The sequence below is a fragment of the Citrobacter sp. RHBSTW-00986 genome (assembly GCF_013783065.1).
GTDB lineage: Bacteria > Pseudomonadota > Gammaproteobacteria > Enterobacterales > Enterobacteriaceae > Citrobacter > Citrobacter braakii.
This window is the reverse complement of record NZ_CP056200.1, coordinates 2,590,186-2,704,344: the sequence shown is the minus strand read 5'-3', so window position 1 is coordinate 2,704,344 and position 114,159 is coordinate 2,590,186. Positions and strand designations below refer to the sequence as shown.

Sequence of the window (114,159 nt, the reverse complement as noted above, 5' to 3'; positions counted from 1 at the left end):
AGTTTAAAGACAATAAAGCCGTGGATAACAGTTTGGTGGAAAGAGCCTTGTATCGTCGTGCGGGCTATCCGGTCACCGTAACGGCCGGGCAAGCGTCGGTCGTAAGCAATGGCGCGGAAGTGAAGTCTGCACAGAATGGCGTGCCGGGAGAGGATGCAGAGGTGCGCGCTACGCAATAACAGGGAAGGGAAATTCAGAGCAAAAAAAATGGCGCACAATGTGCGCCATTTTTATTACACAGATACTATTACTTGCGGTATTTAGTAGCTGCGTTGTCCAGACGCTGGTTAGCGCGAGCTGCGTCATCTTTAGCAGCCTGAACGTCGGAACGCATTGCGTTCACGTCGTTGCTCAGCTGGTCAACTTTAGCGTTCAGAGTCTGAACGTCAGAAGACAGCTGATCGATTTTAGCGTTGCTGGAGCAACCTGCCAGCAGAGTAGAACCCAGGATTACCGCGCCCAGTACCAGTTTAGTACGATTCATTATTAATACCCTCTAGATTGAGTTAATCTCCATGTAGCGTTACAAGTATTACACAAAGTTTTTTATGTTGAGAATATTTTTTTGATGGGAATGCACTTATTTTTGATCGTTCGCTCAAAGAAGCATCGAATTGTGCAAAAACGGCTAAAAACCCGAGTGAAAACAGAAAGCTTCCATCGGATTCATCTTAGATAATCACGGATTAGATAGTGAAATCCGATTTGATTTTTTATTAATTGTAGCTATCGATAAAATAAAAAAAGCGCCACCAGGGCGCTTTTTTAAGCAAATTAATTCGCGTTGGAATTATTACAGCACGTGAACGGATGCCGTGTTGGTCGTGCCGCTCGGAACCAGTGCACCGGAAACCATCACCACAACGTCACCTTTCTGAGCCAGACCGCTTTCCAGAGCGACTTCTTTACCCAGACGATAGAAATCATCGGTAGAGCTGATTTCTTTAACCACCTGTGCAACAACGCCTTTGCTCAGCACCAGCTGACGCGCGGTAGTTTCGTTGGTGGTCAGCGCCAGGATGGTGGCATCCGGGAAGTATTTACGTACTGCGCGAGCAGATTTACCGCCCTGGGTTGCTACAACGATCAGCGGAGCATCCAGTTTTTCTGCAGTTTCAACCGCGCCACGGCAAACGGCTTCGGTGATGCGCAGTTTGCGGCTGTCGTTGTTGAAGTCCAGACGGCTGGTCATCACGCGGTCGGTACGCTCACATATGGTTGCCATGATGGTGACGGCTTCCAGCGGGTATTTACCTTTTGCAGACTCGCCAGACAGCATTACTGCATCGGTACCGTCAAGGATGGCGTTCGCTACGTCACCGGCTTCAGCGCGGGTCGGACGCGGGTTTTTGATCATGGAGTCCAGCATCTGGGTCGCAGTGATAACTACTTTACGTGCACGGATACATTTTTCGATGATCATCTTCTGCGCGAAGATAACTTCTTCAACCGGGATCTCAACACCCATGTCGCCACGAGCAACCATGATGCCGTCAGATGCTTCGAGGATTTCGTCGAAGTTGTTCAGGCCTTCCTGGTTTTCGATTTTGGAGATGATCTGGATGTTTTCGCCGCCGTGCGCTTTCAGGTGCTCACGGATTTCAACGACGTCAGAACGTTTACGGATAAAGGATGCTGCAACGAAGTCAACGCCTTGCTCGCAACCGAAGATCAGGTCCTGTTTGTCTTTTTCAGCCAGTGCTGGCAGCGCGATGGAAACGCCCGGCAGGTTAACGCCTTTGTTTTCGCCCAGGTCGCCGTTGTTCAGCACTTTACAGATAACTTTGTTACCTTCGATAGCGGTAACTTCCATGCCGATCAGACCATCGTCAACCAGAACGGTATTGCCGACGGACAGATCTTTAGTGAAGCCTTCATAAGTAACAGCAACGATTTCGTTGTTGCCGACAACGGATTTGTCGGTGGTGAAGGTGAAGGTCTGGCCCGCTTTCAGGGAAACGTCGTTACCGCCTTCCAGTTTGATGGTACGGATTTCCGGACCTTTGGTGTCGAGCAGGATTGCGGCTTTCTTGCCGGTTTTGCTCATGACGTTGCGCAAATTCTTGATGCGCTGACCGTGTTCTTCATAGTCCCCGTGGGAGAAGTTCAGACGCATGACGTTCATGCCCGCGTCCAGCATTTTGGTTAACATCTCTTCGGATTCGGTTTTCGGACCGATGGTGCAAACAATTTTCGTCTTTTTCATGACAGTCTTAGTCTTTAAGTTGAGAAGGATATGGAAATCTGGCTCCCGCCGCGCACGGACGGGAAGCTAAACCTGAGTTACGAAAGTTGTGATGCCTCGCTCTAAGGATAGGTGACATCGAAAGAGCGTGCAGAGGAATGTGTGCTTGTGTTTCAGCCCAACGGGATGGTGAGTTTTGTAGTCGTTGAGTTTTACAGGTCAATGTGCTGAAACCATTCAAGAGACAATTGGCGCGCATTATACGCTGAAAATTATCAAAAAGGAAAATGGAAACAGCGTTTCAAAACACTTCTGTGCAGTTTTACAGAAAATATTCATTAATTTGTTTCCAGGTATGGATAAAGAGGTTATTCGCAGCAGCATTTGTTGCGCAACAAGGTGTAATTGTCATCCCAATCCCGTTCAGCTAACACCTTAGTTTCAGAAAGCATCAACATGTGTTGGCGGAGGTAATGAACATCCCATCGCAGAGAAAGGGTTCCGTTCACCTCATGTTCATCGTTTCTCTGAAACACCGATTCCTGTGAACGTGTTAAGGGTACTATCGCCGTACCCTTAACAATCCCGGCTCCCGGCAGGAAAATTGCCGCTCCGCGGTCCCCTCCGTTTATTCCTCCAGGCTACCGGGCCGGGCGCGAGGAAGCGTCCCTGCAAAACGCGCCCTGAACCCGCATCCCTGCGGGTTCTCCCGGCCTTACGGAAACACGTCGGCAATTTTCAGCCGGACCAGCCCACACCTGACCCCCTGCGTTTTTTATCTGAACAGCAAAACAGATTTAACTGGAAGTCAGTGCGTTGCAGCGATGACCCCGTTCCGGCTGAAAATCGATGAGGCGTTGACGGCTGACCGGGTCTGCCCGCAGGGATGCGGGCAGAGGGGACGGCCTGCAGGGACGCAGGCCCGGCCCCGGCCCGACAGGCAGACGGCATAAGACGAATGAATCGCATCGCGACGATTTTCCCGCCGGGAGCCTGGGTTGCAAGGGAGGCGGCGGTGAGCCTCTCTTGCACGTTCACGGGTATCTGAGCCTCATAGAATTGATACCACTGAGGTGAACGGAACCCTGAGCCGAAATCATATGTTCTCCATAATGCTTAACTGACAAGCATTACATCCCAATCCCTGACTTTCTGTGTATAACGCCGACCAAGTCGACATATTTCTAAAAGTTATATCAAATGCGTTTTAATTCATTTTAAAAGCCAATCTCACTGATTACACTCGTTTGGACATCCATACTGCTAAACAGCCAAAAGCGCTAGCAGCAGAACAATAAGCAGCAGCGGATACCTAAACGACATGATTGTCCTGAAAAATATTTCGAAAGTGTTTACGCCAGGCAGGCTTGCCATTACCGCTGTCGATAACGTCAACCTGACGGTTGAACAGGGACAGATTTACGGAATTATTGGTTACAGCGGGGCGGGGAAAAGCACCTTAATACGCTTACTTAATGGTCTGGAAAAACCGACTTCAGGCAGCGTAACGATTAACGGCCACGATATCTCTGCCGCCCGTGGGGAAGCGTTACGTCAGGCGCGACTGAAAATCAGCATGGTGTTTCAACACTTCAATTTGCTGTGGTCACGAACGGTTAGTGAAAATATTGCGTTCTCTATGCAAATTGCTGGAGCGCCAAAAGCATCAATTAAAGCGCGAGTTGCTGAACTGATTTCGCTGGTGGGGCTGAGCGGTCGTGAAAATGCGTATCCGTCCCAGCTTAGCGGTGGGCAAAAACAGCGGGTAGGAATTGCCCGTGCGCTGGCGAACAATCCTGACGTTCTGCTGTGTGACGAAGCCACTTCGGCGCTGGATCCGCAAACTACCGATCAGATCCTCGATTTGCTGCTCGATATTAATCGCCGCTTCAAATTAACCATTGTGCTGATCACGCATGAAATGCACGTGGTACGCAAAATCTGCGATCGCGTCGCGGTAATGGAAAACGGCAGGGTCGTTGAGGAAGGCGACGTGCTCAACGTCTTTACTCATCCGCAGCAGCCGATCACCCGACAGTTCGTTCGTCAGGTGAGTCAGTACACCGAGGAAGACGAGTTTAACCCACAGTTGGCCAGCGAGTTGGGCGGTGTGGTGATCAAGCTAACGTTTACCGGGCAACGTACGCATCGGCCTGTGGTTGGCGAATTGACCCTGCGCTATGGCCTGCCGTTTAACATTTTACACGGCAAGATGACGCAAACCGCGCACGGCGTGTTTGGTCAGCTTTGGGTGCACGTTGTGGCCTCTGAGGAACAATTGAACAATATTTTGGCCGATCTGCGCCAGAGCGACATTGAAGGCGAGGTGATCAACCATGGCTGAAGAACTGTTTCCTCATCTGAAGTGGGAACAACTGCTGGCAGCAACCCAGGAAACGCTCTACATGACGGTCCTTTCTGGCGCGGCGACCTTTGTCCTGGGCGTTGCACTTGGTCTGGCGCTGTTCCTGACCGCACGCGGCGGACTGTTTCACAATCGCGCGGTGTATAGCGTTATTTCGCTGGTGGTGAATATCTTTCGTTCCATCCCGTTCATCATTCTGATCGTGCTGCTGATCCCGTTTACCAAAGCGATGGTTGGCACCATTCTCGGCGCTAATGCCGCGTTGCCTGCGCTGATTGTAGGGGCGGCACCGTTTTATGCGCGTCTGGTCGAAATTGCCCTGCGTGAAGTCGACAAAGGGGTTATTGAGGCGACGCGTTCGATGGGCGCACGGCTAAGCACGCTTATTTTTCGGGTTTTACTGCCGGAATCCTCTCCTGCTCTGGTGTCCGGGATCACCGTGACGCTGATTGCGCTGGTCAGCTACAGCGCGATGGCAGGGGTGATTGGCGCCGGTGGTTTAGGGAATCTTGCCTATCTGGAAGGTTTTCAGCGCAACCACAGCGACGTCACGCTGGTGGCGACGGTGACGATTTTGCTCATTGTCTTCATCATCCAGCTTTGCGGCGATGTGATCACCTCTCTGTTAGATAAACGCTAATAAAATACGGAAACCATTATCATGAAAAAATCACTGACGTTACTCGCCGCAGCAACCTTAAGCGCCCTGAGCTTTGCCTCCTGGGCTGATACTCTGACCGTTGGCGCCTCCAACGTGCCGCACGCGGAGATCCTTGAGCAGGCTAAGCCCATTCTGGCAAAGCAGGGGATCGATTTAGAGATTAAACCGTTCCAGGATTACATTCTGCCCAACACCGCGCTGGCTGGCCGTGAGATTGATGCTAACTACTTCCAGCATATTCCGTACCTGAACAGCGTGATTAAAGATCATGCGGGCGATAAAACCTATGATTTTGTCAGCGCCGGAGCGATTCACATCGAGCCAATTGGGATCTATTCGAAAAAAGTGAAATCGCTTAAAGATCTGCCGGAAGGCGGCAAGGTCATCATGCGCGATGCGGTATCTGAGGAAGGCCGTATTCTGTCGATTTTCGAAAAAGAGGGCGTAATCAAGCTGAAGCCGGGCGTGGATAAAGTCACCGCGCGCATTAGCGATATCGTCGAGAACCCGAAAAAACTGAAGTTCCTGCCTAACGTGGAAGCCGCGCTGTTACCGCAGATGTATAACAACGACGAAGGCGATGCGGTGGTGATTAACGCCAACTACGCCATCGACGCCGGGCTGGATCCGGTGAAAGATCCTATCGCTGTCGAAAGTGGTGAAAACAACCCGTATGCCAACATCATTACCGTGCATCGTGGCGACGAGAAGAAAAAAGATATCGTGGCGCTGGTTGATGTCCTGCACTCAAAAGAGATCCAGGACTGGATCCGCACCAAATATAAAGGTGCGGTGATCCCGGTAAATAACTGATCCGCTGGCGTTGCCTTATCCGGCCTACGAAGTTCTGTAGGCCGGATAAAACGCGTTGGTGTGGCCATCCGGCGCTAGAGTTTCACTCGCTCAATCCTCGCTGGCAACCCCTGGCGCACCGCTGCACCTGACACCCAGTCAAGCCAGGTATTGGCTACCTGCCGGGTAGGATCCGCAAAGCCCAAATCGTTGAGATTAATCCCCGACCTTATTTGTGCGTCAAACGCCATCGGCTTGCCGTCGAGCGTATGCTGCGCCGCGCCCATTTCTTTATGCCCATAACCGTGTTCAATGGCGATCACGCCCGGCATCACGCCATTAAGCAGGCTTATCTGCGCCTGCGCCTGACCGCCAGGCGTGGTGATACGCACCATATCGCCGTGCGCTAAACCATATCGTTGACCATCCTGCGGATTAAGCGCCACCAGATTAACCGGCTTCAGATGATGCAGACGTGGGATCACCGCCGTGGCGCTGGACATGGTATTGGATTTAAAAGAAATCAGTTTCAGCGGCCACTCTTGTTCCGGGAACAACTCCTCGACCGCACGCCCATCTGACAGGCGTGAAGGATACCAGGCCGGGCAGCCGCTGTAGCGCTCGCCGGTAATTGCATGGCGGTGCGCGGCGACGTCCGCATTCCAGATTTGTAGCGGTTTTTCCCACGCATTGCCTATCCGATTCTCAACCCGCCCGCTGTTGTCCGGCGCAAAACGCCCACCGCGGGAGTAGATAAACGTCACCCGGCTGATTTCATCGGCTTTCAGCGTTTGGGTCATCACAGGCACGATCCGCTGTACCCCAGTCAACGCCAGGTCTTCCGGTTGCGCTTCAGCGACCGGCGCTTTGCCCATAAACGCAATATTGGCGGCGAGTCGCAGGTAGTAATCTTCCGCACGATTCAACGGATAGTGATTGCCCTGCGGATCGGTAATCGCATTGTCACCAAATCCGGGGAGCCCGATACGTTTTGCCACTGCGATACAGAAAGATTCCATCGAGGCGGGTTGACCATCAGCGGTACTGCTGGTTGCCGCTGTCACTACCGGCCAACGCGCGGTGGTGGCTTTACTGGCAACGCCGGCCCACGGGGCGCTGAATCCCCAACTTTCGAAGTTGTGGGTATCTGGCACGATGTAATCGGCCAGCGCCGTGGTTTCGTTCATAAAGGCGTCAATAGCGATAAACAGCGGCAGACGCGCAGGATCCTTGAGCTTTTCTTCCGCCACGCCGCGCAATCCTGCGATGCCGTAGAACGGGTTAGTCATGTTGGAGATCCAGGCTTTCAGTGGATAAGGGTAGCCTTCCAGCGCCGAGACGAGGAGTTCGGTAAGCTGGCCTGCGACAAACGGATACCACGGGGCTTTGGCCGGGAAGGGCGATTGTCCGGCCGCCACCTTATTGCGATACTCTTCGGAAGACTCATAAGCAGTTTTACTGCGCGCGATGCTTAATCCTTTTGGTTTTACCTTCCCGGCGAAGCTGTCCATGTTGTAGCGCGGACCGTCGGTGGCGCCATTGAACTTGCCGCCGCCGACAAATACGCCGCCTTCAAGACTGAGATTGCCAATCAGCGCATTGAGCATCATCACCGCCCAGGCGTTATAAAATCCATTGCCTGCCATCATTCCACCGTGCGTAATCACCGCCGCCTGGCGGCCATGGCGGGTAAACGCGTCGGCCAGGGTGCCAATGTCAGCTTCAGACACGCCGCATTGTTGGCTGTACTGCGTCAGCGTTAGTTTCCCGGCGGACTCTTTCAGACACTGGAAGCTGCTTTTTACCGTCACCGTCTGACCGTCTGCCAGCGTGACCTGGCGGGTGACGAACAGCTGCGCGCGTGGGCAACTGCTGGCGGCGACAATTTCGCCGGCCTCGTTAATGACCACCGGCTCCTGGGCGGCGTTTGCATTCAGGTGCGCGAGGGTTAAATGCTGTCCGGCAAGGGTTGGAAGCTCATCGGTAATCACCAGATGCGTGGCGTTAGTCCAGCTTTTTTCTCCGGCCTGCTGCATGGCCTGTACGCCGGGAATGGTGAGATAATCGGCGTTATAACGCTGCTTTTCGATAATCCAACGGATCATCCCCATCGCCAGTGCGGAGTCACTTCCCGGACGTACAGGCTGCCAGTGGCCGCGATTGTCAGCCTGCACCGTGGTCAATGGCAGGGCCGGCGCCACCACCACATAACGGAAGTCGTCGCGTAAACGGGCGCTGGCCAGTTGGCGAGCCTGGCGCTTAAACGGGTTACCGGATTGCGCCGGAGACGTTCCCATAAATAGCGCGAATTTGACGTTGTCCCAGTCGGGCTTCACGTGGGTATTTTTATCCAGATCGCCCATTAACGCACCGGAACCGGCCCGATATGCCAGACCACAGTAAGCGCCATGAGCGCCGAAGTTTTTACTGCCAAAACTATTTAATGCAAAGCGGCGCAAAAATGTATCACGTCCTTCATCGCTGGTATTGGTGACCAGCAGTTGATTGGATTTAGGGCCAAAGCCGGGATGCCTGGCATCAAGCGGTGTGTTGGTGTCATGGATTGCCCGCAAGCCGTCAACGTGGCCTTCACCAAACAAGTCGCCGCCTTCCACCACCTCTTTGATCAGCTGTTCGAAGCTGATGCGCTGCCATTTTCCCTCACCGCGTTTGCCGACACGTTTCATGGGCTGGAGAATGCGTAACGGGCTGTATAAACCTTCAAGTAAGGTTGCGCCACGGGCGCAGGCCGTGGAACGCGCGTCAAGACCCGTTTCGCCCGCCAGTTGTTCCATTGCGGTGGTAAAGGGGACGGAGGCGTCAATATGGTGCTCGTGAGACAATGGGTGATAGGGGTTGCCCGCAATGCGCAACACTTGGCCTTGTTCGCTGTCAACGCGCACCCGCACGCCACACTGCGTCCAGCAGCCGAAGCACTGCGTCATGGAGATAACCTGCTGCGGGTTCTGCTGCCAGCGCGGCTGGGCATTGGCTTCGGGGATGAGGGCGTTACCAAAGATGCGGTCTCGGGTAATTTTGCCCGAGGAGCCGTCCAGCAAACCGTCTATCGCGCGCTTTGCCACATCCCGATAACTCAGGCCAAAAGTCACCATACCACCTACGGCAAGGCCTACTTTAAGCCACTGACGACGGGTTAAATTAGCCATGTTGCATTCTCCTTGCGATCGCGTTCAGGGCTTCACGAACAATAATGATCAGTGCTATCCACAGGCCGAAGGTGCCCACAATGGCCAGCCAGCCATCGGTACCACCGGGCAGGGTATAAGGATTAAACAGCGCGTTAAATTTCGGTACGGTCTGCACCTGGATAAGTAATGTCCAGCGCATCAGCCAGCACAGCGCCATCGCGCTAAATGCAAGTAATATGCGCAGCGGCAGCGATAAGGGGTTACGGAGCACCAGCCCGCACAGGACAAGCGAAACAACCCATAGCGCAACCCAACCGATAGCGTAGTGTCGTGCTAACGGGGCAACGTTCAGCCATTGGCGAATAGCCGAACCGGAAAGCGTATTGCCGCTCACCCATATCACCACGACCAAAGCCAGTACCATCAGGGTGACTGTCTGCCCCCACGCCAGTTTGCGGGCCAATGTTCCCTCGCGTTTTGCCGCGGCGATGAGCAGGGCGAGAAACGTTTGCAGCGCGCTGAGGAACATCGCAACCGGGAAGGCGTAGCTGAACCAGACGGGACGCGCCTGCACTACCGACACTTCGCGGCCGGTGTATACCAGCAACCCCATGGCTGACAAGGCGCTACCTATCGCCAGCCACTTGGTGACACTGTAACTTTTAAGCGTTAGCCGTTTAACATGCTGCGCCAGAAACCACAGACCTAAGAAGCCGGTAAAGAGCGGTAAAAACAGCGCGCCCCAGGGCATCCAGGACCACGGCGTCGGCCAGGCGTAGAAATGCCAGACGCGGGCGGTTTGGTGTAAGTCAGCGGTCAGCGCCAGCGGCGCGGTAATCGCGCAGGTCAGGGCGATTAACAGCGTCAGGTTTTCCAGTTCCGGCATCTCTTGTTTACGCCAGTGAAGCACGCAGGCGAACAGCGCGGCGCAGGCGGCAATGCCGATGAAAAAGAAATATTGTACGGCCCAGGGTAACCAGCTTACGTCCTGGGGATGGGCCAGAACCTCTTCAATAACCAGTGAATGGTTCATTTAAACCTCCTGCCAGAGAGCGGGTTGAGCACGTCCCATCAACGGGGTTACAAACGCTTCGTCCAGACCCAGATAGAACACGTGCGGTGATGTCCCGTTTTCCGGTTTCAGGACTTTGATGGCGTCATGGTGTTCACGCAGCATTTGAGAAATCCGGCTGTGCGGATCTTTGATATCGCCTATGATGCGCGCGCCGCCGACGCAGGATTCCACGCAGGCCGGGAGCAGGCCTGCTTCGAGGCGATGAACGCAAAAGGTACATTTATCGGCGGTTTGTGTTTCATGGTTGATGAACCGCGCATCATAAGGGCAGGCCTGCACGCAGTAGGCGCAGCCCACGCAGCGCGTGTTGTCGACCACCACAATGCCGTCTTCGCGTTGGAAGGTAGCCTGTACCGGGCAAACGGGCACGCAGGGAGGATTATCACAATGGTTGCACAGCCGCGGCAGCAGGACGTTGGTGACGCTCTGCTGACCTTCAATCTGCACCTGGTACTGGTTAACGAGGGTGCGAAATTCACCCTGTGGCGTCTGGTTTTCAATGGCGCAACTGACAGTACAGGCCTGGCAGCCGATACAGCGTCGCAGGTCAACCAGCATGGCGTAGCGATGCTGAAGTGAGCCTTCATGGCGTTCAGGCGAGAAGGGAAATTGCGCCTGAGCCAAGGGTACCAGTGATGCGCCAGCGGTCAGGACGCCCAGTTGCTGGAGAAACTGCCGTTTACTGCTGTCCATATTTTCTCCCGTCACGATGCAACAACGAAACATTGGTCACGCCGTTGGTTTGCGTGTGATGAATAAAGAATCTTGATGATTTACAGTGTAAAAATCGTGACGGGGGGTACTCTATTGTGGTTAACCACATACCCGGCTTGTTGTTGATCTAAAACAACATAATTGACAGGGATAATTGAGTGGGACGCAACGTAGCAAAATGTCTGACGGTGCTGGTGTCGCTATGGATGCTAAGCGGTGTGGTCAGGGCCCAGACGTGGAACATTGGCGTTTTGGCGATGCGTGGGGAGGTCTCCACGCGTAATCACTGGCAGCCGCTGGAAACCCTGTTGAATCAGCAAATTCCCGGCGAACAGTTTCATATTCAACCGCTGGACCTGCGGCAGATGCAGGAGGCGGTGAATCGTGGAACGGTACAATTTGTGGTCACTAATCCGGCGCAATTTGTTCAACTAAACAGCCGCGCTGCGCTACGCTGGCTGGCGTCACTCCGTTCTACTCGCGGGGGGAAAGCCACCAGTAATGTGATTGGCAGCGCGATCCTCGTCAGGCGTGATAGCGGGATAACCTCCGCACACGATCTGATCGGCAAAACGGTGGGTGCCATTGATGCTCAGGCATTTGGCGGCTATTTGCTGGGATATAAAGCGCTCAGCGATGCCGGCCTGCGCCCGGAGCGCGATTTGCGCCTGACGTTTACCGGATTTCCCGCCGATGCCTTACTCTATTTATTACGCGAAAAAGCCGTGCAGGCGGTGATTGTGCCGGTGTGCCTGTTGGAAAAAATGGACGAAGAAGGGCTTATTCGTAAAACAGATTTTACGGCCGTGCTTAACCATCCAACGTCGATTCCCTGTTTAACCAGTACGCCGCTCTATCCTGACTGGTCATTTGCGGCACTGCCTGCGGTAAGCGACGAGCTGGCCGATCGCGTCACGCGGGCCCTGTTCAATGCGCCGCAGAACGCGACGTTTCGCTGGGGGGCGCCCGCCTCGACCCGCGAGGTGGAAGCGTTACTGCGCGATGTCCGCCAGCATCCGCAGCAGCGCCAGTTGTGGCTGGATGTCAAAAGCTGGTTTATTCAACATCGGCTGGCGATGGGGGCCGCGGCTCTCGTACTGTTGTTGCTGACGCTCAATTACATCTGGGTGATGTTGCTGGTCCGCCGACGCGGCAGGCAATTGGAGCGAAACAACGTATTGTTGCGCAAACAGGAACAGGAGCTGGAAACCGCTCGCCAAATGAGCGTGCTTGGCGAGATGACGTCGGGTTTTGCCCACGAGCTCAATCAGCCGCTATCGGCTATCCGTCATTATGCGCAGGGCTGTCTGATCCGCCTGCGTAATCAGGATCAACAGCATCCGCTGCTGCCCGCGCTGGAGCACATTGATACCCAGGCGCAGCGGGGGGCTGATACGCTGCACAATCTACGCCAGTGGGTCAGCCAGGCACAGGGCAATCCGGTGATGACCGATGACTGGCAAGTTGTTAACGTTCACGATGCTATCCATCACGTCTGGCAATTATTACGCATGCCACAGCAATTCCCGGCGGTAGCGCTGCAAACGCAGATCGGTAAGGCGTTAACATTAACGTTGCCAAGTGTTCTCCTCGAACAGGTACTGGCTAATGTGGTTCTCAACGCCGCCCAGGCGGGGGCAACCACCGTGTGGTTTAGCGCTCAGCGTGAGGATGGTGATGTGAGTATTCAGGTGCAGGATAACGCCGGAGGTATTGATGAGGTGCAGCTGTACCAGGCTTTTCAGCCGTTTATGACCACCCGTAAAGAGGGCATGGGGCTGGGGCTAGCCATTTGCCAGCGGCTGGTGCGCTACGCAAACGGAGACATTGAGATCAAAAATCATCTGGCTCCAGATGAAAAAGCGGGCGTGGTGGTGACATTACATTTTAAGCAAAACCCGGAGGGAGGCCGTTGTGGCAATCATTCATCTGCTGGATGACGATATTGCCGTCACCCAGGCTTGCGCGTTTTTACTGGAAAGTCTGGGATATGAGGTGTGTTGCTGGGAGCAAGGCGAAACATTCCTCTCCGAGGCAAATCTGCATCAGGTGGGCGTACTTTTGCTGGATATGCGTATGCCTGTACTGGATGGGCATGCTGTGCATGAAGCCATGCGCCAGCGTGAGAGTACGCTGGCGGTGGTATTTCTCACCGGGCATGGCGATGTGCCGATGGCGGTTGAGCAAATGAAACGCGGTGCGGTCGATTTTTTGCAAAAGCCGGTTTCCGCCGCGCCTCTGCAAGCGGCGTTAGAGCATGCAGTGCAGATTTCTCACGCCGCCTTTTCGCGACAAGAGATCGTGGTTTGCTATCAGCAGCTTACGCCAAAGGAGCGAGAGCTGGCGCAACTGGTAGCAAAAGGGTTAATGAATCGGGAAATTGCTGATGCCATGAATATTGCCGTGCGCACGGTTGAGGTTCATCGGGCGCGGGTGATGGAAAAAATGCAGGCGGGGAGTCTTGCTGAACTGGTTAATCGACTGCAGAGAATTCAGTAAATTTATGACATTTATTTGATTTTCATTGAATTTTGTCTAATCCGTCAGACTGATATATGCTGTTGGTTTGAGTTAATGACGAGCGGGAAAAAATGGGAAATCAGACCAAAGACGATGAGTTGTACCGTGAAATGTGCAGAGTAGTCGGTAAAGTAGTGCTGGAAATGCGCGATCTGGGACAAGAGCCTAAGCATATCGTCATTGCGGGAGTACTGAGAACCACCCTCGCCAACCAGCGCGTGAAGCGCAGCGAGTTAGAAAAACAGGCTATTGAGACCGTAATTAAAGCATTAGCCGGTTAATCCACAAAAAGAGGATGGTGGTCTCGTTCGCCGTCCTTTTATTCTCGTCACGTTAATCTATCAATATATATAATTTAGTGCTGCAATTAGAGGAGTAATCTCCGCTGTATATTAAGTTATATCCCGGATGATTTATAAAAATATATATGCGAGTAGAGTCACAAATATTTGCAAAGCATGTGAAATATTATTTCAACTTATCTTAATGATAATAAATCTCACTCCACATTAATTATTTCCCTTCCGTTTTTTAATTGATGACGATCAAAACTATGAGCGCTGAATAACCACATTATCTTTACGCCTAACCCTAAAGGATTAGATTCATTCAGTTTAACCACCGTCATTTTACGCGATCAGGTTAGGGCAAAAATTTACGTGTTGTTGGCAACATTAACCGCCCGAAATGGCTTGAGTTGCACGGGTTTAATTTAGCCTGGAGGTGTTGCTAACACAGCGTTTGCGAAGAGGATGCGAAATAAATGAATCAGGTTGATCGTCCATTTTTAGATTGTGGTTTAACGCGGCTTGAATTTCTGCGGATATCAGGAAAAGGTTTGGCGGGATTAACCATCGCCCCTGCACTGTTATCACTTTTTGGCTGTAAGCAGGAAGATATCGACAGCGGTACCGTGGGGCTTATCAATACGCCGAAAGGGGTGCTGGTGACCCAGCGAGCGCGCTGTACTGGCTGCCACCGCTGTGAAATTTCCTGTACCAATTATAACGATGGTGCCGTGGGTACTTTCTTTTCCCGTATAAAAATCCATCGCAACTTCTTCTTTGGCGATGATGGCGTCGGGTCCGGTGGCGGACTTTATGGCGATTTAAACTATACCGCTGATACCTGCCGTCAGTGCAAAGATCCGCAATGCATGAAGGTCTGCCCCATTGGCGCTATTACCTGGAAACAGGAAGACGGCTGTATTGCGGTGGATCATAAACGTTGTATTGGCTGCAGCGCTTGTACCACCGCCTGCCCGTGGATGATGGCGACCGTGAATACCGAAACAAAAAAATCCTCAAAATGTGTGTTATGTGGGGAGTGCGCCAATGCTTGTCCGACTGGGGCATTAAAAATTATCGAGTGGAAAGATATTACTGTTTGATAGATAGCAGGCATACCTGATACGCGTCATTAATTGCCAAAAATATCGCAGTTTTGCAAAAAAACTGCCTGAAGGATGGCGGGTATATCTATTAAACCTTCTTGCAAAGGAAAACATGATGGCTAATGGTTGGACAGGTAATATTTTACGGGTCAATCTCACCACGGGGAATATCACCCTTGAAGATTCCAGTAAATTTAAAAAATTTGTCGGCGGGATGGGCTTTGGTTATAAAATTATGTACGACGAAGTCCCGCCAGGCACCATGCCTTTCGATGAAGGGAATAAACTGGTTTTCGCCACCGGGCCATTAACGGGCTCTGGTGCCCCTTGTAGCTCCCGCGTCAATATCACCTCCTTATCGACTTTTACCAAAGGCAATTTAGTGGTGGATGCTCATATGGGCGGCTTCTTTGCTGCGCAAATGAAATTCGCCGGTTACGACGCCATTATTATCGAAGGCAAGTCCGCGACGCCTGTCTGGATCAACATTAAAGACGAAAAGGTCAGCATCGAAAAAGCCGATTTCCTGTGGGGTAAGGGAACGCGCGCCACAACCGAAGAGATTTGCCGCATTACCAGCCCGGAAACCTGCGTCGCCGCTATTGGTCAGGCGGGTGAAAATCTGGTGCCGCTCTCCTGCATGATCAACAGTCGCAACCACAGCGGAGGTGCCGGTACTGGCGCGGTAATGGGGTCGAAAAATCTGAAGGCTATTGCGGTAGAAGGGACCAAAGGGGTCAATATTGCCGATCGTAAAGAGATGAAGCGGCTCAATGATTACATGATGACCGAGCTCATCGGTGCCAACAACAACCACGTTGTGCCAAGCACCCCGCAGGCCTGGGCAGAATACTCTTCGCCAAACTCGCGCTGGACGGCCCGTAAGGGACTGTTCTGGGGCGCGGCAGAAGGGGGACCAATCGAAACCGGGGAAATCCCGCCGGGTAACCAGAATACCGTGGGTTTCCGTACCTATAAATCCGTGTTCGATCTGGGGCCAGCCGCTGAGAAATACACGGTCAAAATGAGCGGCTGCCATTCATGCCCCATTCGCTGTATGTCGCAGCTCAATGTCCCGCGGGTGAAAGATTTTGGCGTGCCAAGTACCGGCGGTAACACCTGCGTGGCAAACTTTGTCCACACCACCATTTTCCCCAATGGCCCGAAAGATTTCGACGATAAAGACGATGGGCGCGTGGTGGGAAATCTGATTGGTCTGAACCTGTTTGACGATTATGGCATCTGGTGTAACTACGGGCAGTTGCATCGTGATTTTACTTACTGCTATTCGAAAGGCGTCTTTAAGCGCGTACTGCCAGCTGAAGAGTATGCGGAGATCCGCTGGGATCAGCTGGAAGCGGGCGATCCTCATTTTATTAAGGATTTTTACTACCGGTTGGCGCATCGCGTGGGGGAACTCAGCCATCTTGCGGACGGATCGTATGCCATTGCTGAACGCTGGGATTTGGGCGAAGAGTACTGGGGTTATGCCAAAAATAAACTGTGGTCGCCGTTTGGTTTTCCTGTCCACCATGCAAACGAGGCCTCTGCACAGGTGGGGGCGATCACCAACTGTATGTTTAACCGTGACTGTATGGCGCACACCCATATCAACTTCATCGGTTCCGGTTTACCGCTGAAATTACAGCGCGAAGTGGCGGGCGAGCTATTTGGTTCGCAGGATGCATACGACGAAACCAAAAACTACACCCCGATCAATGCCGCCAAGATCAAATATGCCAAATGGACGCTGCTGAAAGTCTGCCTGCATAACGCGGTTACGCTGTGCAACTGGGTGTGGCCGATGACGGTTTCACCACTCAAGAGCCGTAACTATCGCGGAGATTTGGATCTGGAAGCAAAATTCTTCCAGGCGGTCACCGGCGATGAAACCACGCAGGAGAGTCTGGACCTGGCCGCTGAACGCATCTTTACCCTGCACCGTGCCTATACGGTCAAATTGATGCAAACCAAAGATATGCGCAATGAGCACGATCTCATCTGCTCCTGGGTGTTTGATAAAGATCCGAAGATCCCGGTCTTCACTGAAGGGACCGACAAGATGGACCGGGAAGATATGCGTCAGTCGCTGACGATGTTCTATCAGGAAATGGGCTGGGATCCAGAGCTGGGTTGCCCAACGCGTGAAACCCTGAACCGACTCGGACTTGAAGATGTAGCCGCTGATTTGGCTGCACAAGATCTGTTGCCGGCGTAAGGAATGCGAGATGACTAACGTGAGCGACGTTCTGACCCCCGTTGAGGCGTTTCCTGACGAAGTGGATAGCCGAAAGAGACAGTGGCTGCAGGCGTTTCACCCGCCTGTAGAACAGATGAATGCGCCCCAGGTTCATGAACCTGCCAGCCCGGAGTCGATTGTGGCAGATTTTATCCGTCAGCATTCAGCATCGGGGCAACTGGTGGCGCGCAGTGTCTTTTTGCTGCCGCCTTATTCGGTTCCTGAAACCGATCTTTCCGCGCTGCTGGATGTGCTGGGCCAGGACGCGAATGGTGCGGATATCACCTGTGTGCAGGGTGCGGAAGAAGCATATTTCTATTCGACGCAAACCATGACGGCAAATTACGCCGACATGTGTATGCAGGTGGTGGAAAACGACATCTGCCGTGCGATTGCCGAGGCGGTACGCTTCGACTGTCGAACGTATCCTCGCCCTTATAAGGTCGCCATGTTGACGCAACCGCCGTATCGCTTTGAGTCTCAACAGATTGCCGCTGCGCTCACGGCTATGGAAACGCATCCTGATTATGCAGATATACGGACTGTGGAATCGTCAAATGCGGAGCCTTATTTGTTCAGCGAACGTTTTATGAGTTATGGCAAAGCGTACGGCCTGTGCGAATGGCTTGAGGTTGAGCAGTATCAGAACCCCTGAATTATTCAGGTTGATGTCATGGAACGTGTGGACGACCACTGTCACAGTATTAGAGGATAACCCGATGTCCTTCACCCGACGAAAATTTGTCATTGGCATGGGGACGGTGATTTTTTTCACTGGCCCAGGTCAAAATCTGTTAGCGAGTACCAGGAGTTCTAAAGACGTACATTACGTCATGATTCACGATGAATCACTGTGTAACGGATGTAATATCTGCGCCCGCGCATGCAGGAAAACCAACCATGTTCCTGCGCAGGGTAGCCGTTTGTCTATAGCTCATATTCCGGTTTCGGACAACGACAACGAAACGCTGTATCACTACTTCCGTCAGTCCTGCCAGCACTGTGATGATGCCCCCTGTATTGAGGTGTGTCCGACTGGCGCCTCATGGCGAGATGACAACGGCATTGTGCGGGTAGACACGTCTTCCTGTATCGGCTGCAGTTACTGTATTGGCGCGTGTCCTTATCAGGTGCGTTATCTCAACCCGCAGACCAAAGTGGCGGATAAATGCGACTTCTGCGCTGAATCACGTCTGGCGAAAGGTTTCCCGCCGATCTGTGTTAATGCCTGCCCGGAACATGCGCTGATTTTTGGTCGCGAAGATAGCCCGGAAATACAGACCTGGTTGAGAGAAAATAAGTATTACGAGCATCAACTTGCAGGCGCCGGGAAACCCCATCTGTATCGTCGGTTCGGTCAACATTTGATTAAAAAGGAAAATGTATGAACGCGTCGCAGAATGCCGAACAGTTTCACGCCCAGCTTGCGCAGTTTGTTCCCCTGTTTTCACCGGACTACTGGCCTGTGTGGTTGGTCATCGCCGGGTTAATGCTGGTGGGGATGTGGCTGGTGCTGGCGCTACACGCCATGCTGCGCTTTCGGGCCGCGCATAAAGCGTCGGCAGGGCACGGTGAGAAAGTCTATTTATACTCGAAGGCCGTTCGTTTGTGGCACTGGTCGAATGCGCTGCTATTTCTGCTACTTCTGGTCAGTGGCCTGGTCAATCACTTCTCCGTCGTCAGTGCGTCGGTGATGAAAAGCCTGCTTACCGTGCATGAGGTCTGCGGCTTTTTGTTGCTCGCCTGCTGGATTGGCTTTGTCCTGATCAATCTGATTGGCGGCAACGGGCATCACTATATTATTCAACGTCAGGGCTGGATCGGACGAGCGCAAAGACAAACGCGTTTTTACCTGTTTGGCATTATGCAGGGCGAGTCACACCCATTCCCGGCATCAAAGCGTTCTAAATTCAACCCGCTACAGCAGGCGGCCTATGTTGGCGTGATGTATGGCTTACTGCCACTGCTGCTGATCTCAGGGTTGTTATCGCTCTATCCGACGGTTGTCGGTGACCTGTTCCCCGGCGTGCGTTACTGGTTGCTCCAGGCGCACTTCGCGCTGGCAATAATCAGTCTGTTTTTCATTTTTGGGCATCTTTATCTCTGCACGACAGGTCGTACGCCGGGCGAAACCTTCAAGTGTATGGTGGATGGCTATCACCGGCATTAAGCGATGATGATTACGCGAAGTGACTTACGGGCCTGGCGCGTTGGGCCCGTAATGTATCGCTGGTTTCTACGCGCGTTTCCAACTGGCGGAAGCTATGCTGATGTCCATCGTGCGCTCCAGCGGGATGGGTATACAGACTGGGCAAATAGCCTGGTGGAATACGGCTGGTCAAAATGGCGGAAAGAGGCGAGTTTTGCCCAGCAGGATATTCGCGCGATGGGGAATATTTCCCGTGTGCAAACGGCGGGGGAAATCAGCCGTCCGCTGGCGAGTGCGGAAGATAATGCCCGATTCAGTTGTGCAAGTGATAACGTTAAAATCACCAGCGCCGGGTATGCCGCACAGATCGCCAGCGCAGGTTACAGCGCACGTATTGGTAGCGTAGGCTATAACGCGCATATCGGCAGTTCAGGCGATCGCGGGCGAATTGCGGTTGCGGGAAATTCGGCACGTATCAGTAGCGTGGGTGACGGGACGCGTATCGCCAGTACCGGCATGCGCGTACGCATCAGTTCGCTCGGCGACAGAAACCGGATTGCCTGCGGTGGTGATTTAACTCAGTTGGCCTGTTTTGGCGCAGAGTCTAAAATCGCCAACTGCGCCGACAACATCCACATTATTGCCAGCGGAGAGAACGCCGTTGTTGCCAGTACCGGTGTTGTCGATTCGATAATACTCGGTCCCGGCGGCTGCGCGGCGCTGGCCTATCACGATGGCGAGAGAATGCGTTTTGCGCTTGCCGTTGAGGGGGAAAATAACATCCGGGCGGGCGTGAAATATCGGCTCAACGAAGACCACCAGTTTGTGGAATGTTGAGCCGTGATCTCATTTTAACGCGAAGCGGCGTTGGGTGATTTTCTCCAGGCTCAGGCACAGCAGGTAATAGACCAGTCCGGTAAAGATAAAAATGGCTGCCGGATAGATTTGTACCCGGCTGTTAACCTGACCCGCAACCGTTGTGAGTTCCGGCACGTTAACGATAAACGCCAACGACGTGTCCTTCAGTAATCCAATAAAAATCCCCGTCAGCGATGGCAGTACGTTACGCAGCACCTGCGGCAATAAGATAAGCCACAGGGCCTGATACGGGCGAAAACCCTGAACCACGGCAGCATCATATTGCCCGCCAGGCAGCGCGCTAATTCCTGCATACACTGAGTGCATGACCGAGGCAGCGGTGAACCATGCCAGCGCCAGCGTCACGGTAACGGCTCCGGGGAGATCGCTTCCGGTCAGCATGGGTAGCAAATACCACATCCAGAAAATCACAAAGATTAGCGGAATGCCGCGAATAAACTCCGCCCAGATAAACAACCCGTTGCGAACCGTGCCTGGAAAACGCCAGGCGCAGCAGGCAAGAACTATCCCACCAGGCAAGGCCAGCAGCGCTGCGCCGAGAGCCATCAACAACGTGAGCAGAACGCCGCCGGGTTGTCCCTGGGCCACCCGTCCCCACAGGAGATAATCAAGATTGTCGGTAATGACCGAAATATTAGCGATCATGCAGTATGCTCCTGACGCTGAAGATACGCGTTTTAACCTTGGACGATTTACCCGATGCAGGCCGTGGGCCAAGACGCGTAAGCAGCATACCCAGAACGATGCCGGTGAACAGATAGAGCGCAGTGCCAACAGCAAAGGCTTCCAGCGCGTGCGCGTTGTAGCTCTCAATTTGCCGCACCTGGTAGGTGAGCTCAGCAAATCCAATACCGCTGGCAAGCGAGGAAAGTTTCATCAGGTTAAGGTATTGCCCAACAATGGGTTGCCAGGCGTTCGCCAGTCCCTGAGGGAGCAGAATGTGACGAAACTTCGCCCAGGATGAAAAACCCTGCGCCACGGCAGCCTCACGTTGTCCGGCAGAAACCGCCTGTAAACCAGAGGCGATCTCCTCGACCAAAAATGCCGAGGTAAATACGCCCAGCCCCCATGCTGAACAGATAAACTCTGGTGTTAACCACCAGACATCGCCTGGCAGAATAGACCAGGGATGCTCTGCATTGATGAAGGTAATGACGTTGCGGGGCAGCCAGTTCCATGCGGCAAAATACCAGAACATCAGTTGCACCAGTAAAGGCGTGTTGCGAAACACCGAAACCCATACACTGACCACCGCTTTGTTGAAGCGATTGCCCGTCAGACGCAAGCCGAGTAGGAAGATGGCAATGAGCGTGGCGAGTACGATACCTGCCAGTGTCACCCAGAGCGTGGTGAGAAAACCGGAAATTATCCATTGCAGAGGTTGCCCGCTCAGCACTCCCTGCCAGTCCATTGCAAGCATTATAGCGATGACTCCTGGTGTAACGGGTCGAGCACTTTTTTCAGGAAACGCTGGGTTCTCGGGTGCTGTGGCCGGGTGAAAAAATCCTCCGGCGCGGCCACTTCAAGAATTTCTCCGCCATCGATGAATACCACGCGATCGGCAATCTCACGGGCAAAATGCATTTCATGGGTCACGACGATCATGGTGATACCGCTGTGGGCCAGGTTTTTCATCACCTGTAATACCTCGCCGATCATTTCTGGATCCAGCGCGGAGGTGGGTTCATCAAACAGAAGGATTTGTGGCGATGAGGCCAGCGCGCGGGCGATGGCCACGCGCTGTTGCTGCCCACCGGACAACTGTGCGGCATAAGCGCTCGCTTTTTCTGCCAGTCCCACCTGATCAAGCAATTCGAGTGCCCGACGCGCGGCTGCCGCCTTGTTCCAGCCGTGAACATATTCCAGTGCCAGCGAGATGTTCTGATGCGCTGTCAGATGCGAATAGAGATTGAATTGCTGAAAAACGAAACCGATACGGCTGCGTAACTGGCGTAATGCTGCCCCGCGCAACTGACTAATTGGTTTGTCATCAATGAAAATCTCGCCACCGCTGAGCGACTCAAGCTGATTGATAAGGCGTATAAGCGTGGATTTTCCCGAGCCAGAAGGGCCCAGAATAGTCACCACTTCACCGGGTTCAACTGACAGGCTGACGCCGTTAAGTACGGTCTGAGTGTCAAACTGTTTGATGACATTGCGCAGTTCGACGCTTGCCTGGCGCAAATGGTTAAAATCCGCCGCGGAAACTGCACAACGATGAAACAGGGCTGAGAGCATATTACTTCGCTTCTATTTTAAAGGCGCGGGGTTGCGGGTTTTTGGTTTCAGGGCCAAACCAGACATCATAAATTTTCGCCGCCTGCCCGGTAGATTCCAGCCTCAAAAGCTCATCATTGACGGCTTTTAACAGCGCTGGCTCACCTTTTTTTACTCCCACGCCAATCTCTTCTTTGCTCAACAGATCAGGCAGAATTTTGAAATCTGCTTTATCCGGCGCACCGCTTAATAGACCGGCCAGAATCGTACTGTCCTGGGTGATGGCCTGAACATTGCCATTGCGTAGCGCGGTTAACGCCAGTGGAATATCGTCGTAGGCCAGCACACGTGACTGCGGGAAGCGCTGATGTAGCGCCTGCTCACCGGTAGTGCCTTTCACCGCACCGATTCGCGCTTTGCTGTATGCATCGAGCTGGTCCGGGGATTTGGCCGGTACCAGGAACTGCTGCCCGGTAACAAAATAGGGGACGGAGAAGTCAATGACCTGCGCCCGCTCAGGCGTAATCGTGATATCCGCCACGATTAAATCGGCTTTACCGGATTGTAATAACGGAATGCGGTTTGCCGGATTAGTCGCTACCAGTTCCAGTTTTACGCCGAGGGATTTCGCCAGCGCTTCAGCAAAATCAACGTCATAGCCGACAATCTTATGCGTTTTTGCATCGATGGAGCCAAACGGCGGATTCGCGTCGAATGTCGCAACTTTTACTACACCTGCGGCTTTGATATCGGCCAGTTGGTCAGCCTGAGCCTGCGAGGCGGCAATGCCGGTGGCCAGCAGCACGCCGAGTGCCAACAGTGTTTTTTTAGCGCGGTAAGTTTTCGTTGCCATCATGATGTAAATCCCTGTCGTTTTTGGTTTGTGCTTTTTACGCTCCCATAACTTACGTTCAGGACAAAATAAGAAAAAATTCTTATCTATTTACAAAATGTTATTAGTAAAAGCGGTGTTAACAATGGGTAAACGCAATGGGAAATGTAGATAAGAGGAGGGGCATAGTCTGGCGGTAAAAAAACCGGCATTGCGCCGGTTTGGAAATCAGATTTTACAGGCGTCGCCGCAGTCATTATCAGCAATAATGTCCTGCGCTTTCTTGTCAGCATCTTCCAGACGTTCAGCATTACGCTCTTGCGCTTCTTCCAGTCCATCAAAGACCAGATTATCGAGATCAATTTCCATCATTCACCTGCTCAGGTTCAGCGTTTAACATCACATTATTATATTGCATAAATGTTGCTTAACAGCAGCGATTCTTGCTACTTAGCGTCGAACTCAATTCGGGGTGCCTGTTTACCCGCCAGTTGACCAACAATTCGCAATTGCTAAAGAACCGTGAAGCGTAAATACCGAAAAAAGCTTGTGCCCTCGACTGTTCTACTTCCACTTTTTCATTAACGTGATGTGCGACCATTTTTAACAAATTAGCGACAAAATCACTATACATATAACTTAATATCTTTTATACATTAATTGTTCAACCCTGCGACTATTCCACAAAAGAGAAAGCTATATGGAACAGACACCTGATAAGAAAAACGATAATTTTCAAAAAGATGGCAAAGAACAGTTCAATCGCTCGATCGGTCTTATTTCAAACTTTGCGTTGGGTTTTACCTACCTTTCGCCGCTTACCGCCGTCTATTCGCTGTTTGCTCTGGCCGTAACGCTGGCGGGGCCGCCCGCAGTCTGGTGGATTTTAATCGTCGCATGTGGACAACTTTTGGTGGCGTTGGTGTTTGGTGAGGTCGCTTCCCAGTATCCGATAACCGGCGGGCTTTATCCGTGGGCCAGAAGGTTATGGGGCAAGAAATATGCGTGGATCGCTGCCTGGATTTACCTGTGGGCACTGGTGGTCACCATTACGTCAATCGCGGAATATACTTCAACATTTGTTGAGTCGCTCTTCCACTATGGTCAGACGCCAGCCACTATGTTGGCGACTTCCGTCCTGCTGCTGCTTTTGATGATGGCTGTTAATATGTCCGGGACTAAAAATCTGGCTCGGGTCGCAAAAATTGGCTTCTGGTGTGAAATCGTTAGCGTGATTGCGCTGGGAATTTATCTGCTGATATTCCACCGTTCGCAGCCATTCTCCGTAATTTTTGATTCGATGGGCGTGCTGGCGCATGACGGCAGCTATTCCACCGCATTTATGTCTGCCGCGCTGATGGGGCTGTTTATGTTCTTTGGCTTTGAGGCCTGCGGTAACGTTGCGGAAGAGGTACAGAATCCAAGTAAAAAGATCCCGGTTGCGATGATTTTGAGCATCGTATTTGGTGCGATTTCGGCGATTATTTCCGTCATGGGATACCTCCTGGCTTCACCAAATCTGGTCAGTATCGTGAATGGCAAAACATCTGACCCGATTCCGGCCATCCTTAATGAAGCACTTGGTGAAACCGGCGCAACTATCTTTATCATCGTCGCGATTGTGGCGATGCTGTCGTGCATTTTGTCTCTGCAGGCTGCGTTAAGCCGCCTTATCTTTTCTTTCTCCCGTGACAGAATGCTGCCGGGAAGTGAGTGGATGTCAAAGATCTCTAAAAATGGCGTTCCGGATAATGCCATGGTTGTTAGCTGTCTGCTGCCAGTCATCATCTGCGTTTGGGTCTATTTCCAGCCAGACAACCTGTCGCGTATTACCGCGTTTGCCGTCATCGGTATTTATATCTCGTTCCAGATGGTTGTGCTTGCCGCACTGCGCCAGCGCCTGAAAGGCTGGAAACCGGCTGGGGAGTGGACCATTGGCGGTTGGGGCGTGATTGTGAACGTGCTGGCGCTAGCCTATGGATTGTGTGGGATCTGGTTGTTGGCGCAACCGGCAGACAGCAGCGATTTCATCGACCGTTGGACGGTACTGTTCGGCCTGGCGATTGTCGTTGGCTCCGGGCTTATCTATATGTTCCTGACCCGACCGTTTGGTCGCTCTGCTGCGCCGGAAAACGACGCCATTGCCTACGCTAACAAGCTGAATATGGGGCAGGATAACTAAAAACTAAGGGCCTTCGGGCCCTTAGTTTTGATAGTGATAAAGGATAAAGTAGTCGCTCTGATAAACAACGGTACTGTTTGCGGGAGAGAGTAATTCACCCACGCGAAAACGTGGCCAGCTGGAAAAGATAATTCTGTTTTCCAGATTGGTCAGAATGACATAGTCAGGATGAGCGCAGGAAAGCAGTTCGGCCTCAATCTGACTGACCAGCAGATCGACGGCGGCAACGCCAAGAAACTGATCGTTGTAGTAGATCGGCACTGCCGAGGTCAGGGTGTAGGAAATATTGCAGATATAGTCGACGTAGGGGCCGTGGATATAGGCTTTTCCTGCCGGAGGTGAGTGCTTAAACCACTCGAAGGTTCTGAAATCCAGGCGTTGCTGGGTGGCCTGATCTAAATCGAGGTGCGCCTGACTCAAACCATTATCTTTCTTATACCACCATTCCAGCAGCCAATACTCTTTTGTGGTGGCAGTGCTCTCAATATGGCTGGCGAACCCGGCCCCTGAACAGTAATGATTGTTACTGAGGGTGCGCTTGATGTGTTGCTGAACGGTAGATCTCACCGATGGATCGAGGACAACTTCTGCTGAGGCCTTTTGCACCCCGGAAATCGCCTCATGGATGCTCCTCGCCAGCGCAACGGTAGAATCTACGGTAGAGGCGGTAATATCATCAATCTTACGAATTAATGCGCTTAAGGATGTCGAAGAGCTCATTGTCTGTCCTGCCTTCACTGATTGTCAGTTCGAGTTATATTTCAGCTTTTTTTCAATAAGGTAATAGGTAAACGTGTCGATGATCCGTGTGGCAAGCTGCACGGATTCTGCCTCGTTGTGAGCTGCCAGCGCATCGGCCAGTGCCGAGTAAAGCGCAATAATTTCGGCATGAATGTTGTCTGCGCGATAAAGTATCGCCACCAGCGATGCCCATTCAGCCTGGACCTGCAGCTCCTGATTGGCCAGTCGCGCCGAATGTGAACTGGCAGCTATCGCCAGTAGACAGCGCATATCGGCCTGGGTCATAAGCTCTGGTGAGTTTGCCTTGTTGAGCACCTCAACAAACTCGCGAAATTTGGCGATATCCGCGCCGGTCATCCGTCTGGAAGCCAGCCTTGCGCTATGGCTGATAATGGCGCAATGCATTTCGCCCAGGTCAGAAAGATAATCCGTGCTGATCGCTTTGAACGGATGCAGGGCGCTGTTTTTGCCATCAATATTTTCGCAAACGAAGCTCCCGCCATTTCGACCACGAACCGTATGGATAAGATTATTAGCCCGAAGCGTGTTTAGCGCTTCTCTGATAGTGATATGTGAGACACCCATCATCTTTGCCAAATCAGTTTCGTTGGGGAGCTGTTCTTTTGGCTCCAGCAACCCCGTGATAATGGCGTTTGACAGGCGCTGCACTATCTGGTCTGAACGACTGACCTGCCCGATAGGCGCAAATATGACCGCGTGAGTAATCATAATCTTTTCTGCACTCAATTCCCTGAAACAACGACCATTTTTAACACATGCCCGTCAGGCAAGGAAGGTAAGAATGGCCGAGTTATTTTACATGCCTATGCGCAACGTCACTGCACAAGCGGATGTGTGTCCCGATAACTTCATGATGAGCTGAGCATAAAGCCTCGGCTCACGATGAAAAGCCTTATCCCGAAAATGTAAAAATTAAGTTAAAAATGCGAGGCTTATCATAGTGTCAATGTTGCGCATTTGAAAATCTTTTACAATATATATATTACATAAGTTTCTTTATGTATTAACGGGCAGGAGACAGACATGAAAACCCTGAAGCATTTTATCAATGGGCAATACGTAGCAGGTCGTAGCGAAGATACCTTCGAACTGGTGAGTCCGGTCGACGGCGAAACGTATGCATTATCACCCAACGCCAATGCGGAAGAGGTGGAGCAGGCCTACTCGGCGGCGGAGGCGGCGTTTAGCATCTGGCGAAAATCGACGCCGGCACAGCGGCAAAAGGCGTTATTGCAGCTGGCAGATGAGATTGAACGAAACGTTGAGCGGCTGGTGAACGCGCAGAGTCAGGAGACCGGTCAGCTTCGCCATTTTATTGAGAAGGAAGAGATCGCGGCATCCTGCGATGCCATCCGCTTTTTTGCCGGTGCGGCGCGCTGTCTTGAAGGGAAAGCGGCAGGGGAATATTCCGCCGGGTTTACCTCGACTATCCGCCGTGAACCGCTGGGTATCGTTGGACAAGTCACGCCATGGAACTACCCGTTCATGATGGCGGTATGGAAGATTGCGCCAGCGCTGGCAGCAGGCAATACGGTCGTATTAAAACCCAGCGACACCACGCCGGTCAGCACGCTGCTGTTAGCTGAACTGGCCGCGCCGTTGTTCCCAAGAGGGGCGTTTAACGTCGTATTAGGTAAAGCCAGCACCGGTTCGCTGGTGGTTTCAAACCCGAAGGCCTCACTGGTTTCGATTACCGGTTCGGTCCGCGCGGGTCTACAGGTTGCGGCTTCGGCAGCGGCGAACCTGACCAAGGCGCATCTGGAATTGGGCGGGAAAGCGCCTGCGGTGGTGTTTGCTGATGCAGATATGGACAAGGCGATCGCGACGATCACCACGGCAGGCTTCTTCAATGCCGGCCAGGATTGCACGGCGGCTACGCGTATTCTGGTCGAACAATCCATCTACGCTGAATTCCTGGAAAAGCTGGTTCAGAAAACGAAGAGTATTAAATTTGGACCGCCAGCGGATCAGGCTGCGCTATATGGCGCATTGAACAGTAAAAACCAACTGGAGCAGGTGAAAGGCTTTATTGCGCGTTTACCGGCACATGCAAAAATTGAAACGGGTGGGCGTGCCGGGCCGGGTCCGGGCTTCTATTTTGAGCCGACGATCGTCTCCGGATTGCATCAACATGACGAAGCTATTCAGCATGAAGTTTTTGGACCGGTAATGACTATTCAGTCGTTTTCGACTGATGAAGAGGGTCTACACAAAGCGAATGATGTGGAATATGGTCTGGCCGCCAGCGTCTGGACCAGTAACCATGGGCGCGCACAGCGCTTCAGCATTGACCTCGATTTTGGCACCGTGTGGATTAACAATCACATTCCTCTGTGCGCCGAAATGCCGCACGGCGGGTTCAAAAAATCGGGTTATGGCAAAGATCTCTCATCCTATTCGCTCGAAGAATATACCCGGGTGAAACATATCATGTGTGACATTTCTGAATAGAGAGGATGTCGATGAAAACATTAAACATAGCGGTGCTTTCATTCGTGATGTTCTCGGGCTATAGCCTGGCAGAAAGCACATCGCTGAATACCGTTAAAGAGTACATGGCAGCCTGGAATGCACACGATGCTTCGCGAGCCGCGCAATATCTTGCTGATGACGCAGTCTATTATGATGCCGCCGCTGGCGAACCGATAAATGGCAGAGAAAAAGCTGAAAAAGAGGTTATCGGTGCCTTTATTAAGGCGGTGCCAGATCTGAGCTGGAAAATGGTCGGCAAACCCGTTTACGACGAAGATACCGTGGCGTTTCGTTGGGAATTTTCAGGCAAAAATAGTGGTGAATGGGCAGGGAGTCCGCCGACAAATAATCCGATAAAATTTGAAGGTGTCAGCTATATTCATGTTAAAGCAGGTAAAATCACCTGGCAGGGTGATTATTATGATTCTAAAAAACTGGATGAAGAGTTAAAGCCAGGGAAATAGTCGGCTGTACCCCTTTATTACTATGAAGGGGGACATCTCTTATTTGTGTCGTATTTAGGGCAGTGTGTAGCAATAAGGAAAAAAGTTAATGGCAATTACCAGACGTGATTTTCTCAACGGCGTCGCGGTGACTATTGCGGCGGGGCTTACCCCGCTGGAATGGGTCAGGGCGGCAGGAAAGGGAAACGCATTTATAGATGGAAATTATTATCCGCCAGGGCTGACGGGGCTGCGGGGTAATCATCCTGGATCGTTTGAAATGGCGCATGCAGTAGGCCGCGAGCATAAACATTTTGATTTAAACGCTCTGCCCGTTGAGGAAGAGTACGATCTGGTGATTGTGGGCGGCGGTATTAGCGGGCTGGCTGCCGGTTGTTTCTGGCGCCAGCTTGCCGGTCAAAATAGCCGGATCCTGATCCTCGATAACCATGACGATTTTGGCGGGCACGCCAAACGTAACGAATTTACGAGCTCAGGTAAGAAATTACTCGGCTATGGCGGCAGCGAAGCATTCCAGTCGCCCGCGCACAATTTCAGCCCTGAGGTGCAAAAACTGATGGAAACCGTGGGCGTCAGCGTCACGCGGTTAAAAGAGAGTTTTGACGTAAACTTCTACCCCGACTGGCAGCTCAGTCGTGGCGTTTTTTTCGACAAAAAGAATTTTGGCGAGACAAAAATCGTCAGCGGCGATCCGGGGCGCGCGGTATCTGATGATATCCCGCCGAACAGGCTCAATGGCCGTAAAATTGAAGACTTTATCAATGATTTTCCGCTAAGTGAGCATGACCGAAAGGCGTTGATCGACCTGCACGTCCATCCTGGCGACTATCTTCCGGGCATGACGGTCGATGAGAAAATGGAATGGCTGGATACCCACAGCTACAGTGAATTTTTGGCCACAAAAGTTGGTTTGAGCAAAATGGCGCTGCTCTATTTTCAGCAGCGTTCTAATGACTTCTTTGCCATCGGCATTGAAGGCATTTCCTGTAGCGATGCCAGGGCGTGCGCATTACCCGGCATGGAGGCGCTGGGAATACCGCCGTTGGACGGCGAGTCGCTGGCCGACCTCGAAGAGCCGTATGTTTACCATTTCCCTGACGGTAACGCCGGGCTGGCCCGACTGTTAGTCAGGTATATGCTGCCGGATGCGCTACCGGGTAACACGATGGAAGACTCCGTCCTTGCCAGACTGCATTATGAAAAGCTGGATCTGCCGGAAAACACCACGCGCTTGCGTCTGAATAGCACGGTGATTAATGCGGCCAACACAAAGGATGGCGTGGTGGTGACCTATCTGCGTGACGGCAAAATGCATCGCGTGCGCGGTAAAAACACCATCATGGCGGGCTATAACATGATGATCCCGTATCTGGTGCCTGAGATGCCGGAACAGCAGCAGGCGGATCTCAAACTGAACGTGAAGGCACCGCTGGTGTACACCAACGTGGTGGTCAAAAACTGGCAGGCGTTCAAACAGCTTGGCGTGCATGAATTTTACTCTCCGGCGGCACCATACAGCCGGATTAAGCTCGACTATCCGGTCAGCATCGGCGGGTATCAACACCCGGCCTCACCGGACGATCCGATGGTCATTCACATGGTCTATGTGCCTACTTATCCGGGCAGTAATTTGTCGGCCAGAGAACAGTTCCGTCTGGGGCGAGCGTATTTACTGGGGACCACATTTGCGACGCATGAGGAGATGATTCGCTCCCAGTTGCAGGAAATGTTTGGCTCAACGGGCTTTGATAATCAACGCGATATCTCCGCCATTACGGTTAACCGCTGGGCGCATGGCTATGCGTATTACGCCAACGCGTTGTTCGATGATATGGATAAAATGCCAGAAATTATCGAGCGGGCGCGTCAGCCAGTTGGTCGCATTGCCATCGCTAATTCCGATTCTGACTGGGGCGCTTATGCCCATACGGCCATCGACCAGGCATGGCGTGCGGTTAATGAACTCAAGGATATGGGGTGATCTATGCGTAACGTAACCGTTCTTGCCGCCTGTTTGTTTACCGCCTCTGTGAGTGCAGCGGAATCTAATGGCGAATATATCGCCCGTATCTCTGACTGTGTGGCCTGTCATACCACCGAAGGGGGGGCGGCGATGGCGGGTGGCAAAAAGTTTCCTACTCCGGTAGGGGATATTTATTCGACCAACATTACCCCAGACAAAACCCAGGGTATTGGTAATTACTCATACGAGGATTTTGACAAGGCCGTACGTCAGGGAATTGCCAAAGATGGTCATCCGCTCTATCCGGCCATGCCTTATCCCTCTTACGCGAAACTTTCTGATGACGATGTACAGGCGTTGTATCGCTATTTTATGCATGATGTCACCCCCTCTGCGCAGCCCAATAAAGAGAATGCCATTCCGTGGCTACTCTCCGCCCGCTGGCCGCTGCATATCTGGAACTGGCTGTTTACCGACGCGCCAGCGACGACTGTAGAGCGTGCGAAAACGGATGACAACGCTGCGTTAGTAAAACGGGGCGCTTATCTGGTGGAAGGTCCCGGGCACTGCGGTTCTTGCCATACCCCGAGAGGCATGGCGATGAACGAAAAAGCGTATACCAATGCTGATGCCGAGTACCTGAGCGGCGCGATGATCGACGGCTGGTATGCGCCTTCGCTGCGCGGCACGGGAATGTCTGAGCAGGAATTAAAATCGCTGTTGCTGACCGGTAAAAGCAAGCATGCCGCGGTTTCAGGTTCTATGGCTGAAGTCGTTACGCAGAGTACACAGTACCTGACCGATGACGATGCCACGGCGATCGCGCAATATCTGCTGAGCCTGAAAAGCGTGAAGCCTGAAACGGTGCGCGCAGCGGCAACTACGGTGTCCTGGTCGAATTCACCCGAGGCGGGCAAAGTGACCTATAACCGCTACTGCTCAACCTGTCACGGTCTGGAGGGGAAAGGTACGGATGATAACGCACCTTCTTTGATCAACAACCCGCTGGTGATGGTTGATGACCCGACGCCGCTGTTCAGAGTGATTGCCCACGGCGCAGAAACACCGACAACGCGTGGCAGCGTCTCCTTTAAGATGCCGGCTTACGGTGGCATGTTAAGCGACAACGAAATGCGCGACGTGATTAATTACGTGCGTAAAAGTTGGGGAGAAGGGAATGGCGAAGTAAGCCAGGAGGACCTGGCAGGGATTAAAAAAGCGTCACATTAAACAGCATGTCGGATGGACAAGGTGCTTGCAGCGCCATCCGGCAGTGCTTAAACGGCGTTTACTCTGATAATACCCACCAGTCGGGTAAACGCCGCCGCCATTTCATGCTCTGCAATACTGGCAAATCCCAGCAGCAGGCCGCTGCGTTTCTCTTCATTCACGTAATAGCGAGACAGCGGGCGCACCAGCAGCCCTTGCGTATTCGCCTGTTGGGCAATGACAACGTCATCGCTCCCGACGGGCAACTGTAGAATCATGTGCAGCCCGGCGTTGCTGCTGAAGGAGCCAAGATACTGCTCGCCCAACTGGCGGCTGATAAGCTCCACCAACGTCTGGCGGCGACGACTGTACAACTGGCGCATTTTACGAATGTGCGCCGCGTAGTAACCCTCGCGGATAAACTCCGCCAGCGCTGCCTGAATCAACAAATGTCCACCACGATAGAGGTCGTTATGAACCTTCTTCAGCGGCGCGGCGAGCGGTTTGGGCAGTACCACATACCCAAGCCGCAGTGCGGGATAGAGTGTTTTACTGAATGTCCCGATATAGATGACCGGCGTCTCTTCTTCCAGTCCCTGCAATGATGGAATTGGCTGGCCGGAAAAGCGAAATTCGCTGTCGTAGTCATCTTCCACTATCCAGCTTCGCGTTTCACGTGCGCGAAAGAGAAGTGCCCGACGGCGGTTGAGGCTCATTACCGAACCGAGCGGATATTGATGTGACGGTGTCACAAAAATCAGCTTTGGCGCAGATTCGCCAGCCTCCGGCGGCACCATACCTTGTTCATCAACCGGGATCGCCGAAAAGTTAACCGCATTGATGCGCAGAATATTTTTGATTCCCCAGTAGCCCGGCTCCTCAATCCAGGCGTTATCCCCCGGGTTGCATAGCGTCCGGGTCACCAGATCCAGCGCCTGGTGAATACCTTCAGTAATCAGAATTTGCTCCGGTGAACACCGTACCCCGCGTGCGGTGCGCAGATAGTCTGCCAGTGCTTCTTTCAGCTCAGTCACGCCGCCTGCGGCATCGTACGTGAGAAACTCCGGGCGCAACCGTCTCGCCAGCCGATCCTGAATTTTTTTGAGCACCCGGTGAGGGAAATGCTCCACATCAGGTACGCCTGGAATAAATGCGCCCCATTGACGAGGGCTGGCGCTGGCATGGCCCAGCAGCTCAAGGCAGCGGGCAGATAAGCGGGTGTGATCCTCCAGTGCGGCGGCAACGGGCTCTTTGTGGGGACGCAGGTCGAGATTGTCCAGCACGCTGTCGGTGACAAATGTGCCGCTGCTGGTGCGCGCGGAAATATAACCTTCGGCCTGCAATTGCTCGTAAACCCGCAGGACGGTATTGCGCGATAGCGTCAGTTCGCCTGCCAGGTCACGCGACGGAGGCATTCGGGTCGCCGGTTTCAGGCTACCTTCGAGGATGCAACTGCAGATGGCGGCATACAGGCGACGATGCAGCTTTTCATCGGTCTGCTGGCTAAATGCCTGCTTGATCACATCTCCGGCAAGTGAACGCATTTGGATCCTTAAAATAAAACGATTTGGCTCTCGATTAAAGTACCAGATGGCGTCTAAATTTAAAGGGTAATTCAACCTAAATGTATTAATGGACAAGGTGTAGAGAATGAACAATAAAAACCTGCAACAACGTCGTCTGGATGCCACCCCGCGTGGCGTGGGTGTAATGTGTGATTTTTATGCCCAGTCAGCAGAAAACAGCACAATTACCGATATCGAAGGCAATCAGTACATCGATTTTGCCGCCGGGATTGCCGTGCTGAACACCGGACACCGTCATCCTCGCCTGGTGCAGGCAGTCGAAGCGCAACTGCAGGCTTTTACCCATACGGCTTATCAGATTGTCCCGTACGAAAGCTATGTGTCTTTGGCTGAGAAAATCAACGCCGTTGCGCCAATCGACGGCAAGCGCAAAACCACATTCTTCACCACCGGGGCTGAAGCGGTCGAAAATGCGGTGAAAATTGCGCGCGCACATACCGGCCGTCCTGGCGTTATTGCTTTTGGCGGCGGTTTTCATGGGCGTACCTACATGACGATGGCGTTAACCGGCAAGGTGGCGCCGTATAAAAAAGGGTTCGGCCCGTTCCCTGGCTCCGTTTACCACGCACCGTATCCTTGCGAGTTGCAGGGGATTTCTACGGCGGACTCCATCAAAGCGATTGAACGCCTGTTTAAAGCCGATATCGATCCCACTCAGGTCGCGGCGATTATTTTCGAGCCCGTCCAGGGTGAAGGGGGCTTCGTGGTGGCGCCGCCGGAGTTTGTGGCTGCCATCCGCCGTATTTGCGACGAGCATGGCATCGTGATGATCGCCGATGAGGTGCAAAGCGGGTTTGCCCGTACAGGCCAGTTATTTGCGATGGACCACTACGCTGACAAAGCTGACCTGATGACTATGGCAAAAAGCCTTGCAGGCGGCATGCCGCTATCTGGGGTCGTGGGCAAAGCTGAAATTATGGATGCGCCTGCGCCGGGTGGTCTGGGCGGAACCTACGCCGGAAACCCGCTGTCAATTGCGGCAGCTCATGCGGTGCTGGATATCATTCGTGATGAACAGCTGTGCCAGCGTGCGGCAGCTCTTGGCGAACAATTGCGCGCCACTCTGACTGACGCGCAAGCCGGGTGTCCTGAACTGGCCGAAGTGCGCGGCTTAGGCTCTATGATCGCCGCTGAATTCTGTGATGCAGCGACGGGAGAACCCAACGCAGCCGCCGCACAACGCGTGCAGAAGAAAGCCCTTGAGCAAGGATTACTGCTGCTGACCTGTGGTCAGTATGGCAACGTTATTCGTTTCCTTTATCCGCTGACGATCCCGCAGGATCAGTTCGTCAAAGCGCTCGATATCATTAAAGCGGCAACCAAATAATCCGTTAGTCCTAGTGTTACCCACAGCCGACGGTGGTCATCACCGTCGGCTTTTTTGTCGGCATAAATTGATCTTCCTCGTGTGTCGTGCGGTATTTATCGCGAATGGGTTGCCTGTCATATCGTTATATAATTTAATACACATCGTTTTTACTCCGCTATCCAGATGGTATCCCATGTTAACTTTCCGCTCTTTTGTGCTGGTATGCGCCAGCATGTTGTTTGCGTTTTCTGCCCAGGCCGACCGTACGATCACCGACCAGCTTGGTCGTCAGGTCACGATTCCGGACCACGTCGACAAAGTGGTCGTGCTGCAACACCAGACGCTGAATATTCTGGTCCAGCTTAATGCTCAGCAGGACATTATTGGCGTGATGTCGAGCTGGAAAAAACAGCTCGGGCCTGAGTTTGCGCGCTTTATGCCGACAATTGCCACATTGCCGACGCCGGGCGATCTCACCAGCGTGAATATTGAAAGCCTACTGGCGATTCATCCACAGGTGGTTTTTGTCGCCAACTATGCGCCAGCGGAGATGATCCAGCAGATTCAGAACGCCGGTATTCCGGTCGTGGCAATCTCATTGCGCAAGGATGCAGCCGGGCAACAGAATAAAATGAACCCGACCATGGCCGATGAAGAGCAGGTCTACAACGAAGGGTTAAAGCAGGGGATTCGCCTGATTGCGGACGTCGTGGGGCGCAAACCGCAAGCTGAGACGTTAATCGACTACGTTTTTGCGGCGCGGGCAAAATTCAATGCGCCGGTCGCAAAAATCCCGGATGCGCAAAAAGTCCGTATTTATATGGCTAACCCCGACCTGATGACTTACGGCTCCGGGAAGTACACGGGACTCATGATGCAGCACTCGGGCGGGCTAAACGTGGCGGCTGCCAGTGTGAAAGGCGCCCGTCAGGTTGCGCTGGAACAGGTATTGGCGTGGAACCCGCAGGTAATTTTTGTTCAGGATCGCTACCCGCAGGTGGTAACGGAGATCCAAAACGATCCTAACTGGCAGGGGATTGATGCGGTGAAAAATCATCGCGTCTGGTTGATGCCTGAGTACGCCAAAGCCTGGGGCTATCCGATGCCTGAAGCGTTAGCGATTGGTGAGCTGTGGATGGCCAAAAAACTGTACCCGGACGCCTATAAAGACGTGGATGTTGATGCGCAGGCGCAAGACTACTATCAGCGTTTTTATCGTGTGAACTGGCAGCCTGATGCAGTTAAGTAAGCGCATTTTACTCCAGCAACCACTCTTAATCGCGACGGTCCTGTTGCTGGGCCTTGGTTCGTTGTGCCTCGGACAATATCCGCTGTCGTTAAGCGAAGTCTTTTATCACCTGATGCACTATAGCGACGCTGAAGGGATTGCCGGTCAGGTTATCTGGACGGTCAGGCTACCGCGAATTCTGATGGCGCTGCTGGCGGGTGGGGCGTTGGGGTTATGTGGCGCGACGCTGCAAGGGGTATTTCATAATCCGCTGGTCGACCCGCATATTATTGGCGTGACGTCCGGGGCTGCTTTTGGCGGAACGCTGGCTATTCTGCTCGGCCTGTCGCCGTGGTTGATGATGGGTTCAACGTTTTTCTTCGGTCTGACGGCGCTGATCCTGGTGTATGCCATTGCTGCGCTGCAGGGGCTGGAGAATACGCTGGTGCTGATCCTGTCGGGTATCATTTTGAGTGGTTTTTTTGCCGCGCTGGTGAGCCTGATTCAGTATCAGGCTGATACCGAAGAAACGTTACCCAATATCGTGTTCTGGCTGCTCGGCAGCTTTGCGACGGCTAACTGGCATAAAGTTCTGCTGTTGGCGATTCCAGTCGGTATCGCTGCGACAGTTTTGTACCAGCTACGCTGGCGGATAAACCTGTTATCACTCAATGATAAAGATGCCCGTTCGCTAGGCGTCGCGGTAGTTCCTCTGCGACGCAGCGTTTTGCTGTGCTGCGCTTGTTTAGTCGCCGCTCAGGTAGCGGTCAGCGGCAGTATCGCCTGGGTTGGGTTGGTTATTCCGCATCTGGCGCGTTTGCTGGTGGGGGTTGATCATCGGCGTCTACTGCCGTGCGCCTTCTGGATGGGAGGCGGTTTTATGATTGTGGTGGATGATATTGCGCGTACCCTGATGCACGCGGAGATACCGCTTGGGATCATCACCGCATTATTCGGCGCGCCGCTGTTTGCTTTTTTACTCATCCGTTCCAGCCGCCGGGGGACATCATGAAACCTGCCGCATTGCGTGTAAATACGCTTACCTATGGGTATCGCGCGCCGCTATTTGAGCCGCTTACATTCAGTTGCCAGAAAGGTGAGATCTGGGCTGTGCTGGGACGTAACGGCCTGGGTAAAAGTACGCTGCTCGATACGCTAACCGGCACGCTACCAGCTTTGGACGGCAGCATTGAAATTGACGGCGGGATAGGGATTGTGGCGCAGCATTGCCACCTGCCATTTCCTTATACGGTGAGCGACGTGGTGCTGATGGGGCGGGCACAGCACGTGAAGCTTTTTGCGCAACCCAGCCAGCAGGATCAACAAAGAGCGACCCAGGCGCTGGAGCAGTTAAATATTGCCCAGCTTGCTTCCCACTCGTTTAGCTCACTTTCCGGGGGGCAACAGCAACTGGTGATGATAGCCCGGGCGCTGGTGACGGAGTGTCAAACGCTGCTGCTTGATGAGCCGTGCTCCGCGCTGGATCTCGCCAATCAGCAGGTGGTGCTTCAGCTCATCAGCGATCTGGCCCATCTACAGGGATGCAGCATTCTTTTTTCGACCCACGATCCGCTGCATGCGTTACAAATAGCCACCCATACTTTGCTGCTGCTCCCCGAAGGAAAATGGCGGGCAGGGCCAACGGACAGCATTGTGACGGAAGAGAATCTGTTCCTGGCCTATGGCTTACCGCTGCGAAAACTCAGTGTAGAGAACCACCCGACGCCGTTTATCGCACCGCTGTTTACTATTCGTCGTTAAGAGGTAAGAACCCGGCGGCGGTAAGAAACGCCTGACCGCCGTTGGAGAGCATGAATTTAACCAGCGCCATCACCTCGTTGGATGCGTCGAGCACCGCCAGTTGGTATTCGCAGCGAATATTGTGCTCATCAGGGATAGCTACATAATGCACGTCGGGTTGGGCGCGCAGCGTATTCGCGTAATGCGCGTAGCCGATAAACAGATCGGCCAGTCCCTGGCGAAGGATCCAGGCGCTCGCCAGTTCTCCAGACGGTATTTTCACCGTATCACGTCCACCAACCAGCGGGATGGCGCGCGCCCGAAGCTGTTGTCCGAGTTCTGGCTCCAGTACATCCATATTGTCGAAAAATGCCCAGGTATAGTCTCCGGAAGGATCGCAGCCGGGCGTGGATGTACCTATTCGTAGCGTTGGGTCGCGGAGCAAATCCAGCCAGGCGCCGTTTCGGTTGCTGACCAGACTCAGTTGATTCCAGCTAAAGGTCTGCGTGAGGACAGCTTTTTGCAAAGCCAGCAGGCGTTGCGGGTGCTCCCGATTGGCTGAGGCAAAGAGCGCACACGGTTCACCGGCTTCAATACGCTCGCGTAATAAACCGGCCGGACCATATTCCACTTTCACGTCTATTCCACTATGGCGCGAGAACTGGCTTATTAAAGGGGCAAATGCCAGGCGTAAACTGCCCGCGGCAAACAGAATAATGGAAGAGGGCATGGTATCCGATCTCTGGCGAAAAAGGGTTTGCGAAGAGGATAAATGATACGCGCTGAGCATAGAGTTTAGAAGGCTTTGGCGCATCGCTTTGTGCCAGCATCATACGGAGTAATGATCAAACTTAAGGCTACGAACAGGGGAATAAAAAGAAATTATGAGGTGTAACGAAGGGAAATAGCACCAAATCATAGAAATAATTTGGTGCGTCCGAGTGGACTCGAACCACCGACCCCCACCATGTCAAGGTGGTGCTCTAACCAACTGAGCTACGGACGCAAGATGGTGCGTTCAATTGGACTCGAACCAACGACCCCCACCATGTCAAGGTGGTGCTCTAACCAACTGAGCTATGAACGCAACGTTGTAGGTGACAACGGGGACGAATATTAGCGGCACAGACCGAATGAGGCAAGAGGGAAATAGCATTTTTCTTCCTGAACTCACGCGATTGCAGAGTAATTAAGCAAGTTGATTATATTTTGTTGATTTTGCAGCGTGTTTTTTATTCAGACAGTGAGCAGGGGCATAATGGGGACGGTTTGAATGACAGGTGCGCTCAGACTTTAAGCGCAGCAAGGATCGCGGTTTCTATTTTCTCAGGGGTAGTGAACGGCGCAAAACGCTTGAGCGGTTTGCCGTCACGTCCGATCAGGAACTTAGTGAAATTCCACTTAATACGCCCACCCAGCACGCCGGGTAATTCGTTTTTCAGGTAACGAAACACCGGATGCGTAGCCGCACCGTTGACTTCCACTTTCTCAAATATCGGGAAGCTCACACCGTAGTTGATGTGACAGGTTTGCGAGATGTCGTCGGCCCCGCCAGGCTCCTGATTACCGAACTGGTTGCAGGGGAAACCAAGCACCACCAGACCCTGCGCGGCGTACTTCTTGTAAAGCGCTTCGAGGCCTGCATATTGCGGCGTGAAGCCACAATGGCTGGCAGTATTGACCACCAGAACCAGTTTGCCAGCATAGTCGGCCATAAAGACGGGCTCACCATGCAGACGGGTGGCTGTAAGTTGATAAAAGGTGATCATGCCGGAATCCTCAAATAAGATCGCATTACTCATTTTATTATGGTCGCAACTGTCTGATTAATAAACTGACCGTTAAAGTGATGCCGATTTATTATTTTGTCGGGTTATCGCTAATTTTTTTAAACGCGTCACCCCAGCAGCATCGTTAGGTGACGACTAAAAATGGGGGACGTGACGTTGTGGGCGATTGTCACTGGGACAAACACGTAACAGATATAAAAAAATCCACGCCTGGCGTGGATTTAGAGAGAGTGTGAGAGCAGGGGATTAACGTTCGTGCCTTGCCATTAGCAGTGCCAGGTCGACGAGGCGATTAGAGAATCCCCATTCGTTGTCGTACCACGCCAGAATTTTGACCATATTGCCGCCAATCACCAGCGTTGACAGGCCGTCGATGATGGATGAGCGCGGGTCACCCTGGTAATCGCTTGAGACAAGCGGTTCATCGCTGTAGCCGAGGATCCCTTTCAGTGGCCCTGTCGCGGCGGCGTCACGAAACGCATTATTGACCTCCTCTGCTGTAACATCCCGCTCAAGCGTTACGGTCAGGTCGACAATGGAGACCACCGGAACCGGTACGCGCAGCGAGTAACCGGTTAAGCGACCATCCAGCTCCGGGATGACTTTGCCAAGCGCCTTCGCGGCACCGCTGGAGTAGGGCACAATCGACAATGCAGCGGCGCGGGCACCACGAAGATCTTTTTCCGGCTGGTCGTGCAGCGCCTGGCTGTTGGTATAGGCGTGGGTGGTATTCATCAAACCATGCTTAATGCCGAAATGTTGGTGCAAAACCTGTGCGGCAGGTGCCAGACCGTTAGTGGTGCAGCTACCGTTGCTGACGACAAAGTGTTTATCCGCAGAGTAGAGGTGATCGTTAACGCCCATCACGATGGTTAAATCATCGTTCTTACCAGGGGCGGAGATAATCACTCGTTTTGCGCCACCGCTGTGGATATGCACCGCCGCCTTGTCACGTTCAGTGAAGAAGCCGGTTGCTTCAATGACAATATCGACTTCACGCTGACGCCATGGGATGTTGGCTGGGTCGCGTTCGCTGAACACGGTGATGGATTTACCGTTAACCACCAACAGCCCCTCACCGGCGGTGACGTCGGCGTCGAGTTTACCGAGCAGCGAGTCGTATTTCAGCAGATGCGCCAGCGTTTTACTGTCTGTCAGATCGTTGATTGCCACGATCTGGATCTCCGGGTTACCCAGTGCAGCACGCAGTACGTTACGTCCGATACGGCCAAAACCGTTAATACCGACCTTTACCATGATGAACTCCTTATCTGTTGTCACTGGAGTAAATTTAGGCCGGTCACGGATTGGCGTAAATGACAAATAAGGATCACTTTACGCCATTTTACGACAATGAAAGCGTTGGCGATATTCACCAGGCGTCAGGTGAAGCTGTTTTTCAAACAGCCGTCGTAGGTTAATGCTGCTGCCAAATCCTGTTTGTTCGGCGATACGCTCCAGCGTCTCGTTGGTCTGCTCCAGACGCTGTCGTGCAGCGGCCAGACGGGCTTCGGCCACGTAGCGTGCCGGTGATGCGCCCGTTTCCCGGGTAAACACGCGGGTGAAATTACGTGGGCTCATGGCGACTTTTCCCGCCAGTTTATCCACACTGAGATCGGCGGTCAGGTTCTCAAGCAGCCAGGCGAGCAGATCGTTAATCGGGCCCAGGGTACTGGTCTGCTGAAGGTTGTAGCGGCTAAACTGGAGTTGTCCCCCGGGACGGCGCAGGTACATGACGAAATCCTGAGCGACGTCGCGCGCCAGACTGAAGCCGTAATCCTCTTCAACTAACGCTAACGTCAGGTCAAAGCCGGAACTGACGCCACCTGATGTCCAGATATGTTCGTCCTGAATATAGAGCGGACCGCTTTCGACGCGCACCTTAGGGAATTCTGCCTGCATGGTTTCCAGTAGCTTCCAGTGGGTGGTGGCTCGTCTGCCGTCCAGCAGCCCGGTTTCTGCCAGCAGCATCGCGCCGCCGCAAATGGATGCAATGCGGCGGGCGTGGGGAGCGGCAAGGCGTAGCCAGTCAACCACTGCAATCCCTTCCTGCGGGTTTTGACCTCTGCCAGTGATGATGATGGTATCGAGAGGTTCGCGAGGATCTATCTCATGTAGGCGATGATCTGCCAGTAGATTTAGGCCGGACTGACCATGGATCACCTGATGCGGTTGCGTTGTCGCTAACTGAACCTGGTAACACGTCTCCGTAGCGCCTTTGGGATGCAGGCGGTTGGCCTGCATCAGAATGTCGGCAATACCGGCGGACTCAAACAGCATACCGCCATCGGGAACAATAATGAGTATCTTCTTCATGTCCTGAAAAGTAATCTTTTTACACAATAAGTCAATATTACATACTCAATTGGAAAAAGCCTTACCCGTGGCGTAGCGACATTACCGCCACGGGCCGATGGTTTGATGTTGACTCAACGGCGTTGCCTGAGCATCTCCCTTGATTAAGAATAGCGTTGCATTGACCCATTAAACTCACCACGAGGGGCTGACGCTCTGCTACACCAAAAATGGTATTGTTCTACAAGTCACTCTCCTGACGAGGTCTTATGAAAATCAGAAGGTTTAGTAATGGAGATGAAATTTCGTTATTCAGCGTCTTTTTATCTTCTGTACATACCCTCGCATCACATTACTACACACAGGAACAAATAGATGCGTGGGCCCCAACGGATATCGACCCGGAACAATGGGCCAATCATATGAAGGAATTACGCCCCTTTGTTGTTGAAGTGGATGGTGAAATAGCTGGATATGCAGATGTTCAGCCAAATGGGTACATTGACCATTTCTTTGTCTCGGGAACCTACCCGAGACAGGGAGTAGGGACACTACTGATGAATCGCATTCATGAAGAAGCCAGACAACGTGGAATTGGCGAACTGACTTCAAATGTCAGTAAGGCTGCGGAGGCGTTCTTTCTACGACACGGTTTTCATGTTGTGGAACGTGGGTTTCCTGCCTGTCGCGGAGTGACATTACAAAATGCACTGATGCGAAAATATTTGGTGAAAAAATAGAAGATAACTGGGCTAAAGGTCCGCGATCAGCGAGGGCGGACACTCGGCTCTCTGCCGTATGCCATGACAGAGAGCACGCCAGAAATGAATGGATAGTTCTAGTTTGCTTTGCTGTTTTGACGGGATGTGACAATCGTCATTGCTGCCGCCGCCAGAAGTAAGAAACCACTCAAGCCAAAAGTACTGCGCCATCCCAGAGTGTCGAATACCAACCCACCTGCCGTTGAACCCAGGGCAATTGATAGCTGGATCACCGCAACCATTAAGCCACCACCCGCCTCTGCATCTTCGGGTAGTGCCCGCGCTATCCATGTCCACCATCCCGTTGGCGCAGCCGTTGCTAGTAGTCCCCACAGGCTGAGCAATACGGCAACAGCCCAGATGCTGTGTCCAACCAGTAGTAACGCCCCGGCAGTTGCTGCCATAAGCAGGGGGATCATGATTAAAGTCTGATAAAAACTTGTGTTCAGGAATATTGATACGGCCAGTGTGCCGACAAAACCCGCCACGCCTATTGCGAGCAAAATCAGAGAGAGACCAGAAGGGCCTACGCGGGTTACGGTCTCAAGAAAGGGGCGCACGTAGGTAAATAAGGCAAATTGCCCCATGAAGAAGAATCCGCAGGCCAGAAGTCCCGCAGGGACAATGGTGATGCGGAACAGACGATGCATAGATCTCTGGGATTTTTGTTTTTTATCGCTTTCCATCGATGGCAGGCTGACCCACTGCCAGATGAACGCGGCTATAGCCAGGGGAACGAGGCATAAAAATGCCCCTCGCCAGCCCACGGTCGTCCCCAGATAGCTGCCAAGCGGTGCCGCTACAACGGTAGCCAGCGCGTTCCCACCGTTAAAAATCGCCAGCGCGCGGGGAACCTGATGCTGCGGAACGAGCCGAATGGCGGTTGCAGCAGACATGGACCAGAATCCACCAATGACCACCCCAAGCAGGGCTCTCCCCAGGATATAAACCGGATAGCTGGGTGCTAGGGCGACGACTATCCCCGATATGGCCATTAAAACCGTCAGCCCCTGCAGGAGATGTTTTCGGTTCAGATCTCCGGCAATATGGGAGATAGTCAGGCTGGTAATGACCGCCAGCGCGCCAGAGATTGCAATTCCCTGGCCAGCCAGCCCTTCGGTAATGTGTAAATCACTGGCAATAAGCGTAAGCAGGCTGACCGGCATAAACTCGGAAGCGATCAGCACAAACACGCACAGCGTCATGGCAAACACGCCCCCCCAATGCGCATGCTTTTTTTCGTAATGCGGTTTTAGTCTTACTGTGGACATTATCAGATCTCTTAATATCGAATCGGCCAGGTTCAGGCGCAGTCCGGACAGACGTCATTCAGGAAATCACGTCAAAACATGGATGAAAATGATGTGCAGGCGTTTTACAGCCGCCTGCAAATATCAGGCGGCTTGGGGCGGTTATCTTAGGGTGGTATTGAAAAACTGCTCAAATTTAGCAAACGGAATCTTACCCGCAACGTTGTCGTACAGATCAACATGATTTGCCCCCGGGACAATCACCAGCTCTTTCTCATTGCTGCCGATCGTCCTAAAGGCATCTTCAGCAAAATAGCGTGAATGGGCTTTTTCGCCGGTCACGATAAGCGTGGGGATAGTGACTTCATTGGCGTAGCTCAGCAGCGGCATATTCATAAATGACAGCGGCATCGTCGCATTCCAGGCCCCGGTTGAGTTGACCGAACGCGCATGGAAACCACGCGGCATGCGATAATAATCAAAGAATTCTTTCAGAACCGGATTAGGATTTGCGGGTAACGTTTCTGGCAGAATACGTTTCGACGTACTGACGTCCCCCTTTTCATCAACATAAATGTCATGCCCGCCGGGCGCGAAAGCTCCGTTCTTCGCATCTTCCCAGCGCTGTGCGTTCAGATACTGTAATACGGCGCGACGATCCGCAGTGGTATAACGGTCTTTACCATCACCTACGCCATGCCCCATCGCACGGCTCATGTCATACATCACGCTGGTCGCCACCGCTTTCACGCGGGTATCCATCGCGGCGTCGTTTAAGGCCATCCCGCCCCATCCGCAGATACCCAGTAATCCGATACGATTTCGATCAACCTCATTTTGCAGGCCAAGGAAATCAACAGCCGCGCTGAAATCCTCGGTGTTGATATCCGGAGAGGCAACGTTACGCGGATAGCCACCGCTTTCCCCCGTATATGAAGGGTCAAAAGCCAGGGTAACAAATCCCTGCTCAGCCAACGTCTGCGCATACAGACCGCTGGACTGCTCTTTCACCGCGCCGAAAGGCCCGCTGATGGCAATGGCCGCCAGTTTGCGCTCGCCGCGATCCTTTGGAATGTAGAGATCACCGACCAGGGTGATCCCGAAGCGGTTCTGAAAGGTCACTTTACGGTGATTAACTTTCGTACTTTTAGCGAAGGTTTTATCCCATGTCTCGACCAGTGAAACTGGCGCGTTCGGATTGGTTGTATTGGCATAACTCATCGTTGTAACTCCACTTAATGATGCGCAGAGCAGCATGGCTGGTATCGCGGCTGTCAGTTTTTTGGTGAAGGCAGTCATCAAAATCCCCTCATAAAACGTGATAGATACAGGTTTCATACGGACAACACTGCTGTGCTTTGTTGCAATGCGAGCATTATAGTGAGCAGTAATAGTGCTTATTAGAGGGGTAAAATTGCTAGAATTAATACCATATTGTTCTAAATGGTGATGCGATAGCGAGGGAAACGTGATGGCGAAACGGGGAAACTATAATGATTTATACCTGTTCATGCAGGTGGTGCGGGAAGGGAGTTTTACCGCTGCGGCGCAACGACTCGGCCTGGCACAATCAGGTATAAGCCGTTCCGTACGCGAACTTGAAGAAAGACTGGGCGTTCAGCTTCTGGCTCGCACTACGCGTAGGCTATCGCTCACCCATGCCGGCGAACAGCTCTACCGGACCATTGAGTCAGGATTCGACGCTTTAGATATGGGGCTTGCCACGCTGGCCCATTATCGCCAGTCCCCGTCAGGTACGGTACGGATTAATGCCAGTCAGCACGCTATTGATAAACTGCTCCTGCCAAAGCTTGCGGTGTTTAAGCAACGCTATCCTGACATCCGGCTGGAACTCATCAGCGAAAGTCGGTTTGTCGATATTATTGCGGAAAGATTCGATGCCGGTGTACGTCTCGGACCGGAAGTTGGCGGTGGCATGATAGCGGTCCGTATTTCCCCCGATATGGAGATGGCCATTGTTGGTACGCCAGAACACTTTCGCCGCTATGGCTTTCCACAAGTCCCGGCAGATTTGGCGGTTCATCCCTGCATCGCTTATCAATTTGGCGATGGAAGCCTCTATACATGGGAGCTTCAACAGGATGGTAAAAAAATAACTCATCAGCCGCAGGGACAATGGGCTTTTGCTGACAGTTATATGGAAGCCAAAGCCGCCAGACTGGGGCTGGGGCTGGCTTATGTTCCAGAAGAATTGGTGTCCGATGATTTAGAAGAGGGTTCACTCATCAGAGTTTTACAACGTTACAGTCAACGCCTGGAAGGCTCATTTCTCTATTATCCGCACCGCAATGTGTCTCCCGCTCTGCGAGCAGTTATCGATACACTGAGAATTTATGAATGAAGGCCAGGCTGCACACGTGTCAGGGTAACGGGTCTGAGCGAGGAGCGGGCCTTATATACACATCCCCATTAACTTGAGTATGCTCCTCTGTGAATTTGTTTCGAAAATGATGTCGCTGATGTGTTTCATTCCCTGCTTTTTATAGAATTTTTGAGCACGTTCATTTTGTTCAAGAACCTCCAGCCATAAATATTTTTTCCCCTGACTTCGGGCAAGATCTATGACTTTATTCAACATTAGGTGACCGTAATGCTGATTCGTTTTGGTTGGGGCAAGGTAGAGTTTATTAAGTAAAACACCGCTGATGTCTGTATTCGGGATAGTTGCTTGCCATGTCAGCTTCACAAAACCAATCGGCTGCTCGATTTCAACTATATACCAGCTAATGTTTTTATCATTAATACTCTGCTCAATAACAGGAAGTGAATATTCACCCTCCAAATAATTATCAAATTCTGATTCTGACTTCCACATATGCTTAAAGTGCGCAGTATAGAAGCGGTAGCCAAGCTCATTTAGTAATCCCGAATCGGCTAATGTTGCTTGTCGTATGATTAAAGACATGGGATAGGCCCTTACTTTATGAGAGAAAAATGATTTTAAATTTGTAATATATACGGCCTGTTAAGTCTACATGTCCGTTGCGACTGTCTTACCCTCAAACTTTGAATACGCAATCTAAGGTCTGAAGTTGGTGGAGCTCGACCATTAAGTTATTTTTTATCGATGTTAGCTTCTGGCTCGAAGCAGACAGGCCAACTGATTGCCTGGTCTGCTTTGAGCGAAAATGAAAAGACATCTTCCGAACTTGCGGCTGTTCATTCAGGATTTTACAAACAAGCTCATTATTCCCACTGCCAGGGCGCTATAGAAAAACAACTGATACAGATTCGTCGGCACGTCTGTCCATTTTCTAACGATGCCCAGCGCGACCACGACCAGCGCAGCCGGGTAAATGGCGCAGAGCACGGGAACCGCCATTGCGGTGAGGGAATTCAGTCCCAGCACGGCAAGTGCTGCTGACACCATCAGGGAGAGCGTCACCAGCAGCCCATAAGACGCACCGGTCGTCTGGTTGAAATAGCGCGCCGTTCCGGTCGTCAGACCAATGGCCGTGACCAGACAGGCGAGGGTAATGATCGCCGCCAACAACACCCGGCCATAAACGCCAAAAACAGTCTCGACATAGGCGCTCATCACCTGCATACCGTTCGTTGCGCCCCGCACCGGGCTGTGGGACCCCATCGACAGATAGCAGATATAAATCACGGCCAGACCTGCAGCGGCAATAAAGGCTGCGGCGATGGAATGGGTGAAGATGCCCCGCGGATGGTGGATCCCGCGCTGCTTAAGCGTGTGGGTGATAATGGCGCCAAAGCACAGCGCACTGATCACATCCAGGGTCTGATAACCGTTGACGAACCCTGTATCGAACGCGCGAGTTTGATACGCGGTTGTGGCGGTCGTGAGCTCACCAATCGGATGTAACCAGGCACATATGCCGATAAAAATCAGGGCACTAATTTTAATGGGCGAAAGGAAGAAACCGACGATTTCCAGCAGTTTTCCGGGTTTAGCCAGCGTCGCGCCAGCAAGGCCAAAGAACGCGGCGGAAAATATAATCTTCTGCATCAGGGAACTAGCTGCGCCATCGGTGATGACCTCGTAGCTAATCGTCGCGGTGCGTGGCGTACCAAATAAAACCCCCAGCGTTAAAAAGCAAATGCCAATAAAAATCAGGCTCGGCCATTTGCCTAAGGGTTTCGTTAATTCCGCGATATCACCGCCATTAATGGCAAGGGAAATAATCGCCAGCGCCGGGAACAGAACCGCTGTGATGATAAAGCCAAAGCCTGCATTAAAGGCGTTTGCGCCCGCCTGCATGCCGACCAGCGGCGGGAATATAATATTGCCTGCACCCAAAAAAAGCGCAAGGGTCATCCCGCCAAGAGCCATTGTCTCTGGCAATGAAAGTCTGGTGTTTGCTGTCATTATTAACTCTTATTTTATATAAACATCATGCTTTGGAAGGCGTGGTCATTATATGCCTGGTCACCGTTCCGGTCATACATCGTTATTACAACTGGAATATTCCTTCGATGGTCATACGAGCGAAGCCATGCAATTCCACGCGCCCGTCATCCCGAACTACACAGCGCAACGCCCCTTTACGCTTCCCGCCTTGTTGAGCGGTCAGGACCTTTTTACCCGTACGCGCCGCCCAGAACGGGGCGAGGAAAGTGTGTGCCGACCCGGTGACGGGATCTTCGTTCACGCCGACCTGAGGGCCGAACCAACGGGACACAAAATCAAACTGGTTATCAGCGGCGGTCACGATCACGCCGCGGGTGTCGAATACCGCCAGCTTGTTGAAGTCAGGATTAAGCCCGTCGATGATGGTTTTGTCATCGACCAGTACAATCAGATCGTCCGATTTCCACACCCCGATAACACCGTCGGTAATGCCGAGGGCTGCCAGCAGCCCATCAGGAGTATCAATCTTTATGGCCCATTTAGCCGGGAAGTCCATGCAGAGTTCGTCCCCGTTCTTACTCACCGTCAACAGGCCGCTGCGGGTGTGGAAGCTGATAGTTTGTTGTTGGTAGCCAAGCTTGTTGAACAGCACCCAGGATGCAGCGAGAGTGGCATGACCGCACAAATCCACTTCAACCGCAGGCGTACACCAGCGCAGTTGATAACCCTCCTCGAACGGCACAAAAAACGCGGTTTCAGAAAGATTATTCTCCGTGGCGATGGCTTGCAGAACAGCGTCAGGCAGCCACTCAGTTAACGGACAAACGCCCGCCGGGTTGCCGCCAAAAGGTTGAGAGGTGAAAGCATCAACCTGATAAAAAGGAATTACTGTGGTGTCAGACTTTGTCATTTAATTTATCCAGATAGTTGTAAACGGTGTATCGGGTGACGCCCAGCGCTTTAGCAACATGATTAACGCTGCCTTTAATCTTGAAAAAGCCCTGAGCATGTATTTCAGAAATAACCCGTTTTCTGAAATCAATTTTATTTTCTGAACCCGTGGGTCTGAATTTCGAAATAACGTCATCCAGAGATTTATCCTGAATATCACCTAGCGGATTTTCCGGCGTTTCAGCCGCGGCGGCTGGATGGAGTAAATAGTCCAGGTCGCGTTTGAGTTTTGATACCACATCCATATCGACGTTAATGCAAAAAGCCACTAACGGCACGCCGTCCTTGCTGTAATAAATCGTTGATGCGCTATTCAACGTGGTGCCAGAGAGAGTGGTGGTGGTATATCCACTAAATACCTGACTGGGAACACGCTGCGAAGCATCCAGTAAACCTAAGAATCCCGTGTCATTTTCCGGGCCGGACAACAGTGCATCACCGACTTTCCTGCCGCTGACGTGTCCATTAATGATGTTTATCACGGACGATTCGGGGCGGGTAAGGTCATGCAGAACCGCTTCTGTGTTTAAGGGAAGCGTGGTTCTCAATGCCTCAAGCGAAGCCGTCAAAATAGTGATTAAACGTTCACGTTCGTCTTTCATTTTGCTCTCTCCATCAGACAACGGCCTGGACTTCTATTTCGACGTCTAAATCAAATGCAAGGTGGCTGGTGACGACGCTCCTTGCGGGGAAACCTTCCGGGAAGAACGCGCTGTAAGCAACATTGAATTCGCTAAAGTGCTCCATGCTGCTTAACCAAACCTGGACTTTCACAATGTGGTTCAGCGTCGTATGCGCCCGCGCCAGAGTTTCCCGGATGGCGTGCATGATATGCCGGGTCTGCTGGGTGACAGATCCATACAACGGTTCACCTTCGGGGCTCATGGCGACATGGCCTGAAAGAAAAACAAACCCGTTCACCTGCACGGCGTCTGAAAAGGGAAAAGGCTTGGTCGTGGGGTAGCGTACGATAGACATGTGTCAGATTTGCCCTAAAGAAAGTGTAGTAGCACGGTAGCATGACTTAATTTTAAATTAAACAAAATTATTATTTTAAACATTTGTTGATTTCGTGGCTTTCATGCCTCTCCACTAACAGAGCATCGACAGATACTTTGTTGACGGGATGGGACATGCTCTGAACCGCGTTTAAGTTCTGTAAGGACAAGCTCGTCTGTTTCTGGTACTGAACGGATAAGCTAACTGAGCGAATGTCCGTAGTGGGCGAGGAGCGGACATTGGACCTTCCAAACTTACAAGGTAATCTAATTTGCAAGGTTATGGCGGGATAAATGGACAGAATTGGCAGATTTTGCAGAAGTTATGCATCAAGGAATAATTTTCATGTGCCGTAGGCAATACCGCGCTTTGAGCCGGTTTTGAAATTCAGTTGTACTCTCGACCTTCAGTAAGTATTTCCGCTTCTAAGCCAAATGGAGACTTTAATTTATCTTGATAAACCCCGCCAGTTAGTTTGAAAATGGTGCAATTTCTCAACACAGGGTTTACCCAGATGGCTATGTCACCACCTCCTATTTTTGAAGGCAACGACTATTACAGCGTCTCTGAAGAATTTTTTAGCAAATTACCAGCTGATCTAAGAGCGCCTTTTGAACAAATAATGAAGAAAGGGGCGGAGATTATTAGCGGTTGCGATAAAGAGATTGAAAGTCTGATTAGACTTATAAAGGTAATACCTACTACAACAAGCCTTAGTTACATTTATCGTCGGCTTCGTACGACCAAGTTTGAAATCACTACTGAATCGATGATGGAACAGGAGATGTTAACAACCGCTTTTGTGGTCAGCTACGCACGTTTGTTCGCCAAAAGCAATGGCACTTGCGTTCTCCAGCGGAATGATCTCCCTGTCCACCTACGGGCTGTTCATGATGAGCTGTATAAAATTCGCAACGAACGTTATGCTCATAACGGAGGTCATAACCCCCTACAGCGGCCTCGTCGGCTTACTGGTTTTAGCGCTAATACCTTCTATAACCTCTCTTTTGCGGTAGATAACTATTGCTGGGATCGTTTGGATGAGCAACATGCGTATAATATGGCTTGCCATCACAAAACTCGCATTCGCGTTAAGCGCCAGTGCCGCAAAGGACATTGATTCCACGCTCCCGGGAACCCAGGAGAGCATCAATACATAAAATGGATAATCCAGAAGATGCGCCGCTGTAAATGCCATCATGACCGTCACACCCAGTCCAATAGCAATGAGCTGTATTGAAGACCAAAGATGACGCAAAAATGCAGTCAACGTAAACGCAATAAAATGATGCCCCAGTAATATGCCCATCAGGATCATACTGAACTGATTGAAAATATCGGGAAAAAACACAGTCTGAGATGACAAAGGGTGCAGGAGTGCTGCACAAAGCAACGACGTGATCATAAAGGGCGCAGGAAAGTGGAAGCGTTCAAGGCATTTGCCCAACACATAGCCCGCAAAGACAATACCCAATAGCCAGAGCACATTAGTCGTTGCAAACAATACAGGCGGCATGGCCATATGGGTTTGCGCACCGCCGGTAATATATCCGGCAAATAAGGTCAATGTGATGAGCCGAAGCGAGTGCGAAATGATAATTTTTTGCGGCGGCGTTTTAACATGGGACGCTAGCGCTAATACCGCTGCCATTGCCCCCGGAACGGCGCCCAATAACGCCTCTTCCTTACTCCAGCGTAATCGGTGAATACACCACAAGTAGCATGCGGTGAATTGCAGGGATAAGCATACTAATAACAACACCAGTAAAAATGCGATATTTCCTTGCGCCCCAAAAGAAAAATCGCGAAATAAAAGACCAATTGACGTACCAAGAGAGAGTTGAATCACCGTCAGGCTGCCCGGCAGTACTGGCACAGAAAGACCGGTACGTTTTAACACCAGCACGGTAATAAGGGGGCCAAACATCATACCTAACGGAACGTTGCAATAGGTAAAACCCAACCCAGCCAGGATACAAAGAGCAAAACCTAACAATAATTTCATACACCTTTCTCCTGGCTACCGGGAGTGTTAAATACTCAGTGAACGGTTTCGTTAACCCAAAGGGTATTTTCAGCAACCCATTGGGTCAATGCATCAAGACGTTCGTGTATTTCCCGGCTGGACTCCGCTTGAACAATAGCACTCACGATCTCGCCATTTGTTAATTTCATCGCGTCATATTGGCGGCCGACGACACCTGTTGCCCGATATTTAACCACAAAAGGCAATGGACATTTTTCCGCAATAGAGAGGAGCGTGCCCTGTGCAGGCGGCACATTTAATTGGCCAACCCGTAAAACGGGTTGTCTTTGCGATAAATCCTGCGGATAGATTTCGCATAAACTGGCTTTAAGCCAGGTCATTCGAGGATCAAGACCAAAAGCGGCCCCTAATTCTTCATTGACAAAGCAGCCACCTAATCGGCAAGCAAGCTCGCCAAAAATAATGTTGTTATCTTTATCAACAAAAACTTCAAGGTGAAGCAATGCGTTTTCTTCCGTTGGAAAAACCTCTTCAGCAAGATATTTGGTGTAGGCAATCAGTTTACGATGCAGCGGCGTGTCATCTTCCATAACCAGACCTAATGTTTTCCCGGATAGAAAATCCAGGCAGGAGACGGTTGCACGAGATGCAGAAACAAATATCGCCTTTCCTTTTAAATACAACGCATTAATTTGATAAGCTTCGCCTTCGATAAATTTTTCAATGAGCAGATTGTGATACTCTGGCGGCTTAACCTGCGCCAGATATTTATAAAGCTGGCCTTCATTTTTAAGAACCACCACGCCCTGTGATCCACGCCCATCATTAGGTTTGATGACGCAGGGATATCCCTGTTCGGCAATGAATCGCGCCATCGCAGTCGCACTGTCGACGCGTGCCATAGCAGGAACCGGTAACTGATGAGACTGAACAAGCGATTTCATCATAAATTTATCACGGAAGAACATGGCCTTTTTTTCACGGTCGTGTGTCAAACCCAGACGATCGCTGATTCGCGCGGCCCTCAGAACATCGATTTCGGCGAGGTAAAAGATACCCGTTGCTTTATTGTCCTGAGCGTAGTGGTAAATATCCATTTCCACGAAGGGATTATCATTAAAGTTTTCATAAAAAAGGAAAGAAAAACCTGCCCCCATATGATCAAGAATATTATCGATCTGGCTTGCGCACGTTGCAATCAGAACCGGGGCCACTGATTGCAATGACTGCCACTCTTCACGTGAGTGCTGAAAAATAATTTTTGGTGGACACAGCAAGATATTCATTGTTTTTCTCATTCAATATCAAATGTAATGACAAATACATCCCGATAACCTTTTCCTGGCAACAAAGGAACCACTGCCGCGGTATAATGCTGATAATTCACATCATTGAATATTACTGCATCGCCCGCATGCAGTTTGAACGTAGAGGCATCATTGCCCCCATCATGATTAGAAATAAGCGTGGTTTCTCCACCAGTCACATTCTCAATTTCGCTGCAATAGATTGCAATGTACTTAAAACCATCTTTATGAATACCCTCTGGAGCGGGATATCCAGGCCTTCGGTCATCTGTCGTTATTCTTATTTGATGAATGCCAATATTGTAAGTCGTGTCTGGAAGCAATGGCAAAAGCTTACGAAACACCAGATTCATCACTTCTTCAGCAACGTCTTGTTTTATTTCTGGGTATTTTCTTGCAATACCGCCAGCGTAATTGTTCAGTTTTTCCGCTTGAAAAAACTCACCCACTGCGCACAGATCAAAATACTTTTCACGTCCGGCCCTGGCCTGCATGTAACTTCTGAACCGAAAAATACCATCTTCAGCCTTAAGCCATGGATCGGGTAGTAATTCATCAAAACTATTTTTGACTTTCGCTGAAGTCTTCCCCAGTCGAATATGATGATAGGCGTGCATAGATAACGTCCTTAATACGGTAGTTTGAGCAGTCTACTTATAAGATATGAAATGCATATCCAACAATAAATAATATTGCAGACTCTTTTATACTGATAATCTATGGGCAAAAGTAAGGAGGCAGGCTCCTTACTTTTTAAATAACTCTACTTGCTTTTTTTACGTAACTCCGTCACTGGCACGCCACCAATTCCCCAGTTATCAGTCTCCACTTCATCAATGACCACGATGGTTGTGCTGGGGTTTTTATTCAGGACATCAACCAATAGTTGTGTCACTCCCTCCATTAATTTTTTCTTTTGCTGATCGGTAGCACCTTCATTAGTAATTTTAATATTTACGTAGGGCATATGAACTCCTTTTATTAGATAATTTTTGACATTGCACCAAGATAAACAAGTGCAAAGAGATTAAACGATAGAACATAACCGTAGTGCATTTTAAAACTGGTGTTACTGGGTGATACATTCAGACTGTTTGCGGCGAAAATAGCATTGATCGATACGGGAGAAATAAGCTGAGTTGCAATAAATAAGCAAATCCATATCTGATAATCAACCATCCCCCCCGTAAGATAATCAGAAAATATCGACCATGCGATACTAAAGATAATCAGTGGATGGATACCTAATAAACCAAAAAGCGGTACGATGAACAAAATAATCGCGTAGATCTGCAACGTTGTCAGCCCGCCAACATAAGCAGTGATACCCTCAGGTCCATGGGAAAAAAGCAGCCAACAAACTGAGGTCAACACACTACAGCTTAAAAGCAACAATACCTCACCGGATATATTCTGTGCTGATTCAGTTAATTGCTCAGCCCAGGGTTTATCCTTTTTAACCAGATGATCGACAACAAAGAGCACGACTGCTGTAAAGGCAATACTTTGCAGTGAATTAAGATTCAGTACCGTTAATGAAAAAATGAATACTCCCCAGAACAGACCTACACATAGCAGGATATACCGCATCCCATCACGGCTGGGTGTCACCGTCTCGTTTTCAGCGATTACCGTCACTTTTGCGCTTTGGTTGAACAAGATACTGAATAAAAAGAGAGGGATACCCACCAGCATCGCCTTAAGATGCGGTACGTCAGGCATTGCCGCCCAAACGGCAGCAGCGCCGATGGTGGTTGGCATCAGTACCATCGTAATGCATACGGTGCGCGTAATAATCTTTGCCAGGTTGAATCTTGGCCCAATAACTGACTTGAGGCCATCGAGCAGCAATGATATTGCCCCCAGACTCATTGGCCATGTTAAGAACGCCGTCAATAACGTAACCCCAAAAGTCATGTTCGATGTTTTTCTACGCGAAAAATATCCTCCCAGAACAGCTGTAAAATTAAGAGAGGCCATGACTTGTCGTAATAAGGCAATACCAACAAGCAGTAAAATCACATCAAAATATCGCGAAAAAATTGCAGGGAGCACAATGCCTTTCAGGTTGTTTGTAGCAAGAAGAAACATCATCGAGCAGAGAAAAATAATCACACCACTTCTGGCGGATGATTTTTTTGACCAGAAAGCAAATGTCGATGCGAAGTAGAGCACGGCGGTAACTCCCGCAATAGCCGACATCGCCGCATGTTTATCCGTCAACGCACAAGCGAACAGAAATACCAGCAATGATGTTATCGCTAACGCAGGTTGCAATGATTGCCACGCCTTGCCACGGGCCTGGATTTGCTCAGTCTGCATTTATCGCTACCTCTGGCTGAGCCTGCCGCACCATCATTTGATGATACATATCTGCGACACAACGGCCTGCATCAACCAGGAATCTTGAATTAACCAGCGGACGTGGCAGGACGTAGGTGTAAAAATTCGCGCCTTCCGCAGGATTGCCCAGCACCCAAAAAGCCGTCTGCGCTTCCCCCATGCGATTAATAGGATGCTGGCATTGATCGATATCCAGCCCACCCGGGTGATACCCCTCATTCATAAATGGACGAACAATACCATTGGCTGTCATATTTCTGATTAACGGTGAAGCGTCATGTAGTGGCGAAAAACTGGCAATTTTCGCCTTGATTAAAACATCAGCCTGAATCTCAGTACTCTCTTCTTTAAAAGGTGAGTGAACTTCGAATTTTCCTTCGCAGTCGTTCAATACTAACCTTGAATCTTTACCACCGGCCAGACTCACCACATTCTCTTCCATTAATGCTAATAGTTGTTCATTTCTTAACTTCGGCGGGCCAACGGCAATGCGGTTAAAAATAGGATTAAAATGCTCAAGGAAATACTGATGTGACCGCGATTCAAGCCCTGAATTATCAATCGCTTCTCGTAAAATATCCCTGACATCACGAATAATGTCTGTCGCCGCTTTGATCGGGCCATGGACATTGCCCTCCTCAGACTCCTGGAGATCTTTACGCAGGAAATACATAAACCATTGAGTATAATCCTTTAAACTCAGATGTTCCTGCGATTGATGTGGATAAAGCACACTGTCAATTACCGCGATGTCTTCAGCGCTCGGTTCATAAGAGCCAGCATCTAACCACTGCCCATTTAGGGTTGAACGATAGGCATAACACATTTCTTTATGCAGTAAGGGGAAAACTTGTTCAAGAAAATCGATTTTTGAAGATCCTTTCTCAAACACATTTTTCAACCGCAATTCTCTGATAGCCATTGCCGTTAAGAAGCGTGGGGAGTACTGCCCAGAAACGCCTTTTTGATTCGCGCCGCGACTGCTAAAAGGTAGAGCCTTACGTGAATAGATAAAAATACCCGGTTCTTTTCCGGAAGGATGATAGCGAAGCTCACCATCTTCCCGGCTAAATTTTCCACCCCTGCCGATAGTGAGTTGCGAAATGACATCATAGGCAGTCAGACCAATACCCTGAACAATCACATTTGATTCCGCTGTTATTTTATTCAAATTATTTATTGGATAAGGAGTCGGATAGTAGTCCAGGCGTTCATTTTTCTTATAATTATTGGCAATAAATCGTTCAACAAGATGATCGTCAAACGTTTTGGCGTTGTCGCTGTGACCAGTGGTTAAATAGACGTAATCGGCCACCACACGCTGACTGTCTTCCAAGACAATAATAGACTTCGCATCGTCCTGAATCAGAATGTTGTTGGCCTGATGATTTATCTGTGTAACCGAGATATTGTCAGGCAAACTTTTGATAATTTCGTGATAAAACCAATTTAAGTATTCACCTAATAATCGACGAGGTAAATAATCGTTGGCGTCAATTGGTTTGCCAGCCACGTCTTTTAAATAACGGCCATCAACATTTTTATAGCCCTGCTCATTAGCCCACTGATGAAAACATGGCCCTGAACGGAAAGATCCGGCATTTTTTACCGTCGCATCACCAAATAATGTTATCTGGCAAGCAACGGTGTTAACCAATAAATGGTCGGGCTGCGATAAACTGTGCGCACCTACACCCATCGCATTTTTATCAACGATAACAATATTAATATGTTCATTCTGTTTACGTTGTGCATGCTGAGCACAAATCCTTTCCAGAATACTAAGCCCCCGAGGCCCCATTCCTATAATAGCAACGGTTGTCTTTTTCATTCTTTGCTCCAACTTTGAGAGTATTTAACTTTGCTGTGTTGAACATAGCTAATCCCTGCTGCGATAAATAACGCACAAGCGCCAGATAATATTGAAATAGTCATCCCGTTTTTATTGTTCTGAAACGCACTCACGATTAATGGCCCGGCAATTTGCCCAATGCCATATGTTAACGTCACCAGACCCAGAAGATTAATTTTCTGTGGTGCAGAAATCTTTTTCGCGAGTGGCATAACGAGAGAACTGGTTCCCATGAAAGTTGCACCAAAGCCAATACAACTCAAGGTCAATAAAAGCGGGGAATGGATAAACGAGGCCATCACAACGCAGCTCGCCTGCACAATTAAGTTAACACTCAGGCAGGACAATATGCTCCACTTGCGTGCAGCCCATAACCAACCATAGCATCCTGGGATAACGGCAAGGCCAACAATAGACCAGATATGGTTGGCCAGAAATTCATTACCCACTCCCCGGGCCATTAAAGGGAGATAAGTAGCTACAATGATATAACCGAAGCCTGCCAGTCCATATAACAATGCTAAATTCCACCACTGGATGTTCGGCTCGGATGACGAAGCTTTTTTCTGAGGAGGTAGAACGTGTTTATTTGCAGGCAGCAAGATAATCAGCGCGATGAAGAGTACAGCTGAAATGATTGACGCGCCGATCCATAGTAGCTTTGAATTTAATGCATATGCGATACCGGCTATAACATATTCATTGCCTATAAAAATACCCACCCCGACGCCGGCAAACAAAGAAGCAATGACAAACGGATTATGGGTATGCTGTAGCATAAGCATCGACCCGAATATCATCATGCCTGCGCTGGCAACACCGGCGATAAATCGAATAACAATTACTATATCAGGGTGCGTGACTACTGCCATCGCAAAAATAAGCAGGCCGGTGACTAATGCAGCACAAATTAACATCGTTTTGATATTCTTCAGGCCACCAAAAATACCAAACGAGAACAGGAGGCTGCCAACCAGGTATCCGGCGTAATTCGCGCTTGCGATTAACGATAATTGCGAAAAATTAAAAATGCCTTCATGCAACATGACCGGCAGCATCGGAGTATATAAAAACCGACCAATTCCCATCCCCAGCGTTAAAACAATCATACCGAAGACAGCCGTGCTCAACTGGCGATGGCCAATAACATTGTGATCAAGATCCATTTTTCAGGCTCAATATGTCAATCAGATTTGATTGTTATGTTACATAAAGAAATGATAATAAAAAGTTAATAAAAATGACGAAAACCTTCACTTTGAGTGACAGACACGATGAACAGTACTTCATTAAATTTGTTTAAAACCGTCGCGGAAACCGGCTCTATCACCGCAGCAGCCCGTAATCTGCACTGCGTTTCTTCAAACGTCACGACGCGGCTCAAGCAACTGGAGTCCAGCCTGGATGTTTCGTTGTTTGTTCGCGAGAAGAATCGTCTTCACATCACCCCTGAAGGTGAACTGCTTCTGCGTTACGCTAACAAAATCCTCGCGCTTTTAGACGAAGCCGAGTTGTCTATGCAGGGAACGAAAGCGGCTGGCCCTCTGCGCATTGGCGCAATGGAAACCACTGCCGCCGTCCGACTTCCTGCTTTGCTGGCAAACTTCCACCGTGAAATGCCCTCCGTAGAATTAAACTTAAAAACGTCACCGACAGATGTGTTAGTTCGTCAGATCCAGAATAGTGAACTTGAAATTGCCTTCGTCGCTGACCACAAGGCGTTGCACGTAGACAATTCAAGGCTACAAACGCAGGTGCTGTGTCAGGAAACCCTGGTTCTGGTTACGGCCGCAGAGCATGGTGATGTCGTGACGGGAGCCGATCTGGAGGTGACAAGGCCGCTCGTCTTTGTGAAAGGATGTAATTATCGTTCCCGGCTTGGGCAATGGTTACGGCTACAAAATGTCGATTATGACGACCCGCTGGAGTTTGGTTCTTTTCAGGCAATACTTGGTTGCGTAAGTGCCGGAATGGGCATTGCATTATTGCCTGAGAGCGTCGTCAAACAGTATGAAACGAGTTTCCCCATACGGTGCCACTCTATTACTCCTCACATTGGTAATGTCAATACTATGATGATATGGCTTAAAAATCGTGAGGTTAGCCGGGTATTGAATTGCTTTGTTTCCTTTGTTTCATCCCACTGAGGTATTCCACAACCATATTGTGCCGTTAGGGCTTTTGGGCTGGTAAATACTCTATATGGATCTATTATCGATGCAGGCTTTCAGTTTCAGGATTGACTAATGCAATTTAATAGAGTTGCTGAAGATTTCTTTCCTGGGATTGGTCAAGAAATTTGACCACTGTTTTGTAGTAAGAACGGCATCTGCTCTCTGATTCGTTCGTTGCCAGTCTGCCATTGGCACAAAGCGGCTATTCAGTCTGCTTAACTTTGTTTCCAGGTTCAAAGGGGGAACGATGAGGTTTTGGCAGAATATGCTTAAGTTAAATGTGAAAAGGAATTCAAATTGGATGGAGTTTTTCACACATGAAAGATATCTTTCAGGATGCAGGTAAAAATTACCGAACAAGCAGATTCTGCCAATCTGGATTCTCAATTTTATGGGAATAGGGCAGCATCGCACGATTAATCAGATCAAAGAATTCTGACTCCACCATCCTTACCGCTTTGCTTGTACCTGGCCCTTTCCATTCATCAAAGAGACGCCAGTAAAGCGATTTCAGCATATCGACCGCTGCCTCGAAAATCTTTACGTCAGGTTCAAACCAATGACACATCAGAAAATACATTTTTTGTTCTGCATCATGAATGGATGTGCACTGGGAAAGTTGACTCATAAATAGCTTTATCCAGACCAATGCTGCTGTTTTTAGCGGTGGCAGTACAATCCGTTGCTCTATCATGTATCGTGACAGATATAATTCAACCTCAGTCCGTTCAGGTTGATTATCAAGACCCAGTGAAGCGAGAATTAAGAGAGTCACCGAATCATTTCCTTCGGTAATTTTATCTTCAGCCCATGCAATGATCAGGCAGTCCAGATTATCGTAGAGAAAGTGATATTTCCTTGAAAAAATAAGCAGTCCGAGCAGGTCATTGAGTGAGTATATACATGGCATCTGATGTTCTCTTTCCTGTATCGTTTACATGAACCTTGGCAATGCTCCTGTCTAAGGCCATCATTCATTTAACGGGTGGGGCTACGTATTCGAATGAAATGCCAGTTAACCTTAATTTTATCTTAACTATTGATATAAATACTATAAAGTGTAGTGACATACAGATTTTGACCACATAAGCCGAAGTGTGAGAAGTCCGCCTCTGGCACGGAGCAGTCTGTCTGGCGCCCCTCAAGAGCCGCTATGTCAAGAACGGACGTTGACCGCGTTGTTCAACGTCACCAAATTCAGTCCCTGGCACTCAGTTTCTCGCGAGTTGGACCTTGAAAGTAGATACTACCTATATGGCAACTACGCGGTTGAGCCAGCACAAAACGAATTGTTTCCCAGACAGAGCGTCCATTTAATAAACGTTCCCCCATTCTGGATTGACTATCAACAAACGTATCTAACCCTGTAAGTTCGAAATCCGGTGGATACAACCCGGTCACACGTATATTTTCTTCGGACAACTGGTGTGACAGTTTAGATGTGAATCCGCTAAGCCCGTGTTTGCTGGCAAAAAAAGCGGGATGCGCAATTGAATCCGTAAAATTCGGAATCCCACATGAAGATATTATTGAGACGACATCCGCGCTTTCTGAACGTCTTAACCCAGGCAACAATGCATGAGTCAATAAAATCGCACCTGTCAGGCCTGAACTGACGGTATTGATAATTTCTGCGTCTGGTTGATCGTCTAACGTTCCTGAAAGCCACTGGGCGGCATTGAGGATTAAAATGTCGATGGGCTTGTCTGAAGTTAACAACTGTGAAGAAAATTGCGAAAGGGATTCAGGCTGGGTTAAATCACAGATATATCCTTTTGCAATCCCGCCTTCAGCCGCGATGATACTGCAAGTTTTTTGAATATCATCAGCACGCCGCGCGCAAAAATCCACCTCGACGCCTTCTTGCGCCAGCCACACGCACAGCGCCTGACCAAATCCTCCACCTCCACCCGTAATTACAGCTCTTTTACCTCTCAGCATCTTCATCCATCCTTTTCTTTATGACTATGTGTGGATATAGATATACATGAGGAAGTGGATTGGCATCTTTCAATTAGTGCCATTTTTACATGAGGAATAGGGATAGGGGACTTGCAAAGCCAGCATCTGGCGCGGAGCGGACTGAGCGTTAGGTTATTATATTCTCTGCAAGGATATGTATGCGCTATACACCAATTTTAATTGTGCTATTTAGTCAGTAAATTTGTTTAGAATACCATTCCTCTTCTGTTTATAAAGACAAGAAGAGGGATGTGCTAATCATTTAGATATCAGTAGCCTGCAGCCCTGTTGGCTTCTTTGATGCGATTGTTTCTTGCGTCTTTATTGTGTTGGTCTTTTGCCTGCATTATCCCACTTGCAGCATCCACCCAATCATTTGCGGTACAACCTGACAATACAATACTCAACATTAATGCAAACGCATACTTCATTTTAACTCCATCATTCATTATTGTATAAATAGCGTCTGTGTAATGCTCAATGTATTTAACGCTAATGCGGTTAATTTAACAAATAATCATATCTCAGGCAAGGTGAGGATCTCGAACCCGTACATGTAATGGGTAATCCATAATGATTAGCTGAAATAATTGAAGGTGCAGGGTAGAAATAACACTGCATAAAAAACGACATATCGTATTGCGTGGATTATTAAACAGCGAATTAATTAGCCTCTGTGACAGAGGTTATCTTTACGCGTCAACGCATGGCTGCGCTACTCCCGGCGATTGTCATTCGTCGGGAGCTATCTTTAATTATCGAACCTGTAGTGCTTCGAGTTCAGAACACCGGCAAACCCAGTCCTTGCTTTACTTCTTTTAATGTCTGCTGCGTGACCTCGTGCGCCTCTTCGCTTCCTTTTTTGAGCATCGCCATCAGCATACCTTTATCCTGGATGTAGGTTGCCCGCCGCTCGCGCATCGGGGCGATAAGCTCCTGCAAGCACATCTCCAGCTCGTTTTTGCATGTCCGGTCACCCAGCCCGCCGCGCTGATAATGCGCTTTCATCTCCGCCACTTTTGCTTTATCCGGATGAAAAGCATCGAGGTAAGTAAATACCATATTGCCGTCAATCTGCCCCGGATCGGACACTTTTAGATGATTGGGATCGGTGTACATTGCGCTGACCGCATGATGAATAGCCTCTTCGCTGGCGGACAGAAGTAGTGTGTTGCCGAGCGATTTTGACATTTTGGCATTACCGTCGATCCCTGGAAGACGGCTGGTCTCACTCAGTAGCGCTTTACAATGCGACAAGACAGAGGTCGGTAACAGACTATTCATCTTATGCACGATCTCATTGGTCTGTTCGATCATGGGCAACTGATCGTCGCCGACGGGAACCACCTCGGCTTTGAAGGCGGTAATATCTGCCGCCTGGCTGATGGGATAAACCAGAAAGCCAACCGGTAACGAGCGGGCAAATCCTTTCTGCGCAATTTCGTTTTTGACCGTAGGATTTCGCTCCACGCGAGCCACGGTAACAATGTTCATATAAAGCGCGGTCAGCTCAGCGAGGGCGGGCAGGGCCGACTGCAGACAAATGGTGGTGAGTGACGGGTCGATTCCTGCGGCGAGGTAATCAGCCAGCACTTCGGGAATATTGTTGCGGATCTTTTGTGGTGTGCTGCCGTTATCGGTTAGCCCTTGCAGGTCAGCAACCAATATAAACTGCTGATAATCATGTTGCAGCGTGGCGCGCTGGCGCAGAGAGCCAACATAGTGGCCGAGATGCAGCGGGCCAGTGGGACGATCGCCAGTGAGGATGATAGTTTTGTTGTTCATGTAAGACTCCTTAATCAAAAAACCGAAAGGGGTCTTTAAATGCAAATAACCGCCTTTCGGCGGTTATTTAAAATGGGGAAAACACATTCTGACCGCCTTTAAGAAGGCAGCCACCACAGGTTGTGATTAAACGCGGTGATATCGTGTTTTGTGTTCATCCAGTCAACATATCACCGCCTGGCGCAGAGGTAAAGCAATGCACGGCGTACTGACGTATCTTAGCTCGCTTCCAGCATGCCAAAGCTCACGATGCGCGAACGGCCTAACTCTTTCGCGCGATACAGCGCCACGTCTGCGGCGCGCAGAAGATTGTCGCTCTGGGCGTGCTGCGGATAGCTGGCAACGCCGATAGAGACATCAACGTGACCAATCTCTGAGAGTCCAAAGCGCAGCGACAGTTCGCGTACACCATTATAAATATCTGTCGCAAAGCGGTTGGCGGCCTGCTCATCCGTATTGGCCAGCAACACCAGAAACTCTTCACCGCCGTAACGGAAGGCCATGCCGCTGTCATGGACAACGCGCTGAATAGTGGTGGCGATACTTTTTATCACGCTATCGCCCGCCTCATGGCCAAAGCGGTCGTTAATATTTTTGAAATGATCGATATCGATCATCAGGCAACTGATTGGCTCTTTGTTACGCACTGCCTGGCTCATCTGGGTGCGCAGCGTATCTTCCAGATGATGACGGTTGCGCAGGCCGGTTAGCGGGTCGTAGAGTGCTTTCTCCAGCAGCGCATCACGCAGGCGCTGGTTGGCTAACGCCAGACCGAGTGCTTCCGCCATCAGTTCCAGATACGCGCGAGAGGGAGCGGAATCATTGCTGAGGTTCTGGAATGAGAGCAGGCCGATGGCTTCACCCTGGGCAATCAGTGGCACGCACAGGGTATGCTGCTGGCATGATTCCGGTAGATGGTAGCAGGCGATATCGGGTTCGCCTTGCACGGGTGGATGGCTCTGACCGCGGCGCACTGCCCAGCACTCGTCCGGGTGGAAAGCATCCGCTTTGCCCTGCGGTGAAAGCCATTGCGCAACGCAGCGCATTTGCCAGGGCTCTCGATCCAGTATGTAAAGCCGCCCGGCAATACCGGGAGCAACATTCGGCGCAAACAGCTCTGCCACATTAATGACATCGGCAAAATTCTCGCAGCCTTGCAAACGTTGAGTCATACGTGCGAGCAGCTCGCGGATTGCCCAGTCGGCGTCTCGTTCTTTCTCCAGTCGCTGACGTGCCAGGCCGTTCTCGCGAAAAATGCGGATCGCCTGCGCCATATCGCCGATTTCGTCGATCTGATTAAAGCTGGGTGTCTCAACGGCGTAATCCTGCGACGCCAGACGGTTAACCACATCGCTCAAACGCACCACGGGACGCAGTACGCGGCGTTTTAAAATAAAGCCGAGAACGAACAAAAATAGCAGCGCCGTCAGCCCGACCATCACTTCCGAAGCCGTACGTAGCGTGCGCGATGTCTGAGTGGCATCTTCAATGGTGTTGCGTACGCGGCTGTCGAGTAACTGACGGAAATGATCTATCCGGTCCTGGGCTCGCTCCAGTTCCTGTTCATAGGATTTGCCATACAGCAGGGCGATGGCCTGCGACTCTTCTCCGCGCGCGACGCTGGCAAGCGCCGCAGCTTGCTCATCCTGCAGGGCATCAACAATCTGCAGCCCTTCATGCAATAGCGCCAGCTCTTCATCCGTCGCCCCAATGTCTTTTAGTTTCGACAGCCGCTGTTCAACGGCTTTCAGCGACGCTTCTTTCTGGCGGTAGGCGTTAAGCGCTTCCGGGTCTTTTGCAATAACATATTCGCGTGCCAGACTGGACAGCGACCAGGCATCGAGCTCGACTTCTTCGGTCAGTTGATCGAATTGATAACGCTGCTCCACCACCTGGCGTTCGGTGTTATCGGCGCTGGAGGCCATCAACATGACAACGCCGGAGGCAATAGTCAGACACACCGTCGCGCTGTAGGCCCAGTTGGTGATTGTGGCAATTCGCACTGATTAGTTCCTTCTGCGACGATTAATGAATAAGCATGATTGAAATTATAGGAAACGTATGATTTTGCGTGAAAATAAAAAAGGCGGTCTCAGGACCGCCTTCTGTTATCGTCCTGCCATCATAAATCTGGAGGATTTTTTCCTTCTTCCATAAAGGCTTCGTCGATTCCTTCCACGTTACCTTCATGATCGCGCCCGGAAAACAGGTTCCAGCAGGTAATGAACAGTGCGGCAATCAGGGGGCCAATCACAAAGCCGTTAATGCCGTAGATCTCCATTCCGCCGAGAGTGGAAATCAGAATCAGATAATCCGGCATTTTGGTGTCTTTACCCACCAGCAGCGGGCGCAGGATATTGTCCACCAGCCCGACGATAATCACGAAGAAGCCAACGATAAACAGCCCTTGCCACAGCTGGTGCGTGGCGAAGAGGAAGATTGCCGCAGGTACCCAGACGATCGCTGAGCCGACCGCGGGCACGAGGGAGAGAAACGCCATCAGCGCGCCCCACAGAACGCTGCCGTCGATGTCGACAATTGCAAACGCGATGCCGCCAAGAATACCCTGAACCAACGCCACGACCGCTGTGCCCTTGACCGTTGCCCGCGTCACGCCGACGAATTTGGCAAACAGGTGCTGTTTGGCAAAATCAGAAAGCGGTAATGAGTCCAGAATCTGGCGCACCAGGTACGGCCCGTCCTTCAGTAAGAAAAACAGCAGATACAGCATGATGCCAAAGCTAATAGCAAAGCCGAATGTCCCTTTACCAATCAGGAACGCGCTGCCGGCGAGGTACTGTCCACCCTGCAGTACAACGTCGGACAGTTTTTTCTGGATCTGCGCGACGTTATCCAGATTATGTTCTGCGAGGAATCCTCTGGCCCAGTCAGGAAGATACGAAATAATGGCGGTGACCACTTCCGGGAACTGAGTGTCGTTTTGTTGTAATTTGGCATACACCACGTTCAGCTCAATAGCCAACGAGGAGAAGATCACCATCAGTGGGATAAAAACAATCAGACAGATGATGCCGATGGTGAGCAGTGACGCCAGCCCGTTACGTTCGCCAAGCGCGTTGCGCAGTCTGTTTTTCACCGGGTTAAAGATGGTGGTTAAGATTGCGGCCCACAAAATGGCAGAGAAATAGGGAGACAACACATCGAAGAACGCCCAGGTCACGAGGGCAAGTATGAAAATGAAGAAACCTTTAGTCAGTCCGTTAAATCGCATTAGTGAACCCTGTAATGAGAAGCAGTCCCGACTATAGAACCGTTCAGGGGAATTACCAACTTTCGCTGCGCATATTTACTTAAATTGGTTAACCTGTTTTTCGTAGGGAGCCTGCGACAGATAAATAACGTACGCTATGATTTATTAGTGAAACAGTCATACTTTTCTTCCCGAAAAAGGGCGTCAAAAAAAGAGGGGGCGTTATGAACACTCAACCTGTCATCGGGATTAGTGGATGTTTAACCGGCTCAGCCGTGCGATTCGACGGCGGGCATAAACGGATGGGGTTTGTGATGGACGAGCTGGCTCAGTGGGTGACTTTTAAACCTGTCTGCCCGGAGATGTCCATCGGTTTGCCTGTACCACGCCCCGCGTTGCGTTTGGTTCAAACCGCCCAGGGGAATATCCGCATGTGTTTTAGCCATGCGCCTGGTGAGGATGTCACCGATAAAATGTCCGATTTCACCGCTTCATATATCAATGGGCTTGGCGGTCTGTCGGGTTTTATCGTCTGTGCTAAATCACCGAGCTGCGGAATGGAGAGAGTGAGGCTGTATGACGAAAAGGGAAATCGCGGGCGAAAAGAGGGAACCGGTCTGTTTACCGGCACCTTAATGGAAACCTACCCGTGGTTGCCGGTCGAAGAAGATGGCCGCTTGCACGATCCGGTGCTGAGGGAGAACTTTGTCGAGCGAGTGTTCGCGTTACATGAACTTAATATGCTGCGAGCCTCTGGTCTTACTCGCCACGGTTTACTCAACTTCCACAGCCGCTATAAGCTCCAGCTTTTGGCTCATCACCAGGCGGGTTACCGGGATATTGGCCCTTTCGTGGCCTCGCTCCATCAGTGGGATGATTTGGACGCTTTTTTCGTGGTATATCGCGAAAAGCTAATGGCGATCCTCAAAAAGCCCGCCTCACGGAAAAATCATACCAACGTACTGATGCATATTCAGGGCTACTTCCGCGATCGGTTGAACACCCGCCAGCGCGGAGAGTTGCGTGACGTTATCCTCAACTATAGCGGCGGACTGCTGCCAATATTGGCGCCACTGACTCTGCTCAAGCACTACCTTGCTGAATACCCAGACAGCTATTTACTTACCCAGAACTATTTTGATCCTTATCCGAAGGATTTAGCCCTACGGTTAATGATTAATTAGCCTGATAGCGAGTAAATCTGGGGCAAAAATATCCGTTGTTCGCGAAGGTTATCCCTGCCGTTTTCTGATGCGTTTAAGCAGGGATAACTTTCACGGTGTGTAATCGATGATAAAAATGCGGCCCTGCACCCACGGGCAAATGTGCCGACCGCGATTTAACCGTTTCTGATTTCTTCATCGATACAAGGCTGAGGTTTGCCAAACAGATATCCTTGCGCGAAATCGCAGCCCAGAGCCTGAAGTCTTGTCAGTTGCTCCTGCGTTTCAACACCTTCTGCAACAGCTTTCATATTGAGAGATTTCGCCATGCCCGTGATCAGTTTGATGATAGTCAGGGCGTCTTCCTGCGTAGATATCGAATGCACAAAGGACTTGTCTATTTTGATTTTATCGAAGGCCAGTCTGCTGAGGCGCGAAAGAGAAGAGTATCCGGTACCAAAATCATCGATGGAGATTTTTACCCCCAGGGCCCGGAGCTTATTAAGCGTATTTATCGGTGTAGCACTCTCGGTAAAGAGAGAGGATTCAGTCACTTCCAGTTCGAGGCGGTCAGGTGGAAGTCCAGAATCTTTCAGAATGGTTAACACGATTCCTGCAAAGGCCTTGCTGCTTAGCTGGACAGGGGAGACATTGACTGAAATTTTAGCCGGAACCGCCCAACCAGCGGCTTCCCTGCAGGCAATTTCCAGCACCGCTTTCCCCATCTCATTAATCATCCCTGTTTTTTCAGCAACAGGAATAAAGCTATCCGGCGACAGGAGGCCCTTGAGAGGATGGACCCAACGAATAAGCGCCTCATAGCTGTATATTTTCTGACTGAAAGAATCGACAATAGGCTGGTAATACACCACGAACTCTTTGTTCACTATTGCTAATGCCATATCATGCTCAAGCGTTCTGCTTTCCTGCAATTTTTCTAACATTCGTTGCCGGAAGACTTTTATTTTGCCAGAGCCTTCATTTTTGGCTTCATAAAGGGCCAGATCGGCAAATTTATAAAGATAGTCAGAGCGACGCTCATTTTCTGAGATAACAATGCCAACACAGGTGGTTATGTTGATAATTGTGTTGTAAATGGTGTAGGGCTGGCTGATAAACTCACATATTTTCTGGGCTCGCGAAACGGCCCGACTTTCTGTCAGGCCACTTGAGAGAAACGCAAACTCATCCCCGCCTAAGCGATACAGCGTATCCGACGTAAGGCTTGTCGAAATCAGACGATCGGATATCTGGCGCAGTAACATATCACCGGCATCATGACCATACGTATCATTGACCTCTTTGAATCGATCTAAATCAAACAACATCACCGTCACAGCATCGTTATTTTTCTCTGCCATTTCGATTGTTTTATTTAAATCGCTCCAGAATAGCTGGCGGTTATTCATCTCGGTGAGCGAGTCATGGTAGACGTCATATTCCAGCTTGGCATTCTGAATTTGTAGCTTTTCCTTCGATTTTTGCAGTTCTTCGGCAAGACTCTTGACCTGAAGGTGCCCCCGCAGAATATTTCTGTTTTGATAAAAAATGAGCACGCCCAGAATCGCACTCAGTATTATTAGCAGTACAGATGTCGTTGAGTAAATATAGTACAGCGTTTGAATTTTTTGGTTGGCGTTATTAATCGAGTTAACATCTTTGTTTAATGCGCCGGATGAAAGACGCCCAAGTTGTGCATCCAGGGTATGCATCTTTTTCAGATATGCCTGGAGTGCTGGACGGTTCATTTTCTCGAGATTATCATCCAGATAACTAAGGATATTTTCAAGTGTTACCGCTAGCTCACGGTGGGCTATATTGCTTTCTATGTAGCGCCCCAAATCACCTTCTTTTATCAAATCACTCTGGCTGAGCATAATGTCGAGACGCATGCGTACATCATCAAGATTCATCGTATCATCGATAGTGTAAAGACCAAGCAACGATTCAAATCGGTAATATTGAGATACCAACTGAGCGGCAGACCAGGAATCGGTGTAGTGAGTCAGTTTCTGTAGCTCTTGTTGCCGTTCATGCACGAGGAAAGAGATATATCCGGTCGATATAAAAAGAAAAAAGATGATGCCAGCCAGTATTCTGTTCATGATGTTCCTCTGAACGCTTACTCAATATCCATGCTACTGACCTGCCATGCAGACCTTGAATAATAAATCTGATTATTTAGTTCCGGCATGCTGTCATAGGGGTACACAATGAATAATGGGCCTTTATCACGGATGCGCATATATTTTCCGTTGATTTTTAAAGCAAGGATGGCATTGTATTTTTTGAAATCACTGAGAGGGATAACGGTGGTGTAGTCATTAAGCGCAGTAACCTTTACAACGGAGCCGCTCGCCCCAACATAATCCATGAGTTTTTGTAGTGGAATACCCGTAAAGGTCGTACGTCCATTATACCAGGGGGAGGTGGTCTGAAAACTTACCATGCCCAGCTTCTCAAGGCTGGCGGTATCAAAAACCGCTTTCCCGTCTTCATTTGTATTTTCAATATTACCGGATAACGTTAAAAGAACTTTACCGGTGGGCCTGGAAAGTTCACCCGCCCAAAGCTGGGTGGAGAGCACAACGCTTACCAACATGACTATTAACCGCATTCTAACCTCACCAATCAGCCGGATGTAAAAGAATTATAATTTAGATATCACGCTATTTATATATTCCGCCTGTCTATTATTGATGATGTGAAGTTATTTGTTTTTTAATTCATTTAAATCAATGGGTTGCCATGCTTAATGGTTATGAATATTTATTAAATCAGGCGAAGTCTGTTATTAACGGACGGTGATTTTTGTTGTGCCTGTACAAAAAACACCCACTCTGTGGTTGTTAAAAAATCACACGATCATAAAGGTTTATTTTTTTTGTGCAGCGACAGGGAATCGTTGTTTTATCGGCGGGTAACCTTGTTGAATAAATCGAACTTTTGCCTATTCCCGGGATTAGATTACACAGGCGTAGCAGACGTTCAAAAATAGTCAATTATCAGGAATTCAAAAATATGCAAAACCACCTACAGGATCGTCAGCAACTTAATGAACTTATCAATGGCTGGATGCACCGCGATTGGGGGAATAGCCGCACTGGCTTGCTGCCTGAGCCAGGCGGATATACCTTGCTGAGCGCCGCATAACCGGGTTTATTCGCCAGCCTGAGCCGACTGGCGGGCATACAGATACGCGGTTGCTCTGGAGACGCCCAGATGCTGCGCCACTGTGTCCATAGATTTTCGTACGTTCAGCAAACCGTCTTTGCGTAATTGTTGAATCAGTCGTTTACGGTCTTCAGGTTTCAGGGCGCGGGCCGTCGTTGCGCATTTAGCGGCAAAGTCATCGATACGCTGGCGGATGACTTCGTTACTGCCGGGATCGATATGTTCCTTAATGGGAGAGTCCGCGGTTTCAGTAAAACGCGCAAGGGCACTCTGCATGCCACGAAACAGCGTCATATCCACGTTCAGACAGAGTGCTGCTACGTATTTGCCTTCATCATCCTTGATGCCGATGGAGGTACTTTTCACCGGGCGGCCATCGGCAAACTGGTTGCTGTAGTTGGCTATAATGCTGGGGAATTCAGGCGATGCGATTCGCGCCAGACCCAGTTCTGTTGCCGGTTGACCGGGTTCTCGCCCGGACAGGTTATTATGGATGGATAAAATGGCATGTTCAGGATTTTTGAGATCATGAACCACCACTTCGCAAAACGGAGAGAAGGTCTCGCTCAAGCCCCTGGCGATAGTGTCAATTTGGCTGAGAAGTGAGTTGTTATCGGTTTTTGGCATGCCAGTCTCCTGCGGTGATGCCTGTTGCCATGATTGCGGGCAGTTTACAGTGAGCAGGGTTCGCTTTTCCAGACGCGAGTGTTCAGACGGTAATAAGGTATCCGCATGGCAGATACCTTCTTGATTACCCGGCAAGGAATTCACTGTAGCGGCTGATATCCACGTTCCCACCGCTGATGATAATGCCGATTTTCTTGCCGCGAAGCTCAGCTTTGCGCGCTCTGGCGGCGGCAAAACCCAGACAGCCAGTCGGCTCCACGACAATTTTCATTCGCTCAGCGATAAATTTCATCGAGGCGACTAATTCATCGTCTGAGACAGTCAGAATATCGTGCACATTTCGCTGGATAATCGGAAACGTAATATTCCCGAGATGTTGGGTCTGAGCACCGTCAGCAATGGTTTTCGGCGTATCGATATGAACAATCTTTCCGCTGCGAAACGATTGTTGACCATCGTTTCCTGCCTCCGGCTCGACACCATAGATGATGCAGTCAGGTGACAGATGTCTGGCTGCCAGTGAGGAGCCCGAAAGCAGGCCGCCACCGCCCAGACACACGAAAAGAACGTCTAGCTGACCCACTTCTTCAATCAGCTCTTTTGTGGCGGTACCCTGGCCCGCAATCACGTGCGGATGGTCGTATGGCGGGATCAGCGTCAATCCTTGTTTCTCTGCCAGCTCCCGCCCGATTTTTTCACGATCTTCGGTATAACGATCGTAAATCACCACATTTCCACCATAGCCTTTTGTGGCTGCAACTTTAGCCGCCGGGGCATCATGCGGCATGATAATCGTCGCCGGGATCCCCAACAGTTTTGCCGACAGGGCAATGGCCTGCGCATGGTTGCCGGACGAAAAGGTGACGACGCCCGCAGCGCGTTGTTCTGGCGTGAACTGGCGTAACGCATTCATGGCTCCGCGAAATTTAAACGCGCCCATTCTCTGGAAGTTTTCGCACTTGAAGAAAACTTCAGCATCAAATTCGTCATTAACCGTTCGGGAGGTCATCACCGGCGTTTTGTTGGCATAGTCGGTGATGCGCTCTGCCGCGGCGGCAACATCGTTATAATCAGGCAGTGTCATCTCAGTCATTGTTGTTCACCTGTATGTCGTTAAACGTCATGCTTGTGGGGCCAGGGCTATAGCTTCAACTTCCAGCGCGAAACCATAATGAAGTTCTGCAACGCCCGCTACCGCGCGGGAGGGCCGGAGATCACCGATCCACTCCCCATAGATTTTGTTAAACGTTGGCCATTGGTTGATATCTGTTACATAGACGCGTACTGACACCAGGTGCTGTCGAGAAACCCCAGCGCCAGCCAGGCAGGCATCAATATTCTGCAGTACCAGCCGCGTCTGCTCTTCAAAAGAGGCCTCGGTTTTTTTTTCGCCATCACTTGTGACCGGCAACTGACCAGAAATGAAGACGAATCCGCCAGCCGTTGTACTGTGTGAGTAATGACCTGCAGGCGGAAAACCTCCTGCAGATGAGTTCAATGTAATGTCCACGGACATAAGAGAATCTCCTGTAGTTAGTGGCAATTCATTTTGTATAAAATAATACTGTTTGTATTATTTTATACGCTTTCAAACCGCGTTCGGCTAGTGATAGTTTTCACAGATGTGATTTTGTGAACTATGGCAAACGTGACCCACGTTATATAGCTATCCTGGCGCGGTGAAAGAGGGGGAACGCTTTTGATGAGGGTAAAGCAGGGGAGTGAAGAAGCGCCCCGGGGCGGGGCGTTAAAGCCAAAAATTAGCCGATATGGCCGTGGTTAATCTTACTTAACGGTTCATTGATATCGAAGATTTTGCACGTCACGTCTTCCACTCCCAGGTGCTTCAGGCGGGCCGTGTGTTTTTTGATATAGGCCAGAGCGCTGTCTTCATCCTGAAACAGGTAGATGCCACCCGCTTCTTGGTTTGCTGCGTTCTCGGTCCAGATTTTCCAGATGAAACCCGGTTCCTGGTTGATGGATTCGGCCAGTTCAACAAGCTGATGTGACATCTCAGCGCCAAACGGACCAGGAAAATCAAAGTGTATCTGCACGAGTTTGTTTGCCATAAATCCTCCATGGATTGGTTAATTTGGGTAAGGCTGCTAGCGTAACAGCACTTTACCCGTCAGATAAGTTACTGCTTGTCCACCAATATAAACACGCGTTCCTGTCAGCTGGCAGCGTAAATCGCCGCCGCGTTCAGAGACCTGGCGCGCCAGCATCTGCGTTTTATTCAGTTTTGCAGCCCAGTAAGGAATCAGCATGCTATGCGTCGAACCGGTGACCGGGTCTTCCGCGACCGCTTCACCCGGGCAGAAGAAACGGCTGACGAAATCGTATTCTCCGTCACCCGGCGCGGTGATACATACCATTTTCCCTAGGGGAATCATGGCGTGGATATTCGGGCGCACAGCCTCAACCTGCTGTTGATTCTCCATCACGACCATGTAATCGCGCGCGACGCGCACTTCCTTATATTCGGTGATGCCCAATGTTTCCAGCAGTAAGGCGGGCGGTTCAGCAGGTTCGCTTTGCCAGGCAGGAAAATCAAGCGTCAGCCAATCACCGCTGCGCGTGACCGTCAGTGGACCCACAAAACGGGTGGCAAAATGGATGGTCGCTTCCGGGTAATCCAGATGTTCAAAGATGACATGTGCGGCGGCAAGCGTGGCATGCCCACACAGATTAATTTCGCCTTGCGTGGTAAACCAACGCAGCTCGAAGCCATTCTTATTGGCGACAAAAAAAACGGTTTCCGACTGGTTATGCTGCTGCGACATTTTTAATAATATTTCATCGGGCAACCAGTCATCGAGCGGGCATACTGCTGCGGCATTACCGCCAAACGTCGTAGTGGTAAAGGCATCTACCATGTAGAAATCGATTTGTTGCACGGTGTAACCCTCTCATCGCACTCAGGATATCCCACACTCTATCATGCAATGATTGTCATTGGTTAAGCGCCCTGATTCGCCAGTGTGGTAAAAATTCGCTATCATCCGTTTCCACACTTCATCCTGGCCGCTCATGTCTACGATCCTCGATACCTTTATTGCCCCGCCTTGTCATGAGGAGATAGCGATCCTCTATCAGGACGAGCATCTGGTGCTTATCAATAAACCCACCGGACTGCTTAGTTTGTCGGGGAAAAACCCGCAGAATCTCGATTCGGTACATCACCGGCTGGTACAGATTTACCCCGGCTGTACGCTGGTACATCGGCTTGATTTTGGGACGTCAGGGCTGATGGTGATTGCCCGTAACAAGGCTATCAACGCCGCGCTTTGCCAGCAGTTCAGTCAGCGCGCGGTAAGTAAGGTGTATAGTGCGTTGTTATGCGGGCATCTGAAAAACGATGAAGGCGTTATAGACGCAGCGATTGCCAAGGACCCGGCGCTGTTTCCACTGATGTCGATTTGCGCCATTAACGGTAAACCCGCGCGCTCGCGCTATCAGGTTATTGAGCGTTTTCATCATCGCCAGCAAGATGGGACATTACTCGCTTTGACGCGGGTACGGCTGACACCTGAAACCGGGCGTACCCACCAGTTGCGGATCCACTGTCAGCAGTTGGGGCATCCCATTTTGGGGTGCGATTTATATGGTGGGCGTCTGCTGCCAGGCACCGAACGGACGTCGAGACTGATGCTGCATGCCAGTGAACTGCATTTCAGGCATCCGGTCAGTCAGGAATGGATGACGGCCCAAAACGCCAGCCCGTTTTGAGGATATAAAAAAGCCGCCAGATGGCGGCTATTTGGGGATTATCGTGCGGCGCGTTGTAAAATAACCGCTGACGGCTGGCGCTGCAGAAAACGCATCCGCAGCATCATCAACACGGCCGCAGAGGTCAGGCCGATAATAAAGCCCATCCAGAATCCTGCCGGTCCCATCCGGTCAACCACCAGATCGGTCAGCGCCAGAATATAACCGCTCGGCAGACCCAGTACCCAGTATGCCGTAAAGGTAATAAAGAAAATGGAACGCGTATCTTTATAACCACGTAGGATACCGCTGCCAATAACCTGGATAGAGTCCGATATTTGATACACCGCGGCCAGTAACATGAGCTGTGCTGCCAGAGCGACAACTTCCGGGTTATTGTTGTAGAGCAGGGCAATGTGCTCACGGAATGTCACGGTGAAAATCGCCGTCACAACCGCCATGCAGACGCCGACGCCCAGACCTGTTCTGGCTGCGGTTTGCGCATCCAGCGTGGAACCCTGGCCCAGACGATAACCGACTCGAATGGTGACGGCTGCAGCCAGTGACATCGGCAGGACGAACATTAACGAGCTGAAGTTGAGCGCGATCTGGTGTCCGGCCACGTCGACAATCCCCAGCGGGGAAACCAGCAGCGCCACCACAGCAAACAGCGTCACTTCGAAAAATAACGCCAGCGCGATAGGTAAACCCAGCTGTACCAGACGCTTCATTAAGGCGGTGTCCGGTTTCTGGAAACCACGCTCATTACGGATATCACGCATCGAGCGTGCGCGTTTAACGTATGACAGCATGGCGATAAACATCACCCAGTAAACCGCCGCCGTTGCCACGCCGCAGCCCACGCCGCCTAGCTCCGGCATGCCAAAATGCCCATAAATGAAAACATAGTTAACAGGAATGTTCACCAGCAGGCCGAGAAATCCCATCACCATCGCCGGTTTGGTTTTGGCCAGACCTTCACACTGGTTACGGGCTACCTGGAAGAACAAATACCCCGGCGCGCCCCACAGCAACGCGCGCAGGTAGCCGACGGCTTTATCTGCCAGCGCCGGGTCGATGTTATGCATGGAGCGAATAATGTATCCCGCGTTCCAGAGCACGATCATAATCAGAATGGAGACGCTGCCCGCCAGCCAGAAACCCTGGCGTATTTGATGGGCAATACGATCGCGGCGCCCGGAACCATTGAGTTGCGCAATCACTGGCGTCAAGGCCAGCAGCAGTCCGTGACCAAACAGAATGGCCGGCAGCCAGATAGATGTGCCAATGGCGACGGCCGCCATGTCCGTGGCGCTGTATCCGCCCGCCATGACGGTATCAACGAATCCCATTGCGGTTTGAGCGATTTGCGCAAGAATCACCGGAATTGCCAGAGCTAATAACTGACGCGCTTCACTTACATACTTTTGCACGTGTACACCACTATATTGTTGTTATTTGAGAGACTAAAAAAGCCGCCTTATATGGCAGCAAGGAGAAAAAGCAGGGGAAATTTCAGTCTATTGTAGCGAGGAATACGTAATTCTCCAGTGAAAAAACAGGCAGTAACGGCGCATTGCTGGCAACCTGAATTTCCACCTGCTATTGTGCTGTCCAGAGATGTCTTAATTCAGTTCAGGAGTTAGAAGTATGTTTACGGGTATTGTGCAGGGCACCGCGAAATTGGTGTCCATTGATGAAAAACCAAATTTTCGTACGCATGTTGTGGAGTTACCTGAATATATGTTGGATGCGCTGGAGACCGGCGCATCGGTTGCCCACAATGGGTGCTGCCTGACGGTAACCGAAATCAACGGTAACCAGATAAGCTTTGATCTGATGAAAGAAACGCTGCGTATCACCAATCTGGGTGACCTGAAGGTTGGGGATTTGGTCAACGTTGAGCGTGCGGCAAAATTCAGTGATGAAATTGGCGGACATTTAATGTCGGGCCATATTATGACGACCGCCGAAGTGTCGAAAATTCTGACCTCGGAGAACAACCGCCAGGTGTGGTTTAAAGTTCAGGATCCGTCGCTGATGAAATACATCTTGTACAAAGGATTTATCGGAATTGATGGCATCAGTCTGACGGTCGGTGAGGTGACACCGACGCGTTTCTGTGTGCATTTGATCCCGGAAACGCTGGAACGTACGACGCTGGGTAAGAAAAAGTTAGGCGCGCGGGTCAATATCGAAATCGATCCTCAAACCCAGGCGGTGGTTGATACCGTTGAGCGCGTACTGGCGGCGCGTGAAAGCGCCATCAGTACCGTAACGGGTGAGGCGGGAGCCTAAGCCAGAGTGTAAAACCCCCGTTGGCACGGGGGTGATAACGATTAGCGGGGAACGCGCAGGCCGTGTTCAACGCCGCGGGAAAAAACCACCTGCCACAGCTGAATGTCGCGAGCACGAAACGCACCGGCGCAGGCGTTCAGGTAATAGCTGAACATCCGTTTAAAGCGTTCGGTATAGTTATCGGCGATTTCAGGCCAGGATCTCATGAAACGCTCGTGCCATGCCATCAACGTTGTATCGTAATCCGCGCCAAAATTATGCCAGTCTTCCATCACAAAATGCGGCTCGCTGGCGTTGGCAATCTGGCGAACTGACGGTAAACAGCCGTTCGGGAAGATATATTTATTGATCCACGGATCAACGTTATTGTCGGTCTTTTTAGAGCCGATGCTATGCAGCAAAAAGAGGCCATCGGGTTTTAAATTACGATCAACCACCTCAAAATAAGTCGCGTAGTTCTTCGGCCCCACATGCTCAAACATGCCGACGGAGACAATGCGATCAAATTTGTCATTCAGGTCGCGATAATCCTGCAGCAAAATTGTGACATCCAGCCCCGCACAACGCGCCTGCGCCATTTTCTGCTGTTCTGCCGAAACGGTCACGCCCACCACGCTAACGCCATATTGTGACGCCATAAACTGGGATAAGCCGCCCCAGCCGCAGCCAATATCGAGCACCCGCATGCCTGGCTTCAACTGCAGTTTTTCGGCAATCATTTTTAGCTTCGCCTGTTGGGCAGACTCCAGGGTATCGGCATCTTTCCAGTAGGCGCAGGAATACTGCATATAAGGGTCCAGCATGCGGGTAAAGAGATCGTTGCCCAAATCGTAGTGTTCTTTGCCGACGACCCACGCACGTTTTTTGGTCTGTAAATTGAACAGGCGAGCCGTGGCGATACGTAGCGTGTCTTTAAAGTGGCGGGGGAGTTGGTTTTCAAGACCGGCGCGCAGGACTTTACAAAAAAACATGTCCAGCCGGTCGCATTCCCACCAGCCATCCATATAACTTTCGCCCAACCCTAACGATCCTTCCTGCAGTACGCGTTTGAAAAAATCGGGGTTCGTTACGCGAATATCTGCCGGTGCCGGACCATTAATGGTAATACCTGCACGGCTTAATAATTCATTGGTGATGCGGTACCAGTCATCATCCGGTACGCTGACGTCTTCTATACACGATGAACTCATAGCTTCTCCATCACTGGTCGGTGATCAGAACCTTAAAATAGCGTAGACGCTTTTTTGGGCTTTGTGAGAACTCTCACGGAATTAATCCGCGAATCTATAATCCGACGTAGAACAGAGGAAGGGAGGAACCCTTGCCGAAAAGACCATCCATGGGAAAACGGGAACGTTCTTGTCCCCGTTAACACATAACAATTATCGTTTTTTTAACAACCGGAAATCAGTATAGGCCTGAATTTTTGACGATTCAACCAATAAATATTAGCAGGCTAATCAATTATCAAAGGTGATTACTAGTGAGACTCACCGTGGGCAATTTGCGCCCGATCATCTGTGCGCGGGGCGTTAGCCTTCTGCGACTGCATTTTGTAACCCGCGGCCGCCAGCAGCACCGTTGTCAGCATCACGCTGGTGGTGGTGAGCAGCGGGGTGGCGATCAACCAGGAAACCACAAGGCTTGCCAGGAAGCATAAACCCAGTTGCAGTGTGTTCTGCAATGCCGCTGCGCGTCCCGTAGCTTGTGGGAAAGGACGTAACGCCTGAGCCACAACAATAGGGTAGATTGCTCCATTGGCAATCGCCATAACGCAGAATGGGATGAGGATTTCAGCCAGCGCAACATGGTGAATAAAGCCGGTTGCCCAGGTGGCCACTACGCTAAAGGCATACAGAATGAGTAACCAGGGCAGCAACTGACGGCCCTGCCATTTTTGCAGCGCAGCGCGGCAGCCGTAACCACCAATTAAGAAAGCTATGGTTTGTGGAACATAGCTCAGGCCAATCACCGCCGGACTGTAGCCCATTTCGCTGAGGATGAACGGGGAACCCGTCAGCCACGCGAAGAAGCTCGCGGAGCAGGCGGCATAAATCAGCACGTTTCCGCGGTAAACTTTTGAGCGCAACAGGGTAGCGAAAGTCAGTTTATCCTGGCTGTCGTCGCGTGCTTTAGCTGTTGGTTTTAAGCGCAGAGCCGGAAGCATCAGGATTAGAGTAATGGCAAACAGGGTGGCGAAAATGGCCTGCCAGGAAAAATGTACCAGGATCCAACTGCCTAATAACGGCGCTAATGCCGGGGATAACCCGACCAATGGCATAATGGTGGCAAAGATGCGGTTTACTTTTTGTGAAGGATAATAATCGGTGACCAGCGCCTGCCAGATAACCGATGCCGCACAAACGCCAACGGCCTGAACAAAGCGTAGTACCAGCAGACCGGTGGCATTTTCAACCCACAGCATGCCCAAACTGCCCAGCGCGAAGATGGATAAACCCAGCAGCAAAACAGGCTTGCGACCATAGTGGTCAGAGAGCGGCCCCCACAGAAGTTGCGCGACGGCAAAACCCGCTAAGAATAAGCTAAGACTGGCGCTGACGGCAGATGCAGGCGTCTGCAGATCGGACTGAATTGCTGCAAAGGCGGGCAGATACATATCCGTTGCCAGAAAGCCGAGTACGCTAAGACCCGCCAGCCAGACTAAAAATCCTTTCCCAGGTTGCATCATCATTTCTCTTTTTTTAGCAGTAGAACAATGCCGCTGAGTGTAGTGAGTGTAATTCTTGCTGTGAAACGCTAATATTTGCTTACTGATTTCAAATTTTTTGTAGGCAGAATATGTGGTCGGAATATTCACTTGAAGTTGTGGATGCGGTTGCGCGTAACGGTAGCTTTAGTTCGGCCGCGCAGGAGTTGCACCGCGTACCCTCGGCGGTAAGCTATACCGTACGTCAACTGGAAGAGTGGCTGGCGGTGCCGCTTTTTGAGCGACGCCATCGGGACGTGGAATTGACGCCTGCCGGTGCATGGTTTCTCAAAGAAGGCCGCTCTGTTATCAAAAAAATGCAGATCACCCGCCAGCAATGTCAGCAAATTGCCAACGGCTGGCGCGGGCAATTGGCGATCGCGGTAGATAACATTGTCCGCCCGGATCGTACCCGACAGATGATCGTGGATTTCTATCGTCATTTTGATGATGTGGAGCTGCTGGTTTTCCAGGAGGTGTTTAACGGTGTCTGGGATGCGCTGTCCGATGGGCGCGTTGAGTTGGCAATCGGCGCCACGCAGGCGATTCCGGTGGGGGGGCGCTATACCTTCCGCGACATGGGAATGCTGAGCTGGAGCTGCGTGGTGGCAAGCCATCATCCGTTGGCGTCAATGTCCGGACCGCTAAGCGACGACACGTTGCGCAACTGGCCGTCGCTGGTGCGTGAAGACACGTCGCGGACGCTTCCTAAGCGTATTACCTGGCTGCTGGATAACCAAAAGCGCGTCGTGGTGCCTGACTGGGAATCTTCTGCTACCTGTTTATCTGCAGGTTTATGCGTGGGCATGGTACCGACGCATTTTGCCAAACCGTGGATCGATAGCGGCAAATGGGTCGCGCTACAGCTGGAGAATCCATTTCCTGATGCCGCATGCTGCCTGACATGGCAACAGAACGATACGTCGCCGGCATTGAGCTGGCTGCTGGACTATTTAGGGGATAGTGAAACGCTGAATAAGGAATGGCTGCGGGAGCCCGATGAGGCTCCCGCACAACAGTCTTAACGACGGTAATCGCGGAACGGGCCGTCGGCAACGGAGCGGCGTTCTACCAGGCGCGGATGAACCTCGATAGACTGCGACTCTTCACGTTTATTCACGATACGGTCTAACAGCATGTTGAAGGCCGTTTCCCCCAGTGAATCTTTAGGCTGGTGAATGGTCGTCAGAGCCGGCGTGAAGAAGCGGGCGTTGCGCACGTTGTCGTAACCGATGAGCGAGACATCCTGCGGTACGCGCAGTCCCATCTCGTCAGCGGCGCACAGCGCACCCATCGCCATGATATCGCCGCCGCAGAAGACGGCGGTAGGACGATGCGACTGTGACAGAATTTGCTGCATGGCGCGATAGCCCGATTCAGGCTCAAAATCGCCCTGCACAATCCAGTTTTCAGGAACTTTAATCAGCGCTTCTTCCATCGCTTTCATAAAGCCTGCCAGACGCCCGGCTCCGGTATTACGCTCCATTGGTCCTGGGATCACGCCAATCTCACGATGACCGCGTTCTACCAGATACCGACCCGCCATGTAACCGCCTTCGAAGGCGTTATCAATGACCGTATCGGTAAAGTCGGCTTTAGCTTCGCCCCAGTCCATGACGACCATCGGAATATGGCGGTACTCTTCGAGCATCGAAAGCAGCGACTCCGGATATTCAGAACACATCACCAGCAGACCATCAACGCGCTTTTGCGCCATCATTGACAGATAAGCCTGCTGTTTTTCGAGACTGTTCCATGCGTTACCCAGAATCAGGGTATAGCCTTTCTGGAAACAGTTTTTCTCAACGGCTTCGATAATTTCAGCGAAATAGGCCGCTTCGCTGCTGGTGGCCAGCAAGCCAATAGACTTGGTGTGATTCACCTTCAGGCTGCGCGCCACGGCGCTCGGAGAATAGTGCAGCTCTTTGATCGCCGCCCAGACAGCATTACGCGTTTCTTCCGCGACAAAGCGCGTCTTGTTAATTACGTGTGATACGGTTGTAGTGGAAACGTTTGCTCGCTTCGCTACATCTTTAATTGTTGCCATTACATCTCACTCCAGACCATATCCTAAGCTCCTGAGAATACTCCAGGTAAACGTTTGCCTTAACACACCCTTAGCGCAACGTAAGGGTTGCGGCACGCCGGGAAAACGACACGGAACGTCAGGAAGGGGTCAATGGCCGGTACGCTAATCAAGTAAGCGTGGAATTTTGTCTGATCTTAACGAAAAGGGGAAGAGTTAAAAGCAGTTATCAATATAAATCGTGAGAGATTTTTGCTTTCAAGTGTGTAAAAATGCGCAATATCACTTTTTGTGTGGGAATAAAAAGGAGAAAACTTGATGAGCACCGATCTGAAATTTTCGTTAGTGACTACCATTATTGTTCTGGGTTTGATCGTCGCGGGTGGCCTGACCGCAGCGCTGCATTGATTTCCCCCGAGGGAGTTCGCTCTCCCTCATCCTTTCCGCTTGCCTTTCCCGTCGATTGTTTGCGAATAAGCAAAAGTCTTTTGCAATTTTGTTAACTTTATTAATTTTGCGATCAATGTCATGCTTTTGACTCTTATTTTATGTCGCGCCCCGGCTCGACGTTACGGAGTCGAAATATGAAACTCAATTATCCTTTACTGGCGCTGGCGATCGGCGCGTTTGGCATTGGCACCACTGAATTTTCGCCAATGGGATTATTGCCCGTCATTGCCAAAGGTGTGGATGTCTCGATTCCCGCGGCCGGAATGTTAATCAGCGCGTATGCGGTTGGGGTGATGGTGGGTGCTCCGCTGATGACATTACTGCTGTCCCATCGTGCGCGACGTAATGCGTTGATATTCCTGATGGCGATTTTCACGCTGGGCAACGTGCTTTCGGCTATCTCGCCGGATTATACCACCCTGATGTTATCGCGTATTTTGACCAGTCTGAACCATGGGGCATTTTTTGGTCTTGGCTCCGTTGTCGCTGCAAGCGTAGTACCCAAACATAAGCAGGCCAGCGCCGTGGCAACCATGTTTATGGGGCTGACCATTGCCAATATTGGCGGCGTTCCTGCGGCGACCTGGCTTGGTGAAACCATCGGCTGGCGTATGTCGTTTATGGCAACGGCGGGTCTGGGCGTCATCGCCATGGTCAGCCTGTTCTTCTCTTTACCCAAAGGTGGGGCGGGAGAGCGCCCGGATGTCCGTAGCGAACTGGCGGTACTTATGCGTCCGCAGGTGCTGTCGGCGCTGCTGACGACCGTTCTGGGAGCCGGGGCGATGTTCACGCTTTATACCTATATCTCACCAGTGTTACATACGATCACCCATGCCACACCGGCGTTTGTGACCGGTATGTTGGTGCTGATTGGCGTTGGCTTCTCAATCGGTAACTATCTTGGTGGCAAACTGGCTGACCGTTCCGTCAACGGTACGCTGAAAGGCTTTTTGCTGCTGCTGATGGTTATTATGCTGGCCATTCCTTTCCTGGCGCGTAATGAGCTGGGTGCGGCAGTCAGTATGGTCATCTGGGGGGCAGCGACGTTTGCGGTCGTTCCGCCGTTGCAGATGCGTGTGATGCGCGTTGCCAGCGAAGCGCCTGGATTATCATCGTCAGTCAACATTGGCGCGTTTAATCTGGGGAATGCTCTGGGTGCCGCAGCCGGTGGGGCGGTGATTTCCGGTGGGTTGGGCTATAGCTTTGTTCCGGTGATGGGGGCAATTGTGGCGGGACTTGCGCTGCTGCTGGTCTTTATCTCGGCGCGCAAACAGCCTGAAGAGGCTTTCACTACCGCGAATTAATGCTAAAACGCAGAAGGGTTCTCCTTCTGCGTCATCTTTTTTATGCTGCGAAGTTCTTCGCAACAAATTCCCAGTTCACCAGCGCCCAGAAGTTTTCCAGGTAGCCAGGACGGGCATTGCGATAATCGATGTAGTAGGCGTGTTCCCATACGTCAACGGTCATCAGCGGCGTCGCGTCGGTGGTCAGCGGTGTACCTGCATTGGAGGTGGAAACGATAGCCAGTTTGCCATCTGTTCCTTTTACCAGCCAGGTCCAGCCAGAACCGAAGTTTTTAATAGCGGCATCGGTGAACTGCGCTTTGAAATCCGCAAAGCTGCCAAAGGAGGCGGCAATTGCTTCGGCCAGTTTACCGGTAGGTTCGCCACCTGCGTTCGGTGCCAGGCAGTTCCAGTAGAACGTGTGGTTCCATACCTGTGCTGCGTTATTGAATACACCGCCTTCAGAGCTACGTACGATCTCTTCCAGTGATTTGCCTTCAAACGCCGTGCCTTTAATCAGGTTGTTCAGATTAGTCACGTAAGTTTGATGGTGTTTGCCATAGTGATATTCCAGCGTTTCGGCAGAAATGTGCGGTGCCAGAGCATCTTTGGCATACGGTAATGCAGGTAATTCAAACGACATTGCTTCTCTCCTTATTATTTGTATTGAGTACACACAATAGCCTCATTGTGAGTAAGGATAGGGTAGCAAATTGAAAGGTTATGCAAAAGAAGAACTTACCCTACAGCATGTACTGTAGGGTAAGTTTTTAACGAATTGTTTTTGGCGTCATTACCCGACGAGCGCCCACATAGTGGCGCTGCCAGTAATCTTCACTCAGAGAGGTGATTTGAATTTCCTGGCCGCTGCGCGGTGACTGAATAAACTTACCGTTGCCAACATAAACGCCAACGTGATCGGCAGTTCCACGCCCCTGGGTACGGAAAAATACCAGATCGCCATTTTTCAGTTCGCCACGTTCAATCGGCGCGGCATCGCGCAGATGATACATTTCGTTCGCTGTACGTGGAATGCGGAATTTCACCAGATCTTTATAGGCGTAATAGACCAGACCGCTGCAGTCAAACCCGGTTCTTGGTGAGGTGCCGCCCCAGCGATAAGGCTTGCCGATTTGGTTCATCAGCGTGGACATGGCGGTTTTAGTGGCTTTCTGCACTTTCACTTTATGCGCGTCAGCCAGCGTCGTTGGTGCGGTGGTTTTCACTTTTACACAGCGCGGCTTATGGCCTTTGCGCGGCGTGCATTTTTCAGTCCAGGTAACGGCAGCGGTTTGTGCTGCGGTGTTTTTACCACGACGGTTTACTGTTTTAGTCGACTTTGCCGGAGCGGCAGTACGATGTTTAGAAGAGGAAGCGGTTTTGGTGCTGGTTTTGCTGGTGGTTTTTGTCGCCGTTTTTTTGCTGGTCTTTGTTGTTTTTTGGCTGGTTGTTGCGCTTTTCTTTTTATCTACCGTTTTGATGGTGTGGGAATGGGTAGGTGTCGTCCTGGCCTGCTTGGAAGCATGAGCCATGGGCGTAAAGGGCAGTGTAGTAAAAAGTAAAGCACAGAGCGTGATCGAGATTCGGTTTATCCGCGCCACTGAGCAATCCTCTGGTAAGGCAGGTCTATCATGCCTGCGTGTGATTTTCAAAACTTGATGATTCTAATCTATAGAAAGAGGGAAAGTTAATAGCTTTTTTGTTTAAAACTACGTTTCGTAACCGACCGCAAAAAAAATCAGCAATTAAAGTTGGCGTTGGTGAACGAATAATCAAATCCACAGGCTTTAAGGGGATAAATGAGATTGTGAATGCAACTTTTGGCGTCAGGGGATAAAATAATAACGCGTAATGAAAATGTTATTTTCCGTTGCCTGTCTGACCCGCTACAATGTCAGACTACTGCCGTAAAAGAAGTTTAAGGAAGCAAGATAATGAGCACCACTATCGAAAAAATCCAGCGCCAGATCGCTGAAAACCCGATTCTCCTGTACATGAAAGGTTCCCCTAAACTGCCAAGCTGCGGTTTCTCCGCTCAGGCTGTGCAGGCGCTGTCCGCCTGTGGTGAACGCTTTGCTTATGTTGATATTCTGCAGAACCCGGATATTCGCGCCGAGCTGCCGAAATACGCAAATTGGCCAACCTTCCCGCAGCTGTGGGTTGATGGTGAGCTGGTTGGCGGCTGTGATATTTTGATCGAAATGTACCAGCGCGGTGAGTTGCAGCAGCTGATTAAAGAAACAGCGGCGAAATACAAAACCGAAGAGCCGGACGCTGAATAATATCAGCGTAAATAAAAAAGCGACCTCGTGATGGTCGCTTTTTTTATCGGTCCGTTATGCCTCTTCAGGTACGGGAAGAGGCCAGCCGCCGAGACGTTTCCAGCGGTTAACAATTTCGCAAAACAGCACGGCCGTCCGTTCGGTGTCATACAGCGCCGAGTGCGCCTGAGTCCCGTCAAATTCCATTCCTGCCGCCAGGCACGCTTTCGATAACACAGTTTGCCCCAGAGACAGGCCGCTTAAGGCCGCAGTATCAAAGGTGACGAACGGATGAAATGGATTACGTTTGAGCGAGGCGCGTTCTGCTGCGGCCATCATAAAACTGTGGTCGAACGTAGCGTTATGCGCCACCATGATCGCCCGATTGCAGCCGCTGTCTTTAATGCCTTTACGCACCATTTTAAAGATGGCATGCAGAGCGTCATATTCGCTGACCGCGCCGCGTAGCGGATTGTTAGGGTCAATTCCGTTAAAGGCGAGGGCTTCCGGCTGCAAATTCGCGCCTTCAAATGGCTCTACGTGGAAATGTAACGTCGTGTCCGGCATCAGCCAGCCTTGTTCATCCATTTTCAGTGTGATGGCTGCGATCTCAAGCAGCGCATCGGTTTTGGCATTGAACCCTGCGGTTTCGACATCAATGACGACAGGATAAAAACCACGAAAACGGTCACACAGACCGGAAAGTTGAGCGTTATCGGACATCTGGGTCTCTTAATACGGGAAAATTGCAGCGCGTATTATGGCAAAATGATGAGTATAAAACTACGGGCACAGACGATCTGCGCCCGTGGGGAGGTTAGTCGCCCAGGCCGCGCCCGGCGTCTTTCTCTTCGATCAGTTCAATTTTGTAACCGTCTGGATCTTCAACGAACGCAATTACGGTGGTGCCGCCTTTTACCGGACCGGCTTCACGCGTGACGTTACCGCCATTCTGACGAATACGTTCACAGGCTTCGGCTGCGTTGTCTACGCTCAGGGCGATATGGCCGTAGGCAGTGCCCAGCTCATACTTGTCGACACCCCAGTTATAGGTCAGTTCGATCACGGCTTCGCTGGTTTCAGGGCCGTAGCCGACAAAGGCCAGGGAGTATTTGTATTCAGGGTTTTCGCTGGTACGCAGCAGCTTCATGCCCAGCACGTTGGTATAAAACTCGATGGAACGCTGCAGGTCACCCACGCGCAGCATGGTATGAAGTAAACGCATCTTTTTCCCCTTCGAAAATGGCTAATACATTCAAAATGTTGTTTTAGTATAGCGGCGTTGTTACGCCGCTATCAATGGCAGAACGGAGTTTGTGACGTTAGAGGGTAGGATAATCGGTGTAACCTTCCGCGCCGCCGCCGTAGAAGCTTTCGGCACGTTGCGGATTCAGCTCCGCTTTACGCTGCAGGCGCGCAACCAGATCTGGGTTTGCGATATAGGCGCGACCAAAAGCAACGGCGTCGATCAGGCCCTTCTCGATCAGTGCTTCTGCTTTTTCAGGTGTGTAGGCACCCGCACCAATGATCGGACCGTGGAAACGTGCACGAACTTTTTCGCGAAACGCATCGGAATACGGCTCGCCGCCAGCCCAGTCCGGCTCAGACATATGCAGGTAAGCGATTCCGCGCTTACCCAGTTGTTCAATCAGATACAGCGCATCAGCTTCTTCGTTCGGGCCGTTGTCAACGTTCTGGAATGAGCCAATCGGAGATACGCGAATACCAATGCGATCGGCACCCCATTCTTTAATACCGGCATCGACAACTTCCAGCACCAGACGCGCACGATTTTCGACGCTGCCGCCGTATTGATCGGTACGCTGGTTAGACGTTGGCGACAGGAACTGGTGCAGCAGATAGCCGTGAGCGGAGTGCAGTTCAACCATGTCGAAACCCGCTTCGCGCGCGTTGGCAATCGCCTGACGGAAGTCATTAACGATGCCGGGAATTTCTTCAGTTTCCAGCGCACGCGGCATTGAGGTATCCGCACGCGTTGCCAGACCATTTTCATCACGCAGCGAGGTCCGGGTACCGGCGCTAATTGCGGAAGGTGCGACCGGTGCCTGACCGTTGGGCTGCAGACTGGCGTGAGAGATGCGCCCGGTATGCCACAACTGGACCGCAATATGACCTTGCTCCGCATGTACGGCAGCGGTGATTTTTTTCCATGCGGCAATTTGCGCTTCGCTGTGTAAGCCGGGTGCCCCCGCATAGCCTTTCGCCTGTGCGGAAATCTGTGTAGCTTCACTGATGATAAGACCCGCGCTGGCGCGTTGACGGTAATACTCGGCCATCAGCGGAGTAGGGATGTCGCCAGGCTCAATGCTGCGCAGACGCGTCAGTGGCGCCATGAATACGCGGTTTGCTGCCGTAATAGCACCCACTTTCAGTGGGGAAAAAAGTTTTTCAGATGACATATGGCACTCCTGAATAGACCGGTCGTCTAGTAATAAAAGAAATAAAAACGCCTGTTAAACGGCAGGCGTAGTAATGATGGTTTTAACGTGCGCCAGCGCATTTTCCAGCGGGGTGGCGCTACGAGAAATCTTGGCCTGCAGGTTGGCGCCCAGCCACAGCGCATACAATACCTGCGCCTGCTGTAACGGCTCGCCAACAAAGGACAGACAATGGTTTGCCTGACCTTTCTCCAGCGCCTGCGCTAACAGCGCAATAATGTGCCGCGCGCCTTTATCCATCGCCGTGCGCATATCTTCTGACAGATCGCACACTTCGGCAGACAGTTTTACGGTTAAACAACCGCTGATAATGCCGTGCTGGCTAAACTGGTTCAGAGTTTCCTGATAGTAGGCCAGAATACGGTCGCGATAGTTTCCTGCCCCCGTATCAAAGTGCGTAGCCAGTCGCTGATGATAGGCCGCATAGTGGCGTTCCAGCATCGCAACACCGAACGCTTCTTTAGAGCGAAAATAGTGATAAAACGAACCTTTGGGGACTTCAGCGGTTTTCAGTAGTTCGCTTAAGCCCATACCGGTGAAGCCGCGCTGCATACACAGCAGTTCGCCAGTCGCCAGCAGATGTTCGCGTGTATCGTGTTCAGTGATTTTGTTCATGGAAAGGAGTGTAATAGACCAGTCGGTCTAATGCAATAGCGCTTGCGAGAAATTCAGTTAACGTCTTCAATAGGTATATCAATCTTACGAAAGGAGGGGATGTGGCCGAACAGCTGGAGTTTTTCCCCGTCCAGAGCCCATGCCGTGGAATATGTCAGTCTGACGAGCGCGGTTTTTGCCGCGGCTGTTTTCGCAGTCGGGATGAGCGTTTTAACTGGCAAAAGATGAGCGATGCCGAAAAGCAGGAAGTGCTACGGCTTTGTCGTCAGCGCCTGATGCGTAAATTACGAGCAAACAAAGCCAACCCTTCGGAAGAACCGCAACAACCTTCACTCTTTTAAAAGCGTAATTGCGTATACTCGATGCACATTCACTTATAAGGAAGCTGCTATGGTTCAGCGTATTACTATTGCGCCGCAAGGTCCGGAATTTTCTCGCTTTGTAATGGGGTATTGGCGCCTGATGGACTGGAATATGTCCGCGCGCCAGCTAGTCAGCTTTATTGAAGAACATCTGGATCTGGGTGTTACCACCGTCGATCACGCCGATATTTACGGCGGATACCAGTGTGAAGCGGCGTTTGGTGAGGCACTGAAGCTGGCTCCGCATCTGCGTGAAAAAATGCAGATTGTTACCAAGTGCGGGATCGCCACGACGGCACGCACGGAAAATGCGCTGGGTCATTACATTACCGACAGCGCGCATATCATTGCCAGTGCGGAAGCATCGTTGAAGTTACTGGCGACCGATCATATTGATTTGCTGCTCATCCACCGTCCCGATCCGCTCATGGATGCGGACGACGTAGCCGACGCGTTCAAAAAATTGCACCATAGCGGAAAAGTGCGTCACTTTGGCGTATCTAACTTCACCCCGGCACAGTTCTCACTGCTGCAATCGCGTCTGCCGTTCACGCTGGCGACTAACCAGGTTGAGATCTCACCGGTACATCAGCCGCTCCTGCTGGATGGTACTTTAGATCAACTGCAACAACTGCGCATTCGTCCGATGGCCTGGTCCTGCCTCGGCGGTGGACGTCTGTTTAATGACGATGCGTTCCAGCCATTACGTAATGAACTCGCCACAATCGCAGAAGAGTTAAACGCGCAGTCCATTGAGCAGGTGGTGTACGCCTGGATTTTACGTCTGCCGTCTCAGCCGCTGCCGATTATTGGCTCAGGGAAGATAGAGCGCGTACGCGCTGCCGTTGAGTCTGAGTCATTGAACATGTCTCGCCAGCAGTGGTTCCGTATTCGCAAAGCTGCGCTGGGTTACGACGTACCGTAATCGCGTATTTGACGCTTCTCCGTTCAAATTTGTGTCACTGGTTTACACTTATCAATCAGACACCTTTTGGACGGAGGTCTTATGAAGCGTTTGAGTTTGGCCATTATTACTCTACTTGCCTGTGCAGGTGCGCAGGCTGCCAGTGAAGAAAAAGTGACGATGAATCTGGTAACGTCGCAAGGCGTCGGCCAGGCGATTGGTACGGTCACTATTGTTGAAACCGGGAAAGGGCTGGAGTTTACGCCCGATCTGAAAGCGCTGCCGCCGGGTGAACATGGCTTCCATGTCCATGCGAATGGCAGTTGCCAACCGGCGATTAAAGAAGGAAAAGCCTCAGCCGCGGAATCGGCTGGAGGCCATTATGATCCGCACCAAACCGGCAAGCACGAAGGTCCGGAAGGCGCAGGCCACATGGGCGACCTGCCGCTGCTGGTGGTGAATAACGACGGTAACGCCACAACACCGGTCATTGCGCCGCGGCTGAAAACGCTCGATGAGGTTAAAGGCAAAGCGCTGATGATCCATGTCGGTGGCGATAATATGTCCGATCAACCAAAACCGCTTGGCGGTGGCGGAGCGCGCTACGCCTGTGGCGTTATTAAATAATCAATTGCCTAGCGTACCCGGCGGAGGCGCCTGTTCGAGCTGCGAAAGCGAGCAGTGTAGTCGCCAGATAAGCGCCGACAGTTCTTGCGCCGCAGGTTGATGATGGTGGGCGAGCGTGTCGCAAATACGCTGTAGCTCACTCAGCGTGGCATTCAGCGGTCGTTGCTGAACGCCGCGCTCACTCATTACGTCGCGAAGCAACGAAATACACACGTCTCTGACACGAGCCAGAGGATCTGAACGCACCTCCCAGGTGCGCAGTTGCCACACCACGTGTGAGCAGTTAAGCAAGACAACCCCCCAACGCAATAGCCAGCGTCGCGCCAGTGCATCCTGACTGTTGCTGAGCTGGCTGACGTGGTGATAGGTCAGCGACTCAAATTCGTTTTCACTGAGCGAGGGATGTCGGCTGAGCTGATCGACAAAATCCCGGCGCAGGGCGCGAATATGGCGGCGACCTTTCCTCGCATCCGATCCGGGCCGCAGAATGGCGAATGCCAGCCACGATAGCGCCACGCCGGTGATTTTCGCCATATTGTCATTCAGGAAATCAGCAAAATCATAAACCGGTGGATTAGTCACCGCGATAAACGATCCCATAAACACGATTAGCTGTCCCCAAAGACCCGCCAGCGCGGGCATTTGCAGCTTCAGGAGTTGCATGGTAGCGAGCAGCGGGAAGAGAAACAGAATGAATTGCCAGAGGTCAGAGATTTGCACCATCAGGCCAAACTTAACCACAAAGCTAAACAGCGACAGCAGAACCAGCGTGCGCATCAGCAAAGAAAGTGACTTGAACGGCGTGGCTACGGCGGAATACAACACGCTGCTGATGGCCGCGAGCGTTAGTGCGCCAGAGCCTGATTCCCATTGCGCGCCAATGCTCCATGCGCCGATAAGCATCAGGGTACAGAACGTACGCAATCCGCTCCAGAGGGCTTCCGCATTATCGGTATGACGGGCAAGTCCTGGCGTGCGGGCGATAGTAATACGCTCGGCGGTAACGCCATTTTCCAGTAAATGCAGATAATGACTGCTGCGTAAGTACAGCCGACAAAAATAACGCAGTCGTTGCCAGAAGGCGACGTGCCGATAGTCGCGTGCATCGAGAGGACGCAGGGGGGCGATAATACGTGCGACGGTGTAGGTGTCGGTATTGGATTTGACCAGCTCGCTGAGCAGTTGTTCGATGATTTCCCGGGTATTAGCCGGGGGATTGGGCCAGTTCAGTAGCATCCTGCGCAGACTGGAGATCACGCTGGTCATACGTAACTGCTGATGCAACAGCGAATTGAGCAACGCATTTTGACGGCGAAAACGGTAGTGACTCCAGAACGCCTGAATACGCAGCAGGTTCATGGTCAGAATCTGACCGATAACACCTTCATGGGCTGTGCGAATTGCATCCGTTGTCTCCGGTTGCCAGAGTAAGCTGGCATGCTCCAGTAAACGCGAATGCATGTTTTTCAGCGCGGTAAGCAATGTGGTGCCATCGGAGGTGCTGGGGAGGATCATCATCATCATGCCGCCGCACAGGATACCGACGATGACCTCGCATACGCGGGCCTGAGCGATATCCCACAACTGCGTAATCTCTATGGTATTGACCATGGGAAAAGCAATGATCGCCGCCGTATAACCGGCCAGTTGAAAGGCGTAGGCGACGTTATTGGTGAAGTGCGCGCAGGCCCAGGTACAAAAACCGATCCACACTGACATGCTCAGCAAAAACAACCACGGCTCATTGAGGGTATGACCGGCAATAATCAACGCGGCGGTGGCACCCAGCAAGCTACCCGCAACACGACCCAGACTTTTGCTGATAACCCCGCCGACGGTGGGAAAGCTGACCACTGCCGCCGAGGTCATCGCCCAGTAGGGCTCATCCAGATTCAGGTAATAGGCGAACGTTAACGCCAGACACATCGCAATGGTATTTCGCAACGCATAACGCCACTGCGCTACCGTGGCTTTAAACCACGGCCAATGGCCTGGCATCAGGTGGGACAGTTTCATTTACGCTGGCCGATAGACACGCTGCAGGTCGTACCAGAAACCAGGGTGACATCCTGCGGCAGAGCGTCGAATTCGATGCGGACCGGAACGCGTTGGGCCAGACGCACCCACGGCACATTGGGTTTGATGTCGGGAATCAGGCCGGAATCGCTTTCCACACTTTGGTCGTAGATGGCGCGACCAATACTGGATACGTGACCCTGTAACTTTATGTTGCCGCTGTAGAGCGTGATAACCGCAGGTGCACCTTCACGAATGTGGCGCAACTTGGTTTCTTCAAAATACCCCATCACATAGAAAGAGTGGCTGTCGACAAGGGCAAACAGGGGCTTACCGGTTGAGGCGTAGTCTCCAGTACGAGTTGAAAGGTTGGTGACCCAGCCCGCTACGGGCGCTTTGACCACCGTCTGCGTCAGTTGCCACTGTGCCTGGCGCAGACTGGCCTCGGCTGCTTCAACGCTGGCCTGCATGGCTTTCACGTTGAGGTTAGCAGTATCCAGATCTTCGGCTGAGATGTAATTTTGCGATAAATGACGGCGGCGGTTGGCTTCGTTATTGGCTTTCGCCAGATCGGACTGTGCCTTCGCCAGCTGCGCTTGCGCATTCAGTTCAGCAATGTGAAACGGTGTCTTGTCGATGATAAAAAGGACATCGCCTTTGTTCACAAACTGGTTATCTTTTATATTGAGTTCGCTAATGCTGCCTGAGACCTGCGGCGTGATGCTGACCTGCTCAGCACGCACTTTGCCATCACGTGTCCAGGGCGATTGCATATAGTAATTCCACATCCACCATCCGGCGAAAACTGCGATGGCAGCGACTATAATGGTGGAGAAGTATTTAATAGTTTTAAGCGACATAATCACCACACAATCAGCATTACAAAGGCCAGACATACGCAAAGCGTAAAGAGTGACAGATCCATTAACAGGGGATGCCAGATTTCGCCGGAGTAAATCCAGTCGCGCAGGAGGCGATGAACAACCAGCCAGAGAATAAATCCTGCTACAAACGCCTTGAAAACAGGAGGGAAGTAGACAGATGCTCCGATCATTAAATCTTGTAGGGGCAATCCTGTTGCATTAAACATAAACTTCACGGGCAAAATCCTTGGCGGAAGAGAGCATTGCTATAGGTTTAGCAAAAAAGAGACAATGAGTCTCTGTAACGCATAATGTCTGAAAAAATGTCAGCCGGTAAGCAAATTTGGCAATACATTTGTTTTGGGAATACAAATGCTGCACACTATTCTAAAATCAGCATAATAACTTAGCAAGCTAATTATAAGGAGATGAAATTGGAATCGCCATTAGGTTCTGATCTGGCACGGTTGGTGCGCATTTGGCGTGCTCTGATTGACCATCGCCTGAAACCTCTGGAGTTGACGCAGACGCATTGGGTTACGCTGCACAACATTCATCAATTGCCGCCTGATCAATCGCAGATTCAGTTGGCTAAAGCGATTGGCATCGAGCAGCCTTCGTTGGTACGCACGCTTGACCAGCTGGAAGAAAAGGGACTCATTTCACGACAGACTTGCGCCAGCGATCGTCGGGCTAAGAGAATTAAACTGACAGAAAAAGCAGAGCCGCTGATTGCAGATATGGAAGCGGTTATCAACAAGACGCGTGGAGAAATTTTGGAAGGGATTTCAGCTGAGGAAATTGATCTGCTGATTAAACTGGTCGCCAGACTGGAACACAATATTATTGAACTACAGTCACAGGGCTGAAACGATAAGATGACGTGTGGCCAGAGCCTGACCACACGTGAATTCGATTAGCGTGGAGACACGGTAACCTGGCTGCCGTTGTTAGCCATAACAACGCGCTGGCCAGCTGAGAACTTGGTTGCACCCTGTTTCTGAACCACCATGATGGTATTACCGTCGTCCTTACGGATTTCCAGTTCTACACCCTGGGTTTTATTCATCGCACCTTGTACACCTTGACCCGCTACGCCACCGGCAACTGCGCCAGCCGCCGTGGCTAATGAACGACCCGTACCGCCGCCGACGGTGTTACCCAGGAACCCGCCGAGTACCGCACCACCAATGGCGCCAATCACGTTTGCGTCATCGCCACCCTGGATTTGCACCGGACGAACATGAACAATTGTACCGTAGGTAACGTTCTGAACTTGTTTCGCTTCGGATGCGGTGTATACGTCGCCTGAAAGGCTATCATTGTTAACGCAGCCCGCCAAAGACACACCCATTAATGCAACAATCAGCACACGTTTAATCATTTACAAATCTCCTTTAACACCACGAAACGCTAATAAAGCACCCTTCATGGCTAAATTATATGGCACTTGTGAGCCTAAGGTCACATGTTCTACTGGAACAATATGAAAATCTTAACCGAAATCGGATATACCGAGTATAAACGAATCATTCATATAATTGATGTAATAAAGCGTCCATTGTAATGATTAGCCCTCAAAAATCATTAAGGAAGCATGGCATTAGTCGGCACTTTATGGTTGAGTGTCAAGGCTAATTTGCTTAAAAGGATGACATATGAAATCGGGCCGTTTTATCGGTGTAATGTCTGGAACCAGCCTTGATGGTGTCGATGTTGTGCTGGCGACAATAGATGAAACGATGGTTGCGCAACAGGCGAGTCTGACCTGGCCTATCCCTCTCCATATAAAGCAGGCGATCCTGGATATCTGCCAGGGGCAGCAGCTTACGCTATCGCAGTTTGGCCAACTCGACGCACAGCTCGGTTATCTGTTTGCCGAGGCGGTGAATGCACTGTTGGCACAGGAAAAATTGAAACCGCAGGAGATCGTTGCGATTGGCTGTCATGGGCAAACCGTGTGGCATGAACCGACGGGAATTGCGCCGCACACGCTGCAAATTGGCGACAACAATCAAATCGTCGCGCGTACCGGGATAACGGTGATCGGCGATTTTCGTCGCCGCGATATCGCTCTCGGCGGACAGGGCGCGCCGTTGGTTCCCGCTTTTCATCAGGCGCTGTTGGCTCATCCAACGGAGCGGCGGATGGTGCTAAACATCGGCGGAATTGCCAATCTGTCTCTGCTTATCCCACAGCAACCCGTTCGCGGTTACGATACCGGGCCGGGCAATATGCTGATGGATGCCTGGATCTGGCGGCAATGCGGCCAACCCTACGACAAAGATGCGCAGTGGGCCACGTCGGGAACGGTGATCCTGCCTTTACTGCAAAATATGCTTAACGATCCTTATTTTTCTGCGCCTGCGCCGAAAAGCACTGGCCGCGAGTATTTCAATTATGGCTGGATTGAACGTCATATGGCGCAGTTCCCGGGAATAAGCCCGCGGGATGTGCAGGCGACGCTTGCCGAACTGACGGCCGTGACCATTTCCGAGCAGGTCTTGCTAAGTGGAGGCTGTGAACGGCTTATGGTATGCGGCGGCGGCAGCCGTAATCCGCTGCTGATGATGCGTCTGGCGGCATTATTGCCAGGGACAGAGGTCACTTCAACCGATGAGGCTGGGATCAGCGGCGATGATATGGAGGCCCTGGCTTTTGCTTGGCTGGCGTGGCGAACGCTGGCGGGATTACCGGGAAATCTGCCTTCCGTGACCGGCGCATCAGAACCGAGCGTTTTAGGGGCGATTTATCCCGCTAACCCACGAACTCAGAGTTAACTGAAATTATTCAGCGCCATATGTCGATAAACTAGGGATATTAGGGAGGGTGCCATTACCCTCCAGGACCAGGAAAGTCTTCAGGATATGGCTATGAAAAAACTGTTGTTAGTGTGTCTGCCGGTACTGCTTAGCGGGTGCAGCGTGTACAACCAATTTGTCGAGCGTATGCAAACGGATACGCTTGAATACCGCTGTGACGAAAAACCGCTTACAGTGAAGCTGAACAATACCCGTCAGATGGCGAGTTTTGTTTATGATAATCAGCTATTGAACCTCAAACAGGGCGTGTCGGCATCAGGTGCTCGCTATACCGATGGTATTTACGTCTTCTGGTCTAAAGGCGACGAGGCAACGGTCTATAAACGAGACAGAATTGTGCTAAATAACTGTCAGTTACAGAACCCGAAGCGTTGAGATTTTCACCTGGGCGGCGCACAATAGCGTCACCCACTGACAATCCGTAGCCAACATCATGTCTGATAACGACGAATTGCAGCAAATCGCGCATTTGCGCCGTGAATACACGAAAGGCGGTCTCCGCCGCCGCGATCTTCCCGCCGAGCCCCTTGCGCTGTTCGAGCGCTGGCTGGGGCAAGCCTGTGACGCCAAACTGGCCGATCCCACAGCGATGGTCGTTGCTACCGTCGATGAAAACGGTCAGCCTTATCAGCGTATCGTGTTGCTCAAACATTATGATGACAAAGGGCTGGTGTTCTATACCAACCTCGGTAGCCGTAAGGCACATCAGATTGAGAAAAACCCACGCATCAGCCTCCTGTTTCCCTGGCATACGCTGGAACGGCAGGTGATGGTGATCGGCAAGGCTGAGCGCCTGTCCACGCTGGAAGTGGTGAAATACTTCCACAGTCGCCCACGTGATAGCCAGATTGGCGCCTGGGTCTCTAAGCAATCCAGTCGGATCTCCGCGCGCGGTATTCTGGAAAGCAAATTTCTCGAACTGAAGCAGAAGTTTCAGCAAGGTGAAGTTCCACTGCCCAGTTTCTGGGGAGGCTTTCGCGTGAGTATTGAGCAGATGGAGTTCTGGCAGGGTGGCGAAAACCGTCTGCACGATCGTTTTTTATACCAACGCGAAGATAACGCGTGGAAAATTGATCGCCTGGCCCCCTAAAGATGCAAAATTCTTGTTTTAAGCGCTGGTGCTGAACAATCCGGCGCTTTATTCTATGTTTCTTTCGCATCAGGCGAAAAGTCGTGTACCGGCTAAGGTGCAGTCGTTTTATACATGGAGATTTTGATGGCAAGCAGTAACTTGATTAAACAATTGCAAGAGCGGGGGCTGGTGGCCCAGGTGACGGACGAGGAAGCGTTAGCAGAGCGACTGGCGCAAGGCCCGATCGCGCTCTATTGCGGCTTCGATCCTACCGCTGACAGCTTGCATTTGGGGCATCTGGTTCCATTGTTATGCCTGAAACGCTTCCAGCAGGCAGGCCATAAGCCTGTCGCACTGGTGGGTGGCGCAACCGGTCTGATTGGTGACCCGAGCTTTAAAGCCGCCGAGCGTAAACTGAATACCGAAGACACCGTGCAGGAGTGGGTGGATAAAATCCGCAAACAGGTTGCGCCGTTCCTCGATTTCGACTGTGGCGACAACTCGGCGATTGCTGCGAACAACTATGACTGGTTTGGCAGTATGAATGTACTGACTTTCCTGCGTGATATCGGCAAACACTTCTCCGTTAACCAGATGATCAACAAAGAAGCGGTGAAGCAGCGTCTGAACCGTGACGATCAGGGGATCTCTTTTACCGAGTTTTCTTACAACCTGCTGCAGGGTTATGACTTTGCCTGCCTGAACAAACTGCACGGTGTTGCGCTGCAGATTGGCGGTTCTGACCAGTGGGGCAATATTACTTCGGGTATCGATTTGACCCGTCGCCTGCACCAGAACCAGGTGTTTGGTCTGACCGTTCCGTTGATCACTAAAGCTGACGGTACGAAATTCGGTAAGACGGAAGGCGGCGCTGTGTGGCTGGATCCGAAGAAAACCAGTCCGTACAAATTCTACCAGTTCTGGATTAACACCGCCGATGCGGATGTTTATCGCTTCCTGAAATTCTTTACTTTCATGGACATTGAAGAGATCAATGCGCTGGAAGAAGAAGATAAAAATAGCGGTAAAGCGCCGCGCGCCCAGTATGTTCTGGCTGAGCAAGTAACGCGTCTGGTTCACGGCGAAGAAGGTCTGGTAGCGGCAAAACGTATTACCGAAAGCTTGTTCAACGGTAATCTGAGCGATTTGAGCGAAGCGGATTTCGAACAGCTGGCGCAAGATGGCGTGCCGATGATCGAGATGGACAAAGGTGCCGATCTGATGCAGGCGCTGGTGGACTCCGAGCTGCAACCTTCTCGCGGCCAGGCACGTAAGACTATCGCGTCTAATGCGGTGACCATCAACGGTGAGAAGCAATCCGATCCGGAATATTTCTTCCAGGAGAGTGATATCCTGTTCGGGCGCTACACCTTACTGCGCCGTGGCAAGAAGAACTATTGTCTGATTTGCTGGAAGTAAGATTTAGTTAGCAGGGGCGTGGGAAACTACGCCCCTTTATTTTTTCAGGGTTGTGGTAAGTAAAATGAAGAATATCCTCGCCATCCAGTCCCACGTTGTTTTTGGTCATGCGGGCAACAGTGCAGCAGAATTTCCAATGCGTCGTCTTGGCGCAAATGTCTGGCCGCTGAATACCGTTCAGTTTTCTAACCACACACAGTACGGCAAATGGACCGGTTGCGTTATGCCGCCGAGTCATCTGACTGACATTGTCCAGGGCATTGCCGATATCGATAAACTCCAGACTTGTGACGCAGTACTGAGCGGCTATCTTGGCTCGGCTGAACAGGGCGAGCATATTCTGGGTATTGTACGCAAAGTAAAAGCGGCCAATCCGCAGGCGAAATATTTTTGTGACCCGGTGATGGGCCATCCGGAAAAAGGGTGTATCGTCGCGCCGGGCGTAGCGGAGTTTCATGTACGCCATGCGCTTCCGGCCAGCGATATTATCGCCCCGAATTTGGTTGAGCTCGAAATTCTGTGCGAGCATGCGGTGAACAATGTCAATGAGGCCGTGGCGGCAGCGCGTGAGCTCATCGCTCAGGGACCAGAAATTGTGCTGGTGAAGCATCTGGCTCGCGCGGGTATCAGCGCAGATCGTTTCGAGATGCTGTTAGTTACTGCTGAACAGGCGTGGCATATCAGCCGACCGTTAGTCGATTTTGGCGCTCGTCAACCGGTTGGCGTGGGTGATGTCACCAGCGGCTTATTGTTGGTTAAACTGCTGCAGGGCGCGTCTTTACAGCAGGCGCTGGAGCACGTGACGGCGGCGGTGTACGAAGTGATGATTGCCACCAAAAAAATGCACGAGTATGAGCTGCAGGTCGTGGCTGCGCAGGATTGTATCGCGAAGCCTGAACACTACTTCAGCGCGACGCAGCTGTAACCAATGCCCGATGGCGCTCACGCTTATCGGGCCTGCGTTTGGCTGAAGGCCGGGTAAGCGCAAGCGCTACCCGGCAACAACAATTAATTTAACCCTTCTGCTTTCAACGCCGCGGCAACCGCCGGACGTTCAGCCATACGCGCCATATACGCATCGATATTGCTTAATCCTGCCATATTCAGCTTAACCGCATAGGCCCAACGCAGCACGGTGAACAGATAGGCGTCCGCAATGCTGAAGCGCGAACCGCAGATCCATTGGTTATCTTGCAGCGCATCGTTCACATACTGCATTTTTTTCTCCAGCAGCGCGCGAACGGTTGGCTTGAAGTCTTCAGGCGTATCGGGACGGAACAGTGGGGTAAAGCCTTTATGCAGTTCTGTCGCAATGTAGTTAAGCCATTCAATGGTTTTGTAACGGGAGAGGCTGCTGGTCGGGGCAAGGAGTTGACGGTCTGGAACGGTGTCCGCCAGGTATTGCATGATGGCGACGCCTTCGGTCAGTAGCGTACCGTCATCCAGCAGCAGCGCGGGAACTTGCCCTTTTGGGTTTACCGCGAAAAAATCATCGCCGTTTTCCAGACGCTTCTTCATCAGATCAACACCATCCAGCGTGAAATCTTTACCGCTCTCACGAAGTGTGATGTGGGAAGCAAGAGAACAAGCGCCCGGTTTGTAGAACAGTTTCATCGGTAACTCCTTTTGGCTGAGGTATATCGTATGGTAGTGCTAGCTCAGGCAAAAAAAAAGCCGCTAACACCAGTTAGCGGCCTGAAAAAGAGTTTCCCTGAGAATTACGCTGTCGCGGCCTTAGAGGCTTTCTCATTGACGTCATCGTCCTGAGTCATACGATTCAGCTTCGGTGCCGTCAGCAGCATCAGAACAGCGATAACAGCCGTAGCAACACCAATCTGCAGGAACACACGACCGTAGACTTCAAGGGACATCAGCGGGTCAGTGACGTTCTCTGGTACAGCCATCATGTTGGCTACGTAACCACCGATGATGTTTGCACCGGCAGTAGTCAGGAACCAGCTACCCATGATGAAGCCCATCAGGCGTTGCGGAACCAACTGAGCCACCATTGCCAGACCCAGACCGGAGATCATCAGTTCACCGATACTTTGCAGACCGTAGCAGATGATCAGCCAGTTAACGGAAACGATGCCCGCATCAGTAGCGAATTTAGCACCCAGCGGCAGGATCAGGAACGCACCGGAACACAGCACCATACCAATCGCAAACTTGGTTGGCATCGGCAGGGTATCGCCCATCTTGTTATAGATAGCGGCGAGGATTGGGCTACCAATGATGATCCAGAACGGGTTCAGTGCCTGGTACTGCTCAGGTTCGAAAGCAATGCCAAGAATAGAGTGCTCAACGTTACGAATCGCGAAGAAGTTCAGTGAGGTCGGCATCTGGCTGTACAGCACGAAGAAGATAATCGCTTCCAGCATCAGAATGAAGGCGACGATCATTTTACGACGCGCAGCACCGTGCATGGTGAATGCTTCTTTACCGAAGATAAACACGATACCCAGAGCAATGACGCCCAGAACCATACGAGCGATCTGCTGGTTGTGCAACAACCAGGTTGCAATCGCGATCAGCACCACGACGCCAACAATAGTCAGCAACAGGTTACGGAAGTTGATCGGCTCAAAGTCAGGTTTAGAACCGTACTGTTTAACCCAGCGCTGACAGAATGCGAAGTTAACAACGGTAATCAGCATACCCACGACGCTCAGAGCGAACGCGGTGCTCCAGCCGTAATGCGCAGCCAACCACGGTGTTGCCAGCATAGAGAAGAATGAACCGATGTTGACGGACATGTAGTACATGGTAAATGCACCATCAAGACGCGGGTCATCTTTGGCATAGCAGGTAGAGAGCAGGGATGATGGGTTTGCTTTAAACAGGCCGTTACCGACCGCGATGGCCGCCATGCCCATATAAACGATACCCGCATCGTGACCAGACCATGCTACCAACGCATAACCGATGGCCAGGACAACGGCACCCAGCATAATGACACGTTTTGTACCCAGAACTTTATCACCTAACCAGCCGCCAATGGCAACCAGACCGTACACCAGGGCGCTAAAGGACGAGAAAAGGGTGATGGAATCCGCTTCTGACATACCCAGTTGTTTAACCAGGTAGACGGCCATAATTCCTTGCAGGCCGTAATAACCAAAACGCTCCCACAGCTCAATAGAGAAAATGAGATAGAACGCTTTTGGTTGTTTGAAGGCGTTTAAACTTACGCTTTCTGTTGGTTTATTGTTTGCAGTAGACACTTTTACCTCTTTTTTTACATCCCATATCAACGGGGGTGTTCAGGCACGTGATGAGTCAAGTTCATCCGTCCGATTGTTATAGTGGGAGGGGAAACGGCAAGTAATGTTCACTATCTTGACCATTCAGACAAGTGGTTTGTAATAATCTGTTACATATATCATGACTGGTGAAATCGTCGGGACTGTGAAATGTTATCTAGCGTTAAATTTCTTCATTTGAAAAATGGCAGATTTTTACACTGTTTAATCAGGGTAAAAACCGCAATGTGGCGATATGTTCTGCTATTTGCGCTTGAATCCAGTGATATAGGCCATTATCTGAAAAATAGCCAGTGTAATGTTTTGTTTAGAAACTGTTCAGTTAGGTCATCTGATTGTCACTTTAACTAAAAAATAAATATTTTTTAACATTGTGTTATCTGGATGATCTGGATCACGTATAGATAGAAATTTCTTTTACTAAAAAAACGATTAACCTGCTCAGGTGTTAATTAACAAGAATATTGCATTAGATATGCGCGGTTGAACGGCATCATTGTCGGGAAAATAAACTCAGGGGAGTGCATAACTAATCGTTATGTTAGCGAGGGGCAAGCAGTATGCCCCGGCAGCATCAGATAACGACTTTCTCTTTGAATTCGCAAAGATCTTCGATAATGCAGGAACCGCAGCGCGGCTTTCTGGCTATACAGGTGTAGCGGCCATGAAGAATTAACCAGTGATGGCAATCGACTTTAAATTCACTGGGTACGACTTTCAGCAGCTTCTCTTCAACCTGCTCAACGTTCTTACCTGGGGCGAACTGGGTACGATTACAAACGCGAAAAATATGGGTGTCTACGGCAATAGTGGGCCAGCCAAAGGCGGTATTTAACACCACATTAGCCGTCTTTCGCCCAACCCCGGGCAGGGCTTCTAATGCGGCCCGGTCTTCAGGCACTTCACCATTATGCTGCTCCAGCAGAATGCGGCAGGTTTTAATCACGTTCTCCGCTTTGCTGTTAAACAAACCGATTGTCTTGATGTAGGACTTAACCCCTTCAACGCCAAGCTCCAGCATCGCGGCTGGCGTATTGGCGATGGGGTAGAGCTTAGCCGTCGCTTTATTGACGCTGACATCGGTGGCCTGCGCGGAGAGCAAGACTGAAATCAGCAGTTCGAACGGCGATGTAAAATTTAGCTCGGTTGTCGGATGCGGATTGTTCTCACGCAGGCGCGTCAGTATTTCCAGCCGTTTTGCTTTGTTCATTACACATTCCCTGTTTCACCGGCCGGACTGTCCGTGACAGACGCCTCGGCACGACGTTTCTTCATTTTCTCATCAATCAGATACTTAACAGCCAGCATCAGACCCAGGCCAATAAACGCGCCTGGTGGCAGCATGGCCAGCAGAAACGGCGTATCGGTATGAAAGATCTCAACGCGCAATACTTTGGCCCAGCTACCCAACAAACCGTCTGCGCCATCAAAGAGTGTACCGTTACCAATTATTTCACGTAGCGAGCCCAGAACAAACATGGCGCCAGTTGCGCCCATGCCGATGGAAAAACCATCGAGTGCGGATAGCGCAGGGCCTTTTTTGGCTGCGAAGGCTTCAGCGCGGCCAACAACAATACAGTTGGTCACAATCAGCGGGATAAAAATGCCCAGAGACTGATACAGGCCAAAAGCGTAGGCATTGATCAACATTTGCACCGCGCTCACCACGGAGGCGATGATCATGACATAAATCGGAATACGTATTTCAGGCGGTGTCCAGCGACGAAGGGCAGAAATCGTCAGGTTCGTCAGCGTCAGGACGAGCGTAGTCGCGAGTCCCAGGCCCAGCGCGTTAGTGGCGGTCGAGGTGACGGCCAACAGCGGACACATCCCGAGTAACTGCACAAGCGCGGAGTTATTTTTCCATAACCCTTGGACAATAACGTCTTTAATTTCGCTCATGGTTTATTCTCCACAGGCGCTAAGTTGAGGAAGTTGCGCGGGCAGCGTCTGCGCATACAAACCGGCGCGTTTTACTGCATTAACTACCGCACGTGGCGTAATGGTTGCGCCAGTAAACTGGTCAAAGTCGCCGCCGTCTTTTTTCACCGCCCAGTGAGCGTCGTTACCCGCAGCGATCGTTTTGCCGCTAAAGTGGGTGATCCAGTCGGACAGTCGCAGTTCGATTTTATCGCCCAGCCCTGGCGTTTCATGATGTTCGGTCACCCGCGTACCCAACACGGTACCCGAAAAATCGACACCAACCAGCAGTTGAATAGCCCCGGAATAACCATCTGGCGCCGTAGCTTCAAGAATTGCTGCAACGGGACGATCGTCCTGGCGGGCAATATACACTCGGTGAGTGCCTTTGCCCAACGCCTGCGTATCGACCAGATAACAACTTTCGGACAAATTATTATTGTAGCGATCGCCAGGCAGAACCTGATCGAACAGCGTTTTTTGCTGCAGCGCGGCCTGTTCATCAATGGTGGACTTGGTTAATTGATTGATTGCCGCGGTTAACCCCGTCGAGCCCGCTGCAAACAGCGCCAGAGTAATACCGTGTTTACGAATCGTTTTCAGCATAGGGAGTCCTTAGCGATGTCCGTACACGCGAGGGCGGGTGTAATAATCAATCAGGGGAACCGTGATATTTGCCAGCAATACGGCAAAAGCCACGCCATCAGGATAACCGCCAAAACTGCGAATCAACCACACTAACAGGCCCGCAAGTGCGCCAAAAATCAGGCGGCCACGGTTGGTTGTTGATGCTGTAACGGGATCGGTAAGAATAAAGAATGCACCCAGCATGGTCGCGCCGGAAAGTAGGTGCAACTGAGGCGAGGCCAGCGAATCTGGCGAGAAAATCCAGCCTAAAGTGGCACAAACGGCGAGCGACAGCAGGAAGCTAACCGGGATATGCCAGCGAATCGCTTTCTGCCATAGCAACACGACGCCGCCCGCCAGCCAGGCAAGGTTAACCCACTGCCAGCCAGCGCCTGCAAGCATCCCGCTGAAGATTGGGTATTGCATCACCTGCTCAACAGTACGTCCTGCATGCAGCGAAGTCTTAAAGGTATCGAGAGGCGTTGCCTGACTGATACCATCAATACCCATACGCAGCGTGTTCATATCCCCGCCGCTGGCGGTATGTCCGCTAAAGATAACGTTCAGGGCGTCAAAAAAACCAGGCACAGTCGCCGCAATTTCATGCGGCGGCAGCCAGCTTGTCATCTGTACCGGGAATGAGATAAGCAGCACCACGTAACCAATCATGGCGGGGTTAAACGGGTTCTGACCGAGGCCGCCATACAGCTGTTTAGCAATGATAACGGCGAATACCGTGCCTAAAACTACCATCCACCAGGGGGCGAGCGGGGGAATACTCACGGCCAGCAGTAACCCGGTGAGCAACGCGGAGTTGTCTTTTAAAATCGCGGCAATGGGTTGTTTGCGCAGTTTAAGCACGCCCGCTTCGGCGGCGATAGCGCTGATGGCGGCCAGAACTATCTGGAACAACGTACCCCAGCCAAAGAACCACAGCTGAGCGGCGATCCCCGGCAATGCAGCCAGTAATACCAGCATCATGATACGCGATGTCTGGCGCTGGTTATGGGTATAAGGGGAGCTTGCTATTCTGAATACCATTTATTCCTCGTTTACAACCTGCTGCTGGGCGGCTTTCTTTGCCTGAGCGCGTGCAATAGCGGCCGCGACGGCGGCTTTACGCGGATCCACCGGTTCGACTGTTTCCGTAACCGTCTGCTGCTCGAGCTTGCGAGCTTTGGCGCGGGCGATAGCCGCTTCCACGGCGGCTTTACGCGGATCCACCGGTTCTGCTGTTTCCGTTACGGTTTCCTGTTCAAGCTTGCGGGCTTTGGCGCGGGCGATAGCCGCTTCCACGGCGGCTTTACGCGGATCCATCGGTTCGGCTGTTTCCGTAACCGTCTGCTGCTCAAGCTTGCGGACTTTAGCACGAGCGATTGCAGCTTCCACTGCAGCTTTACGCGGATCGACCTCTGTGCTGCTGCCTCCTGTTTGGGGAGGGTTTTCCATCCGGGTTGCGCGAGCTTGCGCCTTACGCGCCTCGCGTGCGGCAATCACGGCACTATTGTCAGGTTTTACGCCAGCCTGAATGACTACCGGCTGCATTGCCTGAGCCTGCTTTTCTTTTACGCGAGCCAGCGCGGCGGCAATGGCATCATGATCTTTAGCCGCAGGCTGAACGGCAGCGCTTTTGTGACGTTCAAGACGTGCTGCTTTTTCACGTTCGAGTCGCGCCTGTCGGGCTTCAAATCGCGCTTTCGCTTCAGCGGCACGTTTTTCTTCCTGACTAATGGCATAAATCTCGGCTTTTTCCTGACGGAAATACTGAACCAGTGGAATATTGCTTGGGCATACCCAGGCGCAGGCACCGCATTCAATGCAGTCCGCGATATTGTGCGCCGTTGCTTTGTCGTGCTGCTGCCCTTTACTGAACCAATAAAGCTGTTGCGGCAGGAGATCGGCCGGACAGGCATCGGCGCATGCGCTACAGCGAATGCAGCCTTTCTCTTCCGGCGTTTCTCCCATTTCACTGGCAGAGGGCGCCAGAAGACAGTTGGTTATCTTCACCACCGGTACATCCAGCCAAGGCAGCGTAAAGCCCATCAGCGGCCCGCCCATAATCACCATCTGGTCGGCGGAAGGGCAAAAGCCCGCGTCGTTGAGCAGATGACGAACCGGCGTGCCTAAACGCGCCCAGACGTTGCCCGGACGGCTGACGGCTTCGCCGGTCAGCGTCACGACACGCTCGGTAATCGGTTCTCCGTCAATCACCGCACGTTTAATCGCGTAGGCGGTTCCAACGTTTTGCATCAGCACGCCGATATCTGAAGAGCGTCCCCCGTGGGGAACCTGCTTGCCGGTCAGGATTTGCGTTAACTGCTTGGCCCCGCCTGACGGGTACTTGGTGGGGATCACGCGTAAGCTGATATCGTGTGAATCAGCCAGCACCGCGCGCAGCATGGAAATTGCCTGTGGCTTGTTATCTTCAATGCCCAGTAGAATTTCGCGTGGCTGAAGAATATGCGCCAGGATGCGGATACCTTCGACGACCTGCGCCGCGCAGTCCTGCATCAGGCGGTCATCAGCCGTAATGTACGGCTCGCATTCAGCAGCGTTAATGATCAGCGTTTCAATTTTATCTCCGCCGCCCTGCAGCTTAACGCCGGTGGGAAAACCCGCGCCACCCAGTCCGGCGACGCCGAACTGGTGAATACGTGCGATCAGCTCTTCCCGGCTGCGGGAACGGTAATCGGCCCAGCCGTCTCGCTCAATCCAGCGATCTTCGCCATCGGCGTCAATAATAACGCTCAGCTCAGCTAATGCCGATGGATGTGCAGTAGAATGCGGCGCAATAGCAACAACGGTGCCTGACGTTGGCGCATGTACCGGAAGCATTTTACCACGCCCAAGGGTTAACGCCTGACCACGCAGCACGGTGTCGCCTACGTTTACGCACAGCTCACCCTCCGCGCCAATATGTTGTTTCAGCGGAATAACAAAGCGTGGCGCCAGCGGAACCTGTCGCAGCGGCGTACCGTTCGACTGGGTCTTCATTTCTGGTGGATGAATGCCGCCATCAAAGTCCCAGATTTTGTTTTTTCTGAATGCAGAGAATAACTTAAACATGTTGTTCCACGGGAATGATGCGCACAGGGATGGTGTTTAAATCCCATTTCCAGCTATCAGGTGTCTCGGCCACCGGGCGTAATTCGATACATTGCGTCGGGCACGGGTCAACGCACAGGTTGCACCCGGTGCAGAGATCGCTCATCACCGTGTGCATGGCGCGGGTCGCGCCCACGATCGCATCAACCGGGCAGGCCTGAATGCACTTTGTACAACCGATACAGTTATTTTCATCAATGACCGCCAGCATACGCACGGGGGTAACATCGTGTTCATCACCATCAATCGGCTGCGGGTCGACGTTCAGCAGGGCGGCAATTTTTAACATCACCGCTTCGCCACCGGGTGCGCAACGGTTGATTTTTTCGCCCTGGGAGCCGATCGCTTCAGCGTAAGGATGACAGCCCGGATAGCCGCATTGTCCACACTGGCTTTGCGGGAGAATTTCATCAATTTTCTCCACGACAGGATCATCTTCCACGGCAAAACGTCGTGAGGCATAACCCAAAATAGCGCCGAACGCCAGACCCAGTAGACTCACTGCGGCAACGGCAATCCAGATAGCATTCATTACAACTTCACCAAACCACTAAAGCCCATAAAGGCCAATGACATTAAACCAGCGGTAATCAGCGCAATCGCATTACCGCGAAACGGAGCAGGCACGTCCGCCACGGCGAGGCGTTCGCGGATGGCGGCGAACAGTACCATCACCAGTGAGAAGCCGACGGCGGCGGAAAAACCGTATAGCGCCGACTGTAAAAAGTTATGACCGAGGTTGATGTTCAGTAACGCCACGCCTAATACCGCGCAGTTAGTGGTGATCAGCGGTAGGAAGATCCCCAGCAGGCGGTAAAGTGCAGGGCTGGTTTTGCGTACAACCATCTCGGTAAATTGCACGACGACGGCGATGACCAGAATAAAAGCCAGCGTACGCAGATAGATGAGATTGAGTGGAATAAGGATCCAGGTGTCAATCAGCCATGCGCAGATGGATGCCAGTGTCATGACAAACGTCGTGGCAAGGCCCATACCCATTGCGGTTTCCAGTTTTTTGGAAACGCCCATAAACGGGCAGAGCCCCAGAAACTTGACCAGTACAAAGTTATTGACCAGTACAGTTCCGACAAACAGCAGCAGGTAATCAGTCATTTTTCGGCCTGAAATAAAAAAGCCGCCTATTATCTGACAATCTACAACAGGCGACAACAGGTTAACTGTAGGGTTATTACGGATTCACAAACGTCGATTTAACGCGTTGCGAGCGTTTGAAATAGGGCACCAGCAGTGCTGCAGCCAGCAATGGGAACAGCAGTTGGCGCACGGCAAAGGCGTCCGGAACCGGTGAAAACGCAAACGCTTTAATCGCCAGTAACACGGAGATCAGCAGCCATAGAATATAATGCTTAGGCACACAGGCTCTGCGTTTGAAAAACGCAATCGTCAGCCACAGCGTGTAATACCACATGGCAATCGCGGTAATAAAAGAGACGCCCCATAACAGCAAATTTGCCGTACTTTGCGCACCCAGCGTTTGGAAGGTTTGCGGTGTAGCCAGCGCAGTGACATAAAGTAATAACGCCAGCGAAGCGCTCAACAATGCGACTAACAGCCAGGCCAGTGGCCCAAGTAGCCAGCCCCCGATACGTTGTGCCGGTGTGGTAGTCATCTTTTCTCCAGGTTTACGCGCGCAATCAAACATGCCATTCATTTTGGGGCAATTATTATAAAGCTTTTAACGTTGAGCGCTACTTTCTTCTTTATTGCACGTAATGCCAGACTGATTTGGGTACCTGACCAACATCAAACAGACGACCTCCTGAGATAAGCTCGGCACGGCGATGGTCTGCAGCGCGATACATATTGATAATGTCGCTATCGTCGGTGAGCGTGTAGTTAAGATGGTCGAACAGTTTTTCCAGACTTTCGAGTGAACTGATTTTGCGGAATTTTAATAAGTAATCCTGAACAGTCATAAATGGAAATCCATATTAATAAAATAATACCAACGGAGTAGTAAATATAAATAATAAACAACATGCACAGGTAAAAGCGGATTGACGCGCAAATGTGAGAAGAGTGTTCATACCTGTGGAAAAGCAGGCGCTATGCGCACCTGCGGTAAGGGTAACGCGCTTCGCTACAGCAGGCAATATGCACCGGAGTGGGATGCGGCATTATTCTCTTTTTTTGACAAAATTCGATCTTTTGCAGCCAAACCCTGCCGTTACTCGATGTTAATTGCCGGGTTATAAGGGACTGCAGATGCTTATTTCTTCTGCACAGCAGCAACGGGCTCCGGTGGCTGGTAATTGTCAATATGATTGGCAACACCCAGCAGGATCACGGAGACGGTGAGAACAATCCAACCTGCTAATTCAATAAGACGATTCATTACTGATGACATTTGCTTTGATTTATCCATAAACACAGGCTGCAAATGTTACTAATCTCTCAATAATACAGCAAGATAATTGGGAACGATTTCTCCCTCTTTTTCGCTGCAAGTTAAGCATAAGTGGCATATGTTTGACTTAAGTTAATAAACAACCTTTGTAGCGCAATGGTTATTAAACTATTGAGACGTTGCAGGGTATGGTGTGAAATAGGTCAGTCCTGAATTGAGAGGCTATAACATGAGTGACAACATCCGCGTTGGGCTAATTGGCTATGGTTACGCCAGTAAAACCTTCCATGCCCCCCTGATTGTGGGCACACCGGGCCTCGAACTGGCTGCGGTTTCCAGTAGTGATGAAGCAAAAGTGAAGGCAGACTGGCCAACGGTGGCGGTTGTTGCTGAGCCTAAACACCTTTTTAACGATCCGAATATCGACCTGATTGTGATCCCCACGCCTAATGACACTCACTTCCCGTTAGCGAAGGCTGCGCTGGAAGCGGGCAAACATGTGGTTGTTGATAAGCCTTTCACCGTGACACTGTCACAAGCACGCGAACTGGATGCGTTGGCGCGTAGCCTTGGCCGCGTGCTGTCCGTTTTCCATAACCGCCGCTGGGACAGTGATTTTCTGACGTTGAAAGCCCTGCTGGCGGATGGCGTTTTGGGGGAGGTGGCGTATTTCGAATCCCATTTCGATCGATTCCGCCCGCAGGTTCGTGACCGCTGGCGTGAACAGGGGGGGCCGGGAAGCGGCATCTGGTATGATTTAGCACCGCATCTTCTGGATCAGGCGATTAACCTGTTTGGTTTGCCCGTCAGCATGACGGTAGACCTGGCTCAGCTTCGCCCAGGTGCGCAAGCGACGGATTACTTCCATGCCATCCTGACTTACCCGCAGCGTCGTGTGATTCTGCACGGCACCATGCTCGCTGCCGCTGAGTCGGCCCGTTATATCGTGCACGGATCGCGTGGCAGCTATGTGAAGTATGGTCTTGACCCGCAGGAAGAGCGTCTGAAAAATGGCGAGCGACTGCCTCAGGAAGACTGGGGTTACGACATGCGCGATGGCGTGTTGACGCGAATAGAAGGTGAAGAGCAGGTTGAAGAGACCTGGCTGACTGTACCGGGTAATTACCCGGCGTACTATGCTGGCATTCGTGATGCGCTAAATGGTCACGGTGAAAACCCGGTACCGGCGAGACAAGCTATTCAAATCATGGAGCTGATTGAGCTGGGTCTTGAATCGGCAAAACATCGCTCGACGCTGTGCCTTGCCTGATTAGGCAAATGCCGGATGGCGATGCTCAGCATCTCATCCGGCACTTTCACTGTTACGCTGCGGCGACTTTCTCGCGCAGGGCGCGTTTTTCTTCGTTACTCAGAAATGCCATTTCCAGGCCGTTGATTTGCGCCTGACGGATCTGTTCGCGCGTGAGTCCTGCTGCTGGCGCGGCAATGGTGTACTCGTGAATAATATCCATACCCTGTACCGCCGGATCGTCCGTATTCAAGCTGGCTAAAACGCCATGCTCAAGGAATGTTTTCAGCGGGTGGGTTGCCAGAGAGGCGACTGTGCTGGTCTGAATGTTCGATGTCAGGCAGGATTCGATGCCGATACGGTGTTCGGCGAGGTAATCCATCAACGCACGATCTTCAACGGCTTTAACGCCGTGACCAATACGTTCTGCGCCAAGCTCTTTAATGGCCTGCCAGATACTTTCTGGTCCCGCGGCTTCGCCCGCATGTACGGTAATACGCCAGCCGGCGTCGCGCGCCTGATTGAAATGCGACAGGAACAGACTGCCCGGGAAACCGAGTTCGTCACCAGCCAGATCCAGTGCCGTAATATGGTCACGGTGGGCTAACAGCGCATCCAGTTCCTGCAGGCAGGCGGCTTCGCCAAAGGTACGGCTCATAATGCCAATTAAGCGAGCTTCGACGCCAAAGGTCTTGCAGCCCTCGCGAACGCCGGCAATGACGGCTTCAACCACGCCCGCAACGGGGAGTTGATGCGCCATCGCCATATAGCCGGGTGAAAAACGTAATTCTACATAGTGCAGGCCGTTACGTGCTGCATCCTCAATATTCTCAAATGCCACGCGGCGACACGCATCCAGCGAGGCCAGTACCTTCACGCCCCAGTCGAGCTTGGATAAAAAGCTCACTAAATCCGGCTCAGTTGATGTGACTTGCACATGAGGGATCAGCGTTTCCAGCGTTTGTGCCGGAAGCGTTAAATTGAACTGACGACCCAGTTCCAGGATCGTTTGGGCACGGATGTTACCATCAAGGTGGCGATGGACGTCGGTCAGGGGGAGGGAAGTATCAATCATGGTCGCACTCGTGTATTTAGGTAAAGTGCGTCGTATTATATGAAAAAATCGGGATAAAAAGCTATGTTGCGCAATGAATAATTTCATTGCGCAAAATTAATTAGCGTACAGAACGGATGGCGTTAATCAGCCCCTGAACGCCTTTTTCAAGCTTGGATCTTGGGCATCCGGCATTGAGGCGTACAAAACCGCGACCTTCTTCTCCGTAGGTGTATCCCGGCATGATAGCGACTTTCTGCTGGTGGATGAGAACATCCTGCAAGGCATGGTCATCAATATTGAGCGGACGCAGGTCAATCCATGCCAGATAGGTGGATTGCGGAATCTGCCAGTTGAGTTCGGGGAATGCGGCATTAAGCTCACGCGCAACGTAATGCAGATTGCTGGCAAGATAATCGCGCAGCGCATCAAGCCAGCTTGCACCCTGTTGATAAGCGGCAATATGTGCGCTAAGCGCCAGCACCGCAGGCGAGGAAAGACCATCGCGGCCTTTTAACGCGCTGAGGTAATCGTTGCGGCTTTGAGCATCTTCAATGAGTCCGTAAGCCCCGGTTAATGCCGGAATATTAAAACTCTTTGAGCCGGAAGTGAGCAGTGCCCAACTGCCA

Annotated in this window: 115 protein-coding genes, 2 tRNA genes and 1 pseudogene (2 of these 118 cut by a window edge); 43 read left to right on the top strand and 75 right to left on the bottom strand. The window is 51.2% G+C overall.

Annotated elements, in window-relative coordinates; translation table 11 throughout:
• Nucleotides 1-179: the 3' portion of a L,D-transpeptidase family protein gene (locus HV345_RS13260; protein ID WP_094761864.1), read on the top strand. It extends 826 nt beyond the left edge of the window; 179 of the gene's 1,005 nt are visible here — the last part of the coding sequence; the start codon falls outside the window, past its left edge; it ends in the stop codon at nt 177-179.
• 68 nt (nt 180-247) lie between these two features.
• On the opposite strand, the gene lpp is transcribed toward HV345_RS13260, so the two are convergent.
• The 3 genes from lpp to HV345_RS26440 form a co-directional block, all read right to left on the bottom strand.
• A complete protein-coding gene (gene lpp, locus HV345_RS13255; RefSeq protein WP_003029373.1) occupies nt 248-484 on the bottom strand; it encodes a murein lipoprotein Lpp in 237 nt (78 codons plus the stop codon).
• A 309-nt stretch (nt 485-793) separates the two neighbouring features.
• On the bottom strand, nt 794-2,206 hold the full coding sequence (gene pykF / locus HV345_RS13250; RefSeq protein WP_016152912.1) for a pyruvate kinase PykF: 1,413 nt from the start codon (nt 2,204-2,206) through the stop codon (nt 794-796).
• A 7-nt stretch (nt 2,207-2,213) separates the two neighbouring features.
• Nucleotides 2,214-2,408 (bottom strand): hypothetical protein, encoded by a 195-nt coding sequence (locus HV345_RS26440; protein WP_242637968.1) that lies wholly within the window; start codon nt 2,406-2,408, stop codon nt 2,214-2,216.
• A gap of 1,098 nt (nt 2,409-3,506) precedes the next feature.
• Between HV345_RS26440 and HV345_RS13245 the strand changes: the two genes are divergently transcribed.
• The 3 genes from HV345_RS13245 to HV345_RS13235 are packed head-to-tail and all read left to right on the top strand — an operon-like array spanning nt 3,507 to nt 6,024.
• Nucleotides 3,507-4,529, top strand: coding sequence for a methionine ABC transporter ATP-binding protein (locus HV345_RS13245; RefSeq protein WP_109017532.1), 1,023 nt, complete (start codon nt 3,507-3,509; stop codon nt 4,527-4,529).
• Nucleotides 4,522-5,190: a methionine ABC transporter permease gene (locus tag HV345_RS13240; protein ID WP_016152914.1), complete on the top strand. Its 669-nt coding sequence runs from the start codon at nt 4,522-4,524 to the stop codon at nt 5,188-5,190. The genes HV345_RS13245 and HV345_RS13240 overlap by 8 nt, the downstream gene beginning before the upstream one ends.
• A gap of 21 nt (nt 5,191-5,211) precedes the next feature.
• On the top strand, nt 5,212-6,024 hold the full coding sequence (locus HV345_RS13235) for a MetQ/NlpA family ABC transporter substrate-binding protein (RefSeq protein WP_003029358.1): 813 nt from the start codon (nt 5,212-5,214) through the stop codon (nt 6,022-6,024).
• Between the two features lie 74 nt (nt 6,025-6,098).
• Here the strand turns inward: HV345_RS13235 and ttrA are convergent, their stop codons facing one another.
• From ttrA to ttrB, 3 genes are read right to left on the bottom strand one after another with little or no spacing between them, the layout of a single operon-like run.
• Entirely contained in the window at nt 6,099-9,170 is a 3,072-nt protein-coding gene (gene ttrA, locus HV345_RS13230) for a tetrathionate reductase subunit TtrA (RefSeq protein ID WP_181635666.1), read from the bottom strand.
• Nucleotides 9,163-10,185: a tetrathionate reductase subunit TtrC gene (ttrC, locus tag HV345_RS13225; RefSeq protein WP_181635665.1), complete on the bottom strand. Its 1,023-nt coding sequence runs from the start codon at nt 10,183-10,185 to the stop codon at nt 9,163-9,165. The genes ttrA and ttrC overlap by 8 nt, the downstream gene beginning before the upstream one ends.
• Nucleotides 10,186-10,920 carry a tetrathionate reductase subunit TtrB gene (gene ttrB, locus HV345_RS13220; RefSeq protein WP_019076686.1) on the bottom strand — a complete coding sequence of 245 codons (735 nt, stop codon included), beginning with the start codon at nt 10,918-10,920 and terminating at the stop codon, nt 10,186-10,188.
• A gap of 227 nt (nt 10,921-11,147) precedes the next feature.
• Between ttrB and ttrS the strand changes: the two genes are divergently transcribed.
• From ttrS to ydhT, 9 genes are all read left to right on the top strand, one after another.
• A complete protein-coding gene (gene ttrS, locus HV345_RS13215; protein ID WP_233594154.1) occupies nt 11,148-12,881 on the top strand; it encodes a tetrathionate respiration histidine kinase TtrS in 1,734 nt (577 codons plus the stop codon).
• The gene (gene ttrR, locus HV345_RS13210; RefSeq protein ID WP_049268696.1) at nt 12,856-13,440 is read left to right on the top strand and encodes a tetrathionate respiration response regulator TtrR; all 585 of its coding nucleotides are present in this window, start codon (nt 12,856-12,858) and stop codon (nt 13,438-13,440) included. Before ttrS ends, ttrR begins: the two co-directional genes overlap by 26 nt.
• Before the next feature lie 92 nt (nt 13,441-13,532).
• A complete protein-coding gene (gene fumD / locus HV345_RS13205) occupies nt 13,533-13,742 on the top strand; it encodes a fumarate hydratase FumD (RefSeq protein ID WP_003029345.1) in 210 nt (69 codons plus the stop codon).
• 482 nt (nt 13,743-14,224) lie between these two features.
• Nucleotides 14,225-14,851 carry a ferredoxin-like protein gene (locus HV345_RS13200; protein ID WP_016152920.1) on the top strand — a complete coding sequence of 209 codons (627 nt, stop codon included), beginning with the start codon at nt 14,225-14,227 and terminating at the stop codon, nt 14,849-14,851.
• 118 nt (nt 14,852-14,969) lie between these two features.
• Nucleotides 14,970-17,072 (top strand): aldehyde ferredoxin oxidoreductase, encoded by a 2,103-nt coding sequence (locus HV345_RS13195; protein WP_046274686.1) that lies wholly within the window; start codon nt 14,970-14,972, stop codon nt 17,070-17,072.
• A gap of 10 nt (nt 17,073-17,082) precedes the next feature.
• The gene (locus tag HV345_RS13190; RefSeq protein WP_181635664.1) at nt 17,083-17,748 is read left to right on the top strand and encodes a YdhW family putative oxidoreductase system protein; all 666 of its coding nucleotides are present in this window, start codon (nt 17,083-17,085) and stop codon (nt 17,746-17,748) included.
• Nucleotides 17,749-17,812: 64 nt separating this feature from the next.
• On the top strand, nt 17,813-18,481 hold the full coding sequence (locus HV345_RS13185; RefSeq protein ID WP_016152923.1) for a 4Fe-4S dicluster domain-containing protein: 669 nt from the start codon (nt 17,813-17,815) through the stop codon (nt 18,479-18,481).
• Nucleotides 18,478-19,263: a thiosulfate reductase cytochrome B subunit gene (gene phsC / locus HV345_RS13180; RefSeq protein ID WP_049040486.1), complete on the top strand. Its 786-nt coding sequence runs from the start codon at nt 18,478-18,480 to the stop codon at nt 19,261-19,263. The genes HV345_RS13185 and phsC overlap by 4 nt, the downstream gene beginning before the upstream one ends.
• A gap of 3 nt (nt 19,264-19,266) precedes the next feature.
• Nucleotides 19,267-20,079, top strand: a complete 813-nt coding sequence (ydhT, locus tag HV345_RS13175) for a protein YdhT (RefSeq protein ID WP_181635663.1) — start codon at nt 19,267-19,269, stop codon at nt 20,077-20,079.
• Between the two features lie 9 nt (nt 20,080-20,088).
• On the opposite strand, the gene HV345_RS13170 is transcribed toward ydhT, so the two are convergent.
• From HV345_RS13170 to HV345_RS13150, 5 genes are all read right to left on the bottom strand, one after another.
• On the bottom strand, nt 20,089-20,766 hold the full coding sequence (locus HV345_RS13170; protein WP_016156380.1) for an amino acid ABC transporter permease: 678 nt from the start codon (nt 20,764-20,766) through the stop codon (nt 20,089-20,091).
• Nucleotides 20,756-21,541 (bottom strand): amino acid ABC transporter permease, encoded by a 786-nt coding sequence (locus tag HV345_RS13165; protein ID WP_181635662.1) that lies wholly within the window; start codon nt 21,539-21,541, stop codon nt 20,756-20,758. The genes HV345_RS13170 and HV345_RS13165 overlap by 11 nt, the downstream gene beginning before the upstream one ends.
• Nucleotides 21,541-22,359: an amino acid ABC transporter ATP-binding protein gene (locus HV345_RS13160; RefSeq protein WP_181635661.1), complete on the bottom strand. Its 819-nt coding sequence runs from the start codon at nt 22,357-22,359 to the stop codon at nt 21,541-21,543. The genes HV345_RS13165 and HV345_RS13160 overlap by 1 nt, the downstream gene beginning before the upstream one ends.
• Before the next feature lies 1 nt (nt 22,360).
• Entirely contained in the window at nt 22,361-23,194 is an 834-nt protein-coding gene (locus HV345_RS13155; protein ID WP_016156383.1) for an ABC transporter substrate-binding protein, read from the bottom strand.
• Between the two features lie 204 nt (nt 23,195-23,398).
• Entirely contained in the window at nt 23,399-23,539 is a 141-nt protein-coding gene (locus HV345_RS13150; RefSeq protein ID WP_016152930.1) for a hypothetical protein, read from the bottom strand.
• Nucleotides 23,540-23,870: 331 nt separating this feature from the next.
• Here HV345_RS13150 and HV345_RS13145 point away from each other — a divergent pair, with 331 nt between their 5' ends.
• Entirely contained in the window at nt 23,871-25,352 is a 1,482-nt protein-coding gene (locus tag HV345_RS13145; RefSeq protein ID WP_016152931.1) for an APC family permease, read from the top strand.
• Nucleotides 25,353-25,373: 21 nt separating this feature from the next.
• Here the strand turns inward: HV345_RS13145 and HV345_RS13140 are convergent, their stop codons facing one another.
• Both HV345_RS13140 and HV345_RS13135 read right to left on the bottom strand, forming a co-directional pair.
• Nucleotides 25,374-26,072: a cache domain-containing protein gene (locus HV345_RS13140; RefSeq protein ID WP_016152932.1), complete on the bottom strand. Its 699-nt coding sequence runs from the start codon at nt 26,070-26,072 to the stop codon at nt 25,374-25,376.
• Nucleotides 26,073-26,096: 24 nt separating this feature from the next.
• Nucleotides 26,097-26,822: a FadR/GntR family transcriptional regulator gene (locus HV345_RS13135; protein WP_047358859.1), complete on the bottom strand. Its 726-nt coding sequence runs from the start codon at nt 26,820-26,822 to the stop codon at nt 26,097-26,099.
• 315 nt (nt 26,823-27,137) lie between these two features.
• On the opposite strand from HV345_RS13135, the gene HV345_RS13130 reads away from it, so the two are divergent.
• The 4 genes from HV345_RS13130 to HV345_RS13115 all read left to right on the top strand — a co-directional run bounded on the left by HV345_RS13130 (nt 27,138) and on the right by HV345_RS13115 (nt 32,243).
• On the top strand, nt 27,138-28,565 hold the full coding sequence (locus tag HV345_RS13130; protein ID WP_181625963.1) for a gamma-aminobutyraldehyde dehydrogenase: 1,428 nt from the start codon (nt 27,138-27,140) through the stop codon (nt 28,563-28,565).
• A gap of 11 nt (nt 28,566-28,576) precedes the next feature.
• Nucleotides 28,577-29,050, top strand: a complete 474-nt coding sequence (locus HV345_RS13125) for an ester cyclase (RefSeq protein WP_016152935.1) — start codon at nt 28,577-28,579, stop codon at nt 29,048-29,050.
• Nucleotides 29,051-29,138: 88 nt separating this feature from the next.
• Entirely contained in the window at nt 29,139-31,031 is a 1,893-nt protein-coding gene (locus tag HV345_RS13120) for an NAD(P)/FAD-dependent oxidoreductase (RefSeq protein ID WP_016156387.1), read from the top strand.
• Between the two features lie 3 nt (nt 31,032-31,034).
• Entirely contained in the window at nt 31,035-32,243 is a 1,209-nt protein-coding gene (locus HV345_RS13115) for a cytochrome c (protein WP_181635660.1), read from the top strand.
• A 47-nt stretch (nt 32,244-32,290) separates the two neighbouring features.
• Here the strand turns inward: HV345_RS13115 and HV345_RS13110 are convergent, their stop codons facing one another.
• Nucleotides 32,291-33,766, bottom strand: coding sequence for a PLP-dependent aminotransferase family protein (locus tag HV345_RS13110; protein WP_181635659.1), 1,476 nt, complete (start codon nt 33,764-33,766; stop codon nt 32,291-32,293).
• A gap of 106 nt (nt 33,767-33,872) precedes the next feature.
• On the opposite strand from HV345_RS13110, the gene puuE reads away from it, so the two are divergent.
• From puuE to HV345_RS13090, 4 genes are all read left to right on the top strand, one after another.
• Nucleotides 33,873-35,135 (top strand): 4-aminobutyrate transaminase, encoded by a 1,263-nt coding sequence (gene puuE / locus HV345_RS13105; RefSeq protein WP_016156390.1) that lies wholly within the window; start codon nt 33,873-33,875, stop codon nt 35,133-35,135.
• 175 nt (nt 35,136-35,310) lie between these two features.
• Nucleotides 35,311-36,366 carry an ABC transporter substrate-binding protein gene (locus tag HV345_RS13100; RefSeq protein ID WP_181635658.1) on the top strand — a complete coding sequence of 352 codons (1,056 nt, stop codon included), beginning with the start codon at nt 35,311-35,313 and terminating at the stop codon, nt 36,364-36,366.
• Complete coding sequence (locus HV345_RS13095; RefSeq protein WP_101700849.1) at nt 36,353-37,357, top strand: iron ABC transporter permease; 1,005 nt, start codon at nt 36,353-36,355, stop codon at nt 37,355-37,357. The genes HV345_RS13100 and HV345_RS13095 overlap by 14 nt, the downstream gene beginning before the upstream one ends.
• The gene (locus tag HV345_RS13090; RefSeq protein ID WP_181635657.1) at nt 37,354-38,106 is read left to right on the top strand and encodes an ABC transporter ATP-binding protein; all 753 of its coding nucleotides are present in this window, start codon (nt 37,354-37,356) and stop codon (nt 38,104-38,106) included. Before HV345_RS13095 ends, HV345_RS13090 begins: the two co-directional genes overlap by 4 nt.
• On the opposite strand, the gene HV345_RS13085 is transcribed toward HV345_RS13090, so the two are convergent.
• From HV345_RS13085 to HV345_RS13060, 6 genes are all read right to left on the bottom strand, one after another.
• Complete coding sequence (locus HV345_RS13085) at nt 38,093-38,815, bottom strand: substrate-binding domain-containing protein (protein WP_181635656.1); 723 nt, start codon at nt 38,813-38,815, stop codon at nt 38,093-38,095. The two genes, HV345_RS13090 and HV345_RS13085, sit on opposite strands and share 14 nt — an antisense overlap.
• 199 nt (nt 38,816-39,014) lie before the next feature.
• Nucleotides 39,015-39,091 (bottom strand) — tRNA-Val (locus HV345_RS13080).
• 4 nt (nt 39,092-39,095) lie between these two features.
• Nucleotides 39,096-39,172, bottom strand: a tRNA-Val gene (locus HV345_RS13075).
• A 199-nt stretch (nt 39,173-39,371) separates the two neighbouring features.
• Nucleotides 39,372-39,854 carry a glutathione peroxidase gene (locus tag HV345_RS13070; RefSeq protein ID WP_181635655.1) on the bottom strand — a complete coding sequence of 161 codons (483 nt, stop codon included), beginning with the start codon at nt 39,852-39,854 and terminating at the stop codon, nt 39,372-39,374.
• A gap of 267 nt (nt 39,855-40,121) precedes the next feature.
• The gene (gap, locus tag HV345_RS13065; protein WP_181545648.1) at nt 40,122-41,132 is read right to left on the bottom strand and encodes a type I glyceraldehyde-3-phosphate dehydrogenase; all 1,011 of its coding nucleotides are present in this window, start codon (nt 41,130-41,132) and stop codon (nt 40,122-40,124) included.
• Between the two features lie 78 nt (nt 41,133-41,210).
• Complete coding sequence (locus HV345_RS13060) at nt 41,211-42,191, bottom strand: GlxA family transcriptional regulator (RefSeq protein WP_181635654.1); 981 nt, start codon at nt 42,189-42,191, stop codon at nt 41,211-41,213.
• A 248-nt stretch (nt 42,192-42,439) separates the two neighbouring features.
• Here HV345_RS13060 and HV345_RS13055 point away from each other — a divergent pair, with 248 nt between their 5' ends.
• Nucleotides 42,440-42,910 (top strand): GNAT family N-acetyltransferase, encoded by a 471-nt coding sequence (locus HV345_RS13055; RefSeq protein ID WP_019076706.1) that lies wholly within the window; start codon nt 42,440-42,442, stop codon nt 42,908-42,910.
• Between the two features lie 98 nt (nt 42,911-43,008).
• Here HV345_RS13055 and HV345_RS13050 read toward each other — a convergent pair whose 3' ends face one another.
• Together HV345_RS13050 and HV345_RS13045 are read right to left on the bottom strand one after the other, a co-directional pair.
• Nucleotides 43,009-44,202 carry an MFS transporter gene (locus HV345_RS13050; RefSeq protein ID WP_181635653.1) on the bottom strand — a complete coding sequence of 398 codons (1,194 nt, stop codon included), beginning with the start codon at nt 44,200-44,202 and terminating at the stop codon, nt 43,009-43,011.
• Nucleotides 44,203-44,343: 141 nt separating this feature from the next.
• Complete coding sequence (locus HV345_RS13045; protein ID WP_181635652.1) at nt 44,344-45,480, bottom strand: alpha/beta hydrolase; 1,137 nt, start codon at nt 45,478-45,480, stop codon at nt 44,344-44,346.
• Between the two features lie 172 nt (nt 45,481-45,652).
• On the opposite strand from HV345_RS13045, the gene HV345_RS13040 reads away from it, so the two are divergent.
• On the top strand, nt 45,653-46,543 hold the full coding sequence (locus HV345_RS13040) for a LysR family transcriptional regulator (protein ID WP_181635651.1): 891 nt from the start codon (nt 45,653-45,655) through the stop codon (nt 46,541-46,543).
• Between the two features lie 51 nt (nt 46,544-46,594).
• On the opposite strand, the gene HV345_RS13035 is transcribed toward HV345_RS13040, so the two are convergent.
• The 12 genes from HV345_RS13035 to HV345_RS12980 form a co-directional block, all read right to left on the bottom strand.
• Nucleotides 46,595-47,107, bottom strand: coding sequence for a GNAT family N-acetyltransferase (locus HV345_RS13035; protein WP_181635650.1), 513 nt, complete (start codon nt 47,105-47,107; stop codon nt 46,595-46,597).
• 258 nt (nt 47,108-47,365) lie between these two features.
• Entirely contained in the window at nt 47,366-48,535 is a 1,170-nt protein-coding gene (brnQ, locus tag HV345_RS13030; protein ID WP_181635649.1) for a branched-chain amino acid transport system II carrier protein, read from the bottom strand.
• 85 nt (nt 48,536-48,620) lie between these two features.
• Nucleotides 48,621-49,427, bottom strand: a complete 807-nt coding sequence (locus HV345_RS13025) for a PhzF family phenazine biosynthesis protein (RefSeq protein ID WP_181635648.1) — start codon at nt 49,425-49,427, stop codon at nt 48,621-48,623.
• Entirely contained in the window at nt 49,414-50,070 is a 657-nt protein-coding gene (locus tag HV345_RS13020) for a transcriptional regulator (RefSeq protein ID WP_181545861.1), read from the bottom strand. Before HV345_RS13020 ends, HV345_RS13025 begins: the two co-directional genes overlap by 14 nt.
• Nucleotides 50,071-50,083: 13 nt before the next feature.
• The gene (locus HV345_RS13015; protein ID WP_032947028.1) at nt 50,084-50,446 is read right to left on the bottom strand and encodes a RidA family protein; all 363 of its coding nucleotides are present in this window, start codon (nt 50,444-50,446) and stop codon (nt 50,084-50,086) included.
• A 970-nt stretch (nt 50,447-51,416) separates the two neighbouring features.
• Entirely contained in the window at nt 51,417-52,472 is a 1,056-nt protein-coding gene (locus tag HV345_RS13010) for an AbrB family transcriptional regulator (protein ID WP_181635647.1), read from the bottom strand.
• A 35-nt stretch (nt 52,473-52,507) separates the two neighbouring features.
• Nucleotides 52,508-53,740 (bottom strand): acetyl-CoA carboxylase biotin carboxylase subunit family protein, encoded by a 1,233-nt coding sequence (locus HV345_RS13005; RefSeq protein WP_016156403.1) that lies wholly within the window; start codon nt 53,738-53,740, stop codon nt 52,508-52,510.
• An 8-nt stretch (nt 53,741-53,748) separates the two neighbouring features.
• Nucleotides 53,749-54,378, bottom strand: coding sequence for a 2OG-Fe dioxygenase family protein (locus HV345_RS13000; RefSeq protein WP_181635646.1), 630 nt, complete (start codon nt 54,376-54,378; stop codon nt 53,749-53,751).
• Nucleotides 54,379-54,524: 146 nt separating this feature from the next.
• Nucleotides 54,525-54,728 (bottom strand): 4-oxalocrotonate tautomerase family protein, encoded by a 204-nt coding sequence (locus HV345_RS12995; protein ID WP_016152960.1) that lies wholly within the window; start codon nt 54,726-54,728, stop codon nt 54,525-54,527.
• A 14-nt stretch (nt 54,729-54,742) separates the two neighbouring features.
• On the bottom strand, nt 54,743-56,083 hold the full coding sequence (locus HV345_RS12990) for a hypothetical protein (RefSeq protein WP_181635645.1): 1,341 nt from the start codon (nt 56,081-56,083) through the stop codon (nt 54,743-54,745).
• Complete coding sequence (locus HV345_RS12985; RefSeq protein WP_181635644.1) at nt 56,073-57,935, bottom strand: FAD/NAD(P)-binding protein; 1,863 nt, start codon at nt 57,933-57,935, stop codon at nt 56,073-56,075. Before HV345_RS12985 ends, HV345_RS12990 begins: the two co-directional genes overlap by 11 nt.
• On the bottom strand, nt 57,932-59,122 hold the full coding sequence (locus tag HV345_RS12980) for an MFS transporter (RefSeq protein ID WP_016156407.1): 1,191 nt from the start codon (nt 59,120-59,122) through the stop codon (nt 57,932-57,934). The genes HV345_RS12985 and HV345_RS12980 overlap by 4 nt, the downstream gene beginning before the upstream one ends.
• A gap of 108 nt (nt 59,123-59,230) precedes the next feature.
• Here HV345_RS12980 and HV345_RS12975 point away from each other — a divergent pair, with 108 nt between their 5' ends.
• On the top strand, nt 59,231-60,103 hold the full coding sequence (locus HV345_RS12975) for a LysR family transcriptional regulator (protein ID WP_016152964.1): 873 nt from the start codon (nt 59,231-59,233) through the stop codon (nt 60,101-60,103).
• A 376-nt stretch (nt 60,104-60,479) separates the two neighbouring features.
• On the opposite strand, the gene HV345_RS12970 is transcribed toward HV345_RS12975, so the two are convergent.
• From HV345_RS12970 to HV345_RS12945, 6 genes are all read right to left on the bottom strand, one after another.
• A complete protein-coding gene (locus tag HV345_RS12970; protein WP_181635643.1) occupies nt 60,480-61,040 on the bottom strand; it encodes a hypothetical protein in 561 nt (186 codons plus the stop codon).
• A gap of 287 nt (nt 61,041-61,327) precedes the next feature.
• Complete coding sequence (locus tag HV345_RS12965; protein ID WP_181635642.1) at nt 61,328-62,071, bottom strand: SDR family oxidoreductase; 744 nt, start codon at nt 62,069-62,071, stop codon at nt 61,328-61,330.
• A 290-nt stretch (nt 62,072-62,361) separates the two neighbouring features.
• Nucleotides 62,362-62,523 (bottom strand): hypothetical protein, encoded by a 162-nt coding sequence (locus tag HV345_RS12960; protein WP_181635641.1) that lies wholly within the window; start codon nt 62,521-62,523, stop codon nt 62,362-62,364.
• 349 nt (nt 62,524-62,872) lie between these two features.
• Nucleotides 62,873-63,877, bottom strand: a complete 1,005-nt coding sequence (gene trpS / locus HV345_RS12955) for a tryptophan--tRNA ligase (RefSeq protein WP_016156413.1) — start codon at nt 63,875-63,877, stop codon at nt 62,873-62,875.
• A gap of 218 nt (nt 63,878-64,095) precedes the next feature.
• Nucleotides 64,096-65,880 carry a diguanylate cyclase gene (locus HV345_RS12950; protein WP_019076715.1) on the bottom strand — a complete coding sequence of 595 codons (1,785 nt, stop codon included), beginning with the start codon at nt 65,878-65,880 and terminating at the stop codon, nt 64,096-64,098.
• 119 nt (nt 65,881-65,999) lie between these two features.
• Nucleotides 66,000-67,109 carry an AI-2E family transporter gene (locus HV345_RS12945; RefSeq protein WP_181635640.1) on the bottom strand — a complete coding sequence of 370 codons (1,110 nt, stop codon included), beginning with the start codon at nt 67,107-67,109 and terminating at the stop codon, nt 66,000-66,002.
• A gap of 203 nt (nt 67,110-67,312) precedes the next feature.
• Here HV345_RS12945 and HV345_RS12940 point away from each other — a divergent pair, with 203 nt between their 5' ends.
• Entirely contained in the window at nt 67,313-68,272 is a 960-nt protein-coding gene (locus HV345_RS12940) for a DUF523 and DUF1722 domain-containing protein (RefSeq protein WP_016156416.1), read from the top strand.
• A gap of 155 nt (nt 68,273-68,427) precedes the next feature.
• Here HV345_RS12940 and HV345_RS12935 read toward each other — a convergent pair whose 3' ends face one another.
• Both HV345_RS12935 and HV345_RS12930 read right to left on the bottom strand, forming a co-directional pair.
• A complete protein-coding gene (locus HV345_RS12935) occupies nt 68,428-70,356 on the bottom strand; it encodes a bifunctional diguanylate cyclase/phosphodiesterase (protein WP_181635639.1) in 1,929 nt (642 codons plus the stop codon).
• A gap of 17 nt (nt 70,357-70,373) precedes the next feature.
• Nucleotides 70,374-70,868: a molybdopterin-dependent oxidoreductase gene (locus HV345_RS12930; RefSeq protein WP_016152974.1), complete on the bottom strand. Its 495-nt coding sequence runs from the start codon at nt 70,866-70,868 to the stop codon at nt 70,374-70,376.
• Nucleotides 70,869-71,272: 404 nt separating this feature from the next.
• Between HV345_RS12930 and HV345_RS26435 the strand changes: the two genes are divergently transcribed.
• Complete coding sequence (locus tag HV345_RS26435) at nt 71,273-71,404, top strand: hypothetical protein (RefSeq protein ID WP_255467552.1); 132 nt, start codon at nt 71,273-71,275, stop codon at nt 71,402-71,404.
• A gap of 6 nt (nt 71,405-71,410) precedes the next feature.
• Here the strand turns inward: HV345_RS26435 and HV345_RS12920 are convergent, their stop codons facing one another.
• The 5 genes from HV345_RS12920 to HV345_RS12900 all read right to left on the bottom strand — a co-directional run bounded on the left by HV345_RS12920 (nt 71,411) and on the right by HV345_RS12900 (nt 74,949).
• Nucleotides 71,411-72,052, bottom strand: a complete 642-nt coding sequence (locus tag HV345_RS12920; protein WP_016152975.1) for a transcriptional regulator — start codon at nt 72,050-72,052, stop codon at nt 71,411-71,413.
• Between the two features lie 124 nt (nt 72,053-72,176).
• Nucleotides 72,177-73,145, bottom strand: a complete 969-nt coding sequence (locus HV345_RS12915) for a threo-3-hydroxy-L-aspartate ammonia-lyase (RefSeq protein WP_181635638.1) — start codon at nt 73,143-73,145, stop codon at nt 72,177-72,179.
• Nucleotides 73,146-73,172: 27 nt separating this feature from the next.
• Nucleotides 73,173-73,568 (bottom strand): RidA family protein, encoded by a 396-nt coding sequence (locus HV345_RS12910; protein WP_181635637.1) that lies wholly within the window; start codon nt 73,566-73,568, stop codon nt 73,173-73,175.
• A 244-nt stretch (nt 73,569-73,812) separates the two neighbouring features.
• Nucleotides 73,813-74,121 (bottom strand): monooxygenase, encoded by a 309-nt coding sequence (locus HV345_RS12905; RefSeq protein ID WP_095715947.1) that lies wholly within the window; start codon nt 74,119-74,121, stop codon nt 73,813-73,815.
• A 36-nt stretch (nt 74,122-74,157) separates the two neighbouring features.
• Nucleotides 74,158-74,949, bottom strand: coding sequence for a PhzF family phenazine biosynthesis protein (locus HV345_RS12900; protein WP_181635636.1), 792 nt, complete (start codon nt 74,947-74,949; stop codon nt 74,158-74,160).
• A gap of 133 nt (nt 74,950-75,082) precedes the next feature.
• On the opposite strand from HV345_RS12900, the gene HV345_RS12895 reads away from it, so the two are divergent.
• Complete coding sequence (locus HV345_RS12895; protein WP_016156422.1) at nt 75,083-75,781, top strand: RluA family pseudouridine synthase; 699 nt, start codon at nt 75,083-75,085, stop codon at nt 75,779-75,781.
• Nucleotides 75,782-75,819: 38 nt separating this feature from the next.
• Here the strand turns inward: HV345_RS12895 and mdtK are convergent, their stop codons facing one another.
• Nucleotides 75,820-77,193 (bottom strand): multidrug efflux MATE transporter MdtK, encoded by a 1,374-nt coding sequence (gene mdtK / locus HV345_RS12890; protein ID WP_181635635.1) that lies wholly within the window; start codon nt 77,191-77,193, stop codon nt 75,820-75,822.
• Between the two features lie 217 nt (nt 77,194-77,410).
• Here mdtK and HV345_RS12885 point away from each other — a divergent pair, with 217 nt between their 5' ends.
• Nucleotides 77,411-78,058, top strand: coding sequence for a riboflavin synthase subunit alpha (locus tag HV345_RS12885; protein ID WP_115190610.1), 648 nt, complete (start codon nt 77,411-77,413; stop codon nt 78,056-78,058).
• A 41-nt stretch (nt 78,059-78,099) separates the two neighbouring features.
• On the opposite strand, the gene cfa is transcribed toward HV345_RS12885, so the two are convergent.
• Both cfa and punC read right to left on the bottom strand, forming a co-directional pair.
• Nucleotides 78,100-79,248 carry a cyclopropane fatty acyl phospholipid synthase gene (gene cfa, locus HV345_RS12880; protein ID WP_016152983.1) on the bottom strand — a complete coding sequence of 383 codons (1,149 nt, stop codon included), beginning with the start codon at nt 79,246-79,248 and terminating at the stop codon, nt 78,100-78,102.
• A 290-nt stretch (nt 79,249-79,538) separates the two neighbouring features.
• Nucleotides 79,539-80,744: a purine nucleoside transporter PunC gene (gene punC / locus HV345_RS12875; protein ID WP_181636701.1), complete on the bottom strand. Its 1,206-nt coding sequence runs from the start codon at nt 80,742-80,744 to the stop codon at nt 79,539-79,541.
• A 113-nt stretch (nt 80,745-80,857) separates the two neighbouring features.
• Here punC and punR point away from each other — a divergent pair, with 113 nt between their 5' ends.
• Entirely contained in the window at nt 80,858-81,790 is a 933-nt protein-coding gene (punR, locus tag HV345_RS12870; protein ID WP_049269567.1) for a DNA-binding transcriptional activator PunR, read from the top strand.
• On the opposite strand, the gene purR is transcribed toward punR, so the two are convergent.
• On the bottom strand, nt 81,787-82,812 hold the full coding sequence (gene purR / locus HV345_RS12865) for an HTH-type transcriptional repressor PurR (protein WP_003832757.1): 1,026 nt from the start codon (nt 82,810-82,812) through the stop codon (nt 81,787-81,789). The genes punR and purR overlap by 4 nt on opposite strands.
• A gap of 297 nt (nt 82,813-83,109) precedes the next feature.
• Between purR and cydH the strand changes: the two genes are divergently transcribed.
• Both cydH and HV345_RS12855 read left to right on the top strand, forming a co-directional pair.
• Nucleotides 83,110-83,199 (top strand): cytochrome bd-I accessory subunit CydH, encoded by a 90-nt coding sequence (cydH, locus tag HV345_RS12860; RefSeq protein WP_003029209.1) that lies wholly within the window; start codon nt 83,110-83,112, stop codon nt 83,197-83,199.
• A gap of 176 nt (nt 83,200-83,375) precedes the next feature.
• Nucleotides 83,376-84,545 (top strand): MFS transporter, encoded by a 1,170-nt coding sequence (locus tag HV345_RS12855; protein WP_103283845.1) that lies wholly within the window; start codon nt 83,376-83,378, stop codon nt 84,543-84,545.
• A gap of 40 nt (nt 84,546-84,585) precedes the next feature.
• Here the strand turns inward: HV345_RS12855 and sodB are convergent, their stop codons facing one another.
• Both sodB and HV345_RS12845 read right to left on the bottom strand, forming a co-directional pair.
• Nucleotides 84,586-85,167 (bottom strand): superoxide dismutase [Fe], encoded by a 582-nt coding sequence (gene sodB / locus HV345_RS12850; protein ID WP_016152988.1) that lies wholly within the window; start codon nt 85,165-85,167, stop codon nt 84,586-84,588.
• Nucleotides 85,168-85,294: 127 nt separating this feature from the next.
• Nucleotides 85,295-86,125: a C40 family peptidase gene (locus tag HV345_RS12845; RefSeq protein WP_047417633.1), complete on the bottom strand. Its 831-nt coding sequence runs from the start codon at nt 86,123-86,125 to the stop codon at nt 85,295-85,297.
• A 333-nt stretch (nt 86,126-86,458) separates the two neighbouring features.
• Here HV345_RS12845 and grxD point away from each other — a divergent pair, with 333 nt between their 5' ends.
• Complete coding sequence (grxD, locus tag HV345_RS12840) at nt 86,459-86,806, top strand: monothiol glutaredoxin 4 (RefSeq protein WP_003832760.1); 348 nt, start codon at nt 86,459-86,461, stop codon at nt 86,804-86,806.
• Between the two features lie 54 nt (nt 86,807-86,860).
• On the opposite strand, the gene rnt is transcribed toward grxD, so the two are convergent.
• The 4 genes from rnt to HV345_RS12820 all read right to left on the bottom strand — a co-directional run bounded on the left by rnt (nt 86,861) and on the right by HV345_RS12820 (nt 89,859).
• A complete protein-coding gene (rnt, locus tag HV345_RS12835; protein ID WP_016152990.1) occupies nt 86,861-87,508 on the bottom strand; it encodes a ribonuclease T in 648 nt (215 codons plus the stop codon).
• Nucleotides 87,509-87,602: 94 nt separating this feature from the next.
• Entirely contained in the window at nt 87,603-88,010 is a 408-nt protein-coding gene (gene gloA, locus HV345_RS12830; protein WP_003029198.1) for a lactoylglutathione lyase, read from the bottom strand.
• Between the two features lie 97 nt (nt 88,011-88,107).
• A complete protein-coding gene (locus tag HV345_RS12825) occupies nt 88,108-89,205 on the bottom strand; it encodes an alkene reductase (RefSeq protein WP_003029197.1) in 1,098 nt (365 codons plus the stop codon).
• Nucleotides 89,206-89,259: 54 nt separating this feature from the next.
• Nucleotides 89,260-89,859 carry a TetR/AcrR family transcriptional regulator gene (locus HV345_RS12820; protein WP_016152991.1) on the bottom strand — a complete coding sequence of 200 codons (600 nt, stop codon included), beginning with the start codon at nt 89,857-89,859 and terminating at the stop codon, nt 89,260-89,262.
• 101 nt (nt 89,860-89,960) lie between these two features.
• Between HV345_RS12820 and HV345_RS12815 the strand changes: the two genes are divergently transcribed.
• From HV345_RS12815 to sodC, 3 genes are all read left to right on the top strand, one after another.
• Nucleotides 89,961-90,200: a DUF1289 domain-containing protein gene (locus HV345_RS12815; protein ID WP_016156428.1), complete on the top strand. Its 240-nt coding sequence runs from the start codon at nt 89,961-89,963 to the stop codon at nt 90,198-90,200.
• Between the two features lie 49 nt (nt 90,201-90,249).
• Nucleotides 90,250-91,146 (top strand): aldo/keto reductase family oxidoreductase, encoded by an 897-nt coding sequence (locus tag HV345_RS12810; RefSeq protein WP_016152993.1) that lies wholly within the window; start codon nt 90,250-90,252, stop codon nt 91,144-91,146.
• 81 nt (nt 91,147-91,227) lie between these two features.
• A complete protein-coding gene (gene sodC / locus HV345_RS12805; RefSeq protein WP_016152994.1) occupies nt 91,228-91,752 on the top strand; it encodes a superoxide dismutase [Cu-Zn] SodC in 525 nt (174 codons plus the stop codon).
• Here sodC and HV345_RS12800 read toward each other — a convergent pair.
• The 3 genes and pseudogenes from HV345_RS12800 to HV345_RS12790 form a co-directional block, all read right to left on the bottom strand.
• A pseudogene (locus HV345_RS12800) lies at nt 91,728-93,768 on the bottom strand (FUSC family protein). The gene sodC and the pseudogene HV345_RS12800 sit on opposite strands and share 25 nt — an antisense overlap.
• Complete coding sequence (locus HV345_RS12795) at nt 93,765-94,628, bottom strand: HlyD family secretion protein (RefSeq protein ID WP_016152996.1); 864 nt, start codon at nt 94,626-94,628, stop codon at nt 93,765-93,767. Before HV345_RS12795 ends, HV345_RS12800 begins: the two are co-directional and overlap by 4 nt.
• 2 nt (nt 94,629-94,630) lie before the next feature.
• Nucleotides 94,631-94,867, bottom strand: a complete 237-nt coding sequence (locus HV345_RS12790; protein WP_016156432.1) for a DUF1656 domain-containing protein — start codon at nt 94,865-94,867, stop codon at nt 94,631-94,633.
• Between the two features lie 192 nt (nt 94,868-95,059).
• Here HV345_RS12790 and slyA point away from each other — a divergent pair, with 192 nt between their 5' ends.
• On the top strand, nt 95,060-95,500 hold the full coding sequence (slyA, locus tag HV345_RS12785) for a transcriptional regulator SlyA (RefSeq protein ID WP_019076732.1): 441 nt from the start codon (nt 95,060-95,062) through the stop codon (nt 95,498-95,500).
• 47 nt (nt 95,501-95,547) lie between these two features.
• Here the strand turns inward: slyA and slyB are convergent, their stop codons facing one another.
• Complete coding sequence (slyB, locus tag HV345_RS12780) at nt 95,548-96,015, bottom strand: outer membrane lipoprotein SlyB (RefSeq protein ID WP_046276343.1); 468 nt, start codon at nt 96,013-96,015, stop codon at nt 95,548-95,550.
• Between the two features lie 274 nt (nt 96,016-96,289).
• On the opposite strand from slyB, the gene anmK reads away from it, so the two are divergent.
• The 5 genes from anmK (at nt 96,290) to pdxY (ending at nt 100,869) form a co-directional block, all read left to right on the top strand.
• A complete protein-coding gene (gene anmK, locus HV345_RS12775) occupies nt 96,290-97,411 on the top strand; it encodes an anhydro-N-acetylmuramic acid kinase (protein ID WP_016152999.1) in 1,122 nt (373 codons plus the stop codon).
• A gap of 87 nt (nt 97,412-97,498) precedes the next feature.
• Nucleotides 97,499-97,828: a C-type lysozyme inhibitor gene (mliC, locus tag HV345_RS12770; RefSeq protein ID WP_085951051.1), complete on the top strand. Its 330-nt coding sequence runs from the start codon at nt 97,499-97,501 to the stop codon at nt 97,826-97,828.
• A 58-nt stretch (nt 97,829-97,886) separates the two neighbouring features.
• Nucleotides 97,887-98,543 carry a pyridoxamine 5'-phosphate oxidase gene (gene pdxH / locus HV345_RS12765; protein ID WP_003029169.1) on the top strand — a complete coding sequence of 219 codons (657 nt, stop codon included), beginning with the start codon at nt 97,887-97,889 and terminating at the stop codon, nt 98,541-98,543.
• Between the two features lie 126 nt (nt 98,544-98,669).
• Nucleotides 98,670-99,944, top strand: coding sequence for a tyrosine--tRNA ligase (tyrS, locus tag HV345_RS12760; protein ID WP_003836431.1), 1,275 nt, complete (start codon nt 98,670-98,672; stop codon nt 99,942-99,944).
• A gap of 64 nt (nt 99,945-100,008) precedes the next feature.
• Entirely contained in the window at nt 100,009-100,869 is an 861-nt protein-coding gene (pdxY, locus tag HV345_RS12755) for a pyridoxal kinase PdxY (protein ID WP_019076734.1), read from the top strand.
• An 83-nt stretch (nt 100,870-100,952) separates the two neighbouring features.
• On the opposite strand, the gene gstA is transcribed toward pdxY, so the two are convergent.
• From gstA to blr, 12 genes are all read right to left on the bottom strand, one after another.
• Nucleotides 100,953-101,558, bottom strand: coding sequence for a glutathione transferase GstA (gene gstA, locus HV345_RS12750; protein WP_016153002.1), 606 nt, complete (start codon nt 101,556-101,558; stop codon nt 100,953-100,955).
• A 104-nt stretch (nt 101,559-101,662) separates the two neighbouring features.
• The gene (gene dtpA, locus HV345_RS12745) at nt 101,663-103,168 is read right to left on the bottom strand and encodes a dipeptide/tripeptide permease DtpA (protein ID WP_016153003.1); all 1,506 of its coding nucleotides are present in this window, start codon (nt 103,166-103,168) and stop codon (nt 101,663-101,665) included.
• Nucleotides 103,169-103,781: 613 nt separating this feature from the next.
• Nucleotides 103,782-104,417 carry an endonuclease III gene (gene nth / locus HV345_RS12740; protein ID WP_181635634.1) on the bottom strand — a complete coding sequence of 212 codons (636 nt, stop codon included), beginning with the start codon at nt 104,415-104,417 and terminating at the stop codon, nt 103,782-103,784.
• Nucleotides 104,417-105,109 (bottom strand): electron transport complex subunit E, encoded by a 693-nt coding sequence (locus HV345_RS12735; RefSeq protein ID WP_181635633.1) that lies wholly within the window; start codon nt 105,107-105,109, stop codon nt 104,417-104,419. The genes nth and HV345_RS12735 overlap by 1 nt, the downstream gene beginning before the upstream one ends.
• Nucleotides 105,110-105,112: 3 nt before the next feature.
• Nucleotides 105,113-105,733 (bottom strand): electron transport complex subunit RsxG, encoded by a 621-nt coding sequence (rsxG, locus tag HV345_RS12730; protein WP_181635632.1) that lies wholly within the window; start codon nt 105,731-105,733, stop codon nt 105,113-105,115.
• Between the two features lie 9 nt (nt 105,734-105,742).
• A complete protein-coding gene (gene rsxD, locus HV345_RS12725) occupies nt 105,743-106,795 on the bottom strand; it encodes an electron transport complex subunit RsxD (RefSeq protein WP_181635631.1) in 1,053 nt (350 codons plus the stop codon).
• Entirely contained in the window at nt 106,796-108,820 is a 2,025-nt protein-coding gene (rsxC, locus tag HV345_RS12720; protein WP_181635630.1) for an electron transport complex subunit RsxC, read from the bottom strand.
• A complete protein-coding gene (rsxB, locus tag HV345_RS12715; protein ID WP_006684670.1) occupies nt 108,813-109,391 on the bottom strand; it encodes an electron transport complex subunit RsxB in 579 nt (192 codons plus the stop codon). The genes rsxC and rsxB overlap by 8 nt, the downstream gene beginning before the upstream one ends.
• Entirely contained in the window at nt 109,391-109,972 is a 582-nt protein-coding gene (gene rsxA, locus HV345_RS12710) for an electron transport complex subunit RsxA (protein WP_003029144.1), read from the bottom strand. Before rsxA ends, rsxB begins: the two co-directional genes overlap by 1 nt.
• 76 nt (nt 109,973-110,048) lie before the next feature.
• Complete coding sequence (locus HV345_RS12705; protein WP_016153009.1) at nt 110,049-110,489, bottom strand: DUF2569 domain-containing protein; 441 nt, start codon at nt 110,487-110,489, stop codon at nt 110,049-110,051.
• A 91-nt stretch (nt 110,490-110,580) separates the two neighbouring features.
• Complete coding sequence (gene ydgT, locus HV345_RS12700) at nt 110,581-110,796, bottom strand: transcription modulator YdgT (protein WP_003832804.1); 216 nt, start codon at nt 110,794-110,796, stop codon at nt 110,581-110,583.
• Nucleotides 110,797-111,089: 293 nt separating this feature from the next.
• A complete protein-coding gene (gene blr, locus HV345_RS12695) occupies nt 111,090-111,215 on the bottom strand; it encodes a division septum protein Blr (RefSeq protein WP_019076739.1) in 126 nt (41 codons plus the stop codon).
• A 241-nt stretch (nt 111,216-111,456) separates the two neighbouring features.
• Here blr and HV345_RS12690 point away from each other — a divergent pair, with 241 nt between their 5' ends.
• On the top strand, nt 111,457-112,497 hold the full coding sequence (locus HV345_RS12690) for an oxidoreductase (RefSeq protein WP_016153010.1): 1,041 nt from the start codon (nt 111,457-111,459) through the stop codon (nt 112,495-112,497).
• A 52-nt stretch (nt 112,498-112,549) separates the two neighbouring features.
• Here HV345_RS12690 and add read toward each other — a convergent pair whose 3' ends face one another.
• Together add and HV345_RS12680 are read right to left on the bottom strand one after the other, a co-directional pair.
• On the bottom strand, nt 112,550-113,551 hold the full coding sequence (gene add / locus HV345_RS12685) for an adenosine deaminase (protein ID WP_181635629.1): 1,002 nt from the start codon (nt 113,549-113,551) through the stop codon (nt 112,550-112,552).
• Between the two features lie 100 nt (nt 113,552-113,651).
• Nucleotides 113,652-114,159, bottom strand: the final stretch of a protein-coding gene (locus HV345_RS12680; RefSeq protein WP_103766272.1) for a MalY/PatB family protein. The gene runs 665 nt beyond the window's last position; 508 of the gene's 1,173 nt are visible here — the last part of the coding sequence; its start codon lies off the right edge, out of view — the gene reads right to left on this strand; it ends in the stop codon at nt 113,652-113,654.

Excerpts from the sequence above, each read along its gene's own strand:
- lpp (WP_003029373.1), bottom strand. The coding sequence starts at position 484 with ATGAATCGTACTAAACTGGTACTGGGCGCGGTAATCCTGGGTTCTACT.
- pykF (WP_016152912.1), bottom strand. The coding sequence starts at position 2,206 with ATGAAAAAGACGAAAATTGTTTGCACCATCGGTCCGAAAACCGAATCC.
- HV345_RS13245 (WP_109017532.1), top strand. The coding sequence starts at position 3,507 with ATGATTGTCCTGAAAAATATTTCGAAAGTGTTTACGCCAGGCAGGCTT.
- HV345_RS13240 (WP_016152914.1), top strand. The coding sequence starts at position 4,522 with ATGGCTGAAGAACTGTTTCCTCATCTGAAGTGGGAACAACTGCTGGCA.
- HV345_RS13235 (WP_003029358.1), top strand. The coding sequence starts at position 5,212 with ATGAAAAAATCACTGACGTTACTCGCCGCAGCAACCTTAAGCGCCCTG.
- ttrA (WP_181635666.1), bottom strand. The coding sequence starts at position 9,170 with ATGGCTAATTTAACCCGTCGTCAGTGGCTTAAAGTAGGCCTTGCCGTA.
- ttrC (WP_181635665.1), bottom strand. The coding sequence starts at position 10,185 with ATGAACCATTCACTGGTTATTGAAGAGGTTCTGGCCCATCCCCAGGAC.
- ttrB (WP_019076686.1), bottom strand. The coding sequence starts at position 10,920 with ATGGACAGCAGTAAACGGCAGTTTCTCCAGCAACTGGGCGTCCTGACC.
- ttrS (WP_233594154.1), top strand. The coding sequence starts at position 11,148 with ATGCTAAGCGGTGTGGTCAGGGCCCAGACGTGGAACATTGGCGTTTTG.
- fumD (WP_003029345.1), top strand. The coding sequence starts at position 13,533 with ATGGGAAATCAGACCAAAGACGATGAGTTGTACCGTGAAATGTGCAGA.
- HV345_RS13200 (WP_016152920.1), top strand. The coding sequence starts at position 14,225 with ATGAATCAGGTTGATCGTCCATTTTTAGATTGTGGTTTAACGCGGCTT.
- HV345_RS13195 (WP_046274686.1), top strand. The coding sequence starts at position 14,970 with ATGGCTAATGGTTGGACAGGTAATATTTTACGGGTCAATCTCACCACG.
- HV345_RS13190 (WP_181635664.1), top strand. The coding sequence starts at position 17,083 with ATGACTAACGTGAGCGACGTTCTGACCCCCGTTGAGGCGTTTCCTGAC.
- HV345_RS13185 (WP_016152923.1), top strand. The coding sequence starts at position 17,813 with ATGTCCTTCACCCGACGAAAATTTGTCATTGGCATGGGGACGGTGATT.
- phsC (WP_049040486.1), top strand. The coding sequence starts at position 18,478 with ATGAACGCGTCGCAGAATGCCGAACAGTTTCACGCCCAGCTTGCGCAG.
- ydhT (WP_181635663.1), top strand. The coding sequence starts at position 19,267 with ATGATGATTACGCGAAGTGACTTACGGGCCTGGCGCGTTGGGCCCGTA.
- HV345_RS13170 (WP_016156380.1), bottom strand. The coding sequence starts at position 20,766 with ATGATCGCTAATATTTCGGTCATTACCGACAATCTTGATTATCTCCTG.
- HV345_RS13165 (WP_181635662.1), bottom strand. The coding sequence starts at position 21,541 with ATGCTTGCAATGGACTGGCAGGGAGTGCTGAGCGGGCAACCTCTGCAA.
- HV345_RS13160 (WP_181635661.1), bottom strand. The coding sequence starts at position 22,359 with ATGCTCTCAGCCCTGTTTCATCGTTGTGCAGTTTCCGCGGCGGATTTT.
- HV345_RS13155 (WP_016156383.1), bottom strand. The coding sequence starts at position 23,194 with ATGATGGCAACGAAAACTTACCGCGCTAAAAAAACACTGTTGGCACTC.
- HV345_RS13150 (WP_016152930.1), bottom strand. The coding sequence starts at position 23,539 with ATGGAAATTGATCTCGATAATCTGGTCTTTGATGGACTGGAAGAAGCG.
- HV345_RS13145 (WP_016152931.1), top strand. The coding sequence starts at position 23,871 with ATGGAACAGACACCTGATAAGAAAAACGATAATTTTCAAAAAGATGGC.
- HV345_RS13140 (WP_016152932.1), bottom strand. The coding sequence starts at position 26,072 with ATGAGCTCTTCGACATCCTTAAGCGCATTAATTCGTAAGATTGATGAT.
- HV345_RS13135 (WP_047358859.1), bottom strand. The coding sequence starts at position 26,822 with ATGATTACTCACGCGGTCATATTTGCGCCTATCGGGCAGGTCAGTCGT.
- HV345_RS13130 (WP_181625963.1), top strand. The coding sequence starts at position 27,138 with ATGAAAACCCTGAAGCATTTTATCAATGGGCAATACGTAGCAGGTCGT.
- HV345_RS13125 (WP_016152935.1), top strand. The coding sequence starts at position 28,577 with ATGAAAACATTAAACATAGCGGTGCTTTCATTCGTGATGTTCTCGGGC.
- HV345_RS13120 (WP_016156387.1), top strand. The coding sequence starts at position 29,139 with ATGGCAATTACCAGACGTGATTTTCTCAACGGCGTCGCGGTGACTATT.
- HV345_RS13115 (WP_181635660.1), top strand. The coding sequence starts at position 31,035 with ATGCGTAACGTAACCGTTCTTGCCGCCTGTTTGTTTACCGCCTCTGTG.
- HV345_RS13110 (WP_181635659.1), bottom strand. The coding sequence starts at position 33,766 with ATGCGTTCACTTGCCGGAGATGTGATCAAGCAGGCATTTAGCCAGCAG.
- puuE (WP_016156390.1), top strand. The coding sequence starts at position 33,873 with ATGAACAATAAAAACCTGCAACAACGTCGTCTGGATGCCACCCCGCGT.
- HV345_RS13100 (WP_181635658.1), top strand. The coding sequence starts at position 35,311 with ATGTTAACTTTCCGCTCTTTTGTGCTGGTATGCGCCAGCATGTTGTTT.
- HV345_RS13095 (WP_101700849.1), top strand. The coding sequence starts at position 36,353 with ATGCAGTTAAGTAAGCGCATTTTACTCCAGCAACCACTCTTAATCGCG.
- HV345_RS13090 (WP_181635657.1), top strand. The coding sequence starts at position 37,354 with ATGAAACCTGCCGCATTGCGTGTAAATACGCTTACCTATGGGTATCGC.
- HV345_RS13085 (WP_181635656.1), bottom strand. The coding sequence starts at position 38,815 with ATGCCCTCTTCCATTATTCTGTTTGCCGCGGGCAGTTTACGCCTGGCA.
- HV345_RS13070 (WP_181635655.1), bottom strand. The coding sequence starts at position 39,854 with ATGATCACCTTTTATCAACTTACAGCCACCCGTCTGCATGGTGAGCCC.
- gap (WP_181545648.1), bottom strand. The coding sequence starts at position 41,132 with ATGGTAAAGGTCGGTATTAACGGTTTTGGCCGTATCGGACGTAACGTA.
- HV345_RS13060 (WP_181635654.1), bottom strand. The coding sequence starts at position 42,191 with ATGAAGAAGATACTCATTATTGTTCCCGATGGCGGTATGCTGTTTGAG.
- HV345_RS13055 (WP_019076706.1), top strand. The coding sequence starts at position 42,440 with ATGAAAATCAGAAGGTTTAGTAATGGAGATGAAATTTCGTTATTCAGC.
- HV345_RS13050 (WP_181635653.1), bottom strand. The coding sequence starts at position 44,202 with ATGTCCACAGTAAGACTAAAACCGCATTACGAAAAAAAGCATGCGCAT.
- HV345_RS13045 (WP_181635652.1), bottom strand. The coding sequence starts at position 45,480 with ATGACTGCCTTCACCAAAAAACTGACAGCCGCGATACCAGCCATGCTG.
- HV345_RS13040 (WP_181635651.1), top strand. The coding sequence starts at position 45,653 with ATGGCGAAACGGGGAAACTATAATGATTTATACCTGTTCATGCAGGTG.
- HV345_RS13035 (WP_181635650.1), bottom strand. The coding sequence starts at position 47,107 with ATGTCTTTAATCATACGACAAGCAACATTAGCCGATTCGGGATTACTA.
- brnQ (WP_181635649.1), bottom strand. The coding sequence starts at position 48,535 with ATGACAGCAAACACCAGACTTTCATTGCCAGAGACAATGGCTCTTGGC.
- HV345_RS13025 (WP_181635648.1), bottom strand. The coding sequence starts at position 49,427 with ATGACAAAGTCTGACACCACAGTAATTCCTTTTTATCAGGTTGATGCT.
- HV345_RS13020 (WP_181545861.1), bottom strand. The coding sequence starts at position 50,070 with ATGAAAGACGAACGTGAACGTTTAATCACTATTTTGACGGCTTCGCTT.
- HV345_RS13015 (WP_032947028.1), bottom strand. The coding sequence starts at position 50,446 with ATGTCTATCGTACGCTACCCCACGACCAAGCCTTTTCCCTTTTCAGAC.
- HV345_RS13010 (WP_181635647.1), bottom strand. The coding sequence starts at position 52,472 with ATGAAATTATTGTTAGGTTTTGCTCTTTGTATCCTGGCTGGGTTGGGT.
- HV345_RS13005 (WP_016156403.1), bottom strand. The coding sequence starts at position 53,740 with ATGAATATCTTGCTGTGTCCACCAAAAATTATTTTTCAGCACTCACGT.
- HV345_RS13000 (WP_181635646.1), bottom strand. The coding sequence starts at position 54,378 with ATGCACGCCTATCATCATATTCGACTGGGGAAGACTTCAGCGAAAGTC.
- HV345_RS12995 (WP_016152960.1), bottom strand. The coding sequence starts at position 54,728 with ATGCCCTACGTAAATATTAAAATTACTAATGAAGGTGCTACCGATCAG.
- HV345_RS12990 (WP_181635645.1), bottom strand. The coding sequence starts at position 56,083 with ATGCAGACTGAGCAAATCCAGGCCCGTGGCAAGGCGTGGCAATCATTG.
- HV345_RS12985 (WP_181635644.1), bottom strand. The coding sequence starts at position 57,935 with ATGAAAAAGACAACCGTTGCTATTATAGGAATGGGGCCTCGGGGGCTT.
- HV345_RS12980 (WP_016156407.1), bottom strand. The coding sequence starts at position 59,122 with ATGGATCTTGATCACAATGTTATTGGCCATCGCCAGTTGAGCACGGCT.
- HV345_RS12975 (WP_016152964.1), top strand. The coding sequence starts at position 59,231 with ATGAACAGTACTTCATTAAATTTGTTTAAAACCGTCGCGGAAACCGGC.
- HV345_RS12970 (WP_181635643.1), bottom strand. The coding sequence starts at position 61,040 with ATGCCATGTATATACTCACTCAATGACCTGCTCGGACTGCTTATTTTT.
- HV345_RS12965 (WP_181635642.1), bottom strand. The coding sequence starts at position 62,071 with ATGCTGAGAGGTAAAAGAGCTGTAATTACGGGTGGAGGTGGAGGATTT.
- HV345_RS12960 (WP_181635641.1), bottom strand. The coding sequence starts at position 62,523 with ATGAAGTATGCGTTTGCATTAATGTTGAGTATTGTATTGTCAGGTTGT.
- trpS (WP_016156413.1), bottom strand. The coding sequence starts at position 63,877 with ATGAACAACAAAACTATCATCCTCACTGGCGATCGTCCCACTGGCCCG.
- HV345_RS12945 (WP_181635640.1), bottom strand. The coding sequence starts at position 67,109 with ATGCGATTTAACGGACTGACTAAAGGTTTCTTCATTTTCATACTTGCC.
- HV345_RS12940 (WP_016156416.1), top strand. The coding sequence starts at position 67,313 with ATGAACACTCAACCTGTCATCGGGATTAGTGGATGTTTAACCGGCTCA.
- HV345_RS12935 (WP_181635639.1), bottom strand. The coding sequence starts at position 70,356 with ATGAACAGAATACTGGCTGGCATCATCTTTTTTCTTTTTATATCGACC.
- HV345_RS12930 (WP_016152974.1), bottom strand. The coding sequence starts at position 70,868 with ATGCGGTTAATAGTCATGTTGGTAAGCGTTGTGCTCTCCACCCAGCTT.
- HV345_RS26435 (WP_255467552.1), top strand. The coding sequence starts at position 71,273 with ATGCAAAACCACCTACAGGATCGTCAGCAACTTAATGAACTTATCAAT.
- HV345_RS12920 (WP_016152975.1), bottom strand. The coding sequence starts at position 72,052 with ATGCCAAAAACCGATAACAACTCACTTCTCAGCCAAATTGACACTATC.
- HV345_RS12915 (WP_181635638.1), bottom strand. The coding sequence starts at position 73,145 with ATGACTGAGATGACACTGCCTGATTATAACGATGTTGCCGCCGCGGCA.
- HV345_RS12910 (WP_181635637.1), bottom strand. The coding sequence starts at position 73,568 with ATGTCCGTGGACATTACATTGAACTCATCTGCAGGAGGTTTTCCGCCT.
- HV345_RS12905 (WP_095715947.1), bottom strand. The coding sequence starts at position 74,121 with ATGGCAAACAAACTCGTGCAGATACACTTTGATTTTCCTGGTCCGTTT.
- HV345_RS12895 (WP_016156422.1), top strand. The coding sequence starts at position 75,083 with ATGTCTACGATCCTCGATACCTTTATTGCCCCGCCTTGTCATGAGGAG.
- HV345_RS12885 (WP_115190610.1), top strand. The coding sequence starts at position 77,411 with ATGTTTACGGGTATTGTGCAGGGCACCGCGAAATTGGTGTCCATTGAT.
- cfa (WP_016152983.1), bottom strand. The coding sequence starts at position 79,248 with ATGAGTTCATCGTGTATAGAAGACGTCAGCGTACCGGATGATGACTGG.
- punC (WP_181636701.1), bottom strand. The coding sequence starts at position 80,744 with ATGCAACCTGGGAAAGGATTTTTAGTCTGGCTGGCGGGTCTTAGCGTA.
- punR (WP_049269567.1), top strand. The coding sequence starts at position 80,858 with ATGTGGTCGGAATATTCACTTGAAGTTGTGGATGCGGTTGCGCGTAAC.
- purR (WP_003832757.1), bottom strand. The coding sequence starts at position 82,812 with ATGGCAACAATTAAAGATGTAGCGAAGCGAGCAAACGTTTCCACTACA.
- cydH (WP_003029209.1), top strand. The coding sequence starts at position 83,110 with ATGAGCACCGATCTGAAATTTTCGTTAGTGACTACCATTATTGTTCTG.
- HV345_RS12855 (WP_103283845.1), top strand. The coding sequence starts at position 83,376 with ATGAAACTCAATTATCCTTTACTGGCGCTGGCGATCGGCGCGTTTGGC.
- sodB (WP_016152988.1), bottom strand. The coding sequence starts at position 85,167 with ATGTCGTTTGAATTACCTGCATTACCGTATGCCAAAGATGCTCTGGCA.
- grxD (WP_003832760.1), top strand. The coding sequence starts at position 86,459 with ATGAGCACCACTATCGAAAAAATCCAGCGCCAGATCGCTGAAAACCCG.
- rnt (WP_016152990.1), bottom strand. The coding sequence starts at position 87,508 with ATGTCCGATAACGCTCAACTTTCCGGTCTGTGTGACCGTTTTCGTGGT.
- gloA (WP_003029198.1), bottom strand. The coding sequence starts at position 88,010 with ATGCGTTTACTTCATACCATGCTGCGCGTGGGTGACCTGCAGCGTTCC.
- HV345_RS12825 (WP_003029197.1), bottom strand. The coding sequence starts at position 89,205 with ATGTCATCTGAAAAACTTTTTTCCCCACTGAAAGTGGGTGCTATTACG.
- HV345_RS12820 (WP_016152991.1), bottom strand. The coding sequence starts at position 89,859 with ATGAACAAAATCACTGAACACGATACACGCGAACATCTGCTGGCGACT.
- HV345_RS12810 (WP_016152993.1), top strand. The coding sequence starts at position 90,250 with ATGGTTCAGCGTATTACTATTGCGCCGCAAGGTCCGGAATTTTCTCGC.
- sodC (WP_016152994.1), top strand. The coding sequence starts at position 91,228 with ATGAAGCGTTTGAGTTTGGCCATTATTACTCTACTTGCCTGTGCAGGT.
- HV345_RS12795 (WP_016152996.1), bottom strand. The coding sequence starts at position 94,628 with ATGTCGCTTAAAACTATTAAATACTTCTCCACCATTATAGTCGCTGCC.
- slyA (WP_019076732.1), top strand. The coding sequence starts at position 95,060 with ATGAAATTGGAATCGCCATTAGGTTCTGATCTGGCACGGTTGGTGCGC.
- slyB (WP_046276343.1), bottom strand. The coding sequence starts at position 96,015 with ATGATTAAACGTGTGCTGATTGTTGCATTAATGGGTGTGTCTTTGGCG.
- anmK (WP_016152999.1), top strand. The coding sequence starts at position 96,290 with ATGAAATCGGGCCGTTTTATCGGTGTAATGTCTGGAACCAGCCTTGAT.
- mliC (WP_085951051.1), top strand. The coding sequence starts at position 97,499 with ATGGCTATGAAAAAACTGTTGTTAGTGTGTCTGCCGGTACTGCTTAGC.
- pdxH (WP_003029169.1), top strand. The coding sequence starts at position 97,887 with ATGTCTGATAACGACGAATTGCAGCAAATCGCGCATTTGCGCCGTGAA.
- tyrS (WP_003836431.1), top strand. The coding sequence starts at position 98,670 with ATGGCAAGCAGTAACTTGATTAAACAATTGCAAGAGCGGGGGCTGGTG.
- pdxY (WP_019076734.1), top strand. The coding sequence starts at position 100,009 with ATGAAGAATATCCTCGCCATCCAGTCCCACGTTGTTTTTGGTCATGCG.
- gstA (WP_016153002.1), bottom strand. The coding sequence starts at position 101,558 with ATGAAACTGTTCTACAAACCGGGCGCTTGTTCTCTTGCTTCCCACATC.
- nth (WP_181635634.1), bottom strand. The coding sequence starts at position 104,417 with ATGAACAAAGCAAAACGGCTGGAAATACTGACGCGCCTGCGTGAGAAC.
- HV345_RS12735 (WP_181635633.1), bottom strand. The coding sequence starts at position 105,109 with ATGAGCGAAATTAAAGACGTTATTGTCCAAGGGTTATGGAAAAATAAC.
- rsxG (WP_181635632.1), bottom strand. The coding sequence starts at position 105,733 with ATGCTGAAAACGATTCGTAAACACGGTATTACTCTGGCGCTGTTTGCA.
- rsxD (WP_181635631.1), bottom strand. The coding sequence starts at position 106,795 with ATGGTATTCAGAATAGCAAGCTCCCCTTATACCCATAACCAGCGCCAG.
- rsxC (WP_181635630.1), bottom strand. The coding sequence starts at position 108,820 with ATGTTTAAGTTATTCTCTGCATTCAGAAAAAACAAAATCTGGGACTTT.
- rsxB (WP_006684670.1), bottom strand. The coding sequence starts at position 109,391 with ATGAATGCTATCTGGATTGCCGTTGCCGCAGTGAGTCTACTGGGTCTG.
- rsxA (WP_003029144.1), bottom strand. The coding sequence starts at position 109,972 with ATGACTGATTACCTGCTGCTGTTTGTCGGAACTGTACTGGTCAATAAC.
- HV345_RS12705 (WP_016153009.1), bottom strand. The coding sequence starts at position 110,489 with ATGACTACCACACCGGCACAACGTATCGGGGGCTGGCTACTTGGGCCA.
- ydgT (WP_003832804.1), bottom strand. The coding sequence starts at position 110,796 with ATGACTGTTCAGGATTACTTATTAAAATTCCGCAAAATCAGTTCACTC.
- blr (WP_019076739.1), bottom strand. The coding sequence starts at position 111,215 with ATGAATCGTCTTATTGAATTAGCAGGTTGGATTGTTCTCACCGTCTCC.
- HV345_RS12690 (WP_016153010.1), top strand. The coding sequence starts at position 111,457 with ATGAGTGACAACATCCGCGTTGGGCTAATTGGCTATGGTTACGCCAGT.
- add (WP_181635629.1), bottom strand. The coding sequence starts at position 113,551 with ATGATTGATACTTCCCTCCCCCTGACCGACGTCCATCGCCACCTTGAT.